The organism is Kosakonia sp. S42, from assembly GCF_016624785.1.
Taxonomy (GTDB): domain Bacteria; phylum Pseudomonadota; class Gammaproteobacteria; order Enterobacterales; family Enterobacteriaceae; genus Kosakonia; species Kosakonia cowanii.
Map to the genome: position 1 here is coordinate 346,030 of NZ_JACVTW010000002.1, position 114,502 is coordinate 460,531.

Here is a 114,502-nt window from a genome sequence, read left to right on the forward strand (position 1 = left end):
CGCCTGCCCCTGGGCACACCGCACGCTGATTTTACGTAAGCTGAAAGGCCTCGAGCCTTTTTTACCGGTTTCGGTGGTGCATCCGCTGATGCTGGAAAATGGCTGGACCTTTGGCGATGATTTTCCCGCCGCGACGGGCGATACCCTCTATCAGCATGAGTTTCTCTATCAACTCTATCTGCATGCCGATCCGCACTATACCGGCCGCGTAACAGTGCCTGTGGTGTGGGATAAGAAGAATCACACCATCGTCAGCAATGAATCGGCGGATATTATTCGCATGTTCAATACCGCATTTGACGGGCTGGGTGCTAAAGCCGGGGATTACTACCCGCCTGAACTGCGCGAGAAGATTGACGAGCTGAATGGCTGGATCTACGACAATGTGAATAACGGCGTTTACAAAGCCGGTTTCGCCACCAGCCAGCAGGCCTATGATGAAGCGGTAACCGGGGTGTTTAGTGCACTGGAGCGCCTGGAGCAGATCCTTGGACGGCACCGCTACTTGACGGGCGATCGCCTGACCGAAGCGGATATCCGTTTATGGACAACGCTGGTGCGCTTCGATCCGGTCTATGTGACGCACTTTAAATGCGATAAGCGCCGCATCAGTGATTACCTCAACCTGCATGGCTTCCTGCGCGACCTCTACCAGATGCCGGGTATCGCCGAGACGGTTGATTTCGCGCATATCCGCAATCACTACTATCGCAGCCATAAGACGCTGAACCCGACGGGGATTATCTCCATCGGCCCGTGGCAGGATCTTGATGAACCGCACGGTCGTGACAGCCGTTTTTCCTGAACTTTCGGGCGCGTCACATCGCGCCCAAATAATTCCCCGCCCGACTTATCCCTTTGTAAATTTGCCGTCTATTCTTACTCTTATCGTTGTTAAAACAACGGATTGACCGTTGACCGAGGTAAAAATGGACTGGTATTTCTGGGTACTTCGTAATTACGCCACTTTCCACGGACGCGCCCATCGCCGCGAATTCTGGATGTTCACACTCGTTAACATCATTCTGTTCGGCGTGCTGAATGTGATTGATCGTATCGTGGGCTGGCACCACATCTTAAGCCTTGTTTACGCCCTGCTGATGCTGGTACCGACGCTGGCGGTACAGGTGCGTCGCCTGCATGACACCAACCGCAGCTGGCGCTGGCTGCTGCTGATGATTATTCCGCTGTTTGGCTCGCTGGTGCTGCTCGCCTTCTATAGCCAGCGCGGCACGCCGCAGGAGAACGAGTTCGGCCCGGAACCGCAGCCCTTCCCGCAAACGGTCCAGGCGACCGAGCGCGGCGCGTAGCGTTATTTACCGGCAAAAAGCTTGGGGATCTCACGCAGACACCACGATTTCCCCTCGCCCATGCTGTCGCGGCGCCAGGCCATAATAATATCCACCTCGCTGGTGTATTCCGGGCTGACCACGCGCAGGCGGCCCTCCGCAATATCACGCTCAACCAGCGGATAGGGCATGGTGGCGACGCCCAGCCCGGCGAGTAGCGCCTGGCGTTTATCTTCAATTGTACTGACCGTCAGCCTCGGCTGTTTATCCAGCAGCTGAACCGTAAGCACCGGGCGTTCGCGGGCGGTATCTGCTACCGCCACACCGCGGTACTTCACGCGCGTCACTTCAGAGAGTGGTTCCGGCTCCTGATGAATCGGGTGCTGCGGCGCGGCGACATAGACGTTCATTACGGTATAGAGCTTGCGGGAGTTGATCTCCGATGAGGAGCGAAAATGCATATCCGGCGCGATAACAATATCCGCCCGCCCCTGCTCCAGCCGCTCCCAGGCTCCCGCCAGCACTTCGGTGATAATCGATAACTGAGTGGTCGCTTTCGCCGCCAGCCTCTCCACCAGCGGAAACAGCTCTACCGTTGGTACCAGCGCTTCCGTCACCAGCGTTAAATGGGTTTCCCAACCGCGCGCCAGCGCTTCGGCGTCGGTCGTCAACTTATCAGCCGCTTCCAGCAGAACGCGCCCGCGCTCCAGCAGCATACGCCCGACATTGGTGAATTTGGTGCGGTGACCGGAGCGGTCAAACAGCACCACATCCAGCTCTTCTTCAAGTTTTTGCATGGTGTAGCTGAGCGCGGAGGGGACGCGCCCCAGTTCATCCGCAGCGGCGGCAAAGCTCCCGCGGCGGTCAATTGCATCCATCACGCGCAGTGCTTCCAGCGTCAGTGCCCTTTCTTTGGCCATAGGCGTTCTCATTCAGGAAATTTGAACATACCGGGCAGAATATCTGGCTAACAATGCAGCGTCCATCCCTTTAACATTGTTTTAAGTAAAGAGAGGTCAAGAATAATGATTACTACCCGAACGGCAAAACAGTGCGGACAAGCTGATTTCGGCTGGCTTAAAGCCCGCTACACCTTCTCCTTTGGACACTACTTTGATCCCAAACTGCTGGGTTATGCATCACTGCGCGTGTTGAACCAGGAAGTGCTCGCACCAGGGGCTTCTTTGCAGCCGCGCGCCTACCCGAAAGTGGATATTTTGAATCTGATTCTGGAAGGCGAAGCGGAGTACCGCGACAGCGAAGGCCACCATGTGCAGGCAAAAGCGGGTGAAGCGCTGCTTATCGCCACCCAGCCAGGTATCAGTTACAGTGAGCACAATCTGAGTAAAGACAAGTCGCTTACGCGCATGCAGCTATGGCTGGATGCCTGCCCGGAGCGGGAAAATGCGCCGGTGCAGAAGCTGATCCTTGCTGATGGTACCTGCCAGTTGCTGGCCTCGCCCGATGGCGATAAAGGTAGCATGCAGCTGCGCCAGCAGGTGTGGCTGCACCATATTTCGCTTAATAAAGGCGAAGAGCTGAAAATCGAATTACACGGACCGCGAGCCTATCTGCAGTCCATTCACGGGACGGTGCATGCCGTCACCCATCACAAAGAGCAAGAAGCCCTCACCTGCGGTGATGGTGCTTTTATTCGTGATGAAGCCACTATCACGCTGGTCGCCGATACGCCGCTTCGCGCGCTGTTGGTTGATTTACCGGTGTAATGAACATTTTTTATCAGGTGAGTAAATGAGTATCCGCACTATGTACAGTTCGTTCGATCGTGTCACCACGAGCCAGGAGAGTTCCGCCGCCGCAAACCAGGCGTTCGGGTTTGAAGAGATGCTGACGGAACTGGAAGTGATCGTCGAAGAAGCCGTTGTCCGTCTTGCTGAGGAAGAAGAAGCCGCCTGATTGCCAGCCCCGGCGCAAGCCGGGGTTCTGTTCCTGCCTTTATGATGCCGCGCGCAGTGAAAGCGCCCTCTCCTCCCTGAACGCCTCCTGCATAAACCGCCGTAAAATCTCCGCCGCACCCGGCGCGGGTATGACGCCTGCGATCAAGCTGTCAGTGTCGCCACCCTCTTTTTCGATATGGGGACGGTTAAGCCGTAGCAGATCGGTGGCGATCTCCGGTCGCATTTCGGGGTGAAACTGCACCGAAAACGCATTCGGCCCGTAACGCACGATCTGATGCGGATCGTGAATCGAGGCACCGAGCACCGTAGCGCCAATGGGTAAACGGGTAACCGTCTGTCGATGGGTCAGGTGGGCGGGAAAGCTCTCTTCAAGATGCGCAAGCAGCGGTTCGTGAGCGGCGGCGGCATTGAGATAAACGGTTTTGGTCCCCGCTTCACGGCCATCCTTGTGGTACTGCACATCACCGCCCAGCGCCCAGGCCATCAGTTGATGACCATAGCAGACGCCAAATAGCGGCATTTCCATCGCCATCGCCTCACGGATCCACGCGGCGGTCTGCTCGCTCCAGGGCAACCTGTCCGTGACCATCGCCCAGGATCCGGTGATGATCGCCGCCCGGCGCGGATCCGGGGTCGGCAGCGCTTCGCCTTCGAAAACGCGGATCACCTCAACATCATCAAGCTCACATCCCAACAGTTGGCAAAACCAGAGCGGCACATCGCCGTGCGCGTCACGCATAGTCTGCGGGGCGTTCCCCATCTGGAGAATCAAAATCGATTTTTGTTCCATAACAGCAACGCCTCCCATGGCGAAAAAATAGACATGTGCCAGACAGGTTAGCGCGTTTCGCCGCGAGGTTGATCGATTAATTGTTTATGAATTAGACAGAATTAGCTTAGAGAGCGTGAAAATAGCCCAGTGTCGAGGTCGGCTGGAGGCCTGGTAAGCGTAGCGCCATCAGGCATTGCACCCATCGCCGGATGGCGGCTCGCGCCTTATCCGGCCTACGTAAATGCCGGGGTCAGCTGTCGTTGTTGGCCCGGAAAAGCAAAAACCCCGCCGAGGCGGGGTTTTTTAAGAGGTGAAACTGACCGATAAGCCGGGTTCTGTCGTGGACAGTCATTCATCTAGGCCAGCAATCGCTCACTGGCTCAAGCAGCCTACCCGGGTTCAGTACGGGCCGTACCTTGTGAACCCCTATTTGGCCTTGCTCCGGGTGGAGTTTACCGTGCCGCGAACTGTTGCCAGACGCGCGGTGCGCTCTTACCGCACCCTTTCACCCTTACCTGATCCCGCTTGCGCGGGCCATCGGCGGTTTGCTCTCTGTTGCACTGGTCGTAGGCTTGCGCCTCCCAGGCGTTACCTGGCACCCTGCCCTATGGAGCCCGGACTTTCCTCCCCTCCGCCCGTCTCCCCCGAAGAGGACGACGACGAAGCGGCGACTGTCTGGTCAGCTTCGGCGCGCAGTATAGAGGGTTTGCGCCCGCGTGTCACCCTTCCGTCGACATTCCCACCGCCAGCGTCGCCGCGATATTTCGCGAGGCACGGTAAATGTTGTCAAACGCGCCGCGAAACGCCTCCTCCAGCGTGCCAATCGTGGTCAACACACTGAACACCGCGTCGATACCGTACTGATGCACCACGCCGACATCGCTGGTCAAACTGCCGGCGATACCAATCACTGGCTTATGGTATTTTTTCGCTACCTGCGCCACACCCACCGGCACTTTGCCGTGAATGCTCTGGCTATCGATGCGCCCTTCGCCCGTCACCACCAGCGTGCAGTCGAGGATATGCTCCTCCAGATTAAGCGCCTGGGTAACAATCTCAATGCCACTGCGCAACTCCGCACCGAGAAACGCCATCATCGCTGCCCCCATACCGCCCGCCGCGCCCGATCCCGGCACGCACTTCACATCGATATGCAGATCTTTTTTGATCACCTCGGCGAAGTGATCGAGGCTGCGATCCAGCTCAATGATCATCGCTTCCGTCGCGCCCTTTTGCGGGCCGAATATACGTGATGCGCCGCTCTCGCCGGTGAGCGGGTTGGTCACATCGCAGGCCACGCGGATCGTACACTTCTGCAAACGCGGATCGAGGCCAGAGAGATCGATTTGATTAAGGCCGATCAGGCTTCCGCCGCCGTGACCAATCTCTTTGCCGTTGGCATCCATAAGACGCGCGCCCAGTGCCTGCACCATACCGGCCCCGCCGTCATTGGTCGCGCTGCCGCCAATGCCGATGATAATGTTGCTCGCCCCCTTATCCAGCGCCTGCAAAATAAGCTCCCCGGTGCCGCGCGACGTGGTAATTAACGGATTACGTAATTGAGGCGCGACCAGAGCCAGCCCGCTTGCCGCCGCCATCTCAATAAAAGCAGTCGCGCCATCGCCCGAGCTTCCCCAGCAGGCTTCAACCGGCTCGCCCAGCGGGCCAGTCACGCGGGCGGTATGCATCGTGCCCTGCGTGGCGGCGATCATCGCCTCTACGGTACCTTCACCGCCATCCGCGACAGGAACAGAGACATAGTGCGCATCGGGAAAGATCTCCCGAAATCCTTTTTCTATTGCCTGCGCGACCTGCGTCGCAGAGAGGCTTTCTTTATAAGAGTCTGGGGCGATTACGATTTTCATAGTGGTGAGCCTGGTCAAGCCGCGCACGTCACCCTGCACGCGAAAGAAAGCCTGCAGAAGTGGATATCAAGAGAAGCAAGGGCGCGCCTGCGCCCTTTCTGATTAACGAGTGACTTCGACTTTCGCCAGTTTCTCGTAGTAGCACGCCAGCGCGCTGTGATCGGAGGTGCCCATGCCATCGGCGCGCAGCGCCTGCATCATCTCCATCACCGCCGCGGTCAGCGGCAGCTGCGCGCCCACGCCGTGCGAGGTATCCAGCGCATTTGCCAGATCTTTGATATGCAGATCGATCCGGAAACCCGGTTTAAAGTTGCGATCCATCACCATCGGCGCTTTCGCCTCCAGCACCGTACTGCCCGCAAGGCCGCCGCGGATCGCCTGGAAGACCAGATCCGGGTTAACGCCCGCTTTCGTCGCCAGGGTTAAGGCTTCCGACATCGCGGCAATGTTAAGCGCCACAATCACCTGGTTTGCCAGCTTGGTGACGTTCCCCGCACCGATATCACCGGTGTGTACCACCGACCCCGCCATCGCTTTCATCAGGTCGTAGTGCTTATCAAACACCGCTTTATCGCCGCCAACCATCACAGAGAGCGTGCCGTCGATCGCTTTGGGTTCACCGCCGCTGACCGGCGCATCCAGCATCTCCACACCTTTCGCTTTCAGTGCTTCGCTGATTTCACGGCTTGCCAACGGTGCGATGGAGCTCATGTCGATCAGCACCGTGCCCGCTCTCGCCCCTTCAATAATGCCGCCTTCACCCAGCGCCACCTCTTTGACATGCGGCGAGTTCGGCAGCATGGTGATGATGACATCACACTGCTCGGCGATGGCTTTGGCATTGCTCGCGGTTTCTGCTCCGGCGGCGACCAGCTCGCCCACCGCGTCACTGTTGCGGTCGACGACCACCAGTGAGTAACCGGCTTTGATGAGGTTTTTACTCATGGGTTTACCCATGATGCCGAGGCCAATGAAACCGACTTTCATCGTCATAATTGCGTCTCTCTCTTTCAGGTGGTGAGGTTATTTTTTAAAGGCGTCGGCGAGTCGCTGCGTCGCCGCACGGAATACGCCCAGATCGCTGCCGACGGCAACCACGGTCGCGCCCCACTCCAAGTAACGACGCGCGTCCGCCTCAACCGGCGCCAGGATGCCGCTCGGTTTGTTGTGCGCCTTCGCGCGGGCGAAAATATGTTGAATGGTGCGCTGCACTTCCGGGTGCGCAGCGTTGCCGAGGTAACCGAGCGTCGCCGCCAGGTCACTTGGCCCGACAAACACGCCGTCCACGCCGTCGGTCGAGAGGATCGCGTCGAGGTTATCCACGCCCGCCTGGCTCTCTATCTGCACCAGAATGGAGATATTGGCGTTGGACTGGCGGAAGTAGTCCGGCACGGTGCCGAACATATTGGCGCGGTGCGATACGGAGACGCCGCGAATGCCTTCCGGCGGATAGCGGGTCGCCGCTACGGCCAGCAGCGCATCCTCTTCACTCTCGACGAAGGGAATCAGGAAGTTATAGAAACCGATATCGAGCAGGCGCTTGATGATCACCGCATCGTTGGTCGGCACGCGCACAACTGGCGCGCTGACGCTGCCTTTGAGCGCCATCAGCTGCGGTACAAAAGTGAGCACGTCATTGGGCGCGTGTTCGCCATCAAGCAGCAGCCAGTCGAAACCCGCCAGCCCGAGCACTTCCGTGCTGATATGGCTACCCAGCGCAGACCAGCAGCCAATCTGAACCTGCTGCGCGGCCAGCGCGGCCTTGAATTTGTTAGGGAAGATATCGTTAGTCATCTTTTGTACCTTAAATGTGTTGGTGCTTATTTCTTCAGTTCCATACGTTTGATGTCGCCGACGACAAACAGGTAACAGACCATCATCATCAGGGCTGAACAGCCGACGAATACCAGCGCACCGTTGAAGGAGTGCAACTCTTTTACCATGTAGCCGATAACCAGCGGCGTCGCGATAGAGGCCACATTACCAAAGACGTTAAACACGCCGCCGCACAGGCCGACAATCTCTTTTGGCGCGACGTCGGAAATCACCGGCCAGCCGAGCGCACCAAAACCTTTGCCGAAGAAGGCCAGCGCCATCAGCGCGACCACCAGCGCGGTGTTGTCGGTGTAGTTACAGAGGATAATGCTGGAGGCCAGCAGCATGCCCATCACGATAGGCACTTTACGCGCCACGGTCAGGGATGAGCCACGTTTAATCAGGTAATCGGAGAAGAGCCCGCCCAGCACGCCGCCGACAAAGCCGCACAGCGCCGGAATGGAGGCCACAAAGCCCACTTTGAGGATCGACATCCCCTTCTCCTGCACCAGGTAGATGGGAAACCAGGTGAGGAAGAACCAGGTAATGGTGTTGAGAAAGTACTGACCAAAGAAGATGCCCAGCATCATACGGTTGCTCAGCAACTGCTTGATGTAATCGAGCTTCGGCCCGGCTTTCTTGTCGTCGCCCGCTTTTTTGTGGTCCATATCAACCACCGCGCCGTTCGCCGCAATGTACTCCAGCTCTTCGCGGGTCATACGCGGATGGTCGGTTGGGTTATGCACAAACTTCACCCATGCAAAGGTCAATACAAAACCGATCGCGCCCATGACGGTAAAGACGTGCTCCCAGCCCCAGGCGTAGGTCAGCCAGCCGAGCAGCGGCGAGAAGAGCGCCAGCGAGAAGTACTGCGCCGAGTTGAAGAGTGCCGAGGCGGTGCCGCGCTCCTTCGCCGGAAACCATGCCGCAACGATGCGCGCATTTGCCGGGAAGGAGGGCGCTTCAGAAAAACCGAGCATAAAGCGCATGATAAACATCGACACCCCGGCCCAGGCGAGGGGGAATAGATCGACAAAACCTTGCAGGAAAGTGAAGAGCGACCAGAAAAAGAGGCTGTAGGTGTAGACGCGTTTGGAGCCGAAGCGGTCGAGTAGCCAGCCGCCGGGGATCTGCATCAGCAGGTAGGCCCAGCCGAAGGCGGAGAAGATGTAACCCATCGAGACGGAATCGAGTTGTAGCTCTTTGGCAACATCGGTTCCGGCAATAGAGAGTGTGGCACGGTCAGCGTAGTTGACTGCGGTGACAATAAATATAATCAGCAAAATTAAATAACGGGTAGGAATCGCCCGTTTTGCTTCGACGGTTTGTTCAATAGCCATTTTAATTTCCTCGGACACCGCTAACTTTTAAATATATTTATTTGGGTGGTTTATCTGATGGTATTTAACGACGTAGAGTTAATTCAGATAACAGATACAGAGATTTAATTAGCCCTCAGTATAAACAGCGCCGGGAGAGCACACATTGTAACCTTGCTCAATTTTTTAACTATTTAAAAAGATTATTTTGAGCATATGCCCATAAAGCTGGGCGCTGATGCACACTTCTTGCATTATGCCGCCGCGCAGCGTGCGGCCCGGCGTTAATAAGTGATATGCGTCACATTTTAATAATTGAACTCCTGACATTCTTATTTCCAGTAAACAAGACTTTTCTTGCTGATATTAATTACAGAGTAAAGATCTGGTTTCTCTATTGTGAGTGATGCAGCGTACAGTGAGCGGGAGATAAATTAATAATGTCCGACATTGAAATAAGAGAGCAAATGCCTGGCGCGTTTTATATTAAGGTTCACGACACCGATAATGTCGCGATTATTGTTAACGACAACGGCTTAAAAGCCGGTACCCGCTTCCCGGATGGTCTGGAGTTGATTGAGCATATTCCGCAGGGGCATAAAGTTGCGCTGGTCGATATTCCTCATCACGGCGAGATCGTGCGCTATGGCGAAGTGATCGGCTATGCCGTGCGCCCGATCCCGCGCGGCAGCTGGATCGATGAATCCCTCGTTGAGCTGCCGACGGCCCCTCCGCTCAACACCCTGCCGCTGGCGACCAAAGTGCCCGAACCTTTGCCGCCACTGGAGGGGTATACCTTCGAAGGCTACCGTAACGCGGATGGCAGCGTCGGCACGAAAAACCTGCTCGGCTTAACCACCAGCGTGCACTGCGTGGCCGGGGTGGTCGATTATGTGGTAAAGCTGATCGAACGCGATCTGCTGACAAAATACCCCAATGTCGACGGCGTGGTCGGCCTTAATCACCTTTACGGCTGCGGCGTGGCGATTAACGCCCCGGCGGCGGTGATCCCAATTCGCACTATCCACAACATCTCCCTTAACCCGAACTTCGGCGGCGAAGTGATGGTGATTGGCCTCGGCTGTGAAAAATTACAGCCGGAGCGGCTGCTACAGGGAACGGATGATGTGCAGGCGATCCCGGCTGACGGCGCCAGCATTGTGCGTTTGCAGGATGAGCACCATGTGGGCTTCCGCTCAATGGTGGATGATATTCTGCAGGTCGCCGAGCGGCATCTGATCAAACTCAACCAGCGCAAACGCGAAACCTGCCCGGCTTCAGAACTGGTGGTTGGCATGCAGTGTGGCGGCAGCGACGCCTTCTCCGGCGTGACCGCTAACCCGGCGGTAGGCTTTGCTTCCGATCTGCTGATCCGCTGCGGCGGCACGGTGATGTTCTCGGAAGTGACGGAAGTGCGCGACGCTATCCACCTGCTCACCCCGCGCGCGATTAACGAAGAGGTGGGCAAACGCCTGCTGGAAGAGATGGCCTGGTACGATAACTATCTCGATCTTGGCAAAACCGACCGCAGCGCTAACCCGTCGCCCGGCAACAAAAAAGGCGGGCTGGCTAACGTGGTGGAAAAAGCGCTGGGCTCGATTGCCAAATCAGGCAAGAGCGCGATCTCCGAAGTGCTCTCCCCCGGCCAGCGCCCGACTAAACGCGGCCTGATCTACGCCGCCACACCGGCCAGCGATTTCGTCTGCGGCACCCAACAGGTCGCCTCCGGCATTACCGTGCAGGTCTTTACCACCGGTCGCGGCACGCCCTATGGGCTGATGGCGGTACCGGTGATCAAAATGGCGACCCGTACCGAGCTGGCAAACCGCTGGTATGACTTGATGGATATTAACGCGGGCACCATCGCTACCGGCGAAGAGAGCATTGAAGAGGTGGGCTGGAAGCTGTTCCACTTTATTCTCGATGTCGCCAGCGGGCGTAAAAAAACCTTTTCCGATCAATGGGGATTGCATAACCAGCTGGCAGTGTTTAACCCGGCGCCGGTGACCTGATCCCCGCAAGAAGACGTATAAACCTCACCCTTAGCATGGCTCCGGCCATGCTTTTTTTTGCCCCCTACCGCCTTTCATTCTCTTTCCCTCCCTTTCGAAAGTTTCGCTTTTACGATTCAAATCACAAAAAAGCGTTCCGAAAGACTATATCTTCTTTCGAAGAAAATAAACGAAAGGGTTCGGAGGCAGGATGTTTATCATTTCAACAAAAACCATGCTCACTAAGGCGCAGCGCGAAGGCTACGCGGTGCCTGCCTTTAATATCCATAACCTTGAAACGCTTCAGGTTGTCGTTGAGACCGCCGCCGAGTTGCGCTCACCGCTGATTGTAGCGGGTACACCAGGGACCTTTAGCTACGCCGGGATCGGCAATATTGTTGCCATCGCCGCCGATCTGGCAAAAACCTACAACCAACCGCTGGCGATCCACCTCGATCACCATGAAGAGCTTGCCGATATCGAGCGCAAAGTACACGCCGGGGTGCGCTCGGTGATGATCGACGGTTCGCATCTCCCTTACGCGGAAAATGTGACAGTGGTAAAAGCCGTTACCGACTTCTGCCATCGCTATGACGTCAGCGTTGAGGCGGAGTTAGGGCGTCTTGGCGGCCAGGAGGACGATCTGATCGTCGACGCCAAAGACACGCGCTTTACCAATCCACAGCAGGCGCAGGATTTTATCGAAAAGACGGGTATCGACTCGCTTGCGGTGGCGATCGGTACCGCGCACGGCCTCTACAGTGAAGAGCCAAAGCTCGATTTCGATCGGCTGGCGGAGATTCGCCAGGCCGTCGAGGTTCCGCTGGTGTTACACGGCGCTTCCGGCCTGCCTGCGGCCGATATTCGCCGCGCTATCGGCCTTGGTGTCTGCAAGGTCAACGTCGCCACCGAACTTAAAATCGCCTTTTCCGACGCGCTTAAGGCGTACCTGCTCTCGCAGCCGAATGCCAGCGATCCGCGCCACTACATGGTTCCGGCCAAAGCCGCCATGAAAGAGGTGGTACGCAAAGTCATCCACGATTGCGGCTGTGAAGGGAAGCTGTAAGCCCAGCCATTTAACCGGAGAATCACGTGAAAGAGATTATTGCCCGCCACAAAGCGGGAGAACACCTTGGCATCTGTTCCGTCTGCTCGGCCCATCCGTTGGTGATTGAAGCCGCGCTGCGCTTCGATTTGCATACCGACAACAGCGTGCTGATCGAAGCGACATCCAACCAGGTTAACCAGTTTGGCGGCTATACCGGCATGCAGCCGGCCGATTTCCGCGACTTTGTCTATGCCATTGCCCGCGAGGTCGGCTTCCCGCTGGAGCGGCTGATCCTTGGTGGCGATCATCTCGGGCCTAACTGCTGGCAGAACGAACATGCCGACGCGGCGATGGAGAAAGCGATCGCGCTGATCGAAGCTTACGTTGCCACCGGGTTTAGCAAGATCCACCTTGATGCCTCAATGTCCTGCGCGGACGATCCCGTTCCGCTGGATCCGCAGGTGGTGGCGGAGCGCGCCGCGCGCCTCTGTCTGGCTGCGGAGCAGACGGCAAGCGAGGCGCAGAAAAAGGCGCTGACCTATGTCATCGGCACGGAAGTACCGGTGCCGGGCGGCGAGGCCAGCAGCATCAGCGCGGTGCACGTTACCCATGTGGAAGATGCCGCGCGCACGCTGGAAACTCACCGTGTCGCCTTCAAGGCGCTGGGGCTGGAAGCAGCGATGAAGCGGGTTATCGCCATCGTGGTTCAGCCCGGCGTGGAGTTCGATCATACGCAGGTGATTCATTATCAGCCTCAGGCCGCCGAAGCGCTTTCCGGCTGGATCCGTCAGACGCCAATGGTCTATGAGGCCCACTCGACGGATTACCAGTCCCGCCACGCCTATCGCGCGCTGGTACGCGATCATTTCGCCATTCTGAAAGTTGGCCCGGCACTGACCTTTGCCCTGCGCGAAGCGATTTTCGCCCTAGCGCAGATGGAGAACGAGCTGATTGCTCCGGAGAGTCGTAGCCGGGTGCTGGAGGTGATTGACGAAGTGATGCTCAACGAGCCGGACTACTGGAAGAAGTATTACCACCCCACCTGGAGCCAGGCGATGGTCGATATCCACTTCAGCCTCTCTGACCGCATCCGCTACTACTGGCCCCACCCGCGCATCCGCCAGGCGGTGGAAAAACTGCTCGCGAATCTCGACACCGTCAGGCTGCCGCTGGGGCTGATTAGCCAGTTTATGCCTCTACAACTGGAACGCGCGTCGCTAAACGAGATAGTCACAACGCCACGCAGCCTGATTATTGACAAAATACAGGACGTATTGCGTGCCTATCGCTACGGATGCGCCCCTGAAACTACCTGTTAAGCGGAGTGTGTATGAGCCAACTGTTTGTCCGAACCGGAGTGGATTTTGCCTCGCGCCAGCAACTGCTGGCACACATTGGCGAGGAGATGCTGGCAAAAGGCGTCGTCCATGCAAGCTACCCCGCCGCGCTGCTGGCGCGCGAGGAAAGCTACCCAACCGGCATCGCGCTGGAGCGTCATGGGATCGCCATTCCCCACTGCGAGGCGAGCCACGCCCTCTCCCCGGCGCTCTATCTGATTCGTCCGCGCACACCGGTTTATTTTCAACAGGCTGATGATGATAGCGACATTGCCGCATCGCTGATTATTGCCCTGATTGTGGAAAACCCGGCGGCGCAGCTGACGCTACTGAGAAAACTGTTTAGTGAGCTACAAAACCCGAACACGCTGGACGCGCTGCTGAACGCCGCGGATGACGATCTGGCGAGATGTTTTCGGGAGACGATCCTGGAGCCTGAAACGTGCGGACAGGCTTAATAACATACTGATAATAAAAAGGAGTACCCTATGAAACGTAAAGTGATTGTCGCCTGCGGCGGTGCGGTCGCCACCTCCACGATGGCGGCAGAAGAGATCAAAGAGCTGTGCGATACGCACCACATCGAACTCGATCTTGTGCAGTGTCGGGTAAATGAGATCGAAACCTATATGGACGGCGCGGATCTTATCTGCACCACCGCAAAAGTGGATCGCGCCTTCGGCGATATTCCTGTTGTGCACGGTATGCCCTTCGTTTCGGGAGTAGGCATCGAGGCGCTACAGCAAAAAATCCTGACCATTCTCGTGGGGTAACGCTATGTTTAGCGAAATAATGCGTTATATCCTCGACTTAGGTCCTACCGTTATGCTGCCGGTGGTGATCATTATTTTCTCGAAGCTGCTGGGGATGAAACTCGGCGACTGCTTTAAATCCGGTCTGCATATTGGCATCGGCTTTGTCGGCATTGGCCTGGTGATCGGTCTGATGCTCGACTCCATCGGCCCGGCGGCTAAAGCCATGGCGGAGCACTTCCAGATCAACCTCCAGGTCATTGATGTTGGCTGGCCGGGATCGTCACCGATGACATGGGCATCGCAAATTGCGCTGGTTGCCATCCCTGTCGCCATTGCCGTGAATATCATCATGCTGGTAACGCGCATGACGCGCGTGGTCAACGTGGATATCTGGAATATCTGGCACATGACCTTTACCGGCGCGATGCTGCATCTCGCTACCGGCTCTTACTGGATTGGCATTCTTGGCGTGGCGGCGCACGCGGCGTTCGTCTATAAACTGGGCGACTGGTTTGCCAAAGATACGCGGGACTTTTTTAGCCTCGAAGGCATCGCCATTCCTCATGGCACCTCTGCCTATTTGGGGCCGGTTGCCGTGCTGGTGGACACCCTCATCGACAAAATCCCCGGCCTGAGGCGTATTCATTTCAGCGCCGACGATATTCAGAAACGCTTCGGGCCATTCGGCGAACCGGTCACCGTCGGTTTTGTGATGGGGATTGTAATTGGGCTGCTGGCTGGTTATGACCTGAAAGGCGTACTGCAACTGGCGGTGAAAACCGCAGCCGTTATGCTGCTGATGCCAAGAGTGATCAAACCGATTATGGATGGCCTGACGCCGATTGCGAAACAGGCGCGTAAACGTCTGCAGGCAAAGTTTGGCACTCAGGAATTTTTGATCGGTCTCGATCCGGCGCTGCTGCTGGGCCATACCTCAGTGGTCTCCGCCAGCCTGATCTTTATCCCGCTGAGCATTCTGATCGCGGTACTGGTGCCGGGTAACCAGGTGCTGCCATTCGGTGACCTGGCGACCATTGGTTTCTTTGTGGCGATGGCGGTTGCGGTGCATCAGGGCAACCTGTTCCGCACGCTGATCTCCGGGGTGATTATTATGAGCATGACCCTGTGGATCGCCACACAAACCATCGGTCTGCATACGCAGTTGGCCGCCAACGCGGGCGCACTGAAAGCGGGCGGGATGGTAGCCTCGATGGACCAGGGCGGTTCCCCGGTCACCTGGCTGCTCATTCAGCTCTTTACCTGGCAAAATCTGGTCGGTTTCGTGGTTATCGCCGCGATTTACCTGACCGGTGTCCTGCTTACCTGGCGCAGAGCGCGCCACTTTAAAGCGGCAGAGAAAGCGGCTGCTACGCCGGAAAGCCAGCCCGCATCGTGATCGTTGGGGAGCGTTCGCTCCCCTGTTACATCCTGGAGAGTGTTATGAAATCAGTGGTTATTCATGCTGAGGGCAACGTCTGCGTTGAAGATCGCCCTGAACCCCAGTTGCAGCATGAGGATGAGGTGAAGGTGAGAGTAGTCAGCTCCGGCCTGTGCGGCTCGGATATTCCGCGCATCTTCGCTAACGGCGCGCATTTTTACCCTATTACCCTTGGGCATGAGTTCAGCGGTTATGTCGAAGCCTGCGGCCCGGCGGTTACCGATCTGCACGCTGGCGACGCCGTGGCCTGCGTACCGTTGCTGCCCTGCTTTGACTGCCCTGCCTGCCGCCGGGAGTACTACTCGCTGTGCAAACGCTACCAGTTTATCGGGTCGCGCTGCGACGGCGGCAATGCCGAATACATTGTTGTTAAGCGGCCCAACCTGGTTCGCTTACCTGCGGATCTGCCCATTGAAGATGGAGCGTTTATTGAACCGATAACCGTTGGCCTGCACGCGTTTCACCTGGCTGGCGGCTGCAAAGATAAAAACGTGGTGATCGTCGGGGCTGGCACCATTGGGCTGCTGGCAATGCAGTGCGCACGAGCCTTAGGGGCGAAAAGCGTCACCGCCATTGATATCAACCCTGACAAATTAGCGCTGGCCGCTGCGCTTGGTGCCACCCGCACCTTTAACAGCCGCGAGCAGATCGCGGCTGACATCCTCGCCGGGCTGGAAGCAGAGAGCTTCGACCAGCTTGTGCTGGAAACGGCTGGCACACCACAAACGGTCTCGCTGGCTATCGAAATTGCCGGGCCGCGTGCGCAGGTGGCGCTGGTGGGGACGCTCCATCACGACCTTACGCTTACCGCCACGATATTTGGGCTGATTTTGCGTAAAGAGCTGACGCTTATCGGCAGTTGGATGAACTACTCCGGCCCCTGGCCTGGGGAGGAGTGGCATACCGCGGCGCGTTTGCTGACGGAAAAACGGCTCGCCCTTGAGCCGCTGATCGCCCATCGCGGTGGCCCCGAAAGCTACGCGCGCGCGGTGCAGGCGCTGAATGGCAAACCGATGCAGGGAAAAATCCTGCTGCGCCTTGATTAAGCGACAGAGCCAGCAACCTGCGCTGGCTCACATTTCCTTTCGAAAGTTAACGTTCACGTTTCACAAACCTTCGATTACACTACGGAGAGTTAATTCGCAGGCAAATCAACATGAACTCATTTGAACGAAGGAATAAGATCGTCGATCTGGTGAATGCGCAAGGAAGTGTGCTGGTCATTGACCTCTCCAATAGCTTTGGAATTTCAGAAGTCACTATCCGCGCCGATCTGCGGCTACTGGAAGAGAAAGGTCTGGTGACGCGCTTTCACGGCGGCGCAGCGAAGCCGGGCAGTTATATGCTCGACAGCGAAAATCAGGAAGTGGTGCTGGAAGATCGCTACAAACTGGCGAGCGACCCGAAGAAGCGTATCGCTCAGTCAGCGGCGGCGATGATCGATGAAGGGATGACGATTATCCTCGACAGTGGCAGTACCACCATGCTGATTGCCGAAGCGCTGGCGAAAAAAAGCAATATCACCGTCATCACTAATAACCTCCCCGCCGCGTTTGCCCTGTCGGAAAATAAGGACATTACGCTGGTGGTGTGTGGCGGCACCTTGCGGCATAAGACCCACTCAATGCACGGCACGATTGCAGAGCGATCCCTCCAGGGTATCAGCGCCGATATTATGTTTGTTGGTGCAGATGGCATCGATCCGACCCATGGCATCACCACCTTTAATGAAGGCTACTCCATCAGCAGCGTAATGGCAGCGGCGGCGCATAAGGTTGTGGCAGTGGTGGACGCCAGCAAATTTAACCGCCGCGGCTTTAATCAGGTGCTGCCGATGGAGAAGATCGACTGCGTGATCACCGACGAAGGGATTGGTGAGAAAGAGAAAGCGGCACTGAGAAAACTGGGTAAGGATCTTCGGGTGGTTTAATGCCCTGCTGCCTTGGTTAGCGGGCCGCTGCCATTTTACCTGCCAGTGGCCCCTTTATTCGCACCGACACGCAGCAGCTTTCCCTTTTGCTGTATCGATTGCAGGTAGCGCTCCGCCTCGTTAAAGGAGGATATTTGTTACGACATCTCTTCCGACAGGTTATCCGACAAGGTAAATGACGAATTAAGCCCCTCTATCAACTCCGCGATCTCAACGACCTGGTTGAGGATCGCGGCGGTGATGGTAAAGGGAGGCACATAGCGGCTCATCGGTGTTACCCCTGGTTATCCAGCGCGTATTTATAGAGGGCGTTTTTCTTTACGCCGTGGATTTCTGCGGCCAGCGCGGCGGCTTTTTTCAGCGGCAGTTCGGCTTGCAACAGTGCCAGCGTGCGCAGCGCATCGGCGGGCAACGCGTCCTCCTGCGCTTTATGGCCTTCGACGATCAGCACCATCTCGCCTTTGCGGCGGTTCTCATCCTCTTTCACCCACGCCAGCAACTCGCCGACCGGCGCGCCCTGAATGCTCTCCCAGGTTTTGGTCAGCTCACGCGCCAGCACCACGTAACGGGAGGGGCCCCAAACTGCGACCATATCTTCGAGGCTCTCCAGCAGGCGATGGGTAGACTCGTAGAAGATCAGCGTGCGCGGCTCGGCCTCAATCGCTTTAAGCGCGTCGCGGCGACCTTTTGATTTCGCCGGGAGAAAGCCTTCGTAACAGAAGCGATCGGAGGGCAACCCTGCCGCACTGAGAGCGGCAATCGCCGCGCAGGGGCCGGGGAGCGGCACAACGCGAATGCCGGCTTCGCGGCAGGTACGCACCAGGTGATAGCCGGGATCGTTAATCAGCGGCGTGCCCGCATCCGAGACGAGGGCAATGTTCTGCCCCTCTTTCAGCTTCGCCACCAGCATTTGCGCTTTTTGCTGCTCGTTATGGTCGTGAAGGGCAAACATCCGCGCGTTGATGGCGAAATGTTGCAGCAGTAAACCGGTGTGGCGGGTATCCTCAGCGGCAATCAAATCAACGTCTTGCAACACGGTTAATGCGCGTTGGGTAATATCAGCCAAATTCCCGATGGGAGTAGGTACAATGTAAAGCTGACCTTGAGAATTCTCCGCCGATTCGTGTTGTTTCATTGTTTCATCCGTATTGCCGATTTAATATTGAGCACTGCGTAAAAAATATCACTGGATACAGTATGCTACCGTCAAAATTTCTTCGTTCGAAAGCCACGCGCTGCCTGCCTGTGGTGCTGGCCGCCCTGCTGTTCGCGGGCTGCGGCACACAGTCAACAGACCAGAGCACCTCGCATATGGAGGGCTCAGCGCAGGCTGATTCTGCCTACTACCTGCATCAGATGCAGCAAAGCACAGATGATAGCAAGACCAACTGGCAATTACTCGCCATTCGTGCACTGCTCAAAGAGGGCAAAACCCAGCACGCCAACGAGCTGTTTGGTCAGTTGCCGCAGGATCTGAACGATACGCAGCGTAAAGAGTACGCGCTGCTCGCCGCCGAAATGAAGCTGGCGCAGCGTGATGTAGCCGGTGCGCAGGCGCTGCTTGATAAGATTGATCCCGCTGAGCTTGAGAAGAACCAGCAGGCGCGTTACTGGCAGATCGCCATTGCCGCCGCGCAGGGTAAACCCTCCCTGACGCTGCTGCGCGCCCTTATCGCCCGCCAGCCGCTGCTGACGACGCCGGAAGAGCAGCAGAAAAATATTGATGCCACCTGGCAGGCGCTCTCCTCCATGACCCAGGATCAGGCGAGAACGCTGGTGATCAACGCCGATGAAGTGACCCTGCAGGGCTGGCTCGATCTGCAGCGTATGTGGTTCGACAACCGCAACGATGCCAAAATGCTGAAAGCCGGCATCAGCGACTGGCAGACCCGCTACCCGCAGAACCCGGCGGCGAAAATGCTGCCGACTCAGCTCTCCAATCTGCAAAATTTCAAACCGGCATCGACCAGTAAAATCGCCCTGCTGCTGCCGTTAAACGGCCAGGCGGCAGTGTTTGGTCGCGCTATTCAGCAGGGTTTTGAAGCGGCGAAAAACGGCGCTTCCCCGGTCTCCGGCCCGGCGGTTCCGCAGCAGGTGGCGCAGGCCGCCACCTCTGACGTGGTCAGCCCTTCGCAGGCGAATGTTGCCGACCTGACCAGTGGCGAGGCACAGCCGAACGTCGCTGCACCGAATGCCCAGCCGGTACAGGCACCGGATAGCGCGGCGCAAAGTGCCCCTGCCGATGAAACGCAGCCTGCGGAAAATGCACAGCAGCCAGCCGCCAATAACGAGCAGCCTGCTGAAAGCGCGCAGCAAACACCTGCGGCGACGCCACCACAAACCCCCGCCTCTCAGCCCGTTGCTGTCACCGCACAATCTAACGCCGGCGCGGAGCTGAAAATCTATGACACCAGCGCGCAGCCGATGGATCAGATCCTCAACCAGGTGCAGCAGGATGGCGCAAGCATCGTCGTTGGCCCGCTGTTGAAAAACCACGTTGAAGAGCTGATGCGCAGCCATACCACGCTCAATGTGCTGGCGCTTAACCAGCCGGAGCAGGTCGAGAACCGCCCGAACATCTGCTACTTCGCCCTGTCGCCGGAAGATGAAGCCCGCGACGCGGCGCGCCATATTCACGATCAGGGGCGTCAGGCACCGCTGCTGCTGATCCCGCGCAGTGCGCTGGGCGATCGCGTCAGCACCGCGTTTGCTGACGAGTGGCAGAAAATCGGCGGCGGCGTTGTGCTGGCGCAGAAATTTGGTTCCACCGCTGAACTGCGTATGGGGCTGAATGGCCGCTCCGGCATCTCAATGACCGGCAGTCCGGTCTCCGCCAGCCTGCCGCAGCAGCAGGGCGTGACCATTGGCGGCCTCAATATTCCGGCACCGCCGAGCGACGCGCAGATTAGCGGCGGCGGCAAAGTTGATGCGGTCTATATTCTGGCGACGCAGGATGAAATTGCGCTGATCAAACCGATGATCACCCTGCGCACCGGCAGCCAGAGCGGTGTGATGCTCTACGCCAGCTCGCGCAGCGCGCAGGGCGGCGCAGGGCCGGACTTCCGCCTTGAGATGGAAGGGCTGCAATACAATGAGATCCCGATGCTCGCAGGCGCGAATCCTTCCCTGATGCAGCAGGCGCTGCGCAGTGTGAATAACGACTACTCGCTGGCGCGTCTCTACGCGATGGGCGCGGATGCCTGGTCGCTGGCGAATAACTTCTCGCAAATGCGTCAGGTGCCGGGCTTTGAGCTGAACGGCAACACCGGCGACCTCACCGCCACCCAGGATTGCGTGATCAACAGGAAGTTGTCATGGCTCAAATACCAGCAGGGGCAGATCGTCCCGGCAAACTAACCCGCAAACAGAGCGGCGACGCCTGGGAGATGGAGGCGCGCCGTTTGCTGCAGAGCAAGGGATTGCGTTTTCTCGCCGCCAACGTGCGCGAGCGCGGCGGCGAAATCGACCTGATTATGCGCCACGGTAGCACCACCGTCTTTGTCGAGGTGCGCTACCGCGCCTCGGCGCGTTTTGGCGGCGCGGCAAGCAGCGTAACCCTCGCCAAGCAGCGCAAACTGCTGCATACCGCCCATTTGTGGCTTGCCCGGCACAATGGGAGTTTTGATACTGTGGATTGCCGGTTTGATGTGGTAGCCTTCACCGGAAATGACGTTGAGTGGCTACAGAACGCCTTTGGCGGCCACGCATAATTGCTCAATCATAGGGATTACCGTGCTCGAACGAATTAAAGTCTGCTTTACGGAAAGCATTCAAACGCAAATTGCAGCTGCGGAAGCGCTGCCCGATGCGATTTCCCGCGCAGCCATGACAATGGTGCACTCCCTGCTCAACGGCAACAAAATCCTCTGTTGTGGCAACGGCACCTCCGCCGCCAACGCACAGCATTTTGCTGCCAGCATGATCAACCGTTTTGAAACAGAGCGCCCCAGTTTACCTGCCATTGCACTTAATACCGATAATGTGGTCTTAACCGCGATAGCGAATGACCGTCTGCATGACGAGATCTATGCCAAGCAGGTGCGCGCTCTGGGCCATAACGGCGACATTTTGCTGGCGATCTCCACCCGGGGTAACAGCCGCGATATCGTAAAAGCCGTGGAAGCGGCCGTGACGCGTGATATGTCGATCATCGCGCTGACCGGTTATGACGGCGGCGAGCTGGCTGGCCTGCTGGGCCCGCAGGATGTGGAAATTCGTATTCCTTCTCACCGCAGCGCGCGCATCCAGGAGATGCACATGCTGACGGTGAATTGCTTGTGCGATTTGATTGATAACACGCTTTTTCCTCACCAGGATGATTAAGGAGTACACATGAAGGCATTTACGCCCCTCGCAGTCCTTATTTCCGCACTGCTGCTACAGGGTTGCGTTGGCGCAGTGGTGGTCGGGTCTGCCGCCGTTGGCACCAAAGCCGCGACGGATCCCCGCACCGTTGGCACCCAGGTGGATGACGGCACCCTGGAGCTGCGCGTCAACAGCGCACTGTCGAAAGATCAGCAGCTGAAGAAAGAGGCGCGTGTTAACGTCACCGCCTATCAGGGGAAAGTGCTGTTGACCGGCCAGGCGCCGAATACCGAACTCTCTTCACGGGCGAAACAGATTGCCATCGGCGTGGAAGGCGCAACGGAAGTCTTTAACGAGATCCGTCCGGGCCAGCCGATTGGTCTGGGAACGGCTTCGTCCGATACCTGGATCACCACCAAAGTGCGCTCGCAGCTGCTCGGCAGCGACCAGGTGAAATCCTCTAACGTGAAAGTCACCACCGAGAACGGCGAAGTGTTCCTGATGGGTCTGGTGACCGCACGTGAAGGCCAGGCCGCGGCGGATATCGCCAGCCGGGTCAGCGGCGTCAAGCACGTCACCACCGCCTTTACCCTGCTCAAATAATGAAAAAGCCCGGTATCAACCGGGCTTTTTTCTTTCACTTCACGCGTTACACCAGCGCGACAAAGCCGGTCAACATTCCGCACACCGCCACCAGCGCGGCGGTCAGCCACAGGGCTTTTGCCGGGAAGGATTTGCGCAGCATCACCAGCGATGGCAGGCTTACCGCCGGCAGCGTAATCAGCAGCGCCAGCGCAGGCGCCATGCCCATTCCCGCCAGCATCATGGTCTGCACAATCGGGATCTCTGCCGCCGTTGGAATGACAAAAAGACAGCCAGCAATCGCCATCGCCACCACCCATAGTACCGTGTTATCCACTGCGCCATCGGCATGGGGGAAGAGCCAGACGCGCGCTGCGCCAAGTACCAGTACCGCAAGAATATAGACCGGGATGGTGCTCCAGAAGAGCTGCCACAGCGCCCGGCCCCAGCGTGACATAAAGCTGCCCTGCGGCTCCGGCAGCGTGATATCCACGGCTTCCGCCTGCTGCGGGCTCTCTTTAACCACGGTCTGCACAATCATCGCCACACCAAGCACCGTCACCAGCCCTGCCACCAGGCGAATGGCGGCGAAGTGCCAGCCGAGGACAAAGCCCATAAACACCAGCGTGGCCGGATTAAGCAGCGGGTTACCCATCCAGAAGGCGAGCGCACCGCCCATCGAAACCCGCTGGCGACGCATACCGGCCGCGACGGGTGCCGCACAGCAGGAGCACATCATGCCCGGCAAAGAGAAGAGTGTGCCGAGCAGCGTGCCGCGAAAGCGCTGCTGTCCGAGCGTGCGCAGCAGCCAGTCGCGCGGGATCAGCACCTGAATCAGCGAACCGAGCAGTACGCCAAGCACGGCGGCTTTCCAGACGGCGAGGAAATAGACCATGGCGTAATCCAGCGCCGCCTTAAACGGGCTGGCATCAGCCTGGGAGAGAATCGATTTACCAATGCTGTGCGTCTCGGCGGCGGTGAAGGCTTTGTCGTAATAAGGCTGCCATTTCACGAACCAGAGACCAACAATAACAACAAGAAAGAACAGCGCGGGTTTCCACCATTGGATCGGTGTCGCCGCCTGAGGTGAAGACTGACCAGCCATAACATGCCCCGGGGATAGTGTAGTTTTTAGCCCCGGCATAGTACGCCTGAATTGCTATTTTGCAAACGGGCTCTGCGCTGCCATCGCCCGCAGCTGGGCCGATTCGATAATCTCAACGCCGCGATTGTCACCAGAATGCGCCGCAACCAGCAGCGCGCGGGCGACATCCTGCGCGGCAATCGACTTCCAGTTGCCCGGCAGCAAGCGGAAAAGCGGTGCCAGCAGCGATTCGTTAGCGCGCTTTTTCTCGCGCTCCCCGAGTAACATCGACGGACGCGCCAGCGTCAACGATGGCCACTGTTGAGCAATAAGCGCCGCTTCCATCTCCCCTTTCACCCGGTTATAGAAAAAGGGCGAATGCGCATTAGCGCCCATCGAGCTCACCACCAGCAGTTGCCTGGCACCTAGCCGCTGACCAGTTAATGCCGTGTCCACCACCAGCGTGTAATCGGCCAGCACAAACGCCTCTTTACTTCCCGCTTCGCGCCGCGTGGTGCCGAGGCAGCAGAAGACCGTATCAACCGGTTCGGTGACCTGCGCCAGCGCATCGCTGAGCTGCGGGTCGTGCGGGTTTATGACGCCTTCGGCACTTTGCAGTGGGCGACGCGTGGGCGCATAGATGGCGCTGACGCCCGGTTCCGCCATCAGCAACCGCAGCAGATGCCCGCCCACTAAACCGGTTGCACCGGTGATCAATACTCGCTCCATCCCTTCTCCTTTACAGACGAATCTGCCTTGCAATGTCAGCCTCGTGAACCAGGCTTACGGTTACTGGTGAGTTACAGTATGGATAACTCCCTTTCTGAAGCCAAAACAACGGAGGAAGTATGAGCAAGAAAATAGCGGTCTTGATCACCGACGAGTTTGAAGATTCAGAATTCACCTCTCCGGCAGAAGCGTATCGCAAGGCCGGACATGAGGTTGTGACGATTGAGAAAGAGGCCGGAAAAACCGTCACCGGCAAACAGGGCGAGGCAAAAGTTAAGATCGATAAAGCCATTGATGAGGTGAGCCCGGATGAATTTGACGCCCTGCTGTTACCCGGCGGTCACTCCCCTGACTCCCTGCGCGGCGACGATCGCTTTGTCACCTTTACCCGCCAGTTTGTTGACTCCGGTAAACCGGTATTCGCCATCTGCCACGGCCCGCAGTTGCTGATCAGCGCTGATGTTATTCGCGGCCGCAAGCTGACGGCGGTGAAACCGATTGTGATTGATGTGAAAAACGCGGGTGCGGAGTTCTTCGACCAGGAAGTGGTAATCGATAAAGATCAGCTGGTCACCAGCCGTACGCCTGATGACTTACCGGCATTTAACCGCGAAGCGCTGCGTCTACTCGGTGCCTGAGTCGCGTAACCAGTGAAACTTTTTGCCAAACCCCAGCGTGTTGTCGGTGAATTTGATTTCGCTAAGGCGAATCTCCCACATCGGGGCTGACAGCGCGCGGGCTATCGGAAAGCGTCGGTTATAGCGTTCGCGCAGCACCGCGCTTTCCGCCTCTTCCAGCCGTTTTATCTCACCGGAAAACTGTACGCCGCGAATCAACGCGACGCTTTTCGGCTGCCCGTTAACCGTACCGGCAACCTTAGCCTGTCTGCCTGTCATCTGTGAATGGCGCGTTTTATCATCGCTCAGCACATAGAAGGCGACGGCCTGCGGATCGTAGATATAAAACGCATTGGCGCACCAGAGTTCACCCTCTTTTGCCACGCACCAGGTCACGACATGCTGCTTTGCCAGCCAGCGGTTAATCGCCGCAAGGGACTCCATTTTTTCTCCTTCTCATGCTATTTTTCGCCCACCTTAACACAGCGAAGATTGCCATGACGCCCTGGTTTCTCTATCTCATCCGCACACGCGACAACCTGCTCTACACCGGTATTACCACCGATGTCGCGCGGCGTTTTACGCAGCATCAAACGGGAAAGGGAGCAAAAGCGTTGCGCGGTAAGGGCGCGCTGGAACTGGTCTTTTCGGCGCAGGTTGGTGAGCGTTCGCTGGCGCTACGCCTTGAGTACCGCATTAAGCAGTTGACCAAGCACCAGAAAGAGCGCCTCGTTGCCGGAGAGGGCATCTTCGAGGCGCTGCGGGAAACACTGCTGACGTCAGCGGTTAAAAGCGATTGAAGTGATCGCTGTACTCCACCAGACCACTGACGCCATTGAAGGCGTCGTCAGCCAGGCGATGGACGAGGAATGCGGCGTCGCTTTGCGACCAGGCGCAGCGTAAATCGTACTGCGAGGCGCGCTCAAAGCCTAAACGCTGGTAGAAATCCGCATCACCCAGCGTTACCGCAGCGGCGTAGCCAAATTCATTGAGGGAATCCAGCCCTTCATAGACGAGCTGGCGGGCGATGCCCTGACCACGGTAAGCCTCGTCTACCGCCAGCGGCGCGAGCGCGACCCACTGTAACTCCTCTCCTGCGACAGCGACCGGGCTAAATGCCACATAGCCGACCACCTGCCCTTCATCGTCCGTGGCAACGCATCCCAGCGTGATCAACCCGTCTTCGCGCAGATCGTGCACCAGAGAGGCTTCAGCTTCACCGCTAAAACTGCGGCGCAGCAGGGCATCGATACCGGGTGCATCAATGGGAATTTCAACTCTAATCAGCATGGCTCACCTACAGAAGGTTGTGTCGTTGCAGGCGGCGCTTTCAGGCCAGCCTCAACAAAATCCGCCAGCTGTAGCAGCATCACCCGCAGGGGTTTTGGCATCTGCTCCAGCTCAATGGCGTCCATCAGGTTTTTAACATACAGCCCCAGTTCCGTGTCCCCTTCAATAAGCAGGCGACGCTGGAAGAAAAGCGTATCCGGATCCTGTTTTCGCGCGGCAATCATCAGTAAATCGCTGGCATCGGCGCTAAAGCTGACATCCGCGTCGGCAGACTCACGTACGATCATCTGCCCATCCTCAACAGAGGTATACCACGTCAGGCCAATATCACGTACCTGAATACTTAACCAGCGCCCTTCGAGAAACTCAAGCTCACCCTCCGCCAGCGCCTGTTGGAATTGCCAGCGCAGCACCTGCTCAAGTACCTGACGTTTAAGCACAAACGGCGTCAGCTTCACCGGAAAAGCAAGCAGTGACGGGCCAAGATGAACAAGCTGTGAGCGCAATTTTTCCAACACGACGATGACTCCCTGAAGTGATAATGCGGGCTATTTTGCCACAATCAGCCGTGTGCATAGCGGCGCACATCAACAATTACGGAATAAATGGGCAACGATTATTGCCGTCATCAATACGCATTTAACTGCCTCAAATCAAAAATTGTCGCTGACAGGTTAACTAGAATCCCAGTTCATTAACAATTCAGTGACCCTTCGGGGTACGCCCGGGCCACTGCGCCCCTGATTGCAGGAAAGACTATGGAGTTGCTCTGCCCTGCCGGGAACCTACCGGCACTGAAAGCGGCCATCGAAAACGGTGCCGATGCGGTGTATATCGGCCTGAAAGATGACACGAACGCCCGCCATTTTGCCGGACTCAACTTTACCGAGAAGAAGCTGCAGGAAGCGGTCAGTTTCGTCCACCAGCACCGCCGCAAGCTGCATATTGCTATCAACACCTTTGCGCACCCGGATGGCTATCAGCGCTGGGAGCGCGCGGTGGATATGGCGGCGCAGATTGGTGCCGATGCGCTGATCCTGGCCGATCTCGCCATGCTGGAGTATGCCGCCGCGCGTTATCCGCACATCGAGCGTCACGTCTCCGTGCAGGCCTCGGCGACCAACGAAGAGGCAATCCGCTTCTATCACCGTCACTTTGATGTCGCCCGCGTGGTGCTGCCGCGCGTACTCTCCATTCATCAGGTCAAACAGCTTGCCCGCGTGACGCCGGTGCCGCTGGAAGTGTTTGCCTTCGGCAGCCTCTGCATCATGGCCGAAGGGCGCTGTTACCTCTCCTCTTACCTGACCGGCGAGTCGCCGAATACCGTCGGTGCCTGCTCTCCGGCGCGCTTTGTGCGCTGGCAGCAGACGCCGCAGGGGCTGGAATCACGCCTCAACGATGTGCTGATCGATCGCTATCAGGAGGGGGAAAATGCCGGTTACCCGACGCTGTGCAAAGGGCGCTATCGGGTGGATGGCGAGCGCTACCACGCGCTGGAGGAGCCGACCAGCCTCAATACGCTTGATCTGCTGCCGGATCTGCTGGCGGCGAATATCGCCTCGGTGAAGATTGAAGGACGCCAGCGCAGCCCGGCGTATGTCAGCCAGGTGGCAAAAGTGTGGCGACAGGCGATCGATCGCTGCATCGCTTCACCGCAGGATTTTGTGCCGCAACCGGCGTGGATGGAGACACTCGGTGCCATGTCAGAAGGCACCCAGACCACCCTCGGCGCGTATCACCGTAAATGGCAGTAGGTAAACCATGAAATATTCATTAGGGCCGGTGCTTTACTACTGGTCAAAAGAGACGCTTGAGGAGTTTTATCAGCAGGCGGCAAACAGCCGCGCTGATGTGGTCTATCTCGGCGAAGCGGTGTGCAGCAAACGCCGCGCCACCAAAGTGGGTGACTGGCTGGCGATGGCGAAAGCGCTGGCCGACAGCGGCAAACAGGTGGTGATTTCAACGCTGGCGCTGGTGCAGGCCTCATCGGAACTCAACGAACTGAAGCGCTATGTCGATAACGGCGAGTTTCTGCTGGAGGCGAGCGATCTCGGGGTGGTCAATATGTGCGCCGAGCGCAAGCTGCCGTTTATCGCCGGGCATGCCCTCAACTGCTATAACGCCGTTACCCTGCGTTTACTGCTGAAACAGGGGATGGTGCGCTGGTGCATGCCGGTGGAGCTCTCCCGGGACTGGCTGGTAAACCTGCTCGATCAGTGCGAAACGCTCGGTATTCGCCAGCAGTTTGAAGTCGAAGTGTTGAGCTACGGCCATCTGCCTCTCGCCTACTCTGCCCGCTGCTTTACCGCGCGCTCGGAGAATCGGCCAAAGGATGAGTGCGAAACCTGCTGCATTAAATACCCGACCGGGCGCAGCATGCGTTCCCAGGAAGATCAGCAGGTTTTCGTGCTCAACGGCATTCAGACCATGAGCGGTTATGTCTACAACCTCGGTAATGAGCTGACCTCGATGCAGGGGCTTGTCGATGTGGTACGGCTCTCGCCGATGGGGAGTGAAACCTTCACCATGCTGGAGGCGTTTAAAGCGAATGAAACCGGGAGCGCGCCGCTGCCGCTGGCGTCGAACAACGACTGCAATGGCTACTGGCGCAGGCTGCCGGGACTGATGCTCGAGGCGTAAAAGGCTCACTTTGTTAACAGCAATCGTCGCCCGTTCATGCAGTATGAAAGTTGCAGCTTTTCTGGCCTGACGCGGCTCCTTGCGCCAGGCTGGAAGAAGACCTTCAATCTGATGACGATGCTGTAGCAAAGTGAGTGTTTATGTCTGAGAAAACCGTTGCGTTTTCGGTGCTGGATTTAGCGCCGATTCCACAAAACTCAAGCGCGCGTGACGCGTTTACCCATTCCCTCGATCTGGCGAAGCTGGCAGAGAAGCGCGGTTACGATCGCTTCTGGCTGGCGGAGCACCACAACATGACCGGGATCGCCAGCGCGGCGACGTCGGTATTGATCGGTTACCTGGCAGCGAATACGCAAACCCTGCGTCTCGGCTCTGGCGGCGTGATGCTGCCGAACCACGCTCCGCTGGTGATTGCCGAGCAGTTCGGTACGCTGAATACGCTCTATCCTGGACGTATCGATCTCGGGCTTGGTCGTGCGCCGGGCAGCGATCAGCGCACCATGATGGCGCTGCGCCGCCATATGAGCGGCGATGTTGATAATTTCCCGCGCGATGTGAAGGAGCTGGTCGACTGGTTTGACGCCAACGATCCGAACCCGCACGTGCGCCCGGTGCCGGGCTACGGCGAGAAGATCCCGGTGTGGCTGTTAGGCTCCAGCCTTTACAGTGCGCAGCTCGCCGCCCAGCTTGGTCTGCCGTTTGCCTTCGCCTCACACTTTGCGCCGGATATGCTTTTCCAGGCGCTGCATCTCTATCGTACCCAGTTCAAGCCCTCGGCGCGGCTGGAAAAACCCTATGCGATGGTGTGTATCAATATTGTCACAGCTGATAGCAACCGCGATGCGGAGTATCTCTTTACCTCGATGCAGCAGGCGTTTGTGAAGCTGCGCCGTGGTGAGACGAGCCAGTTGCCGCCGCCGATTGAGAATATGGATCACTTCTGGTCGCCGTCTGAAAAGTATGGCGTGCAGCAGGCGCTGAGCATGTCGCTGGTGGGTGATAAAGCGAAAGTGCGCCACGGTCTTGAGTCGATCCTGCGGGAAACGGATGCGGATGAGATTATGGTTAACGGGCAGATTTTCGATCACCAGGCGCGGCTGCACTCGTTTGAGTTGGCGATGCAGGTGAAAGAGGCGTTGTTCGGTTAGAACGTTGCCCGGCTTTTGTGCCGGATGGCGCTGACGCTTATCCGGCCTGCGGGGATGGTGCGGTGTTTATGCCGGATGGCGCTGCGCTTATCCGGCCTACGGGATCGTGCGGACTTTATGCCGGATGGCGCTGCGCTTATCCGGCCTACGGGATCGTGCGGTGTTTATGCCGGATGGCGCTGGCGCTTATCCGGCCTACGGGGATCGTGCGGTGTTTATACCGGATGGCGCTGCGCTTATCCGGCCTACATAATTGTGCAGGCCGGGTTTGATCAGTGATAGACCGGCAGCAGATCAAAGCTTGATAACAGATGAACTACCGCGTTACCTGCGCCGAAAAGCAGGATCAAAACAATCATCGGCTTACCGCCCCAGACGCGAAACGCCGGGCTGCCGAAGCGTTTACGTGACGCATTCGCCAGCAGCGCTGGCACAATCGCTGCCCAGATAGTGGCGGCTAAACCCGCATAACCAATGGCGTATAAAAAGCCGTTCGGCCATAGCAGACCCCCAATAATCGGCGGCAGGAATGTCAGCAGCGCGGTTTTGAAACGCCCAAGCGGCGCATCATCAAACTTAAAGAGATCCGCCAGGTAATCAAACAGCCCCAGCGTTACGCCGAGGAAAGAGCTGGCAACGGCAAAGTTAGAGAAAATCACCAGCAGCAGATCGAGGCTGCGGCTATTCAGCACCCCGCTCAATGCCTGCACCAGCACGTCAATATTGCCGCCTTTTGCCGCGATATCGATAAACGCCGGACGGGCAATATTCCCCATCGTCACCAGTAACCAAATCACATACAGCCCAAGTGCCAGCAGCGTACCGTAGACCAGGCAGCGGGTAATCACGCGCGGATCCTTGCCGTAATATTTCATCAGGCTCGGCACATTGCCGTGGTAGCCGAAAGAGGCGAGACAGAACGGCAACGTCATTAGCAGGTAGGGCGTGTAAGAGGCGTTGCTCTGCGCCACGTTAAACAGCGTTGCAGGCTGCACATGCCCGAGCAGGCTGCCGAAGGTGAGGAAAAAGGTGATCACTTTTGCGCCCAGCACAATTGCCGTCATGCGGCTGACCGCGTGGGTTGAGAGCCAGACGATAAAGGCCACCAGCAGCGCAAACCCCAGCCCTGCCAGGCGCGGCGGCACATCCAGCGACATTTCAGCAAAGGTGTGGTGCAGGATCGAGCCGCTCGCCGAGATGTAGGCGTAGGTCAGGATATAGAGCACAAAGGCGATGGAGAGGCCGTTGATCAGGTTCCATCCTTTACCCAGCAGATCTTTGGTAATGGTGTCGAAGCTCGCGCCGCTGTGGTAGTTGAGGTTGGCTTCAAGGATCATCAGGCCCGAGTGCAGCATGCAGAACCAGGTAAACACCAGTGCCAGAAGCGACCAGAAGAACCACGCGCCGGACATTACCACCGGCAGGGAAAACATGCCTGCGCCAATAATTGTGCCGCCGATAATCACCACTCCGCCGAACAGCGAAGGGGAAGCCTGGGTGGTTGTCAGTGTCGACATCTGAAACGTTCTCCTGTAATGGCGCTATGCCGAAAGTAAAGCCGATGCATTGTACCAGTACAGGAGTACATTGCGGATAAAAAAAGCCCCAATCTTTTCGATCGGGGCTGTATCTATTACTTTACGTTTGAAGCGTAAGGTTTACGCGTCACGACGACGGGTCGTACCTTCTTCGCGGCGCGGGCCGCGATTTTCACGACGCTCACCGCTGAAACGGCCTGCACCAGCCGGTGCTGCGCCATCACGACGCGGACCGCGACCGCCTTCACGACGCTCGCCGCCGCCAAAGCTACGACGCTCACCGCCAGGACGGCGTTCGCTGCGCTCACGCGGCTGTGCATCGCCCAGCAGCTGCATATTCATCGGTTTGTTGAGAATACGCGTGCGGGTAAAGTGCTGCAGAACCTCGCCCGGCATGCCTTTCGGCAGCTCGATGGTGGAGTGCGAACCGAACAGCTTGATGTTACCGATGTAGCGGCTGCTGATGTCGCCTTCGTTGGCGATTGCGCCAACGATATGACGAACTTCAACACCGTCATCACGGCCCACTTCAATACGGTACAGTTCCATATCACCAACATCGCGACGCTCACGACGCGGACGGTCTTCACCGGCACGTTCAGTACGCGGACCACGTTCATTGCGGTCGTTACGATCGCCACGGCGTTCGAAACGCTCATCACGCTCGCGGAACTCACGCTTAGGACGCATCGGTGCATCCGGCGGCAGGATCAGCGGACGTTCGCCCTGTGCCATTTTCAGCAGTGCGGCAGCCAGCGTTTCGATATCCATCTCTTCTTCAGAAGAGGGCTGGATTTTCGCCAGCAGCGCGCGGTACTGGTCCAGATCGCTGCTTTCCAGCTGCTGCTGTACTTTCGCGGCGAATTTTTCCAGGCGGCGTGTGCCGAGCAGTTCTGCGTTCGGCAGCTCTACTTCCGGAATGGTCAGCTTCATCGTACGTTCGATGTTGCGCAGCAGACGACGCTCGCGGTTCTCAACGAACAGCAGGGCGCGGCCAGCACGGCCCGCACGACCGGTACGGCCGATACGGTGAACGTAAGACTCGGAGTCCATCGGGATGTCATAGTTAACAACCAGGCTGATGCGCTCAACGTCCAGGCCACGGGCCGCAACGTCGGTTGCAATCAGGATGTCCAGACGACCATCTTTCAGACGCTCCAGAGTCTGCTCACGCAGAGCCTGGTTCATGTCACCGTTCAGCGCGGCGCTGTTGTAACCGTTGCGCTCCAGCGCTTCAGCCACTTCCAGGGTCGCGTTTTTGGTGCGCACGAAGATGATCGCGGCATCAAAATCTTCTGCTTCAAGGAAGCGAACCAGCGCTTCGTTTTTACGCATGCCGTAGACAGACCAGTAGCTCTGGCTGATGTCCGGGCGAGTTGTCACGCTGGACTGAATGCGCACTTCCTGCGGCTCTTTCATAAAGCGGCGGGTAATGCGACGGATCGCTTCCGGCATGGTGGCGGAGAACAGAGCGGTCTGATGACCTTCCGGGATCTGCGCCATGATAGTTTCTACGTCTTCGATAAAGCCCATGCGCAGCATTTCGTCGGCTTCATCCAGCACCAGACCGCTCAGTTTGGAGAGGTCCAGGGTGCCGCGTTTCAGGTGATCCAGCAGGCGTCCCGGCGTACCGACAACGATCTGCGGGCCCTGACGCAGGGCGCGTAATTGCACGTCATAACGCTGGCCGCCGTAAAGAGCAACCACGTTCACGCCATGCATGTGTTTAGAGAAATCGGTCATCGCTTCAGCTACCTGAACCGCCAGTTCGCGGGTCGGAGCAAGCACGAGGATCTGCGGCGCACGCAGGTCCGGATCGATGTTATGGAGCAGCGGAAGAGAAAACGCTGCGGTTTTCCCGCTACCAGTCTGGGCCATGCCCAGCACGTCACGACCGTTCAGCAGGTGCGGAATGCACTCAGCCTGGATCGGAGATGGTTTTTCGTAACCGAGATCGTTAAGGGCTTCAAGGATAGGAGCCTTCAGGCCCAGATCTGCAAAAGTGGTTTCGAATTCAGCCATGTAGTACAAGTGCCTCTATGTCATTGGCGGCCAGTCTACATAACTCATCGTGAAAATATTTGGCAATTTTCATTGAAAAGTGTGAACCGGCTCAAAGTAGGTGTATTGACGAACAACAACGCCCTCACCAGTTAAGGTGATGGCAATCAAAAAAGATTACGGGCTGATGTTTATGTCGTCAGCTATTGCTGGTCCGATTCTGCCAGGTCGTCTTGCTCCTGGCCCAAGAGCGATAATTCCAACAATGCATAACGGTGCTCAACGAAGTTGTGGACGTTGTTAGCAACCGCTAATTTGAACAGTGCCGTAGCGCTGTCCTTATCCCCCAGACTTAGGTAGTACTTACCTAAATAGAAGTTGGTTTCACTGAGATGCTCAGCGAGCGAGGTGTTATCCGTTGCGTCCGCCTTCAGGCGATCCATTAGCTCAGATTCGCTAATGTCACCGAGGTAGAACTCGACAATATTCCATCCCCATTGCTCCTTGTCCGATTTTTCGAAGCGCTGTTTCAGTGCTTCTTTCGCCTTGTGCTCATCGAGCTTCCGCTCAACGATGTAAAGCCACAGGCTACGGAAAGGATCATTAGGATCGTCTTGATAAAACGCCAGCAGATCATCTTGCGCTAACTTATCACGACCGCCATAGTGCAGAGCGATGCCGCGGTTTAAGTGCGCGTAGTTGTAAGTTGGATCAAGCTCAAGTACAGAATCAAACGCTTCATAGGCAGCATCAAAATTGCCTGCCTGCGTTAAATAAATGCCTAAGTAATTGAATACTTCAGGCATATCGGGTCGGATGGCCAGCGCTTGTGAAAAATCATTCCGCGCCAACGCCCTCAAACCGAGACTATCATACAATACTCCGCGCTCATATAAAAGCTGTGCGCGTTCATCATCGGATAAAGCCCGACTGGCAAGAATTTGTTCCATGCGTGCCAGAATCACTTCTTGCTGCAAAGTCGGTTGCAATGGCACCGCGAGGACTTCGCTCTTACGCCAGGCAGAGTTGCTGCATCCTGCCAGCGTTAGAGCTGTCGCAACGAAACACCAGCGCAAAAAAGGCTTCATTTCCTACTCCCGAAGACAACAATTGGATGAACGTCCTGTCCCCCGGCTGCAAACATGGCGTCCTGCCTGAGAATAAGCCCTCCGCCTGCGCGGAGGGCAAAGGCAAACCTTACTCGCCCAGTTCTGCTTGCGGCGCTTCTGACGCTTCAACAGGCTGAGTTTGTTCAGTTGCTTCTTTAATGCTTAGACGAATACGGCCCTGGCGGTCAACTTCCAGAACTTTCACCGGTACTTCCTGACCCATCTGCAGGTAGTCGGTCACTTTCTCTACGCGCTTATCGGCGATCTGAGAAATGTGCACCAGGCCCTCTTTACCGCCACCGATGGCAACAAACGCACCAAAGTCGACGATACGGGTGACTTTACCGTTGTAGATACGGCCCACTTCGATCTCAGCGGTGATCTCTTCGATACGACGAATCGCGAATTTCGCTTTGTCGCCGTCGGTTGCCGCGATTTTCACGGTACCGTCATCTTCGATTTCGATGGTCGTGCCGGTCTCTTCGGTCAGGGCACGGATAACGGAGCCGCCTTTACCGATAACGTCTTTGATCTTGTCCGGGTTGATCTTGATGGTGTGGATACGCGGCGCGAACTCAGAGATATCACCACGCGGCGCGTTAATCGCCTGCTCCATCACGCCGAGGATATGCAGACGTGCACCTTTCGCCTGGTTCAGCGCAACCTGCATGATCTCTTTGGTGATGCCTTCGATTTTGATATCCATCTGCAGCGCAGAGATACCGTCGCGGGAACCGGCCACTTTAAAGTCCATGTCGCCCAGGTGATCTTCATCGCCGAGGATGTCAGACAGAACGACAAAGTTATCGCCCTCTTTCACCAGGCCCATTGCGATACCGGCAACAGCGGCTTTCACCGGTACGCCTGCATCCATCAGTGCCAGCGATGCGCCGCACACGGAAGCCATGGAAGAAGAACCGTTGGATTCGGTGATTTCAGAAACCACACGCACGGTGTACGGGAATTTATCAGCTTCCGGCATAACAGCCAACACGCCGCGTTTCGCCAGACGGCCGTGACCAATTTCACGACGCTTCGGCGAACCGACCATACCGGTCTCACCTACGGAGTACGGAGGGAAGTTGTAGTGGAACAGGAAGCTGTCAGTGCGCTCGCCCATCAGTTCGTCGATGTTCTGCGCGTCACGTGCGGTACCCAGGGTTGCTGTTACCAGCGCCTGCGTTTCACCACGGGTAAAGAGTGCGGAGCCGTGAGTACGCGGCAGAACGCCGGTACGTACGTCCAGACCACGGATCATATCTTTTTCGCGGCCATCGATACGCGGTTCGCCTGCCAGTACGCGGCTACGAACAACGTTTTTCTCGATAGCGTGCAGGATTTCGCTCAGCTCGTTAGCGTCCAGGGACTCATCTTCTGCAACCAGCGTCGCGATGGTTTCAGATTTGATCACGTCAACCTGAGCGTAACGCTCCTGTTTGTCGGTGATGCGGTAAGCATCGCTCAGACGAGATTCTGCCAGCGCTGCAACGCGCGCGTTCAGCGCTTCGTCGACCGCTTCCGGCTGCCAGTCCCAGCGCGGTTTACCCGCTTCTTTCACCAGATCGTTGATGTTCTGAATAACAATCTGCTGCTGCTCGTGGCCATAAACCACCGCGCCCAGCATCTGATCTTCGCTCAGCAGTTCTGCTTCGGATTCAACCATCAGCACAGCTGCTTCGGTACCGGCAACAACCAGATCCAGTTTGCTGGATTTCAGCTCTTCCTGAGTCGGGTTCAGAACATACTGGTCGTTGATGTAACCAACGCGCGCAGAGCCGATCGGGCCGTTGAACGGAATACCAGAGAGAGAAAGTGCAGCAGAAGCACCAATCATCGCCACGATATCCGGGTTAACCTGCGGGTTAACGGAAACCACGGTGGCAATAACCTGGACTTCGTTGACGAAACCTTCCGGGAACAGCGGGCGAACCGGGCGGTCAATCAGACGCGCGATCAGGGTTTCGCCTTCGCTTGGACGGCCTTCACGACGGAAGAAGCCACCCGGGATTTTACCGGCAGCGTAAGTACGCTCCTGGTAGTTGACGGTCAGTGGGAAAAAGTCCTGACCTGGTTTTGCTTTTTTCTGGCCAACAACGGTAACGAATACCGCGGTGTCGTCCATGCTTACCATCACGGCAGCAGTTGCCTGACGGGCCATCATGCCGGTTTCCAGCGTGACGGTGTGTTGACCATATTGGAATTTACGAATGATCGGATTCAGCAAAATTCTATCCTTTCTTAATGAACATCAGCACACCCAGGGCGTGCTGATAATTAAACCGGACCTTCTTGCATCCTCGCGACTAATGACAACCTTAACCCGCCCATTGCGGATAAAGCCTCTCATTAGCCGCGCGAACCTCTGCAATGAAGATCATACCTGGCAACAATACATCAGTTTAGTGCCAATTGCTGCCGCCTGGTTGAAAAAAGGGGCCGTAAAGGCCCCTTCTTGAAACTCGCCAGACTTAGCGACGCAGACCCAGACGCTCGATCAGCGCGGTGTAGCGTGCAACGTCTTTACGTTTCAGATAGTCGAGCAGTTTACGACGCTGAGAAACCATACGCAGCAGACCACGACGGCTGTGGTGATCTTTTTTGTGCTCTGCAAAGTGACCCTGCAGGTGGTTAATCTGAGCAGTCAGCAGTGCAACCTGAACTTCGGTAGAACCGCTGTCGTTAGAACCACGACCAAACTCGGAAACGATTTTTGCTTTAGCTTCAACGCTTAGAGACATTTTCAACTCCAGTGATATAAGAATGACAGGGTGCCGATCTCTAATTCAGCTCCCCCAGGTTTAACGCCGGGTATGTTAAATACATAGCCCGGCGTTAAGCGGCAATATTCTACTCGTAGTCGGGCATTCCCGCAAGGTAAGCCCGTCAGTCAGCAGGATACTCAACAACCAGACGACGCGGCGCAACTCGCCCCTGATCATCAATTTCGCCCATGCCGATAAACTTGCCCTCTTCGCCTTCCGTCACGCGGACCAGCCCTTCGGCCGGCGTAGTGGAAGCGCGCACCGGCTGGCCGTTTTTGAAATAGGCAGCAACCACGGTGGGGATGTTGACAACAGGGAAATCAGACGCCGGGCTATCCATCGGCATCAACAGCGGATCGAGCAGCTCTGCCGCAGGAACATCCTGCTGCTCGGCCTGCTGGACTAACGCCTGCAACTGCTCAAGCGTAATCATCCGCTCAATCGGGTAGCGGCTTACCGCCAGACGACGCAAATAGATAACATGCGCGCCACAGCCCAGCTTTTCACCCAGATCGTCAATGATGGTGCGAATGTAAGTCCCTTTTGAGCAGTGGATTTCCAGCTCCAGCTCATCCCCTTCATGGCGGATAAACAGCAGTTCATAAACGGTAATCGGGCGCGCTTCACGCGGCACTTCAATGCCCTGACGCGCATACTCGTAAAGCTTCTTACCCTGATACTTCAGAGCCGAGTACATCGAAGGGATTTGCTGCGTATTACCGCGAAAGCTCTCCAGCGCGCTCGCCAGCTCTGCGGCGGTAAAGGTCACCGGGCGCTCTTCAACGACCTGGCCATCGGCATCCGATGTATCAGTGCGTTGACCAAGGCGGGCAATTACCCGGTAGCGCTTATCGGAATCCAGCAGATACTGAGAAAATTTTGTCGCCTCACCGAGGCAGATCGGCAGCATGCCGGTTGCCAGCGGATCCAGCGCGCCGGTATGACCCGCACGGTTGGCGTTATAGAGGCGCTTTACTTTCTGCAGGACATCATTGCTTGATGCGCCCTGCTGCTTATCCAGCAGCAGTACGCCATGCACGTCGCGACCGCGACGACGAGGACGACTCATCAGTCCTCCTTGCTGTCGTCCGGGTTCACACGACGTTCATCATCGTGCTTCACCACGCTGGTGACCAGGTTTGACATGCGCATCCCTTCAACCAGCGAGTTGTCGTAGAAGAATGTCAGTTCCGGCACGATACGCAGACGCATCGCTTTCCCCAGCAGGGAGCGGATAAAACCGGAAGCGTCGTGCAGGGCTTTAATGCCCGCTTTGATCGACTCTTCATCTTTGTCATTCAGGAAGGTCACGAACACTTTGGCATACGCCAGATCGCGGGAGACTTCGACACCGGATACGGTGGTCATCATGCCCAGGCGCGGATCTTTGATTTCACGCTGCAGGATAGTGGCAATCTCTTTTTGCAACTCCTGAGCGACGCGCTGCGGGCGACCAAATTCTTTCGCCATATTACTTCTCCAGACTAAAAAGGGGCCGTAGCCCCTTTAGATATCTCTTGCCGGGTGGCGCTTTGCTCCCGGCCTACGTTGCGCTAATGCGTCGATTATTCGATAGAGCGCTTGATTTCGATAATTTCGAAGACTTCGATCATATCGCCGGTACGTACGTCATTGTAGTTCTTAACGCCGATACCACACTCCATGCCGTTACGGACTTCGTTAACGTCATCTTTGAAGCGGCGCAGGGATTCCAGCTCGCCTTCATAGATAACCACGTTGTCGCGCAGGACGCGGATCGGGTTATGACGTTTGACGACGCCTTCGGTAACCATACAGCCAGCAACCGCGCCGAATTTCGGCGATTTGAACACATCGCGCACTTCAGCCAGACCGATGATCTGCTGTTTCAGCTCAGGTGAGAGCATACCGCTCATCGCCGCTTTCACTTCGTCGATCAGGTTATAGATGACGGAGTAGTAACGCAGATCCAGACCTTCCGCTTCGATCACGCGACGTGCAGAGGCATCGGCACGAACGTTGAAGCCAACCAGGATAGCGTTGGACGCAGCAGCAAGCGTGGCGTCGGTTTCGGTGATACCACCTACGCCAGAGCCAACAATCTTCACTTTCACTTCTTCAGTAGAGAGTTTCAGCAGCGAGTCAGAGATCGCTTCCACGGAGCCCTGAACGTCAGCTTTCAGCACGATGTTCACTTCGTGCACTTCGCCTTCGGTCATGTTGGCAAACATGTTCTCCAGCTTAGATTTCTGCTGGCGAGCCAGTTTAACTTCGCGGAATTTGCCCTGACGATAGAGCGCAACTTCACGTGCTTTCTTCTCGTCACGTACCACGGTGGCTTCATCACCCGCCGCCGGAACGCCGGAGAGACCGAGGATTTCCACCGGAATGGACGGACCCGCTTCGGTCACTTCACGACCCAGCTCGTCACGCATCGCACGGACACGGCCATATTCGAAGCCGCAGAGTACGATGTCGCCTTTATGCAGCGTACCTTCACGCACCAGGACGGAAGCTACCGGACCACGACCTTTATCCAGGAAGGATTCGATAACAACACCGCTCGCCATGCCGTTACGGACAGCGTGCAGTTCCAGAACTTCGGCCTGCAGCAGGATTGCATCCAGCAGGTCGTCGATACCAGTACCGGCTTTCGCGGAGACGTGTACGAACTGGCTTTCGCCGCCCCACTCTTCCGGAATGATCCCGTACTGAGAGAGTTCGTTTTTAACGCGATCCGGATCGGCTTCCGGCTTATCGATTTTGTTCACTGCAACAACTACCGGCACTTTCGCCGCTTTCGCGTGCTGAATAGCTTCGATAGTCTGCGGCATCACGCCATCGTCTGCTGCGACAACCAGAACAACGATATCCGTTGCCTGAGCACCACGGGCACGCATTGCGGTAAACGCGGCGTGGCCTGGGGTATCCAGGAAGGTGATCATGCCGTTGTCGGTTTCGACGTGGTAAGCACCGATGTGCTGGGTAATGCCGCCCGCTTCAGCGGATGCCACTTTCGTTGAACGAATGTAGTCCAGCAGCGAGGTTTTACCGTGGTCAACGTGCCCCATAATGGTCACAACCGGCGCGCGCGGTTCAACCGCAGCACCTGTGTCACGGTCGCTCATTACCGCTTCTTCCAGCTCGTTTTCACGACGCAGGATAACTTTGTGGCCCATCTCTTCCGCAACCAGCTGTGCGGTTTCCTGGTCGATGACCTGGTTGATGGTTGCCATCGCGCCCAGTTTCATCATCGCTTTGATGACCTGAGAGCCTTTAACTGCCATTTTGTTAGCCAGCTCGCCGACGGTCAGGGTTTCACCGATCACAACGTCACGGTTAACGGCCTGGGCCGGTTTATTGAAGCCCTGCTGCAGTGCAGAACCTTTACGCTGACGGCCGCCTTTACCACCGCGAACCGCGGCACGCGCTTCTTCACGGTCAGCTTTGCTTTCAGAGTGCTTGTTGCCTTTCTTCGGACGCGGGGCTTTAGCGGTACGGGTACGGCCGCGGCCACCTTCGACTTCACGATCGTTATCATCTTCAGCCTGACGTGCATGCTGGGAGGTGGTGACGTGATAATCGCCGGTCGTCTCTTCTTCTTCGCCTGGCGTTGCCGTCCAGGTTGCTTCGTTCTGTTCTGCCATTCGACGGGCTTCTTCCGCTACGCGACGTGCATTTTCTTCCAGTTTACGACGAGCCTCTTCTTCCGCTTTACGCTTAAGTTCCTGCGCTTCGGATTCACGACGGGCTTTTTCCGTCTGGGCTGCCCTGGTCACTTCGTCAGTTTGATGGTTGCTCACTTTGCTATTTTCCGCAGCTTCGCGTTTCGTGCTTTCGGCATTTTCACGTTTAGCTTTTTCTTCAGCTTCACGTTTCAGACGCACTTCGGCTTCACGCTTGGCTTTTTCCTCGGCTTCTCGCTCAGCGGCTTCCTCTGCTTCACGACGGGCCTTCTCCTCCGCTTCACGCATCGCCTCTTCTTCCGCAGCGAGACGTTCAGCCTCTTGTGGATCGCGTTTTACAAAGGTGCGCTTTTTACGGACTTCGATCTGCACCGATTTACTTTTCCCACCGGTGCCCTGAATATTTAATGTGCTGCGCGTTTTGCGCTGCAACGTCAGCTTATCAGGCGCAGAACCGTGTTCACGGTTCAGATGCGCTAACAGCGTCTGTTTTTCCTGCGCCGTCACTGAATCATCAGCAGACTTGCGGATCCCTGCATCAGCAAATTGCTGTACCAGGCGGTCCACAGAGGTTTGAATCTCAGCGGCCAGCGTTTTTACGGTTACATCTGTCATGCTGTTCCTTCCTGCTACAGTTTATTACGCTTCGTCACCAAACCAGCAAATATTACGCGCGGCCATGATGAGCTCACCGGCTTTGTCGGCAGTTAACCCTTCGATATCGCTCAGGTCATCCACACCTTGCTCGGCGAGGTCTTCCAGCGTACAAACACCACGAGCAGCCAGTTTGAAAGCCAGTGCACGATCCAGACCGTCCAGGTTCAGCAGGTCTTCAGCCGGTTCTTTATTCCCCAGGCTTTCTTCCTGCGCCAGCGCCAGAGTAGTCAGTGCGCTTTTCGCACGATCACGCAGCGCTTCGACGGTGTCTTCATCCAGGCCATCGATTTCCAGCAGCTCTTTGATTGGCACATAGGCCAGTTCTTCCAGCGTTGAGAAACCCTCTTCGACCAGAACAGTGGCGAAATCTTCGTCAATGTCCAGATAACGGGTGAAGGTATCAATCGCTGCGTGAGCCTCAGCCTGATGCTTGGACTGCAAATCTTCAACGGTCATAACGTTGAGTTCCCAGCCGCTCAGCTGAGACGCGAGACGCACGTTCTGACCGTTACGGCCAATCGCCTGCGCCAGGTTGCCCGCTTCGACAGCGATATCCATGGTGTGCTTATCTTCATCCACCACGATAGAAGCAACATCAGCCGGTGCCATTGCGTTGATAACGAACTGGGCCGGGTTGTCGTCCCACAGTACGATATCGATACGTTCGCCGCCGAGTTCGGTAGAAACGGCCTGAACGCGGGCACCACGCATACCAACGCATGCCCCAACCGGGTCGATACGCTTGTCGTTGGTTTTCACCGCAATTTTGGCGCGAGAACCCGGATCGCGGGCTGCGGCTTTAATCTCGATAACTTCTTCGCCGATTTCTGGCACTTCAATGCGGAACAGTTCGATCAGCATTTCCGGCTTGGAACGCGTAACGAATAGCTGTGCACCGCGCGCTTCAGGGCGCACTGCGTACAGCACGCCGCGAATGCGGTCGCCCGGACGGAAGTTTTCACGCGGCAGCATATCTTCGCGCAGGATCACGGCTTCAGCGTTGTTACCCAGATCCAGCGTGATGTTGTCGCGGTTCACTTTTTTCACCACGCCGGTGATGATTTCACCTTCGTGCTCGCGGAACTGATCGACAACCATTGCGCGCTCTGCTTCACGTACTTTCTGTACGATAACCTGCTTCGCGGTTTGGGTGGTGATACGGTCAAACGTCACGGACTCAATCTGATCTTCAACGTAATCGTCGAGGTTCAGGCTCTCATCTTCGTAACGTGCCGCTTCGAGAGTGATTTCACGCGTCGGCTGCGTCACTTCTTCTACGATCAGCCAGCGACGGAATGTGTCGAAATCACCGCTTTTACGATCGATGCTTACACGCACATCAATCTCTTGCTCATATTTTTTCTTGGTTGCTGTAGCCAGAGCACTTTCCAGCGCTTCAAAGATTTTTTCACGCGGAAGCGACTTTTCGTTAGAAACAGCTTCAACAACAGCCAAAATTTCTTTGTTCATTGGGGGCCTTTCACCTCAATCCAGACTGTTAAAAGTGGGGGACCAGGTTCGCTTTTTGAATATTGCTCAAGGCGAACACTTCATCTTTACCTTCGACCGTAACGGTGATCATTTCGCCATCGACATCTTTAATGATGCCCTGCCACTTACGACGGTTCTGCACCGCCATCCGCAGCACCAGCGAAACTTCGTCGCCCTTAAAGCGCGCGTAGTGCTCAGCCGTAAACAAAGGTCGCTCAAGACCTGGTGAGGAAACTTCCAGGTTATACGCAACGGTAATGGGATCTTCGACATCCAGTACCGCACTGACCTGGTGGCTGACATCAGCGCAATCATCAACATTGATGCCATCTTCACTATCAATATAGATGCGCAGCGTAGATGTGCGACCACGCACAAATTCGATACCGACCAGTTCGTAGCCCAGTGCTTCAACCGGCGCCGTAATCATCTCTGTTAATTTTTGCTCTAATGTGGACAAGTCCACCCCCAAGACATAAAAAAAGGGCATATAGCCCAGTTATTTCGTACTCAGATAACAAAAAACCCCGATAAATCGGGGCTTTAAATAACTGAACCCTATAGCCGCAACTGCGGCCTGGATAACCTTCCGGAAGAACTCTTTTCAAATCCCGCTAAAGAAGGCGTTAAGTCTTCACAGTATATTTGAAAAAGAACACTAAGGGAAAGTGGTTGCGGGGGCCGGATTTGAACCGACGACCTTCGGGTTATGAGCCCGACGAGCTACCAGGCTGCTCCACCCCGCGCCTGAAACGTGGCAAATTTTACTCGATTGAGCGTCAACTTGCAAATAATGCTGGGATTTGGTACCGAAGACGGGACGTAAAACCGGCTTGCAGTATATTGAAAAACATCGCGTTGTGTCAACCGCTCATCTATAGCATCACGTGCTCCGCCGTTGTTGCATATTATTAAGAGAGTTTTTATGCACAGATGCCGCTTTTTCTTTCAGTTATACAATGAAAATTGCGCTTCTCTCTTCCGGTCTGCGCCAAAAGATGATTAAATGAAAACTCATTTATTTTGCATAACCATTCACTAAAGATGTAAGAATGAGTGGTACAAATAGCGTGGCGTGGCTGTTAAGTCTCTCACCATCAGTCTATCAAGCAGGGATTTTTTTATGACAACGATTCTCAAGCATCTTCCCGCAGGTCAACGTATTGGTATCGCTTTTTCAGGCGGTCTGGACACCAGCGCAGCGCTGCTGTGGATGCGTCAGAAAGGCGCAGTTCCTTATGCATATACTGCCAACCTGGGCCAGCCTGACGAGGATGACTATGAGGCGATCCCGCGTCGCGCGAAAGAGTACGGTGCGGAAAATGCTCGCCTGATCGATTGTCGTAAACAGCTGGTCGCTGAGGGCATCGCGGCTATTCAGTGCGGGGCTTTCCATAACACCACCGGCGGTTTAACCTATTTCAATACCACTCCACTCGGTCGTGCGGTAACCGGCACCATGTTGGTTGCGGCTATGAAAGAGGATGGCGTCAACATCTGGGGTGACGGCAGCACCTACAAAGGCAACGATATCGAACGTTTCTATCGTTATGGCCTGCTGACCAATGCCGAGCTGAAGATCTATAAACCATGGCTCGATACTGACTTTATCGACGAGTTGGGCGGCCGTCAGGAAATGTCCGAATTCATTACTGCGTCTGGCTTCGACTACAAAATGTCGGCCGAAAAAGCCTACTCGACGGACTCCAATATGCTGGGTGCCACCCACGAAGCGAAGGATCTCGAGTTCCTCAACTCCAGCGTCAAAATCGTTAACCCGATTATGGGCGTGAAATTCTGGGATGAGAGCGTGAAGATCCCGGCTGAGGAAGTTACCGTACGTTTTGAACAGGGCCACCCTGTCGCGCTGAATGGCAAAACCTTCAGCGACGATGTCGAACTGATGATGGAAGCCAACCGTATCGGTGGCCGTCACGGTCTGGGCATGAGCGATCAGATTGAAAACCGTATCATTGAAGCGAAAAGCCGCGGCATCTATGAAGCCCCGGGGATGGCGCTGCTGCATATCGCCTACGAACGTCTGCTGACCGGCATTCATAACGAAGACACTATTGAGCAGTATCATGCTCACGGTCGTCAGCTTGGACGCCTGCTCTATCAGGGTCGCTGGTTTGATCCGCAGGCGCTGATGCTGCGTGATGCGCTGCAACGTTGGGTGGCAAGTGCCATTACTGGCGAAGTGACGCTCGAGCTGCGTCGCGGGAATGACTACTCAATCCTCAACACGGTTTCCGACAATCTGACCTACCAGGCAGAGCGTCTGACCATGGAGAAAGGCGACTCGGTATTCTCACCGGACGATCGTATTGGTCAGCTGACGATGCGTAACCTCGACATCACCGATACTCGCGCCAAGCTGTTCAACTATGTACAGACTGGCCTGATCTCCACCACGTCAGGGAATGGCCTGCCGCAGGTTGAAAACCTGGAGCACAGCGATAAGAAATAATCGCCGCCACTGAAACACAAAAAGCGCCTGCGGGCGCTTTTTTATTGTCGGTTGAGTAGCCAAACTTTTCAGGCACACAAACGACAGACGAAAAAAAAGACATCTTTCGATGTCTTTCTTTCGGAATATTGGTACCGAGGACGGGACTTGAACCCGTAAGCCCTATTGGGCACTACCACCTCAAGGTAGCGTGTCTACCAATTCCACCACCTCGGCACGACTTACTTCTTCACAACTTACTGCGGGATATCGCTGGTCGGCTTCGCCGGCGCTGCTGGCTGAGTCTGTTCACTCTTGGCCGGTGCGCTCAGGTTTTCCCACTCGCTTCCCTTGTTGGTTTTATTGCTGTTAATGTTGCCCAGCACAAGGCTAATAATAAAGAACAGTGTTGCCAGCACAGCAGTTGCACGAGTCATGAAGTTACCAGAACCACTTGAACCGAACAGCGTACCGGACGCGCCAGCGCCAAAGGAGGCTCCCATGTCAGCGCCTTTACCTTGCTGCAGCATAATCAGAGCTACAAGAGCCAGAGCCACAATAAGGAAAACTACTAAAAGAGCTTCGTACATAATCAACCTGTTCCTTGCGGGGTTGCCGCAGCCAATGCTTCAAACCAATAACGCGGGATGTTTCATGCTTTCCCACTGAAGCGGGTGTGAATACTAACCAAAGCGAATGACCTTCGCAAGGGCAATTTTGACGCTTTTTATCAAGTGCGGAAAAAAACAGCAAAAGCGTGCATTATGGCGAAGAAAGAGGCAGCAAAAGCTGCCTTTTTAGCCACTTACCGGATCGTTAAACCGCTTTAACCGCATCGGCGATGCGGTTTGCCAGCGCGGTAACTTGCGCTTCATCTTCGCCTTCGACCATCACGCGGATTAATGGCTCAGTGCCGGACTTACGCAACAGCACGCGACCACGGTTCCCCAGCGTCGCTTCAACCTCTGCCATCACGGTTTTAACATTCTCATCTTCCAGCGGATCGCCATTACCAGCGGTAAAGCGGACATTCACCAGAACCTGCGGGAACATTTTCATGCCGCTGCAAAGGTCGTGCAGCGTCATATGGTTACGCACCATTGCCGCGACTACCTGCAACCCGGCAACAATCCCGTCACCCGTGGTGGTTTTATCCAGCAGGATCACATGGCCTGAGTTTTCCGCACCGATGCGCCACCCTTTCTCCTGCATTTTTTCCAGCACGTAGCGGTCGCCCACTTTTGCGCGCGCAAACGGGATGCCCAGTTGCTTAAGCGCCAACTCGAGGCCCATGTTGCTCATGAGCGTGCCGACGGCACCGCCGCGCAACTGCCCCTGACGCAGGCCTTCACGCGCAATGATATACATAATCTGGTCGCCATCGACTTTATTACCTTCGTGGTCAACCATGATCACGCGATCGCCGTCGCCGTCAAAAGCGATGCCCAGATCCGCCTTCTCTGCCAGAACACGATCTTGCAGCGCTTGCACATCCGTCGCACCACATTTTTCATTGATGTTGACGCCATCCGGATCGCAGCCAATCGCAATAACTTTAGCACCCAGTTCGCGGAAAACATTCGGAGCAATGTGGTATGTCGCGCCATTGGCACAATCCACCACAACCTTCAAGCTGTTGAGGCTTAGCTCATTAGGGAAAGTCGCTTTGCAGAACTCAATGTAGCGGCCTGCAGCATCGACGATACGGCTCGCTTTACCCAATTCGGCAGAGTCAACGCAGGTCAGCTCTTTCTCCATCTCCGCTTCAATCGCTTCTTCAACCGAGTCCGGCAGTTTAGTGCCGTCAATGGAGAAGAACTTGATCCCGTTGTCATAGAACGGGTTATGGGAAGCAGAAATCACAATCCCCGCTTCCGCGCGGAAAGTACGTGTCAGGTAAGCGACGGCAGGGGTCGGCATCGGACCGGTAAAGGAAGCAGAGAGACCGGCGGCGGCCAGCCCGGCTTCCAGTGCCGATTCCAGCATATAGCCCGAGATGCGGGTATCTTTGCCGATAATAATTTTACGTGAGCCGTGACGCGCCAGCACCTTGCCTGCCGCCCAGCCCAGTTTCAGAACGAAATCAGGAGTGATAGGTGCGTCGCCAACACGGCCACGAATGCCATCAGTGCCAAAATATTTACGATTACTCATAGCGTTTATTTTCCTTCGCTGACAGTGTGGCTTCCACCACTCGCATAGCTTCTACCGTTTCTTTTACATCATGGACACGAATAATCTGCGCACCCTGCATTGCAGCAATCACTGCACATGCCAGGCTGCCGCTTAACCGCTCTGTGGGCCCGACATTTAATAACTGGCCGATCATCGTTTTACGCGACATTCCTACCAACAACGGCAAGCCGAAGTGGTGAAACTCGCCTAATCGGGCAAGCAGCGCATAATTGTGGGAGAGATTCTTACCGAAACCGAACCCAGGGTCGAGCAACAATTTTTCTTTTGCGATCCCTGCACGTTCACAGCGCGCAATATTCTCCACAAAAAAGCGGTTTACGTCGGCAAAGACGTCCTCATATTTTGGCGCTTCTTGCATCGTCTTCGGTTGACCCTGCATATGCATCAGGCAGACAGGCAATCCGGTTTGTGCCGCCGCTTCAAGCGCGCCGGGCTCCGTCAAAGAGCGGATATCATTGATGATGTGCGCGCCCGCCCGTGCCGCTTCCCGGATCACTTCAGGCTTCGAGGTATCAACCGAGATCCACACTTCAAAGCGCTGCGCTATCGCTTCCACAACCGGGATAACGCGCGCCAGCTCCTCTTCAACACTCACTTCAGCGGCACCGGGCCGCGTAGATTCACCGCCGATATCCACAATGGTCGCCCCTGCGTTAATCATCAGGTTAGCGTGTTTGACCGCCTCAATCAGCGTGTTGTGGCTGCCGCCGTCAGAAAAGGAGTCCGGCGTGACGTTGAGGATCCCCATCACGTGGGGATGAGACAGCTCAAGTGTGGAGCCCTGGGCATGAAGTTTCATGACTGAAGTCCCTGAAGGTATTACGGTTGAACAGAAAAGAAAAACCCCGGAGCAGGCCCCAGGGTTTCGTTACAGACAGTTCATCAACTGCAGAAAGCTTATTTGTCGCCAAACTGCTCTGACATGGTATTGCCCGGGTTCGGCGTACGCGGTTCATCAACCGGACGCGGCGCACGTGGGGTACCGTTACTGTCAGAGTTATTCGCGCCTGGATCTTCCCAGCCCGCTGGCGGACGTACATCACGACGAGACATCAGGTCATCAATCTGCGGTGCGTCGATGGTCTCATATTTCATCAGAGCATCTTTCATCGCATGGAGAATATCCATGTTCTCGTTCAGGATCTGACGCGCTCGATTGTAGTTACGTTCAATCAGCGCCTTCACTTCCTGGTCGATAATACGCGCGGTTTCATCAGACATATGCTTCGCTTTCGCGACGGAACGTCCGAGGAACACTTCGCCCTCTTCTTCGGCGTAGAGCAGCGGACCCAGTTTGTCCGAGAAGCCCCACTGCGTCACCATGTTACGTGCCAGGTTGGTCGCGACTTTAATGTCGTTCGACGCACCGGTAGAAACATGCTCAACACCATAGATGATCTCTTCTGCGAGACGACCGCCATAGAGCGTAGAGATCTGGCTCTCCAGCTTCTGACGGCTGGCGCTAATCGCATCCCCTTCCGGCAGGAAGAAGGTTACGCCCAACGCACGACCGCGCGGAATAATCGTCACTTTATGTACCGGATCGTGTTCCGGCACCAGACGACCGATAATCGCATGGCCCGCCTCGTGATACGCGGTAGACTCTTTCTGCGCTTCCGTCATCACCATGGAGCGACGTTCCGCACCCATCATGATTTTGTCTTTCGCTTTTTCGAACTCAACCATCGAGACAACGCGTTTGTTACCGCGCGCAGCAAACAGCGCAGCTTCGTTGACCAGGTTGGCCAGATCCGCACCGGAGAAGCCCGGCGTACCACGCGCGATGATCGCAGCGTCAATATCCGGCGACAGCGGTACACGACGCATATGGACCTTCAGGATCTGCTCGCGACCGCGAACGTCCGGCAGCCCAACGACAACCTGACGGTCGAAACGGCCTGGACGCAGCAGCGCCGGGTCCAGTACGTCCGGACGGTTAGTCGCAGCAATAACGATAATGCCTTCATTGCCTTCGAAACCATCCATCTCAACCAGCATCTGGTTCAGGGTCTGCTCACGTTCATCGTGACCACCGCCTAAACCTGCGCCACGCTGACGGCCAACGGCGTCAATCTCATCGATAAAGATGATGCACGGTGCGGCTTTCTTGGCTTGTTCAAACATGTCGCGTACGCGGGATGCGCCCACGCCGACAAACATTTCAACAAAGTCAGAACCGGAAATCGTGAAGAACGGCACTTTCGCTTCGCCAGCGATTGCTTTCGCCAGCAGCGTTTTACCGGTACCCGGAGGGCCGACCATCAGGACGCCTTTCGGGATTTTACCGCCCAGTTTCTGGAACCGGCTCGGCTCACGCAGATATTCAACCAGCTCGCCCACTTCCTCTTTAGCTTCATCGCAGCCTGCGACGTCAGCAAAAGTGGTTTTGATCTGATCTTCAGTCAGCATGCGCGCTTTGCTCTTACCGAACGACATGGCGCCTTTGCCACCGCCGCCCTGCATCTGGCGCATGAAGAAAATCCATACCCCAATCAGCAACAGCATCGGGAACCAGGAGATGAAGATGTTACCGAGCAGGCTCGGCTCTTCAGGTGGTTCACCCACAACCTTGACGTTTTTGGTCAGCAGGTTATCGAGCAGTTTAGGATCGTTGACCGGGATGTAAGTCGTGTAACGGTTACTATCTTTCTTGGTAACGTTGATCTCACGTCCGTTGATACGCGCTTCGCGAACCTGGTCCTGGTTGACCTCTTGCAGGAAGGTAGAGTAATCCACCTTACGGCCATTTGACTCGCTGGGCCCAAAGCTCTGGAATACTGACATCAGCACGACGGCAATGACCAGCCAGAGTATTAGGTTTTTCGCCATGTCACTCAAGGGATTAACCTCATATTACAACTGTGTTAAAAACAGCGGCAGGATACAACATATCCCGTTTCATTCAAACCGAAGGCCGAAATCAACGGGGTATCATTTTCGCCCGGTCGCTACAATATACACTTCGCGCGAACGAGCACGCGAAGAGTCCGGTTTACGCACTTTAACCTTCGTAAACAGGGAGCGAATTTCCGTAAGGTACTCATCGAAACCTTCGCCCTGGAACACTTTCACTAAAAAATTACCGCCTGGCGCTAACACATCGCGGCACATCTCCAGCGCCAGCTCTACCAGATACATAGAGCGGGGAATATCAACCGCTGGCGTTCCGCTCATATTAGGCGCCATATCTGACATGACAACCTGAACTTTACTGTCACCAACACGTTCCAGTAACGCTTTCAGAACTAATTCATCACGAAAATCGCCCTGAAGGAAGTCTACGCCGACGATTGGATCCATCGGTAAAAGATCGCACGCGATAATGCGCCCGTTCCCACCAATCTGTGTGACCGCATATTGCGACCATCCACCGGGTGCAGCACCCAGGTCAACCACGGTCATCCCCGGTTTAAAAATCTTGTCACTTTGCTGTATTTCATCAAGTTTAAACCAGGCACGGGAACGTAACCCTTTTTTCTGCGCCTGAAGAACATATTTATCGCTAAAGTGTTCCTGAAGCCAGCGGCTTGAACTGGCAGAACGCTTTTTACCTGTCATTTAACTTTCCATCCGGTTTCATCGGCGACACCGAGAAATTTCGACGCGCAATTTGGCGATACAGAGGAGATGGCGGTAGAATGACCCGTTTTCAATCCCAACGTAAGCAAAATATACGATGAATCTGAGTACTAAACAAAAACAGCACCTGAAAGGTCTGGCACATCCGCTCAAGCCGGTAGTTATGCTTGGCAACAATGGTTTGACCGAAGGGGTACTGGCCGAGATTGAACAAGCGCTTGTGCACCATGAACTTATCAAGGTGAAGATCGCCTCTGAAGAGAGAGAAACTAAGACCTTGATCGTGGAAGCTATCGTTCGCGAAACCGGTGCCTGTAATGTCCAGGTCATCGGTAAAACGCTGGTGCTTTATCGCCCGACCGCAGAGCGTAAAATTTCGCTGCCGCGCTAAAGGATATCCTGAGTTGAACACAAAATCAGTGTAAAACGAGGGGTTTCCGCCAGCAGATGAGCAAAATGCCACGCTCCTGGAGTTCATAAAAGGCCGCAATGCGGCCTTTTTCTTATCTTTACAATCCGTCAACAATTAACGCTGACGCTGCAATCAAAGATATTCGACCTTGATGATTTCATATTCCACTTCGCCGCCAGGGGTGCGAATGACAACCACATCATCCTGCTCTTTCCCCACCAGGCCTCGTGCGATAGGCGAGTTCACCGAGATAAGATTCTGCTTAAAGTCAGCTTCGTCATCGCCAACGATGCGGTAAGTCTGCTCTTCGTCGTTATCCAGGTTCAGCACGGTGACCGTGGAACCGAAAATGACGCGGCCATTTTTTGGCATTTTGGAGATATCGATAACCTGCGCATTCGACAGTTTCGCTTCGATATCTTTAATGCGGCCTTCACAAAAGCCCTGCTGCTCACGCGCGGCGTGGTATTCAGCGTTCTCTTTGAGATCGCCATGTTCGCGGGCGTCCGCAATAGCGGCGATGATTTCAGGGCGACGAACGGTTTTTAAAAACTCCAGCTCTTCGCGCAGTTTTTCTGCACCACGTAGGGTCATCGGAATAGCTTGCATTTGTTATACCTCTTAAACATTCCTGTTAGGAGTAGTCCCCCACCCCGTCAGCGTTACCTCCCCGCATTCAGGCGTAAACAGCCGGGCAGGAGCAAAAGAAAACTGACCCGGAGACAAAGCCCCAGGTCAGCGCAATTTTTCAATTTGATACGTATTTTAACCGGAAGTTCACCGTGGGTCATCGTTTACTTTCCGGGTCGATGCGCCGTAGTATGTCGGCCTGTTTCCAGCTTGTTAGCGCGAGATTATGCGATTTCCCAGCTTTATCATCGGATTGTCCACCAGTATAGCCCTGAATGTTCAGGCCGCGAATGTCGACGAGTACATCAACCAGCTTCCGGATGGTGCCAACCTGGCGCTGATGGTACAGAAGGTCGGCGCCGAGGCTCCCGAAATTGATTATCACGCCAAACAGATGGCGTTGCCGGCGAGCACCCAGAAAGTGATCACCGCGCTGGCTGCACTCCTACAACTGGGGCCGGACTTTCGCTTTACAACCACGCTGGAAAGCAAAGGTTCTGTCGACGGCGGTACGCTAAAAGGCGACTTAGTTGCACGATTTGGTGGCGATCCGACGCTAAAACGTCAGGATATTCGCAATATGGTCGCAACGCTTAAAAAATCAGGCGTGCAAAAAATTGATGGCAACGTGCTCATCGATACTTCGATTTTCGCCAGTCATGACAAAGCGCCGGGCTGGCCGTGGAACGATATGACGCAGTGCTTTAGCGCACCGCCCGCCGCCGCCATCATCGATCGCAACTGTTTCTCGATTTCGCTGTATAGCGCGCAAAACGCGGGTGATTTGGCCTACATCCGGGTCGCCTCTTACTATCCGGTGAACATGTTCAGCCAGGTACGCACGCTGGCGCGCGGGTCGTCGGAAGCACAATATTGCGAACTGGATGTAGTGCCGGGCGATCTCAACCGGTTCACGTTAACAGGCTGTTTGCCTCAACGCGCCGATCCGTTGCCGCTCGCCTTCGCCATACAGGATGGTGCCAGCTATGCAGGGGCTATTCTCAAGCAGGAGCTAACGCAGGCGGGCATTACCTATACCGGCACGCTGCTGCGCCAGACGCAGGTCAATCAGCCCGGCACCGTTATTGCCAGTAAACAATCCGCGCCGCTACACGATCTGCTGAAGATCATGCTGAAGAAGTCCGACAACATGATTGCGGATACCGTCTTTCGCATGATTGGCCATGCGCGCTTTGGCGTGCCGGGCACCTGGCGAGCGGGTTCGGATGCGGTCAGGCAGATCCTTCGCCAGCAGGCCGGTGTCGATCTGGGCAACACTATTATTGCGGATGGTTCCGGCCTCTCGCGCCATAACCTGCTCGCACCGGCGACCATGATGCAGGTGCTGCAATATATCGCCCAGCATGATACCGAGCTTAACTTCATCTCGATGCTGCCGCTGGCAGGCTATGACGGCTCGCTGCAATACCGCGCAGGGCTGCATGAAGCGGGCGTCGACGGTAAGGTATCAGCGAAGACGGGCTCGCTGCAGGGTGTCTACAACCTGGCAGGATTTATCACCACCGCCAGCGGTCAGCGAATGGCGTTTGTGCAGTATCTTTCGGGATATGCGGTTGAACCCGCCGATCAGCGCAATCGCCGTATTCCGCTGGTGCGTTTCGAAAGCCGCCTCTACAAAGATATCTATCAGAACAACTAATAAAAATGCCGGGAAGCATCATGCTGACCCGGCATTTTTTTATCTCTTCTCCCCGCCGGAGCGGGGAGGAAGCAGAGATTAACGTTTGTAGATGAACTCGACACCCTCTTCGTCGTCTTCATCCCAGTCGTCATCCCACTCTTCGTCATCTTCTTCTGTCGCTTCGGCCTCTTCGAGTTGCTGGCGATGATAATCATCCCACATGAACTCGACTTTCTCCGGCTGCTGCTCTTCCTGCGCCTGCGCAATCGGGTTTTCGATGATAAAGGTCATCACGTCCCAGCACAGGTCTTTAACGCCCTGCTGGCTGGCAGCAGAGATCAGGTAGAACTTATCTTCCCAGCCCAGCGCTTCGGCGATCGCTTTCGCTTTCGCTTCTGCTTCCTCTTTATCCATCAGGTCGATCTTGTTAAATACCAGCCAGCGCGGCTTGGCAGCCAGCTTATCGCTGTATTTTTCCAGCTCGCCGACGATGATACGGGCGTTTTCTGCCGGATCGGAACCGTCGATCGGATCGAGGTCGATGAGGTGCAGCAGCACGCGGCAGCGCTCAAGGTGTTTCAGGAAGCGGATACCGAGGCCAGCGCCATCAGCCGCACCCTCAATCAGCCCTGGAATATCGGCAACCACGAAGCTCTTCTCATTGTCCATACGAACAACGCCCAGGCTCGGGACCAGCGTGGTAAACGGATAATCCGCCACTTTTGGTTTCGCTGCGGAGACCGCGCGGATAAAGGTGGATTTACCGGCGTTCGGCATCCCCAGCATCCCGACATCTGCCAGCAGCATCAGCTCCAGCTGCAGATCGCGCTTATCGCCCGGCGTACCCATTGTCTTCTGACGCGGAGTACGGTTTACCGAGGATTTGAAACGGGTGTTGCCGAGACCGTGCCAGCCGCCTTTCGCGACCATCAGGCGCTGACCATGTTTGGTCATATCGCCCATGGTTTCGCCGGTGCCCTGGTCGATCACACGCGTACCAACCGGCACTTTCACCGTAATATCTTTCCCGCGTTTACCGGTGCAATCACGGCTCTGGCCGTTCTGCCCACGTTCTGCACGGAAGGACTTTTCAAAACGGTAGTCGATCAGGGTATTCAGGTTCTCGTCCGCTTCCAGCCAGACATCACCACCGTCGCCACCGTCGCCGCCATCAGGGCCGCCTTTCGGGATATACTTTTCGCGGCGGAAGCTTACGCAGCCGTTACCGCCATCACCCGCTACGACCAGAATCGTAGCTTCATCTACAAACTTCATTTTACTCTCCGTAACTCATTCGCCTGAGCGGGGCACAGTGACGACCACTTCACGACTACGCCTGCGTCCCAAAAGACGATGGCCAATAGCGGAAAACATCGCGCCCGCAACCACGACAAACGCACCGAGATAACCGACAAGGTTTAACATCGGTCTGGCGAAAACATCGGGCCAGGCCATTGATAACAAATCTGAGAAAAACAGTGTAAACAGCGGCGTTAAGGTAATTAACGCGCTTACCTGCGCCGCCTGCCAGCGCGCCATCGCTTCCGCCAGCGCGCCGTAGCCAACCAGCGTGTTGAGCCCGCAAAACACCAGACAGGCCAGTTGCCAGTCGCTCAGCTGGAACACCACGGCGGGTTTCGCCAGTGGCAGCAGCGCAAGCGTACATAAAGTGTACAGCAAAAAGAGGATCTGCTGGGAGGCCAGACGACGCAGAAGGACTTTTTGCGCCACGCCGTAGCTTACCCACACCGTCGCCGCACCGACGCCGAAAATGACGCCCCAGGTGTAATCCGTCAGCCGGGTGAAGATCTCAATCAGGCTGGTGTTAAAAAACATCACCAGACCGCTTATCAGCATCAGCGCGCCAATCACCTGCGTGATACGCATCTTCTCTTTGAGGATAAAGACGCTGGCGACCATCATACCGACGGGCGAGAGCTGACCGATCACCTGCGACGCGGTCGGGCTGACATACTGCAAAGAAGAGCTGAACAATATGAAGTTGCCAAACAACCCGCCGGTGGCAATGGCCAGCAGCAGCAGCCAGCGAGGCTTGCGGAAAATACGCAGTGGCGGCAGTTTTCGTTTCCAGGTCAGGATCAGACCGAGACCAATGCCCGCCATTAAAAAGCGGTAGAAGACCACCGTCGGCGGCTCCATCACTTCCAGCACCTGCTTCATTGCAATCGGCAACGCTCCCCAGCACATCGCTGTTGTCAGCGCCAGGAGAATACCGATGCCCGCCTGCTGTTTCATGCTTCTTCCCTGCCCGAATTTTGCCGGGCTTCTAATGTAAAAAGCCCCGCAACGTGTTGCGGGGCTTTCTTCCGTTACCGGGACGCGAAAAACTTATTCAGCAACGATGCTGATGAATTTACGGTTTTTCGGGCCTTTAACTTCGAACTTAACTTTACCGTCAGTCAAAGCGAACAGAGTGTGGTCACGGCCGCAACCTACGTTGGAACCAGCGTGGAATTTAGTACCACGTTGACGAACGATGATGCTACCTGCCAGAACTGCTTCACCGCCGAAGCGTTTTACGCCCAGACGTTTAGCTTCTGAATCGCGACCGTTACGAGTTGAGCCGCCAGCCTTTTTATGTGCCATTTAAATCTCTCCTCAGGTCTTAGGCGCTGATGCCAGTAATTTTCACATCAGTGAACCACTGACGATGGCCCTGCTGCTTACGGTAGTGTTTACGACGACGAAACTTAACGATTTTAACTTTCTCGCCACGACCATGAGCAACAACTTCAGCTTTGATTACGCCGCCATCAACGAAAGGAACGCCGATTTTGACTTCTTCACCGTTTGCGATCATCAGAACTTCAGCGAATTCAACAGATTCACCAGTTGCGATGTCCAGCTTTTCCAGGCGAACGGTCTGACCTTCGCTTACTCGGTGTTGTTTACCACCACTTTGGAAAACCGCGTACATATAAAACTCCGCTTCCGCGCACCTATCCTGATAAATTCAGAGGGCGCTATAAATATTCACAATAGGGCGCGAATATTACGCAAATTGCGAGCCGTTGACAAGTGTGATCGTCACTCCTCGCAGAAAAAAAACACAACGTGTAAGGTAACGTTTATCTGGCGCGTTTTTTCAGTACAATCGACAATACTATTCAAACCCGTAACCCTTTGTTATCCCACTTTTGATATGTGGTAAACAGGACTGAAAGCCCGGCTTTTGCGATGAATTTAGAAAAAATCAATGAGTTAACCGCGCAAGATATGGCGGGTGTGAACGCGACGATTCTGCAACAACTCAACTCGGATGTGAAATTAATCAACCAGTTGGGTTATTACATCGTAAGCGGCGGCGGCAAACGCATACGTCCGATGATCGCTGTACTGGCGGCGCGCGCAGTTGGCTATGAAGGCAACGCGCATGTCACCATCGCTGCATTAATCGAATTTATCCACACAGCAACCCTCCTCCACGACGACGTTGTGGATGAATCAGATATGCGCCGCGGCAAGGCAACGGCGAACGCCGCCTTTGGTAATGCCGCCAGCGTACTGGTCGGGGATTTTATCTATACCCGTGCATTCCAGATGATGACCAGCCTCGGCTCGCTGAAGGTGCTGGAGGTGATGTCAGAAGCGGTGAACGTGATTGCAGAAGGCGAAGTGCTGCAATTGATGAACGTCAACGACCCGAACATTACCGAAGAGAACTATATGCGCGTGATTTACAGCAAAACCGCGCGCCTGTTCGAAGCGGCCGCTCAGTGTTCTGGTTTACTGGCGGGCTGTTCAGAGGCACAGGAGAAGGGGCTGCAGGATTATGGCCGCTACCTGGGCACTGCATTCCAGCTGATTGACGATCTGCTCGATTACAGCGCGGATGGCGAAACGCTGGGTAAAAATACCGGCGATGACCTTAACGAAGGCAAACCGACGCTGCCGCTGCTGCATGCAATGCATAACGGTACCCCTGAGCAGGCGCAGATGATCCGCGAAGCGATTGAACAGGGAAGCGGACGCCATCTTCTGGAACCGGTTCTGGAAGCAATGGCGCAGTGCGGGTCGCTGGAGTGGACGCGTCGCCGTGCTGAAGAAGAGGCGGATAAAGCCATCGCCGCGCTGCAGGTTCTCCCGCACTCTGAGTGGCGCGATGCGCTCATTGCCCTTGCCCACATCGCCGTTCAGCGCGATCGTTAATCTCTCTGTTTCCCGCGATTTATCGCGGGAAAGTTCCAATAAGCTCTTATAACATCCCTTTTCAGGCGCCGAATCCTTGCTGCGCAAGCCTTGGCATAATCTGAAAACATAACAATCCCCCTGAACTTTTTAGAACAAATATTCCCATATGCGTATAGTGATCTGCGTTGTTGGCGAACAATGGTTGAAACCGATTCTCATCAGGGAGATGTTATGGAAACGAAATATACCGACTGGCATCAAGCCGATATTATTGCCGGGCTGCGAAAAAAGGGTACGTCGCTGGCGGCTGAATCTCGAAAAAATGGCTTGAGTTCCTCCACCCTCGCCAATGCACTGACCCGACCCTGGCCGAAGGGAGAGTTGATTATTGCCCGGGCGCTGGATACCGATCCCTGGGTTATATGGCCTTCGCGTTACCACGATCCCATCACGCACGCATTTCTTGATAAAACCAAGTTCATCAGGAAAAAACGCAGTGAAGCGTAAAAATGTCGCAGATAAAAAAAGGGAGCTTTCGCTCCCTTTTTTAATGGTGTAGAGGTTATTCGCCCTTCACACGCTCAATCTTCGCGCCCAGCGCGCTGAGCTTATCTTCGATACGCTCATAACCACGATCGATGTGGTAGATGCGATCGACATAGGTCGTCCCTTCCGCAATACAGCCAGCCAGCACGAGGCTCGCCGATGCACGCAAATCGGTCGCCATCACCTGCGCGCCGGAGAGCTTCTCTACGCCGTGGCAAATCGCGGTGTTGCTCTCAATCTCTGCATGAGCGCCCATACGAATCAGCTCAGGGATGTGCATGAAGCGGTTCTCGAAGATGGTTTCAGTGATCACACCGGTACCTTCAGCCACCAGGTTCAGCAGCGTGAACTGCGCCTGCATATCTGTCGGGAAACCCGGATGCGGCGCGGTACGCACGTTAACGGCTTTCGGACGTTTACCGTGCATATCAAGGCTAATCCAGTCTTCGCCCAGTTCAATATCCGCACCCGCGTCACGCAGTTTAGCCAGCACGGCATCCAGCGTATCCGGCTGGGCGTTGCGACAAACAATTTTTCCGCCGGAGATCGCCGCAGCCACCAGGAAGGTCCCGGTTTCGATGCGGTCCGGCAGCACGCGATACACACCGCCGCCAAGGCGCTCTACGCCCTCGATGGTGATGCGGTCAGTGCCCATGCCGGTAATTTTGGCACCGAGCGTATTGAGGAAGTTGGCGGTATCGACAATTTCCGGCTCGCGCGCGGCGTTTTCGATAATGGTGGTGCCTTCAGCCAGCGTCGCAGCGGACATAATCGTCACCGTCGCGCCAACGCTCACTTTGTCCATTACAATGTGCGCGCCCTTCAGTCGGCCGTCGACAGAGGCTTTAACGTAGCCCTCTTCCAGCTTAATCTCCGCGCCCAGCTGCTCAAGACCGGTGATATGCAGATCGACCGGACGCGCGCCAATCGCGCAACCGCCCGGGAGCGAAACCTGCCCCTGGCCGAAACGGGCAACCAGCGGTCCCAGCGCCCAAATCGAAGCGCGCATGGTTTTCACCAGGTCGTACGGCGCACAGAAGACGTTCACCTTGCTGGCATCGATCCACACCGAGCCATTACGCTCAATTTTGGTACCGAGCTGGCTCAGCAGCTTGATGGTCGTGTCGATATCTTTCAGTTTCGGCACGTTGCGGATTTCGACCGGCTCTTCGGCCAGCAGCGCGGCGAAAAGAATCGGCAGTGCGGCGTTTTTGGCACCTGAAATTGTCACTTCGCCCTGGAGACGCGTTGGCCCCTGTACACGAAACTTATCCATTTATCTGATCTCTGTTAAGAATTCACACGCGCGGCGGATCATACCGCCAGCGCTCAAAAGCCGTTGAGTTTGCGATCGCGCGCCCATTCTTGCGGCGTATACGCTTTGATCGACAGGGCATGAATGCGGTTATCCGCGATGTACTCCATCAGCGGGCCATAGATGGTTTGCTGCTTCTTGACCCGGCTCATGCCGTCAAAAACTTCACCCACAGCGACAACCTGAAAATGGCTGCCATCGCCAGTGACGTGGGCTTCCTGGAGAGAGAGTGCTTCCATCAGCACGGTCTGGATTTCATGATTTTCCATGGGCGTAAATATCATCTAAAAGTGAAAACAGTCACACATCTTAGAGGAAAGTGCGACGGTCTTAAATAAGCAAAAAGCCCCATCCACTCTCTGGACGGGGCTTTAAATAGTAACGTATTGAAAAAATTAGCGTGGCAAGGCACTTTGCGGCAAGTTATAGAGCGCCGCGAGGGTGCTCACATTCTCACTTACGCCCAGCAGCGTCACATCCGTGCCCTGCTTTTTACCAAGTTCAACCAGATGAACCAGCAGCGCGACGCCTGCGGTATCAACCCGTGTTACGCCCTGCAGATCGATGGTGGTTACCCCTTTCATCGCCTCTGCGCGCGCATCCCATAAAGGATTTAACACGTCCTGATCCAGCTCGCCCAGCAACACCAGGCGCTCGCCGTCACGCGACCAGCTTAGCTGCTGGGTCATTGCTTCTTCTCGTCCAGGGTAATTTTCTGGCGGGAGATAGACTGCAGCTCAGCGGTCAGGCCATCGATACCTTTAGTACGCAGCAGATCGCTCCACTCATTCTGCTTGGTGGTGATCATGCTTACGCCTTCAGCGATCATGTCATAAGCCTGCCAGTTGCCGGTCTGGCTGTTTTTACGCCACTGGAAATCGAGGCGTACCGGCGGACGACCGTTCGGATCGACGATGGTGACGCGAATCGGCACGATAGTGGCATCGCCCAGCGGCTGTTCCGGGGCGATCTGGTAAGTCTGGCCGTGGTAGAGCGCCAGCGCCTGACCGTATGCCTGCTTCAGATATTCGCGGAACGCCTTGAAGTAGGCATCACGCTGCGCAGGGGTCGCTTCTTTGTAATAACGGCCCAGCACCAGCGCGCCGGCATATTTCACCTGGACATAGGGCAGCAGCTCTTGATCGACCACCTCGCGCAGGTAATCCGGGTTCGCGCGGATTTTCGGTTGTTCATTTTTGAGGCGATCGAAAGTCTGTTTCGCCGCCCCCTGCATTGCGGTGTACGGGTTGCTTTGATCAACAGCCAAAGCCGAGCTCAACGGTGCAACGACCAGCAGAGCAACCATCATGAGACGTTTAAACATTGCGTCACTTCTCCTCGTTAATGCGTCTGATCCGCAGACGGCGCAGGTTGAGTATTCCCTTCATTTTGCGCCGCCGCATCGCCTGAATTCTTATTGTCGCCACCTTTACTGTTGTAAAGGAACTGACCAATGAGATCTTCCAGCACCATCGCGGACTTGGTGTCCTGAATTGTGCTGCCTTCCTTAAGCATAGATGTTCCCATCTCGGGATCGTCAAACCCGACGTTTAACGCCAGATATTGTTCGCCCAGCAGGCCTGATGTGCGGATCGCCAGCGAGCTGGTATCCGGGATCTGGTTGTAACGCTCTTCGATATCCAGCGTCACGCGCGGCAGATACGTTTTCGGGTCGAGGGAGATATCCGATACGCGCCCAATCACCACCCCGCCGATACGCACCGGCGAATTGGCTTTCAGGCCGCCGATATTGTCAAAGGTGGCATAAACGCGGTACGTCGGTTCTGTACGCATCGAGGCGACATCCGCCGCTTTCAGGCAGATAAAGAGCCCTGCCAGTAACGCCAGCAGAAGAAACAGGCCGACCCAAATTTCACTTTTTTTCGTTTGCATGAACTCAATTCCCAAACATCAATGCGGTGAGCACAAAATCCAGACCGAGAACGGCCAGCGAGGAGTGCACAACGGTGCGTGTTGTCGCGCGGCTGATCCCGGCCGAAGTCGGGATCGCATCGTAACCGTTAAACAGCGCAATCCAGGTCACGGTGATGGCAAAGACCACGCTTTTAATCAGACAGTTAACCAGATCCATTCGCAGGTCGACGGCGTTCTGCATCGCAGTCCAGAAAAAGCCGCTGTCGATACCTTTCCAGTTAACGCCCACCAGCGAGCCGCCCCAGATACCAACCGCGACAAACATAACCGTCAGCAGCGGCAGAGAGATGACGCCCGCCCAGAAACGCGGCGAAATGACCCGACGTAAAGGATCGACCGCCATCATCTCGAGGCTGGAGAGCTGCTCGGTGGCACGCATCAAGCCAATCTCTGCGGTAAGCGCCGAGCCTGCGCGTCCGGCAAACAGCAGTGCGGCAACAACCGGGCCTAACTCGCGTAGCAGCGATAACGCCACCAGCATGCCAAGACTCGTCTCCGCGCTGTAAGTTGTCAGCACCAGGTACCCCTGTAGCCCCAGCACCATGCCGATAAAGACGCCGGAGACGAGGATAATGACCATCGACAGCACACCGACGTTATAGAGCTGGCGGATCAGCAGCGGCGCGTGTTTGCGAAACTCCGGCTTGCCAACCAGGGCGTTGAACAGCATTAACCCGGCACGCCCGAACGTCGCGATCGTTTTGATCCCACGATGGCCAAGCGCAGCCAGTGCATTTAACAGCATGAGTGTATTAACTCCCTGTTTCTAAAAGATCGCGCTGGTAATCACCAGCAGGATAGCGGAACGGAACCGGCCCGTCGGCGATGCCATCAAGGAACTGACGGACGCGAGGATCGCTATTATCCTGCAGCCCCTGCGCGCTGCCGTGGGCGACAATTTTCCGGTCCGCCACAATATAGGCGTAATCCGCGATGCTCAACACCTCCGGCACATCATGGGAAACAACGATACAGGTGACGCCCAGCGCGTTGTTCAGCTCAGAGATAAGCTTCACCAGCACCCCCATGGTAATGGGATCCTGGCCGACGAAGGGTTCATCAAACATGATCAGATCCGGTTCCAGCGCAATCGCGCGCGCCAGCGCCGCACGCCGCGCCATACCGCCAGAGAGTTCAGAGGGCATCAATTTCGCCGCACCGCGCAGCCCGACCGCTTCGAGCTTCATCATTACCGTGCTGTGCAACAGCGCCGGTGGCAACGTGGTATGTTCGCGCAGCGGATAGGCGACGTTATCGAACACATTCATATCGGTGAAGAGCGCGCCGGACTGAAAGAGCATGCTCATTCTTTTGCGCACGGTGAAGAGGCGCGAACGCGACATTGCCGGCACGTTTTCGCCATCAAATAAGATTTCGCCGCTATCGGGCGGGATCTGCCCGCCAATCAGGCGCAGTAAGGTGGTTTTACCGATCCCTGACGGCCCCATAATGGCGGTGATTTTCCCGCGCGGCACGGTCAGTGAAATATTGTCGAAGATCGGGCGGTTGCCTCGGGAGAAGCTGACGCCACGAACATCGACCAAATTCGCCACTGTCTGGCTCATTTCCTCTTCCTTATCACCCTGTGGGCTGCAAGCATTACGCTTGATATCATCACGAACCCAGCATTTTTACAGAATATTACCCGCCCAGGTTAGCGAAAGCTGGCATTTGTTTTACTTTTGAGCCGCATAAAGTCAAAATTAGGAATCATTACGCTACGCGGAAGTTCCGGTTTTAACCCGGTATAGCGGCCTGCGAAACGGCGAAATTATACCTGAAGAAAGGACGTTAGATGCTCTTAGCGACGGCGCTATTGATAATTGGTTTACTTCTTGTGGTCTACAGTGCCGATCGTCTGGTGTTTGCCGCCTCCATTCTTTGCCGCGCTCTTGGTATTCCGCCATTAATTATTGGCATGACGGTGGTCAGTATTGGCACCTCGTTGCCGGAAATCATCACCTCTGTCGCCGCCTCACTGCATGGCCAGCTCGATCTCGCTATCGGCACCGCCATCGGATCGAACATCACCAATATCCTGCTGATCCTCGGCGTTGCCGCGCTGTTACACCCTTTTACCGTGCATTCCGATATTCTGCGCCGTGAATTGCCGTTAACCTTAGTAGCTAGCCTGCTGGCGGGCGTCGTGCTGTATGATGGGCGGCTTACGCCCATAGACGGCATCTTTTTACTGTTATTAGCCGTGCTATGGCTGGTGTTCATTGTTAAAATCGCCCGTCTGGCCGAACGCCAGGGTAATGATAGCCTGACGCGCGAGCAGCTGGCCGAGCTGCCGCGAGAGGGAAGTGTGTCGGTTGCCTGCCTCTGGCTGGGCGTCGCGCTGATTATCATGCCGATGGCGACACGCATGGTGGTGGATAACGCCACGGTGGTGGCGAACTTCTTCGCCATCAGCGAACTGACTATCGGCCTGACGGTTATTGCCATCGGTACCGGCCTTCCTGAGCTTGCCACCGCCATCGCGGGCGCGCGCAAAGGGGAAGACGATATCGCCATCGGCAACCTTATCGGCTCCAACATTTTTAATATCGCGATCGTGCTTGGCTTGCCGGCACTGATTGCGCCAGGCAGCTTTAACCCGATGGCGTTCACGCGCGATTACGGGGTAATGGTGCTGGTCAGTGCCCTTTTCGCGCTGATCTGCTGGCGACGCAAGCAGATCAGTCGTGCTGTCGGGGGGCTGTTGTTCGGTGGGTTTATCATATGGCTGGCGATGCTCTACTGGCTGTCGCCGCTTTTGACGGGATAATCGGATACGCACTATGTCGCAAATAGATTTGCAGCCGGGTTTTGACTTTCAACAAGCCGGCAAAGAAGTTCTGGCGATTGAACGTGAAGGCCTCGCACAGCTGGATCAGTACATTAATGAAGATTTCACCCGCGCATGCGAAAGCATCGCTTATTGTGCTGGCAAAGTCGTGGTGATGGGCATGGGCAAATCGGGTCATATCGGCCGGAAGATGGCGGCGACCTTTGCCAGCACCGGCACGCCCGCCTTTTTCGTCCACCCCGGTGAAGCCGCGCACGGCGATTTAGGTATGGTCAGCCCGCAGGATGTCGTGATTGCGCTGTCGAACTCCGGTGAGTCCAACGAGATCCTCGCGCTCATCCCTGTGCTGAAGCGCCTCAAGGTCGCGCTGATTTGCATGACCAGCCGCCCTGAGAGCAGCATGGCGCGCGCGGCGGATATCCATTTATGCGTAAAAGTGCCGAAAGAGGCCTGCCCGCTGGGGCTGGCGCCGACCTCCAGCACCACCGCAGCGCTGGTAATGGGCGACGCGCTGGCCGTGGCGCTGCTGAAAGCGCGCGGCTTTACCGCCGAAGATTTTGCCCTCTCCCATCCGGGCGGCGCGCTGGGCCGCAAACTGCTGCTGCGTGTGAATGACATCATGCACACCGGGGATGAGATCCCACACGTCAGCAAAGAGGCCAGCCTGCGTGATGCGTTACTGGAGATCACGCGTAAGAATTTAGGTATGACGGTGATCTGCGACGATCTGATGAAGATCGAAGGTATCTTTACCGATGGTGACCTGCGTCGCGTGTTTGATATGGGCGCCGATGTGCGCAGCCTCGGCATCGCCGATGTGATGACGCCAGGCGGCGTGCGCGTGCGGCCCAATACGCTGGCGGTCGATGCCCTTAACCTGATGCAATCCCGTCACATTACCTGTGTACTGGTTGCCGATGGTGAGCAGTTACTGGGTGTGTTACATATGCATGACTTACTGCGCGCGGGCGTGGTGTAAAGAAGGACATAAGAATGAGTAATGCTGGCGCGTCGCTTGCTACCTGCTATGGGCCGGTAAGCACGCAAGTCATGGAGAAAGCCGCGAAGATTCGCCTGCTGATCCTCGATGTGGATGGCGTGCTGTCCGACGGGCTCATCTATATGGGCAATAATGGTGAAGAGCTAAAAGCGTTCAATGTTCGCGACGGTTATGGCATTCGCAGCGCCCTCACCTCCGGTATCGAGATGGCGATCATTACCGGGCGTAACGCTAAACTGGTAGAAGATCGCTGCGAAACGCTAGGCATCACCCATCTCTACCAGGGGCAATCAGACAAAATGATCGCCTATCGGGAGCTGCTTGCCCGCCTCGATTTGACGGCGGATCAGGTTGCCTATATCGGCGACGATTTGATCGACTGGCCGGTGATGGCGGAGATTGGCCTGAGCGTGGCCGTTGCCGATGCGCACCCGCTGCTCAGCGCGCGCGCCGATTACGTGACGCGGATTAACGGCGGTCGCGGCGCGGTGCGTGAAGTGTGTGACTTACTGCTGCTGGCACAGGGCAAGCTGGATGAAGCCAAAGGGCAATCAATATGAGTAAAACCAGACGTTGGGTCATTATTCTGCTGGCGCTGGTCGCACTGGTTCTGATTGGTATTAACTTCACCACTCAGGATGCGCCGGAACAGAGCGCAGCGAACAATTCAGATCCGACTTATAAAAGCCAACATACGGATACTGTCGTTTACAGCCCGGAGGGCGCGCTGAACTATCGTCTGATCGCGCAGAACGTGGAGTACTACTCTGCCGATAGTGTTAGCTGGTTTGCCAAACCGGTGTTAACCACCTTCGATGAGAACAAAGTTCCGACCTGGTCTATCAAGTCGGATAAAGCAAAGCTCACCGACGACAAAATGCTTTACCTCTATGGACATGTCGAAGTTAACGCGCTGACTGCGGACGCACAATTACGCAGAATCACCACGGATAACGCCCGGATCAACCTGGTCACCCAGGATGTTTTCTCAGACGATCAGGTTACGTTATACGGAACAACATTTAATTCCACCGGCCTGAAAATGCGCGGCAATTTACGCAGCAAAAACGCCGAGCTGATTGAAAAGGTTAGAAGCTCCTATGAAATTCAAAACAAACAAACGCAGCCTTAATCTTCTCCTGGCGAGTACGCTCTTCGCTGCCGCGCTTCCGGCGCTCGCTGTGACCGGGGATACCGACCAGCCGATCCACATCGACTCCGATCAGCAGTCGCTGGATATGCAGGGGAATGTTGTCACCTTCACCGGCAATGTCGTGGTGACGCAGGGGACGATTAAGATCAACGCCGATAAGGTCGTGGTCACCCGCCCGGGCGGCCAGCAAGGCAGAGAGATCATTGACGGTTACGGCAATCCGGCCACTTTCTACCAGATGCAGGACAACGGTAAGCCGGTTAAAGGCCACGCCTCGCAAATGCACTACGAACTGGAAAAAGATTTCGTCATCCTGACCGGCAACGCCTATCTCGAGCAGTTAGACAGCAATATTGCTGGTGACAAAATCACCTACCTGGTGAAAGAGCAGAAGATGCAGGCGTTCAGCGACAAAGGTAAGCGCGTGACTACTGTGCTGGTACCGTCGCAGTTACAGGACAAGAGCAATAAATCCGCCCCGGCCCCGGCGCAAAAGAAGAGTAACTAATCCGTTATGGCAACATTAACTGCAAAGAATCTCGCTAAGGCTTATAAAGGCCGTCGCGTGGTCGAAGACGTCAGTCTGACCGTTAACTCCGGTGAAATCGTCGGTTTGCTTGGCCCTAACGGCGCAGGGAAAACCACCACCTTCTATATGGTGGTCGGGATTGTTGCGCGCGATGCCGGCAACATCATTATTGATGATGAAGATATCAGCCTGCTGCCGCTGCATGCGCGCGCGCGTCGCGGCATCGGCTATTTACCGCAGGAAGCGTCGATCTTCCGTCGCCTCAGCGTCTATGACAACCTGATGGCGGTGCTGCAGATTCGTGACGATCTCACCACGGAACAGCGTGAAGATCGCGCCAACGAGCTGATGGAAGAGTTCCATATCGATCACCTGCGCGACAGCATGGGCCAGGCGCTCTCCGGCGGTGAACGTCGCCGCGTCGAGATTGCCCGCGCACTGGCGGCAAACCCGAAATTTATCCTGCTCGATGAACCCTTTGCGGGCGTTGACCCGATCTCGGTTATCGACATCAAACGCATTATCGAGCATCTGCGTGACAGCGGGCTTGGGGTGCTGATTACCGACCATAACGTGCGCGAAACGCTGGCCGTTTGTGAGCGCGCCTATATTGTCAGCCAGGGGCATCTCATCGCCCACGGCACGCCGCAGCAAATCCTTGAAGACGAACATGTTAAGCGCGTATATCTTGGGGAAGACTTCAGACTCTGATAGGGTAAGGTTTATTGACATTTTTTGTCGGAGAGTGCTGCTCTGAATATGAAGCAAGGTTTGCAACTACGGCTTAGCCAACAGCTAGCCATGACGCCGCAACTGCAACAGGCCATTCGCCTTTTGCAGTTGTCCACGTTGGAACTTCAGCAGGAACTTCAGCAGGCGCTGGAGAGCAACCCACTGCTGGAACAAACCGATCTTCACGAAGAAGTGGATAGCGAACAGGTTCAGGAAAAAGATGGCCTGGACACTGCGGATGCACTCGAACAGAAAGAGATGCCTGACGAACTGCCGCTGGATGCCAGCTGGGATGAGATCTATACCGCAGGCACCCCGTCCGGCAGCAGTAACGATTACATTGATGATGAACTGCCGATCTACCAGGGTGAAACCACCCAGTCGCTACAGGATTACCTGATGTGGCAGGTTGAGCTGACCCCCTTCTCCGATACGGATCGCGCCATTGCGACCTCGATCGTTGATGCCGTGGATGAAACTGGTTATCTCACCGTGACGCTTGAGGAGATCCTCGAGAGCATGGGGAACGACGAGATCGGCATGGATGAAGTCGAAGCGGTGCTAAAGCGCGTTCAGCGTTTCGATCCCGTTGGCGTTGCCGCGCGCGATCTGCGCGACTGCCTGCTGGTTCAGCTCTCCCAGTTCGCCAAAGCGACACCGTGGTGTGAAGAGGCCCGGCTGATTATCTGCGATCATCTCGATCTGCTGGCCAATCATGACTTCCGCTCGCTGATGCGCTTGACGCGCCTGAAAGAGGATGTGCTGAAAGAGGCGGTCAATCTGATCCAGTCGCTCGATCCGCGCCCCGGGCAGTCGATCCAGACCAGCGAGCCAGAGTATGTGATCCCCGATGTGCTGGTGCGCAAACACAACGGGCGCTGGGCGGTTGAGCTTAACGCCGACAGCATTCCGCGTCTTAAGATCAACCAGCAGTATGCAGCGATGGGCAGCGGCGGGCGTAACGACGCCGATACGCAGTTCATTCGCAGTAATTTGCAGGAAGCGAAGTGGTTGATCAAAAGCCTGGAGAGCCGCAATGACACGCTGCTGCGCGTCAGCCGCTGCATCGTCGAGCAGCAGCAGGCGTTCTTTGAGCAGGGCGAAGAATTTATGAAACCGATGGTGCTGGCGGATATCGCCCAGGCCGTCGAGATGCACGAGTCCACTATCTCTCGTGTTACCACCCAGAAGTACCTGCACAGTCCTCGCGGCATTTTTGAACTGAAGTACTTCTTCTCCAGCCATGTGAATACCGAAGGCGGTGGCGAAGCCTCCTCCACGGCTATTCGCGCACTGGTGAAGAAGTTGATCGCCGCGGAAAACCCTGCAAAACCGCTGAGCGACAGTAAGCTGACGACGCTGCTTTCCAATCAGGGAATCATGGTCGCGCGGCGAACCGTTGCGAAGTATCGAGAATCTTTATCCATTCCGCCGTCTAACCAGCGTAAACAGCTGGTGTGACCCAACCGATAAGGAAGACACTATGCAGCTAAACATCACCGGACAAAACGTTGAGATTACCGATGCCCTGCGCGAGTTTTTAAACAGCAAATTCGCCAAGCTGGAGCACTATTTCGACAGGATTAATCAGGTTTATGTTGTGTTGAAAGTGGAAAAGGTGGCGCACATTTCAGATGCCACGCTGCATGTGAATGGAGGCGAACTGCATGCCAGTGCGGAAGGACAAGATATGTATGCTGCTATTGACGGTTTAATTGATAAACTGGCGCGGCAGCTCACGAAGCATAAAGATAAACTGAAACAACACTAATTGTCCGGGCGTCCGTCTGGCGCGTTGCACCCGACCGCAACCCGGTTGGGTGCTGGCTCCGGCGTCGCTTAGGTGAAATTATGATGAATAACGATTCGGCTCTTCAACTGAGCACAGTGCTTAACCAGGAATGTACCCGTAGCGGCGTTCACTGCCAGAGTAAAAAACGCGCGCTGGAAATTATCAGCGAGCTGGCGGCGAAACAGTTAGGTCTGCCGCCGCAGGTGGTCTTCGAAGCGGTTCTTACGCGTGAAAAAATGGGCAGTACCGGCATTGGTAACGGTATCGCCATTCCCCACGGCAAGCTCGAAGAAGATACACTGCGCGCCGTCGGCGTGTTTGTGCAACTCGAAACGCCGATTGCCTTCGACGCTATCGATAATCAACCCGTCGATCTGCTCTTTGCCCTGCTGGTGCCGGCAGATCAAACCAAAACGCATCTGCACACCCTTTCGCTGGTCGCCAAGCGGCTGGCAGATAAAACCATTTGTCGGCGCCTGCGCGGCGCGCAGAGTGATGAAGAGCTCTATGAGATCATCACGCAGACAGAAGGCGAGCGCGGCGATGCGTAACCGGGTAAGACTCTACTTGTCAGTCGTTCTGAGGAGAAATGCCCCATGGTCCTGATGATCGTCAGTGGTCGTTCGGGTTCAGGGAAATCCGTGGCGCTACGCGCACTGGAAGATATGGGTTTCTACTGTGTTGATAACCTGCCGGTTGTGCTGTTGCCGGAGCTGGCGCAAACCCTCGCCGATCGCCAGATCTCTGCCGCCGTCAGTATCGATGTGCGCAACATGCCGGAGTCGCCGGAGATCTTTGAGCAGGCGATGAGCAATCTGCCGGAGGCGTTTTCGCCGCAGCTGCTCTTTTTAGATGCGGATCGCAACACCCTGATCCGCCGCTACAGCGACACGCGCCGCCTGCATCCGCTCTCAAGCAAAAACCTGTCGCTGGAGAGCGCCATCGATGAAGAGAGCAATCTGCTTGAGCCGCTGCGTTCGCGTGCCGATCTGATTGTTGATACCTCAGAGATGTCGGTGCATGAGCTGGCAGAGATGCTGCGCACGCGCCTTTTAGGCAAACGCGAGCGCGAGCTGACCATGGTCTTCGAATCCTTCGGCTTCAAGCACGGCATTCCTATCGATGCCGATTACGTCTTTGACGTGCGCTTCCTGCCGAACCCGCACTGGGATCCGAAACTGCGTCCGATGACCGGCCTCGATAAGCCCGTCGCTGCATTCCTCGACAGGCACACCGAAGTGCATAACTTCATCTACCAGACGCGCAGTTACCTCGAGCTCTGGTTGCCGATGCTGGAGACCAACAACCGTAGCTACCTGACGGTTGCCATCGGCTGTACCGGGGGTAAACACCGCTCTGTCTATATCGCCGAACAGCTGGCGGACTACTTCCGCTCGCGCGGCAAAAACGTGCAGTCCCGTCACCGTACGCTGGAAAAACGCAAAACATGACCGTAAAACAAACCGTTGAGATCACCAATAAACTGGGCATGCACGCGCGCCCGGCGATGAAACTGTTTGAACTGGTACAGGGCTTTGACGCGGAAGTGCTGCTGCGTAACGAAGAGGGTACCGAAGCGGAAGCCAGCAGCGTGATCGCTCTGCTGATGCTGGATTCCGCCAAAGGCCGACAGATTGAAGTCGAAGCCAGCGGCCCTCAGGAAGAGGAAGCGCTGGCGGCGGTGGTGGCGCTGTTTATCGCCGGGTTCGACGAAGAGTAATCAATGCAGGTTGTTACTCTGCAAAAAGCCTTCGCCACCCAGCTGTTGCATCTGGCGCATGATCCACGCCTGACGGTTACGCACATAACCTGAAGGCGCTGCCGCTTTATAACGAATCGGGTTCGGCAGCACCGCCGCCAGCAGCGCGGCTTCTGACATTGTCAGGCGGCTCGCGGGTTTATGAAAATAGCGCTGCGACGCCTCTTCAACACCAAATATGCCGTCACCAAACTCCGCAATATTCAGGTAGACCGTCAGGATACGCCGTTTCGTCCATACCGCTTCCGTTGTTACCGTCAGGCCCGCCTCCAGCCCTTTTCGCAGCCAGCTTTTACCGTCCCACAAAAAGAGGTTTTTCACCGTCTGTTGCGACAGTGTCGAAGCGCCACGAATGCGGTTCTCATGCTTTTCATTATGCGAGAGCGCTTTTTCGATCGCCTCCACATCTAATCCCCAGTGATCGGGAAAGCGCTGATCTTCAGCGGCAACCACCGCCAGCGCCATCCACGGTGAGATCTCATCCATGCTGACCCAGTCCGAGTGGGCGACATAGCTAAAATCCCCGCTCAGCCACGCGCTCAGCTGCCGCTCGACCATCACTGCGGAAAACGGCACGGGTAAGAAGCTGAACAGCAGAATACCGCCGCCCCAGAAGGCCACCAGCACTAACAGAACACGCAGAAGAAGACGTTTCAGCGCGGCCTTCAGCTTACCGCCTCCGCCTCGCTTCATTCGCACAATACCAGCACGCGCGTCACCAGCTTCTCAATTCCTGTTGCCGCCTGGGCAATATCTTCCGCCAGCATATAAGCCGGCGTGGTCACCACTTTGTTCTCTTCATCGACAACAATATCGTCCACCGGACACGGCACGTGCTCCGCGCCCATCTCTTCCAAAACTTCAGCAGTATCGACATCGGTCCCGATGGTCAGACGCAGCGGGAAGTCGAAAATTTTCGGCAGCGTCGCTGGCGCAATACACATAAAACCGAGCGGTTTTCCAGCCTCGTGCATCGCCAGCGCGAGGCTTTTCAGATCGCTGTCCACTTCGCAGTCGCCGCCGAGGCTGGCAAAGCTGCTGAGGTTTTTCGCCGCGCCAAAGCCGCCGGGGACAATCAGCGCATCCAGATCGTTTACTGATGCCTGCGCCAGTGGCGCGATCTTGCCGCGGGTAATGCGGGCGGCTTCCACCAGCACGTTACGACTTTCCGCCATGCTTTCGCCGGTGAGGTGATTGATAACATCACTTTGTGCTTTATCGGGCGCGAAACAGACGGCCTCTGCGCCGTTGCGGGCAAGCGCCAGCAGGGTAATTACCGCTTCGTGGATCTCGGAACCGTCATACACACCAGACCCACTAAGAACAACGCCGACTCTTTTCATGCCAAACATCCTTTCTGCGAATTGCGGTCAATAACTAAAAATTTTGATAAGGAAGCCTTGCTTCACACATTTCACTGATTGCTGTAACAAATCATTTAAGATTTGCTATCTTATGTGCGTGTGGTCGAATTTTAATAGACTGCGCCCTTGCAATTAAAACCAAAAATTACGGCGCAGCCACGGTTTCCCTGGTGTTGGCGCAGTATTCGCGCACCCCGGTTAATCCGGGGTCATTTTTTTGCAGCGTCTGCCACCCAGGCTTTGAGCACCGCGACATCATTGCGCCACTCCTGCTTCATCTCTTCCACCCATTCGCCGACATTATCCCACCAGGCGGGAAGATCCGGAGACTGGATCTGCTGGCCTAACTGCTGCAGATGGCGCAGGCCGACGGATCCGGCAGCGCCCTTAATTTTGTGCCCCTCTTCGACAATCCCTTTCTGGTCGCGCGCGGTGAGGTTCGACTCCAGCACGCTCAGGTAGCCCGGCATCATCTTCTCAAACACTGCCAGCCCATCGGTAATCAGCTTCGGCCCAACCAGCTCGAGATACTGCTCAAGCATGGCGGTATCCAGCAGAGTTTGCGCTTTGTCGTTGTCTATCGTTGCCACCTGTTCCTCCTCCTCATCTCCGGCGTCCCAAAACTTTTTGATCATTGCCGTTAATGCCGGCACTGCCAGCGGTTTGCTTAAAACATCATCCATGCCGGCATCCAGATACTCCTGCTTATCTTTCAGCACGTTAGCGGTCAGCGCCACCAGCGGCGGCAGCTCGTCACGTGAATAGCGGCTGGTAAGCGCGCGCGAAATATCCAGCCCGGTCATATCCGGCAGCTGAATATCGAGCAGCACCAGGTCATATTCGCCCGGTGCAAACATCTCCAGCGCCTCACCGCCGGTCATCGCCACATCAACGCTATTGCCGAGTTTCTCCAGCACCGAGCGCGCGACAATCACGTTGAGTTCGATATCTTCTACCAGCAGCACATGCAGCGCCGGTAAAGGCATCTCATCCTCTTCGAAAGCGTCGTCAACCTCTTCCGCCACCGCAGGGGCATGGACGGTCAACGTAAAGAGCGAGCCGCTGCCAGGCTGGCTGCTGACAGTGATATCACCGCCCATGCTTTTCGCCAGACGTCGCGAGACCGCAAGCCCGATGCCGGTACCGGTGGCCGGTTTGCCGCCGTGGCTATCTTTCACCTGATAATACATGGCGAAGATTTTGTCCTGCTCATCGCGCGGAATACCGATCCCGGAGTCCTGCACTTCGAAGTGGAGGATCTCACCTTCGTCATAGCGCACACGCACCGTCACCTGCCCTTCGCGGGTAAATTTCACCGCGTTGCTGATCAGGTTCCAGAGGATCTGCCGCAAGCGGGTGCCGTCGGTGATCACCTGGTGTGGCAGCGGCAGCGTCGGCTCCAGCTCGAAGCGCAGCCCTTTTTGATGCGCCTGCAGCCCGGAGAGGTTCTCCAGATCCGCAAGGAAGCTGGTGAAGTCGAGCGGCTGGTTATCGAGCTGCACTTTGCGCCGCTCCATCTTATCCATGTCGATAATATCGTTGAAGATATTGCCCAGCGTCACCGCAGAGACATGGATCGTTTTGAGGTACTTCTCCTGTTCAGGCGCCAGGTCAGTATCCAGCAGAATGCGGCTCAAGCCGACGATGCCGTTAAGCGGCGTACGCAGCTCGTGGCTGATGGTAGAGATAAAGGTGGTCTTGTCGCGGCTGGCGCGCTCCAGCGCATCCTGATAGCGCTTACGCTCGGTAATATCGCGCCCGAAGCCCATCAGCCCGTGGCGTTTACCGACGCGGTCATAGTAGGGAACTTTACGGATTTCGAAGCAGGCTTTGCGCCCGTCAGGATAATCCAGCCACTGCTCATAGGTGAGCGAGACGTTGTGACGAAACACTTTCTCGTCGGTTTCAATCACTTTTTGCGCCGCCTCCGGCGAGTAGACATCCTGCGGCTTGAGGTGAATCAGCTGCTTTTCGCTTTTGCCAGTGAGCAGCTCCATCGCACGGTTGCAGCCGGAAAACTCTTTATCTTCATTGCGATAGAAGACCAGATCGGGGGAGGCATCAAGGAAAGAGCGCAGGAAAGAGGATTGCTGTTCGAGCTGGATCTGCGTCTGCTCGCGCTCCTGCATCTCAATCTTCAGCCGCTCAAACGTTGCCTGTCGCTCCGCTTCGGCCTTCTCGCGATCGCTGATCTCCTGGTTAAGCTGCATGATGTTGTCTTTAAGCTTCACGTTGAGCTTAAGATCGCGCTCGCGCATCTCTTCCAGCTTCTCCACCAGCCGCGATAAGCGCTGGCGTGACTCCTCAAGTTGCTCAACCACTACCGATAAGAAGTAGACCGCCCAGGGGGTGATCAGCAGACCAAAGAAGATAGAGCGGATCACGTCAATACGCTCAACCTGCCCCTGCAACACCATCGTGACCGCCATTTGCACCACGATGGCCAGCACCACCAGCGCCAGCGCCAACAGCATGGAAAAGCGCACCAGACCCAGCTTCATCATCAGGTCGACGTAATATTGCGCCAGTAAACGGATTTGCTTCATAGCGTTTTCCTTAAACAAGTCCGCTCAATAATACTCAATTCTGAGCAAGGCGTTGAAGCTTGTGCGAAAAATGCGGCAATAATGTGTGGTTGACCCGGGTTCAGGCGGGTAGCGTCCAGCCGCGCCCCAGCGCCGTGCCCTGGCCGCCGTGTACAGTAAGGTAGGTGTTAAGTTCGACCATGCCGGTCCAGCGGTTTTCGCACCACAGCGGCGCCAGCAGGGTCGGACGACGGGCGCTGGCAGAAACGCGGTGGTAGATTACCTCTGGCGGCGTGTGGCGGATCATCTCGCCCGCAATGACGGTGTACTCCTCAAGCCCGATGGCGTTCAGACGCCCCGCTTCCCAGGCTTTTGCCATAATGCTGCCCTTCACAATATGCAGCGGGTGCAGCTTGATGCCGTCGACGCCGGTTTCGACCACGCGCTCAAGCGTCGCCATGCAATCCGGCAGCCGCTCGCCCGGCAGGCCAGCAATCAGATGGGTACAGACCTTCAGGCCGCGCTCGCGGGCGAGCCGCGCGGTATGTTGGTAACAGGCGAAATCGTGCCCGCGATTGATGCGGTGCAGAGTTTTATCGTGCGCGGTTTGTAACCCCAGCTCCAGCCACACCTCAAAACCCTGCTGGCGGTAGTCACACAGCAGGTCCAGCACCGCGTCCGGCACACAGTCGGGACGCGTTCCGACACACAACCCAACCATATTGGCCTGGCTCAGCGCCTGCTGGTACATCTCGCGCAGCACCTGCACTTCCGCCCAGGTGCTGGTATAGGCCTGAAAATAGGCGAGATAGCGCCGGGCGCGGTTAACGCGCTGCGCCTGTTCAGCAAGCTGCACCGCAATTGAGCGGTACTGCTGCGCCTCATCGGCAAAAGAGGCGACGTTGCAGAAAGTACAGCCGCCGCGGCCCAACGTGCCATCGCGGTTTGGGCAACTAAAGCCGCCGTGTAGCGTCAGCTTATGAACTTTTTCGCCATAGCGCCGGGCAAGATCCCCACCAAACATATTGACTAATTTCTGTAACTGCATAATCTGAAAGGCCGCCCAAATCAAAGGGCGTAGCCTGCCACTATTAGCTTTCATCGGCGATGACCTGGATCAATCGCCCGGGAAGGCTTTATCCATTGCATAACCAGTCAACATAACCGCTATTTCATTCACCATCAGGGTGATTACTTTTCCTTATGCTGAAAGGTAAATTTGCAGAAATAGGTCTCCACCTGAAAAACAGTGTGATTATGCGGCACGGGTCACAGAAGCAGGATAATAATCTGCTAATAAAAGTCAGGTCAGAACAGAAGAGCGGAAACAGCGCTTTACTACAGTGAGTCAGATCACACTCTCCCAGCGCATTATGCTTCCATAACTGAATGTAAAACTGATTAAACATCCTTTTAAATCAATTGGATGAATGTCTGTTAGCACATTTTTGGATAAATAAGCTCGGCATTTGACCTGTGTGCGGATTCCCGATAAGTTGGAAATCCGCTGGAAGCTTTCTGGATGAGCAGTCTGCTCATCATATTTATGCAGTAATTGAGATTCCCTCTTAAGCAAGTCCTCAACACTTGTGAATCGATGCGAAAAGGAAATGAAGAGGGCGACATACGAGGCCATTGCCCCGTCGCCATGCTCTTTCTGCGCCTGTGCGTAACGATCGGGAGGGCTCTCGCAGAGCCTGGGGAGGTTCACTGATATGTTGTACGATAAATCTCTTGAGAGAGATAACTGTGGTTTCGGCCTGATCGCCCACATAGAAGGCGAACCTAGCCACAAGGTAGTGCGTACCGCTATTCACGCACTGGCCCGCATGCAGCACCGCGGCGCGATCCTTGCCGATGGTAAAACCGGTGACGGTTGCGGCCTGCTGTTGCAAAAACCTGACCGTTTCTTCCGCATCGTCGCCGAAGAGCGCGGCTGGCGCTTAGCCAAAAACTACGCCGTCGGCATGCTGTTCCTCAATCAGGATCCGGAAAAAGCGGCTGCATCGCGTCGTGTTGTAGAAGAAGAACTTCAGCGTGAGACTCTCTCGCTTGTTGGCTGGCGCGATGTGCCGACCAACGAAGGCGTACTCGGTGAAATCGCCCTCTCCTCACTGCCTCGTATTGAGCAAGTTTTCGTTAACGCCCCGGCCGGCTGGCGTCCGCGCGATATGGAGCGCCGTCTCTTTATTGCCCGCCGCCGCATTGAAAAGCGTTTACAGGAGGATAAAGAGTTCTACGTTTGTAGCCTCTCTAACCTCGTCAACATCTATAAAGGTCTCTGTATGCCGGCGGATCTGCCGCGCTTCTACCTGGACCTGGCTGACCTGCGTCTGGAATCGGCCATCTGCCTGTTCCACCAGCGTTTTTCCACCAACACCGTGCCGCGCTGGCCGCTGGCCCAGCCTTTCCGCTATCTGGCGCACAACGGTGAAATCAACACCATTACCGGTAACCGCCAGTGGGCGCGCGCGCGTACTTACAAATTCCAGACGCCGCTGATCCCCGATCTGCATGATGCTGCGCCGTTCGTCAACGAAACCGGCTCTGACTCCAGCTCGATGGATAACATGCTGGAACTGCTGTTAGCAGGCGGGATGGATATCGTGCGCGCCATGCGCTTACTGGTGCCGCCAGCCTGGCAGAACAACCCGGAGATGGATCCGGATCTGCGCAGCTTCTTCGACTTTAACTCCATGCATATGGAGCCGTGGGACGGCCCGGCGGGCATCGTGATGTCCGATGGGCGTTTTGCCGCCTGTAACCTCGACCGTAACGGTCTGCGTCCGGCGCGCTACGTCATCACCAAAGATAAGCTCATCACCTGCGCTTCTGAAGTGGGCATCTGGGATTACCAGCCGGATGAAGTGGTTGAGAAAGGCCGCGTCGGGCCAGGCGAACTGATGGTTATCGATACCCGCGGCGGGCGCATTCTGCACTCCGCCGAGACCGATGACGATCTGAAAAGCCGCCACCCGTATAAAGAGTGGATGGAGAAAAACGTCCGCCGCCTGGTGCCGTTTGAAGATCTCTCCGACGATGAAGTCGGCATCCGTGAGATGGATGACGATCTGCTCACCAGCTACCAGAAACAGTTTAACTACAGCTTTGAAGAGCTGGACTCGGTGATCCGCGTGCTGGGCGAGAACGGCCAGGAAGCGGTCGGCTCGATGGGCGATGATACGCCATTCGCCGTGCTCTCCAGCCAGCCGCGCATCATTTATGACTACTTCCGCCAGCAGTTTGCGCAGGTCACCAACCCGCCTATCGATCCGCTGCGCGAAGCGCATGTAATGTCGCTGGCGACCAGTATCGGCCGTGAAATGAACGTCTTCTGCGAAGCGGAAGGCCAGGCGCACCGTCTGAGCTTCAAATCGCCGATTCTGCTCTACTCCGATTTCAAACAGCTCACCACCATGACCGAGGAGCACTATCGCGCGGATACGCTCGATATCACCTTCGACGCCACGGCAACGACGCTGGAAGAGACCATTAAAGCGCTGTGCGACAAAGCGGAAGCGATGGTGCGCGCCGGTACCGTTCTGCTGGTGCTCTCCGATCGCAATATTGCCAAAAACCGCCTGCCGGTTCCGGCACCAATGGCAGTTGGTGCGATTCAGGCGCGCCTGGTGGATAAGAACCTGCGCTGCGACGCCAACATCATTGTTGAAACCGCCAGCGCCCGCGATCCGCACCACTTTGCGGTGCTGCTGGGCTTTGGCGCAACGGCGATCTACCCCTACCTGGCGTATGAGACGCTGGCAAAACTTATCGACAGCAAAGCGATTGAGAAGAATTACCGCACGGTGATGCTGAACTACCGCAACGGCATCAACAAAGGGCTGTACAAGATCATGTCCAAAATGGGCATCTCGACTATCGCCTCTTACCGCTGCTCAAAACTGTTTGAAGCAGTCGGCCTGCACGATGATGTCACCGAGCTCTGCTTCCAGGGTGTGGTCAGCCGTATCGGCGGTGCCAGCTTCCCGGACTTCCAGCAGGATCTGTTGAACCTCTCCAAACGTGCCTGGCTGGCGCGCAAACCGCTGGAGCAAGGCGGCTTGCTGAAGTACGTTCACGGCGGCGAATACCACGCCTATAACCCGGACGTGGTGCGCACGCTGCAAAAAGCGGTTGAGAGCGGCGACTACAGCGATTATCAGCAGTACGCGAAGCTGGTTAACGAGCGTCCTGCGGCAACGCTGCGCGACCTGCTGGCCATTACGCCGGGCAGTGAAGCGGTAAGTCTTAACGACGTTGAACCGGCGACAGAGCTGTTTAAACGCTTCGATACGGCGGCGATGTCTATCGGCGCGCTCAGCCCGGAAGCACACGAAGCGCTGGCGGAAGCGATGAACAGCCTCGGCGGCTTCTCCAACTCCGGCGAAGGCGGCGAAGATCCGGCGCGCTACGGCACCAACAAAGTGTCGCGTATCAAGCAGGTCGCTTCAGGTCGCTTCGGCGTCACGCCAGCCTACCTGGTGAACGCTGATGTTATCCAGATCAAAGTGGCGCAGGGCGCGAAGCCGGGCGAAGGCGGTCAGTTGCCGGGCGATAAAGTGACCCCGTACATTGCCAAATTGCGTTACTCCGTCCCGGGCGTGACGCTGATTTCGCCGCCGCCGCACCACGATATCTACTCAATCGAGGATCTGGCTCAGCTGATTTTCGACCTGAAACAGGTCAACCCGAAGGCGCTGATCTCCGTCAAACTGGTTTCCGAACCGGGTGTTGGCACCATCGCGACCGGCGTGGCGAAAGCCTATGCCGATCTGATCACCATTGCCGGTTACGACGGCGGTACCGGCGCAAGCCCGCTCTCCTCCGTAAAATACGCGGGCTGCCCGTGGGAGCTTGGGCTGGTGGAAACCCAGCAGGCGCTGGTGGCGAACGGTCTGCGTCATAAGATTCGCTTGCAGGTCGATGGCGGTCTGAAAACCGGTCAGGACATTATCAAAGCAGCGATTCTCGGTGCAGAGAGCTTCGGTTTCGGTACCGGCCCGATGGTGGCGCTGGGCTGTAAATACCTGCGTATTTGTCACCTCAACAACTGCGCAACCGGTGTGGCAACCCAGGATGAGAAGCTGCGTAAGAATCACTACCACGGGCTGCCGTTCAAAGTGACCAACTACTTTGAATTTATCGCCCGTGAAACCCGCGAGCTAATGGCGCAGCTGGGCGTGAAACGCCTGGTGGATCTGATTGGCCGCACTGACCTGCTGAAAGAGCTTGATGGCTTTACCGCGCGTCAGCAGAAGCTGGATCTCTCCAAACTGCTGGAGACCGCTGAACCGCATGCCGGTAAAGCGCTCTACTGCACCGAGAGCAACCCGCCGTTCGACAATGGTGTGCTGAATGCCCAGCTGTTGCAGCAGGCGAAACCGTTTGTTGATGAGCGCCAGAGCAAAACCTTCTGGTTTGATATCCGCAACACTGACCGCTCGGTTGGCGCGCTGCTCTCTGGCTATATCGCCCAGACGCATGGCGATCAGGGCCTGGCATCGGATCCGATTAAGGCTTACTTCAGCGGTACCGCAGGCCAGAGTTTCGGCGTCTGGAACGCGGGCGGCGTTGAGCTTTACCTCACCGGCGATGCCAACGACTATGTCGGTAAAGGCATGGCGGGCGGGCTGCTGGCGGTACGTCCGCCGGTCGGTTCGGCGTTCCGTAGCCACGAAGCGAGCATTATCGGTAACACCTGCCTGTATGGCGCAACCGGCGGTCGTCTGTACGCCGCAGGCCGCGCGGGCGAGCGTTTCGCCGTGCGTAACTCCGGTGCGATTACCGTGGTTGAAGGCATTGGCGACAACGGCTGTGAATATATGACAGGCGGTATCGTCTGCGTACTCGGCAAAACCGGCGTCAACTTTGGCGCGGGCATGACCGGCGGCTTCGCCTACGTGCTGGATGAAGATGGCGAGTTCCGCAAGCGCGTGAACCCGGAGCTGGTGGAAGTGCTGAGCGTCGACGATCTGGCGATCCACGAAGAGCATCTGCGCGGGTTGATTACCGAGCATGTGCAGCACACCGGCTCGCAGCGCGGCGAAGAGATGCTGGCCAACTGGCCGACATTTGCCGCCAAATTTGCCCTGGTTAAGCCGAAGTCCAGCGATGTGAAAGCGCTGTTGGGTCACCGTAGTCGTAGCGCGGCAGAGTTGCGCGTGCAGGCGCAGTAAGGAATTGAAATGAGTCAGAACGTTTACCAATTTATCGACTTACAGCGCGTTGATCCGGCAAAGAAACCGCTGAAGCTGCGTAAGATTGCCTTTGTCGAGATCTACGAGCCCTTCTCGGAAGGGCAAGCGAAAGCGCAGGCTGACCGCTGTCTCGCCTGCGGCAACCCCTACTGCGAGTGGAAATGCCCGGTTCATAACTACATCCCGAACTGGCTGAAGCTGGCAAATGAGGGGCGTATTTTTGAGGCGGCAGAGCTGTCGCATCAGACCAACACGCTGCCGGAAGTGTGCGGGCGCGTCTGCCCGCAGGATCGCCTGTGTGAAGGCTCCTGTACGCTGAACGATGAGTTTGGCGCGGTGACCATCGGCAATATCGAGCGCTATATCAACGATAAAGCTTTCGAGATGGGCTGGCGTCCCGATTTGACCGGCGTGAAGCAGACCGACAAACGCGTGGCGATTATCGGCGCGGGTCCGGCTGGTCTGGCGTGCGCGGATGTGCTGACTCGCAACGGCGTGAAAGCGGTGGTTTATGACCGTCATCCGGAGATTGGCGGCCTGCTGACCTTCGGCATTCCGGCCTTCAAGCTGGAAAAAGAGGTGATGACGCGTCGCCGTGAGATCTTCACCGGCATGGGCATTGAGTTCCAGCTCAACACCGAAGTGGGTCGCGATGTGCAGATTGACGATCTGCTGAAAGAGTACGATGCCGTGTTCCTCGGCGTCGGTACCTATCAGTCGATGCGTGGTGGTCTCGAAAATGAAGATGCGCAGGGCGTGTTTGATGCGCTGCCGTTCCTGATTGCCAATACCAAGCAGATCATGGGCTATGGCGAAACGCCGTCTGAACCCTATATCAGCATGGAAGGCAAACGCGTTGTGGTGCTGGGCGGTGGCGATACCGCGATGGACTGCGTGCGTACCTCGGTGCGCCAGGGTGCAACTCACGTAATCTGCGCCTATCGTCGTGACGAAGAGAACATGCCTGGCTCACGTCGCGAAGTGAAAAACGCGCGTGAAGAGGGCGTTGAGTTCCAGTTCAACGTGCAGCCGCTGGGGATTGAAGTGAATGCCAACGGTAAAGTGAGCGGCGTAAAGATGGCGCGCACCGAAATGGGCGCACCGGATGAGAAAGGCCGTCGCCGCGCCGAGATCGTTGCCGGCTCCGAGCACGTTGTTCCGGCTGATGCGGTGGTAATGGCATTTGGTTTCCGCCCGCACAGCATGGAGTGGCTGGCGAAACATAGCGTTGAGCTCGATTCGCAGGGCCGCGTGATTGCCCCGGAAGGGAGCGATAACGCGTTCCAGACCAGCAACCCGAAAATCTTCGCCGGTGGCGATATCGTTCGCGGTTCCGACCTGGTCGTGACAGCGATTGCCGAAGGGCGTAAAGCCGCAGACGGCATCCTCAACTATCTCGAAGTGTGATCTTGCGAAAACGATAAAAAAGGAGGCTGCGGCCTCCTTTTTCATATTCTGCGGGCAATAAAAAAGCAGAACCGGGGTTCTGCTTTTCTCAGGTTATTTCACCACACGCAGTGATGGACGCCCACCGCGCGGCGGCGGATCGTCGTCCGGATCGTTATCCTGATCCACTGCATGATCGGGTTTATCACCGTCAATAACCGACATCACCGTCTCGTTCTCCTGCTCGGGCATCTCACCATCATCGTTGAGACTGACGAGCTCTTCGTCGTAGGCGGTTTCTGGCTCAAACATGGTGCCAGCACCGTTTTCACGGGCATAAACGGCCAGTACGGCAGCCATCGGCACTTCCACCTGGCGCGGCACACCGCCGAAACGCGCGTTGAAGCGCACTTCGTCGTTGCCCAGCTCCAGGTTGCCCACCGCACGCGGTGCGATGTTTAACACGATCTGGCCGTCACGCGCATACTCCATCGGCACGCGTACGCCCGGCAACGTCACATCAACAACCAGATGCGGCGTCAGCTGGTTATCCAGCAGCCATTCGTAAAAGGCCCGCAGCAAATACGGGCGGCGTGGAGACAGTTGCGACAAATCCATGATTAACCCCGACCAAGGCGCATTTCGCGCTCGGCTTCTGTCAGAGAGGCAAGGAAAGAATCACGTTCGAAGACGCGCGTCATGTACCCTTTCAGCTCTTTCGCGCCTGTGCCGCTCAGCTCGATGCCCAGTACCGGCAGACGCCACAACAGCGGCGCGAGGTAGCAGTCAACCAGGCTGAATTCGTCATTCAGGAAGTAAGGCTTCTGGGTAAACAGCGGGCCAATCGCCAGCAGCTCTTCACGCAGCTGTTTACGGGCGGCATCGGCCTGCGCACCGCTGTTGTTCTCGATGACGTTCATCAGCGAGTACCAGTCTTTCTCGATGCGGTGCATGTAGAGACGGCTTTCACCGCGCGCCACCGGATAAACCGGCATTAATGGCGGGTGCGGAAAACGCTCGTCCAGATATTCCATAATGATGCGTGATTCCCACAGGGTGAGTTCACGATCTACAAGTGTCGGTACGCTTTGACTCGGGTTGAGGTCAATCAGATCCTGAGGAGGATTATCCTTTTCCACGTGCTCAATTTCAAAGCTGACACCCTTCTCGGCCAGCACGATGCGGACCTGATGACTATAGATGTCCACAGGACCAGAAAACAGCGTCATTACCGAACGTTTGTTGGCAGCGACAGCCATGAAAACCTCCAGGTATATTCAGAAATACTGCTACCGGACTTAATCGACCGGTCAGATGTTAGTTAGCTACCCGCGCGCACTGTCTCTCTTGTTCAAAAAACAAACAAAAAACGAACAATCCCAGCCATTTGGGCAGAAAATTGGATGATAGTTTACCAGATTTTGCGCGCTTTGTGGTGAGGGGATTCCGGAAATGCTGAAAAAGAGGAGATAAGCGATTGATTGCTGTGGATAACACAATTTTTATCCATAAAAAAACCCGGCTTGCACCGGGTTTTTCGCCAATCGTTCTGCCGAAGCAGAGGACAATTAACGTTTGGAGAACTGCGGACGACGACGTGCTTTACGCAGACCGACTTTCTTACGTTCAACCTGACGAGCGTCACGAGTAACGAAGCCAGCTTTACGCAGTTCAGCGCGCAGGGACTCGTCGTACTCCATCAGAGCGCGGGTGATACCGTGACGGATCGCACCAGCCTGACCGGAGATACCACCACCTTTAACGGTGATGTACAGGTCCAATTTCTCAACCATGTCGACCAGTTCCAGCGGCTGACGAACTACCATGCGGGCAGTTTCACGACCAAAGTACTGTTCCAGCGAACGCTGGTTGATTACGATTTTACCGTTGCCCGGTTTGATAAACACGCGAGCGGCGGAGCTTTTGCGGCGACCAGTGCCGTAGTATTGATTTTCAGCCATTGCCTATAATCCCGATTAGATGTCAAGAACTTGCGGTTGCTGTGCCGCGTGGTTGTGCTCGTTGCCAGCGTAAACTTTCAGTTTACGGTACATAGCACGACCCAGCGGGCCTTTTGGCAGCATGCCTTTAACCGCGATTTCAATCACACGCTCAGGACGGCGGGCAATCATCTCTTCAAAGGTCGCTTGTTTGATACCACCGATGTGGCCAGTGTGGTGGTAATACACTTTGTCTTCACGCTTGTTGCCGGTTACAGCAACTTTCTCAGCGTTCAGAACGATGATGTAATCACCAGTATCAACGTGCGGAGTGTATTCCGCTTTGTGCTTACCGCGCAGGCGACGAGCCAGTTCGGTAGCCAGACGACCCAGAGTTTTACCGGTCGCGTCAACAACATACCAGTCGCGTTTTACGGTTTCTGGTTTAGCTGTAAAAGTTTTCATTAAAAGCTTACCCAAATAATTAGTTTCACGTTGGTGAACACCCAAACGTTTGTCAGTTGAGGTTCACACGACAAAGTCCGGCAAACCTACCCCTTCGAATAGCCTATGCCGGCGCATAGAAAGTTTTGGGGAAAAAAAACTTTCCCGTAACGTGGGGTCGCAGGATTATAGAGAAGTCGGGGTCAAAGATCGACCCCTTTTCGTCTTTTGCTGTTGGATTTCTGCGCCAGATGGCAATGAAAAAAGGATTACGGCATATGCTCGCGTTTCAGGTACTCCTCGCTCTGCATCTCCTGCAGGCGCGATAAACAGCGCTGAAACTCAAACTTCACCCGCTCGCCCTGGTAAATCTCATGCAGCGGCGCTGCCGCGCTCACCGCCAGCTTTACGTGGCGCTCATAAAATTCATCCACCAGCGCAATAAAGCGGCGCGCCTCGTTCTCCATCAGCGTCGTCATCACCGGTACGTCAAACAGCATCACGGTGTGGAAAAGGCGCGACAGCGCGATGTAATCATGCTGACTGCGCGCATCAACACATAATGTAGCGAAAGAGACGGCTAAGGTTTGATTCTCCACGCCGAGCGTCGCCAGCGGCCGGTGGTTAATCTCCAGCTCCGGCGCATGGCTGCGCGCTGCGCCCGCCAACGCCAGCCACAGCTTATCCATCTGCTGGGTTGTCTGTTCATTAAGCGGCGACAGCCATAAATGCGCCTGCGTCAGGGTGCGTAAGCGGTAATCGATGCCGGCGTCGACGTTCATTACATCGCAAAACTGCTTGATCGCCTCAATGGCGGGCAGAAAGCGGGCGCGCTGTAAGCCGTTGCGATAGAGCTCGTCCGGCGGAATATTCGAGGTCGCCACCAGCGTAATGCCGCGCGCGAAGAGCGCCTTCATTAATCCGCCAAGCAGCATCGCATCGGTGATATCGGAAACGAAAAATTCGTCAAAACAGAGAACGTCGGTTTGCGCCTTAAAACGGTCGGCGACAATCTCCAGCGGATCGCTCTGCCCTTGCAGCGAGGTTAACTCTTCATGCACACGCAGCATAAAACGGTGAAAGTGCAGACGCTGTTTACGCTCGCCCGGCAGGCTGTGATAGAAGAGATCCATCAGCCAGGTTTTGCCTCGCCCGACGCCGCCCCACATATAGAGGCCGCGCACCGGTTCGCGCGATGCGCTGTCGCGTTTGCCCAGCAGCTTGCTGAATTTCGCCATCAGGCCTCCGCTCTGCTGTGCGGCGGGCTCCTGTTCGGCAATCAACTGTTGATAAATCGTATCCAGCCGGGTGACAGCTTCTTTTTGCACATCGTCCGGCTGATGGCTACCCTCTTTCAGGGCAGTAAGATATCGCGATGTCGGGGAAAGGCTTTGCATGGTGTTATTGTTGTTCCTTGAAAATCGATCCGCCCCCACAGGGTTGACGAAAAAAAGGCCGCTCTACACTACGCGATGCAGCGTCAGGATTCCACTTCTGCACCTTTAGCGGTTATAGTGGCACTCTCCGGCGCAGGCAAGAAGCTTGCAGCCCACCCCCTACGGAATCGAACAACAATGGGAGAAGTCATGACCTGGGAATACGCGCTAATTGGGTTAGTTGTCGGCATTATTATTGGTGCCGTGGGCATGCGTTTCGGAAACCGGAAATTGCGTCAACAGCAGGCCTTGCAGTATGAACTGGAAAAAAACAAAGCAGAACTGGAAGAGTACCGCGAAGAGCTGGTGAGCCACTTTGCCCGCAGCGCTGAACTTCTGGACAACATGGCGGACGACTATCGTCAGCTCTATCAACATATGGCGAAGAGCTCCTCCAGCCTGCTGCCGGAAATGTCCGCGGAAGAGAATCCGTTCCGCAACCGTCTGTCAGAGTCTGAAGCGAACAACGATCAGGCCCCGGTACAGATCCCGCGTGACTACTCTGAAGGCGCATCGGGTCTGCTGCGCGGTCGCGCCAATCGCAAATAAGGCATCTCACTCTCCTTATTTATACGGGCGCGTCCCCCGCGCCCGTCGCAACTTCCCCATTCCAGCTATCATTTAGTCATTCTTCGCATTGTTACCCGGTTGAAATTTCAATAACATCACTCTGTTTTGGGCATCTTTCCTTCCACTTCAGGTTACTGAGAGCCAGCATCGATGAAGAAACAAACCCAGCTGTTGAGTGCAATCGCGTTAAGTGTCGGCTTATCTCTCTCGGCACCGTTGGCAACGGCGGCGATGCCGTCACAGGTGCCTGGCCAGGGGGCGTTACCCAGTCTTGCGCCGGTTCTTGAGAAAGTGCTTCCTGCCGTGGTCAGCGTGCAGGTTGAAGGCACGGCGGTACAGGGCCAGAAGGTCCCGGAAGAGCTAAAAAAATTCTTCGGTGATGAGGCGCCTGATCAGCCGCAACAGCCGCAGCCGTTTGAAGGGCTGGGCTCCGGAGTGATTATTGATGCCGCAAAGGGCTACGTCCTGACCAATAATCACGTCATCAACCAGGCGCAAAAGATCAGCGTGCAGCTTAATGATGGTCGCGAGTTTGACGCCAAGCTGATCGGCGGCGATGACCAGAGCGACATCGCGCTGCTACAGCTGCAAAACCCCAGCAACCTGACGCAAATCGCCATTGCGGACTCCGATAAGCTGCGCGTCGGTGATTTTGTCGTCGCGGTGGGTAACCCGTTTGGCCTCGGGCAGACCGCAACGTCCGGGATTGTCTCGGCGCTCGGTCGCAGCGGCCTGAACCTCGAAGGGCTGGAGAACTTCATCCAGACCGATGCCTCGATTAACCGCGGCAACTCCGGCGGCGCGCTGCTCAATCTTAACGGCGAGCTGATCGGCATTAACACCGCCATCCTCGCTCCCGGCGGCGGCAGCGTCGGCATCGGCTTTGCTATCCCCAGCAATATGGCGCAAACCCTCTCCCACCAGCTGATTCAGTTTGGTGAGATTAAGCGCGGCCTGCTCGGCATTAAAGGTACGGAGATGAGCGCGGATATCGCCAAAGCCTTTAATCTGAATGTGCAGCGCGGCGCGTTTGTCAGCGAAGTGCTGCCCAACTCCGGCTCGGCGAAAGCGGGAATTAAATCCGGGGATGTGATTGTCAGCCTCAACGGTAAAGCCCTGAACAGCTTCGCGGAGCTGCGCTCGCGCATCGCCACCACCGAACCGGGCGCGAAAGTGAAGCTTGGGCTGCTGCGAGACGGTAAACCGCTCGACGTTGAAGTGACGCTGGATAAGAGCACCTCCGCTTCCGCCAGCGCAGAGCTGATCTCACCGGCGCTGCAGGGCGCAGAGTTGAGCGACGGGCAGCTGAAGGATGGCACCAAAGGCATTCGGGTCGGTGAAGTTGAGAAAGGCAGTTCGGCGGCACAGGCCGGCTTGCATAAAGATGATGTGATCATCGGCGTTAACCGTACGCGCGTGCAGTCCATCGCCGAGATGCGCAAAGTGCTGGAGACCAAGCCGTCGATAATGGCGCTGCACATTGTGCGGGGTAACGACAGCATCTATCTGCTGCTGCGTTAACCCTTTCCTCGTCCGGGCATCACCGCTGCGTGTGATGTCCGGATAACTCATGGTATGCTGCTGCGGTCCTTCTTTTAACGACTATCCCATCATGTATGTGAAGCTTTTACGTTCGATTGCAATCGGTGTTGTCGTCGGTGGCCTGATCATCGCCGCCATGCCGTCGCTACGTCAGAATAACCCGCTCGCGACGCATCAGTTAGACAGCGCCGATGAGACACCTGCGTCCTATAACCCGGCCGTGCGCCGCGCCGCGCCCGCAGTGGTCAACGTCTATAACCGTAGCCTGAACAGCTCCACGCACGATCGCCTCGAAATCCGCACCCTCGGCTCCGGCGTCATCATGGATCAGCGCGGCTATATCATCACCAACAAGCATGTGATCAACGATGCGGATCAGATTATCGTCGCCCTGCAGGATGGACGCGTCTTTGAAGCTTTACTGGTTGGCTCAGATAGCCTGACGGATCTGGCAGTGCTGAAAGTGAACGCCAACTCCGGGCTACCGGTCATCCCCATCAATGCCAAGCGCACGCCGCATATTGGCGATGTAGTGCTGGCAATCGGCAACCCCTATAACCTCGGGCAGACCATTACCCAGGGGATTATCAGCGCCACCGGGCGTATCGGCCTCAACCCCAGCGGGCGGCAAAACTTCCTGCAGACCGATGCATCCATCAACCACGGCAACTCCGGCGGCGCGCTGGTCAACTCGCTGGGCGAGTTAATGGGCATCAATACCCTGTCGTTTGATAAGAGTAACGACGGCGAGACGCCGGAGGGGATTGGTTTCGCCATTCCGTTCCAGCTGGCCACCAAGATTATGGACAAGCTTATCCGTGACGGGCGGGTGATCCGCGGTTATATCGGTATTGGCGGACGCGAGATTGCCCCGCTGCACGCTCAGGGCACCGGCATCGATCCGATTCAGGGGATTGTGGTTAATGAAGTGTCGCCAGACGGCCCGGCGGCGCGGGCAGGTATTCAGGTCAATGACGTGATCACCTCGGTGAACGGCAAGCCGGCGGTATCTGCGCTGGAAACCATGGACCAGGTAGCAGAGATCCGCCCTGGTTCAGAGATCCCGGTTGAAGTGATGCGTGACGACAAAAAGCTGACGCTGCACGTCACGATTCAGGAGTACCCGGCCACCAACTGACGGCCATAAAAAAACCGGAGCACAGGCTCCGGTTTCTCATTTCAGCCGCGCTTAGCGGTTGACGAAGTCGACACCAAGTTCGATATCTTTTTTCAGCGTATCCAGCATGCCTTCCAGCGACTGCTGTTCAAACGCGCTGAGCTGGCCAATCGCCTTGCGCTCTTCTACGCCGTTTTTACCCAGCAGCAGCGGCTGCGAGAAGAAACGCGCATGTTCGCCATCGCCTTCAACATAGGCGCACTCAACGATGCCGCTCTCGCCCTGCAGGGCGCGAACCAGCGACAGACCAAAGCGTGCAGCCGCCTGGCCCATGGAGAGGGTTGCTGAACCGCCACCCGCCTTCGCTTCCACCACTTCGGTGCCCGCGTTCTGAATACGTTTGGTCAGGTCGGCAACTTCCTGCTCGCTGAAGGTCACGCCCGGGATCTGCGACAGCAGCGGCAGGATCGTCACGCCAGAGTGCCCGCCAATTACCGGCACTTCAATCTCTGCTGGTTTCTTACCTTTCAGCTCAGCAACAAAAGTATTGGAGCGAATGATGTCCAGCGTGGTCACGCCAAACAGTTTGTTCTTGTCATAGACGCCCGCTTTTTTCAGCACTTCAGCCGCAATCGCGACGGTGGTGTTGACCGGGTTGGTAATGATACCGATACAGGCTTTCGGCGCGGTTTTTGCCACCTGCGCCACCAGGTTTTTCACGATACCGGCATTCACGTTAAACAGGTCAGAGCGATCCATACCCGGCTTACGCGCAACCCCTGCGGAGATCAGCACCACGTCGGCACCTTCCAGCGCTGGCGTCGCATCTTCACCGGAGAAGCCTTTGATGTTTACATCGGTCGGGATATGGCTGAGGTCTACAGCGACACCGGGAGTGACAGGTGCGATGTCGTAGAGGGAGAGTTCTGAACCTGAAGGCAGTTGTGTTTTCAGTAGTAGGGCAAGCGCCTGGCCGATACCGCCGGCCGCGCCGAGGACTGCGACTTTCATCCTAAACTCCTTATTATGGTTAGCTAAATATATTGTTACTCCGCTGCGGCGACCTTAATTCACCCTGCTAATTATGACAATAAGTGCGCCAAAATAACGCGGCACAGCCCACTGTAGCGATTTTATAAAAGGGTTAAATATGACCGTCAGATCGGCAAGCTAAGCAACTAACTTAACGAGTTTATAATATAGCTGTAGAATTCACCAAAATAACATCATATTTATAACATTTAATTTACTTTTTACTCTTATTTGCGACGTAAGCCACATGCTGATGTCCTTAACGAAAGAATTTGCTAAACTCCGCGCCCTTCCCCATAACTTTTCAGCATATTTATCTGCAGAACGTTTGCATAAAAATTCATTAATATGCATAATAATGTCGTTTTCACAGCCATATTACGGGTGACTTATGCGAAGCTCGGCTAAACAAGAAGAATTAGTGAAGGCGTTTAAAGCGCTTTTAAAAGAAGAGAAATTCAGTTCCCAGGGTGAAATTGTCCAGGCCTTACAAGAAGAGGGCTTCGACAATATCAACCAGTCCAAAGTCTCACGCATGTTGACCAAGTTTGGCGCGGTACGCACGCGTAACGCGAAGATGGAAATGGTCTACTGCCTGCCGATCGAGATGGGCGTGCCGACGACCTCCAGCCCGCTGAAGAACCTGGTGCTGGACATCGACTACAACGACGCGGTAGTGGTTATCCACACCAGTCCGGGTGCCGCACAGCTGATCGCGCGCCTGCTCGACTCGCTGGGTAAAGCGGAAGGGATCCTCGGCACCATCGCCGGTGACGACACCATCTTCACCACGCCAGCCCGCGGCTTTACCGTTAAAGATCTCTACGAAGCGATCCTCGTCCTCTTCGAACAAGAGCTTTAATCGCGCATTCCCCTCGGTTCCCGCTGAGGGGGAATGTTCGGCATTTCTTCCCTTTCAGGCGACTTTCCACCCCATATCATTTAACAAATAGTGCGATTTTTCGTTTCATTACCCTGACGCAGTCGATAGCACCGCACAAAAAATCAAAGCAATCTATCTCGCTGATTTTATTAATCCTCGTTAACTAATTCTTCGCCTTAAGCAAAATTTTTATGCCGCCAGGTTATAAAAACCGCCGGGCGTTATATGTATTCGGCTCAGTTATAATTAGCTTGGTATTAATTATTCGCGTGATTAGTGTATACTTGATTTCGTGATGGGGGTCACAAAACGAGCCCCTGAAAAAATTCAAAGAAAAGAATACGACGAGGTAAGCATTATGAATATCAAATCATCTATCGCAACTATGGGTATCCTCTCAGCACTCTCATTCGGCGCTTTTGCCGCTGACATGATCAATGCAGACCAGGCGCAAGAGCGCCAGTCTCTGGGTACCGTCTCCGTCGGCGCCATCGCCTCTTCACCGATGGACATGAACGCGCAGCTGAGCAAAAAAGCGGAAGAGCAGGGTGCATCCTCCTACCGCATCATTGAAGCGCACAGCGGTGACCGCTGGCATGCGACGGCAGAACTCTACAAATAAGTTTTACCCCAAACCCTATGAATTAATCGCTCAACGGCACCAGGCATAAGAAAAGACGTTTAACCCTTCTCGCCGTTGAGTCTCTCTTAAGGAGAACACAGTATGAAACGCAATCTGATTATCGCATCCCTTGGCCTTGCTTCCCTGATCTCATTCGGCGCGGGTGCCGCAACGCTGGTTAACAGCGATCAGGCCAGCAACCTGCAATCCGTAGGCACCGTCTCTGTTTCACAGATTGCCGGTGTACCGATGGATATCCGCCAGGAACTCTCTGCGAAAGCCGACCAGGCTGGCGCAAGCAGCTACCGCATTATTGAAGCCCGCACCGGTTCTCATACCCACGTGACGGCTGAACTGTACAAATAAACCCTCGTCGTCTGTCCGACGACTTGCCCCTGCCTCCCCTGGCAGGGGCTTTTTTTATCAGAAATAGTAGTGAACCTGCGCGTTGATAGCCTGCTCCGCATCCATGTTGCCAAACCTTGAGTGCGCAACATCAAGCTCCATGTGGAGGTTATCGCTCACCTGCCCATCAATGCTGGCATAGTAGTGCATGCGCCCGTCACGTTCGGCCTTAACCCGCATATTGCCTGCATCGTCATGAAGAGTGATATCGCCATCCGCCCGCAGTTCCGTCTCATAATGCCACCCTGCCCGCAACGTAATCGCCCGATCATCATCGCAGAAGTGCGCCCCCGCCACGATCCCTGTACGCCCCACCCATGGAGTCGCGCTCTGCCGATGCAGGGAGAGAGAGAGACCACGATCGTGCCAGTGAAACGTGGCACCAGAGAGCTTGCCCAGCACAACTTGCGCCTGCGGCTCGATGTAGGCATGCCGGGTCAGCGGATAGTGATACCCCGCTTCAACGCCGCCTAACCAGCTGTTGGTGCGGTAATCCCGTGCGTTAAGACCGCTGAATGCCAGCCAGTCGTGATTGAACGAGTGGACATATTTCACCCCCGCATCGAGATAGAGACCAGACTTGCTCAGCAACGTGGCGTAGTAGCCTGCGCCGAAATCGCGGCTGCTCCCCTGCATACTTTCGCCGCTTAACTGCTGGGTGGCGTAACTCATATAGATGCCAGAATAGAGATCGGCGCCGGGCAAGGCGCTTTTTCTGTCGATACCCGACCAGGTCATGGCGTCGTGGTGGCTTACGCCCCCTTTGCCGGTGCCGTTATGGCGTTGCGTGAATGCCCACGCTCCCGCACGCCCGCCCTTTTCCCGCAACTGCACGGCGCGTTTATTCAGGCTATTCACTTCCGTAATGAACCGCTTATAACTCATGGCAAAAAAGCGTCTGGCTTTGGCGACGGCGGCGGGATCGGGCGTCTGCCGGAAACCGGTCAGGACCCACTGTGTGTTTAGCGCATCCTCTTGCCGTTTGATAATCGGCTCAAGTTTGCTAAATCCCCTCACCGCCTTTGCCGCCGTAAAGAGCGAAGCGGGCGTGCCGCGCGGGGCCGTAATCAACGGAAGATGCAGCCCCTGGAGGCGTCGGGAGAGCTTAAGCACATCCAGAAACAGAACGTTGTTTCCCCCAGCCGCACGCTGGCTAATCACGATTTTATCGCTGCTTTGCAGATCCGTACGCAGGGCAAACCCCGTATCGCTGGCCTCTAACTCACCAATTCTTAAGGTGTTAAAGCGATGTCTTCCAGCGGAAAGCCCCACCAGCGAGCGCGACGCTGAGAGCCTGCCGACCCCGGAATCGCGGCGTAGCTGCCACCGCGTCGCATTGAGGCTTAAACGTGCGCGCGGCGCAGAGAGTGAACCAATCCAGCTGCTCTGAAAACCAAAGAGCCTGGCCACGCTCCCCTTCTGCCCGGGTGTCACGCCCTCAACAAGACGCGGCACATCACTCTCACCAAAGCGGATGAACGCCTCGCCCACGGCGTGAATATGTCCCCATAGCGAGGCAAAGGGGGCCACGTTAAGCGTGCTTTCATCATTAAGTTCATAGGTTGCACTGCTCTTGAGCGCATAGAGTGTTGGCGTCACGCGCCCCGGCGCGACAGGATTGGCCGCCAGCAGTAGCGAGGCGGAAGGGCCGACGCTCACCGTAGCGTCACTGCTCCAGCCGCCCGTTGCGGTCAGCCGCGCATTCTCCAGAAGGGTGAGCGGGGTTTGGCTGAACTGGCTGAATCCGTCCAAGGTGGCATCCCGCGACGAAACCGTGACCTGGCTATCCTGTCCGTAAACCGTGCCGGTAAATTTCTCCCGAATGGCGAGCGTCGAGTGTGCGGAGAGGTTAATGTGCCCCCAGAAGCGGCTAAGTTCCTCATCAAGCGCTCCCGTTGAACTGCCCTGGCGCGGCACGTTCACCACGCCATTGCCATCATTAATATCGATATAAGGCGTAGCGCTACCCAGTGTGATAGCCGAGCCTCTGGCCTCAATATTGCCGGTCAGTGACGCATTTCTTGCCAGATCGAAGGAGGCATAATCGAGCACTAAGCGATTGACGTGAAAGATGCGGCGCTCCCAGTCCGGCTGCGTAAACGAGACCGGCTCGCTGCGCAGCGAAAAATCCCGCAGCGAACGCAGTTTTTCAACAATTTCCGGCGTGTTATAGGCGTGGATAACAGGATGGCCCTGAAACACCAGCCGGCCATACTGCTGCGTAAAATCGCCGGCTATGTCGACCGCGCCATCGAGGATCAACGCGCCCCGCGTTCCGGGTGCGACACGGTTAGTGAAGTTAAGGTTTCCCCGCAGCTGCCCGTGATACATGTAGTCCTCATCTTTAAGGCGCTCATAACGGGTTCGGATCGCCTGCTGATGATCGTGACCGACAAACTCCCAATGTTCATTGCTGTGCTGATTGTCCGGGAACCAGTCATACTCAGGCGTTTTAAGAATGAAGTAATCATTAGTGCCGGTATTGGAATTACGGTACCCATACAGCTCGCCAACCTGCCCGGTTCGCGAGTAAGACCACTCGTAGACTGGGATGGAGTCGATCGCGCGCTGATAACGTAGATGGATATCGGCCCGCTTTCCTGCACGATTAATCAGCGCGGCCCCGTAATCTTCGGCATTGAGCTGGTGGAAAGTGAGCGCATTGCCGTTAACGTCCAGCCTGCCGCCGCGAAAGCCCCATGTAATCGAATCGGGATCGACCTGCTGACCATCGCGAAGCACCACTAACGGCCTGCCGCTGACGATGCGCAGCAGGCTGCATGCTTTCACCCTGCCTTGTGCATCGGGGCGCTGGGCGAGCACCACGGTTCCGTCACCGATACTCAATCCGCCAGGGTTGATGCCTAGCGCGTTAACGCTCAGCGTACCTTTTCCCACCTTATGCAAGTTATCGCCTTCGGTGCCGTTCACCAGCCATTTTACCGTTGCGCCGGCAGCGACATTGACGCCGCCGCCGATCCACGTCTGCGCCTCCATCGGCGAGACGCTGGCGTTGCCATAAAAGGTTAAGCTTCCCGCGCCCTGATCGACGCTATCCTGCAACATCAAAACAGCATTCGCGCCGCGAAAAACCAGATCGTTACCGCTACTGGTACCCTCTGGGCCCTTGCCCTGCATGGCATAAGTGCTTCTGCCCTGCGTTAACGTGCCCGCACCGGTTGCCGCATCGTATCGCCAGATAAACAGCGCATTGCGTTGCCGGTTTTCTATCGCCGCACTGGCATATTTATCCCTTGTCTGCTGAATAAATTGTGGGTCAACAAAGGTGTACGCGGTCTGCTCAAGAGGCCCCAGATAGAGCATGCTTAATGAACCGACAACGATCCACTGGTTGTTCAGGCGATCCCAGGCGTAGAGCGGGGAGCCACTATCGCCCAGTGCGCCGTGGCTCGCCAGCGGACCATTTTTAGGGTCAAAAACATCGCCGGAGTTGATTACTAACAGTTGATAACGGTTAATCCGCGGCTGCCCGATGGTCCCACCAGTGAGAAAACGATACGCCCCCTGAATATCGCTCCGCTTACCCGAGGCATCGCTCACTTTTTGTCTGCCGGATCCCATGCGGTAAAAGAGACGAAAACGCGCCTCGTCATGCAGGGTTTTGAGCGGCATGTTTAAGGGGGAGATCGCGGCGGGCGCCACCTCCGTCACCACTTTATTTAAGCGAATAACGCTAAAGTCCTTTAGCCGGATACTCTCTCTGTCCGCAAGTTCATAAGGGTAATGACCAAATTCCAGGGTGCTGAGATATGACGTGGGATTATGATGCACCGTCGTTGCATATTGCGGGTGAATAAGTGTCGCGATACCCGATCTATTATTTACGCTACTGAAATCGGGCATCGGTGCCTGATTTAACAGGCCAACTGCCTGGGCATATTTATTATAAATGGGCACATCCCGCGCTCCCGGATAAAAAGCCCCCTTATTGGTCGCGAAATCACGATAGGTCTGATAAGGAATATCTGCATTCGCCACGGAGCGTTGAACAATGCGCGCTTTCGCATGCAGTGCGCAGGAAGGGAAAAAAAGAGATAAACAGAGTGATAGCGTGACTTCAAGCGAATATATCTTTTTCATACTAACCATCCTTTGGTTTAGTAATAGAAGAAAATATTGCTCTACATTGAAAATATAGTAATAAGCCCCTACTTATTATATTTATCGCGACAGGCGCTTTGCCCGCCGCGAATTAACTCTAGCACAGCGTGATATTTATATATTCTGAAAATAGAGCGCGGCTAGCGCACATTAAAATGCAGCGCGCCCTCCAGCTCCTCTTCCGCTTCATCAAACAGCAGGATTAGCGCCCCGAAACGGCGGCGCTTCTTCTCCGGCAGATGGATAAACACAATCTCCAGCGGCAGCGGTAGCGCTTCCCCCACCACCGCATCCCACAGCGAATCGAGATCGTGCACCTTCTCCTCCTCAAGGGCGAACTGGCGACAAAAATCGCGGTAGAAGGCGCGCTGATCGGCGATCTCTTTGAAATCGAAGGTGTAGGTTTTCATGCTCTCCATCATCTGCCGTTCCACTGTTTATAAGCCGCCTAAATGTAGCGTTTTCACTTCCATAAACTCGTCTAATCCCAGCACGGAGCCTTCGCGGCCTAAACCCGACTCCTTCACGCCGCCAAAGGGCGCGACTTCGGTCGATACCGCGCACTCGTTCACGCCGATCATGCCGCTCTCCAGCGCCTGCGAAACGCGGAATACCCGTTGCAGGTTTTGCGTATAGAAGTAGGCTGCCAGCCCAAACGGCGTGGCATTGGCGCGTTTGATCACCTCCTCTTCGCTGGTAAAGCGGAAGCAGGCGGCAAGCGGGCCGAAGGTCTCTTCCTGCGCCAGTTTCATGCCATCGCTACAGTCACCGAGCACCGTCGGCTGCCAGAAGTTACCGCCCAGCGCGTGCGGTTCGCCGCCGGTCAGCACTTTCGCGCCTTTCGCTACTGCATCTTCAACATGCTCACGTACCTTATCGACAGCGGATGACTCAATCAGCGGGCCGACGACCACGCCCTCATCCATGCCATTGCCCACTTTCAGCGCTTTAACTGCCTCGCTCAGCTTGCGGGTAAACTCGTCATAGACCCCTTCCTGGATATAGAAGCGGTTGACGCTAACGCACACCTGGCCTGCGTTGCGGAACTTGTTCGCCACCGCGCCCTGCACTGCGGCATCAATATCCGCATCGTCAAAGACGATATAGGGCGCATTGCCGCCCAGCTCCATTGAGACCTTTTTCATCGTCTCGGCTGCATTGCGCACCAGCGTTTTGCCCACTGCCGTTGAGCCGGTGAAGGAGATTTTGCGCACCTCCGGGCTTGCCATAATGGCATCGCTGATCTCAGAGGTTGTGCCAGCGACCGCGTTCAGCACGCCATCCGGGACACCCGCTTTTTTCGCCAGCGTTAACAGCGCAAAGGCGCTCAGCGGCGTATTGTTGGCGGGTTTGATCACCCCGGTGCAGCCTGCGGCCAGGGCCGGGCCAAGCTTGCGGGTCAGCATCGCCATTGGGAAGTTCCACGGCGTAATGGCCGCGACCACGCCGATAGGTTCACGGGTCGCCAGAATGCGCGATCCCGGCTTAACCGGCGGAATGATCTCGCCGTTGGCGCGTTTGGCCTGCTCGGCAAACCACTGAATAAAGCTGGCGGCGTACTCGACTTCGCCCTCCGCCTCTTTCAATGGCTTACCCTGCTCGCTGGTCATCAAACGCCCCAGCCAGCTTTTGTTCTCGATAATCAACTCATACCAGCGATAGAGAATGGTTGAGCGCTCTTTGGCGGTTTTTGCCCGCCAGGCGGGAAAGGCGCGCGCCGCGGCGGCTATCGCCTCTTCGGTCTCTTTTTTCCCCGCTTTCGCCACGCGCGCGATCACCTCGCCGCTGGCCGGGTTCAGAACCTCAAAGGTGGTCTCCAGGGTTTTCCAGACGCCATCGACCAGATAACCGGTCTGAAAAAGCGCACTCTCCTGCAATGCCTGCGTGCTCATGAGTTCTCCTGATCTGCGGTGTGTTGATTCTCCTGTGAAGTATAGTCATAAAAAAACCGACGCTTAGGGCGTCGGCTTTGTCATTAATTGCTGGTTAGCGCGTGTTGATACTTATGTAGCATGCCGGTTAACCGCTCGACCGGCTCCGTCACCTGCGGCGAAGCATTCCACTCACGCAGTTTCTGCTGATACACCGCCAGCTCTTCAAGCAACTGGGTAAAGTAGCGACGCCGTTTGGTATCGGATCCGGCGGCGATCACTTCAGAGGCGGTGCGGCGCAACTGTCGGTGGAACGCCGAGAGATCGTCATTGATCGGCACCGGCGCATCGCGCAGCCGCTGGTGAGCAATGATCAGCGTTAACGCGAGGCGAAACTTCGCTACGTCGCCGGGAAACTTATTCAGCAGCAGGAAGAGCTGTTGATAGAGCGCCGGAAGGTGGTTCTCTTTGCGCCGGGCGGTGTTGGTGGTCATTGCCGAGACCGCCGCCGAGACAAACTGGTTAAGCAGCACGCGTCCGGTGCGCGCCTGCGAGTTATCGCGCACCAGCAGGATCACCGTTATCGCCAGCACCACACCCACCAGTTGCCCGAGCGCGCTGTCGAGGAAGAAGCTGAATTTGAAGGTCATCGGGTTATCCAGCACCAAAATATTGATGGTGCCTGCCAGCGTCGCCATCGATCCCAGCCGCCGTTTCTGCACTTCGATGCCAATAAAAAAGGCCAGCACCGCAAGGCTGATACAGAGCAGCAGCATGCTTTGCTGGGTGGCGGGCAGAATAACCAGGAAGTAGAGCGCGCCAATCGGCAGCGCCCACAGCATGCCGTAGACGAAATCTTTCGCCACCATAATCGGATTCGGCAGCCGCATCGCCAGCGATGTGACAACGGCGATCATCACCATCGCCCCGCTGCCGGAGGTCCAGCCGGTCCACAGCCAGAAGAGCGTGCCGAGGGCGCAAGAGAGCGTAGTGCGCCAGAAGTTAATCATTGCGTGGTGGCGCTCGGCGGACTCCGCTTTCACCACCGCTTCGCCCCGCAGCACCTCCTCTTCGATGGCGCTGATTTTGGTATTGCCAATCACGCCGCGCTTAAGCAGCAGGTAGCGCGTCGCCGCCCCGACCCAGCTGTAGAGCGTCACCGGCGTGTCGCGCTCGCCGGTCCAGATAATCACCCGGCGCATGCGTTTTAACTGCCGGTGCACGTCCTGCACCGTTTCGACCGGCTCGTCGAACAGCTCGCGAAAGGTATCGGTGATCAGATCCGGGCGCGTGTTCTGAATCAGGTAGGTCTCGCACGCCTGGGTAATCAGCGTCAGCGAGAGGGTGTTGATTACCTTCAGACGGCGGTTTGCCAGCCCCCAGCGCGAGGATTCGATCTTCAGGTTGCTGCGCATACCGTCCAGCCCGGCGGTGCGGCGAACCAGCGCCGCCCAGGCGGCATCGACCTCTTCGCTGTCGCCATGCTTGATACAGAGTTGCATCAACTGGTAGTGCGCCACCAGCAGGCTATCGAGCTCCTGGTCAATCACCTGCTTCACCGAGCGCGGCGAGAAGAGCAGATCGGCGACAATCGCGCACAAAATCCCCACCACGATCTCACTACAGCGCTCCACGGCGTATTGCGGTGCCAGCAGCGGGTTGGGCTCAATGGTGATAACAATGATCAGCGCCGTATAGCCCGCCAGCCCCCAGGCGTAGGAGTTCTCAACGCGTATCAGCGAAGAGACCCAGGTACAAAAGCCCGCCCAGATGCAACTCACCAGCAGCATCAGCAGCGGCGTGCGGATCAGCATAATGATGATGGTCAGCCCGGCAATACAGCCGATGAAAGTCCCGGCGATACGCAACATACCCCGGTAGCGGATCGCGCCGGAATAAGGCTCGCCGCCTGCCGCAAAAGCGGGACCGGCGGCAACAATCGCCGCGGTCAGCACCGCCCAGCGCGGTGTTTCAAGCTGGAAGTGAAAGCCGACAAACAGCGCCAGCACTACCGCGCCGGCCAGTTTGCAGGCAAAGCGCAGATGCTGGCTGGCGATAGAGAACAGCCCCATAGCGATTACCCCAGCTCACGCAGACGGTGGGCGATTTTACGAAACAGCGAATCGTGGCTGGCGTCGCGATCGGTTTTGCCGGTGACCACGACGGTTGCGGTGGTGCCTGCCGGCCACAGGTTGCCCTGCTGTTTATCCAGACGGATGCGCACCGGCACGCGCTGCGCCAGGCGAACCCATTCAAGGTTGGAGTCGACGGTCGCCATCCCTTTGCTGTCATTGGTGCTGCTGGAGTTGGTTACCCCGGCGGCGACGCTGTCGACGGTGCCTTTCAGCACCTGATTGCTGCCTAACGGCGTGATCTCGGCGCGATAACCGGCGCGTACGCCCTCAAGCTTGGTCTCTTCCATATAGGCCAGCACATAGAAACTGTTCTGTTTCACCAGCGCCACGGCGGTAGAGCCGCGGGTGATGAACTCACCGGCATAAACATTGAGGTTGGTGACCCAGCCATCGGCCGGCGCACGAATAGTAGTGCGCTCCAGATCGAGCTTCGCCAGATCGCGCGTCGCCTGCGCTTTCGCTAACTGATGCAGTTCGGTTTGCAGGGTGTTATTCGCCTGATCAATCTCTTCGCGCGACATCGCCTGGATGCCTAACTGGTTGCGGCGGCCGGCTTCGCGTCGCTTCTCATTGACCAGCGCCTGGTAATAGGCGACATCGGCTTCATCCTGCTCAAGCGCTTTTTGGTAGCGCGGCTGGTCGATGGTGAAGAGCACCTGGCCCTGTTTGACCAGCTGGTTATCGTGAACATCGACGCTGGTGACAAGCCCGGTGACATCCGGGGCGATGGCTACCACGTCGGCGGTGAAGCGCGCATCACGCGTCCAGGGAGATTCGGTGTAGTAAACCCAGGCGCGGAAAATGGCGATAAACGCCAGGATAACAAGCGCCACGGTGATCGCGGTACGGGTGATATTTCTTGTTAGTGTTTTCACTTCTACCTCAAACAAATAAACGCGACAGCAGGTAAAACAGGCAGCAATAGAGTGCGGTGTTAAACAGCGCAGGATGCCAGACAAAATCGTAGATCCCGGTCGGGATCAGCATCCGACGCACCAGCCAGAAAATCGCCAGCGACAAAATCAGCTCGAAAAAAATCGGTGGGAACGACAAACCGAACACCACGATGACGGGAAACAGACTCATGTTGACCTTGGTTTTTTTACGCTTGCAGGTGATAAATCGTTCGTACGCCACCGCAGGAAAGGGCAAGGAGAGCCAGGCGAGAGTGACGTGAATATTATGGATAGATAGTATATTAGCGTAACTGTTATGCTGTTATCTATATTATGTGATCTAAATCACTTTTAAGTCAGAGTGAATAATGGAACGTTTAAAACGCATGTCGGTGTTCGCCAAAGTGGTGGAACTGGGCTCCTTTACCGCCGCTGCACGTCAGTTGCAGATGAGCGTTTCGTCCATCAGCCAGACCGTGGCGAAGCTGGAGGATGAACTGCAGGTAAAGCTGCTGAACCGCAGCACGCGCAGCATTGGGCTGACCGAAGCGGGAAAGATCTACTATCAGGGCTGTCGCAGAATGCTCCATGAGGTGCAGGATGTGCACGAGCAGCTCTACGCCTTTAACAATACGCCCATCGGCACGCTGCGCATCGGTAGCTCTTCAACCATGGCGCAAAATGTGCTGGCAAAAATGACCGCCGAGATGCTGAAAGAGCACCCGGGGCTGTCGGTGAATCTGGTAACGGGGATCCCGGCGCCGGATCTTATCGCCGACGGGCTGGACGTGGTGATCCGCGTGGGCGCGTTGCAGGATTCCAGCCTCTTCTCCCGCCGCCTCGGCACCATGCCGATGGTGGTCTGCGCGGCCAAAAACTATCTCGCCCAGTACGGCACGCCGGAAAAACCGGCCGATATGGTGAACCACTCGTGGCTGGAGTACAGCGTGCGCCCGGATAATGAGTTTGAGCTGGTGGCCCCGGAAGGGATCGCCACGCGCCTGATCCCACAGGGGCGGTTTGTCACCAACGATCCGATGACCTTAACCCGCTGGTTAACCGCCGGCGCGGGGATCGCCTACGTGCCGCTGATGTGGGTGATCGATGAGATCAACAGCGGTCAGCTTGAGATCCTGCTCCCGCGCTACCAGTCGGATCCGCGCCCGGTTTACGCGCTCTACACGCAGAAAGATAAGCTGCCGTTGAAAGTGCAGGTCTGTATTAACTATTTAACGGATTACTTTATCGAGGTGGCGAAGGTCTACCAGAGCATGCAGGGGCGCAGGGTGTGAAAGCGTTCACCCTCTTTGCGCAAAGAGGGTGAACGGTAAGGATTAGGCCGTGCCGCCGACGGTCAGATTGTCGACCTTCAGCGTCGGTTGACCCACGCCAACCGGCAGGCTCTGCCCCTCTTTGCCGCAGACGCCAACGCCGTTATCGAGCTTCAGATCGTTACCCACCATGGAGATCTGCTGCATCGCTTCGATGCCGGAGCCAATCAGAGTCGCGCCTTTCACCGCTTTGGTCACTTTGCCTTTTTCAATCAGGTACGCCTCAGAGGTGGAGAAGACGAACTTGCCGGAGGTGATATCCACCTGGCCGCCGCCGAAGTTCGGCGCATAGATGCCGTACTCCACGGATTCGATAATCTCTTGCGGCGTCGATTTGCCCGCCAGCATATAGGTGTTGGTCATACGCGGCATCGGCAGATGGGCATAAGACTCACGACGGCCGTTACCGGTCGGCTTTACGCCCATCAGGCGCGCGTTCATCTTGTCCTGCATATACCCTTTCAGCACGCCGTTTTCGATCAGCGTATTGTACTGGCCCGGCGTCCCTTCATCGTCGATGGCGACTGAACCACGGCGATCGGCGATGGTGCCGTCATCGACCACGGTGCAAAGCTCGGAGGCAACCAATTGCCCCATCTGGCCGCTGAATACGGAAGTGCCGCGACGGTTGAAGTCCCCTTCGAGGCCGTGACCAACCGCTTCATGCAGCAGCACGCCCGGCCAGCCTGCGCCCAGCACCACTGGCAGCGTGCCCGCAGGCGCGGCAACGGCAGAGAGATTGACCAGCGCCATACGCACCGCTTCGTGCGCCCAGGCGTCGGCACGAACTTCGCCATCCACCTCTTGCAGGAACCACTCGTAACCGAAACGACCGCCGCCGCCGCTGGCACCGCGCTCGCGTTTACCGTCATCTTCAACCTGTACGCTGACAGAGAGACGTACCAGCGGGCGCACATCGGCCGCCAGCGTGCCGTCCGTCGCCGCCACCAGAATCAGCTCATAGACGCCGGTCAGGCTGGCAGTCACTTCCTGCACCCGCTTGTCGGCAGCGCGTGCCACTTTATCGACGCGACGCAGGATATCGAGCTTCTCTTCGCGGCTCATGCTTTGCAGCGGATCAATGCTGGTATAGAGGCTCTGATGCTCAACCGCGCCGAGAGTTTTGACTTTACCGTCGCCCTCTTCGCGGACGATGGTGCGCGCGGCCTGTGCGCTCTGCTCTAACGCCAACAGGCTGATCTGGTCTGCGTAAGCAAAACCGGTTTTCTCGCCGCTGATGGCGCGCACGCCCACGCCCTGGTCAATATTGTACGAACCATCTTTGATGATGCGGTCTTCTAAAACCCAGGATTCGTGATAGCTCGACTGGAAATAGAGGTCGCCGTAGTCAAGACGACGCGCGGTCAGTTGACCGAGAATGGCAAACAGATCCTGATGATTCAGGCCATTCGCTGCCAGTAGTTGTTCACTCACCAGATTAAGACTCATCATGTTTTCTCGTCGTTGCCGCCACATCGGGCAATAAAAAAGTGCGATACAAGGAGCTTGAGGCAATTCGCTGATGCCGTCAAATCATTGCTTTTTGTCGGTACGCGGCTGGCGCATCACTTCGTTGATCTGCGGCTGGTCTACCGGGCCAGTAATGCGGTAGCGCAAAATGGAGACTTTATTCCACAGCGGACCCAGCACTTTACTGGCCGCGAATACCGCCGCGCCAACAATCGGGTTAACGGCAAACGCCGCCGCCACGCCAACGGTCGCGGAGATTTCCGGTGCCACCACCGCTTCAACATCAAGCTGGCGACGCACCAGATCTACCGAGCCTTTCATCGCGATATCCGCTTCCAGCCCGTCGACCAGCGTGTCATCGGTGTGCAGGACGCCATCTTTGATCCACGCCGTGCTGCGAATGGAGTCAAACCAGAAGCCCTCATTACTGAAGGTGTCGCTGAAATCAAAGCGCAGCTTGCGCAGCAGCGAATCGACGCTGAAGAGGCGCAGGATCTGCCCGGCATGTCCGGTGCTGATATCATCGATTTTGCCTTTGCCGAGGCGTGTGCGCAGAATGCCGTTGAGCGATGCTTCCTGCGGCTGCCACGGCGCGCTGCGCCAGTGCAGATCGTAATTGACGTTGAACGGCGCGTCGCGCACCGGCGTCGGTACCCCAAAGAAGCCCATCGCCGAATCGAGCTTGTCGCCGCGCAAAATGCCCTTAATGGACGTGCGCTCGCCGCCCGCGCGGTTGACCCACTCGCCGTCGGCGGTCAGGCGCGCGACACCGCTATCGACCAGCCCATTTGCCAGCGTCAGCGTATCGCCTTTAATAGCAAAATCGCCCTCGATACGGCCATATTTCTGCCCCCACAGCCAGCACTCTTTACAGCGCAGTTGCAGATCGGGCCAGCCGCTGAAATCAATGCGCTGCTGCTCGCTGAAAAGCGTGGTTGGCGAAGTGATATCTTTCGTCTTCGCGGCGCTCGCCGGGTTGTAGTAGAGATAACGAATATCGGCCTGCCACGGCGCGTTTTTATTGATCTTCAGCGTCGCGTTAAGCTCGCGGCCCTGCGCGTCAATAGTGGTGCCAGCAAACTGCGGCTGCGAGACGATGCTCATGTTATTCCACTGCTGCCAGCACTCTTTACAGCGCAGTTGCAGATCGGGCCAGCCGCTGAAATCAATGCGCTGCTGCTCGCTGAAAAGCGTGGTTGGCGAAGTGATATCTTTCGTCTTCGCGGCGCTCGCCGGGTTGTAGTAGAGATAACGAATATCGGCCTGCCACGGCGCGTTTTTATTGATCTTCAGCGTCGCGTTAAGCTCGCGGCCCTGCGCGTCAATAGTGGTGCCAGCAAACTGCGGCTGCGAGACGATGCTCATGTTATTCCACTGCTGCCCGCCGAGCGTCAGGGCGGGCGTGCGCAGCGTGATGCGCGACGGCAGCGAAGCGCTGCTGCTGACATGGCTTGCTGCGCCCTGATTAAACAGCGCCAGCCACTGCGCGCCGTCCAGCGGCGGCAGATTAAGCTCCAGCCCGCTCTGCTCCGGCAGCGGCGGTGTGGTTTTACTCTCCGAGGTCCAGATGCCGCGATCGAGCGCCAGCTTGCTGCCGAGCAGCCAGCGGCTGTTGAAGTGATTATCCACGCCTGCGTTACCGGTCAACTCAAAGCTGTGCAGGTTACCATCCACGTTGACCTTCACCGGCAGCGCATGGCCTGCCCGCTTTTCAAGCGGCGGTGGTAAAGTGCTGGCGATATTGCCGAGATCGCCTGCCAGGTTAACTTTATAGCTCGCTTCGCCGTGGTAAGGGAGCGTCACGCCAACATCCCCTTTCCATGTTACGTTACCGCGCAGCGCATCGTTAAGCTGCTCCGGCAGTACGCCGGTACGTGATGGCTGCCAGTTGCCGTTGAGATTCACCGCCACCTCGTAGGCTTTAGCGCCCTCGGTAGTCGTGAAGTCGACGTTCAGCGGTTGGTTAAACCAGGTGGCGGTCAGCGGCTCACTCTTCAGGTTGCCATTCTCAAAGCTGAATTTGCCGCTGAGGTTTTTCAGTGTGCTGCTGATGGGCTTGATAAACAGCGAATTGTTTTTCAGCGCGACTTCGCCTTTGGCCAGCGTCATCTCGCCATCCAGCGGAATATCCAGATGTAAGCGAGCGCTCACATCACCATCAATTTGCAGCTCATCTAGCGCGCTGCCGAGCGAGTCATGCAGCGGCGTCTGTTTAAAATAGGGGCCGACCTCTTTGCCCGGCCCATTGATATCGGCATCAATGATCAGCTTCTCTTTGATGTAATCCGGAATCGCAGCGGCCAGCTTGCTGGCGGTCACGCCGCCGAGCATCACTTTGTCGCTCTTCATCCATAAACCGTCATTGAGGAAATCGAGGCTAATGTCGAGGTTTTGCAGCGCAGGCCAGTCCGGCTGGAAGGCAAAGGTGGCATTACGCAGGGGCACCAATACTTCAAACTGCCCCTCATTATGCTTATAGGGGAAGAGGCTCGGGTCACCAGCGAAGACCAGCGTGGCGTTTTCCGTCTGTCCGCCTTTAATTGCGCCGCTGAGATAATCCACCAGCGCTTTGCCCATCAGGTTTTCCGGGAAGTAACGCCAGGCTTGCCCGGCGTCGGAGACGTTAATCCCGGCCAGAATGCTGAGCCACGGCGCTTTGCCTTCCGGTTGCAGATAACGGAAATCCCCGCGCGCATGCAGCCCGGTGGCCTGCACATCAATATTGCGCCCGTCCAGCTGGAAGCCCTGCTCGTTCTTCTGCCAGTTGAGCGTGGCCAGCCCTTTTTCAATCTCCAGCGGCGCACGGAACACCGTCTCATACGGCATCTTCGCCTGTGAGATATCGGCGGTTAGGCGCCCGTTTTCAACGCTCCCCTCAAGCGTGCCGGCGAAGTGCTCCATACCGGGCAGCAGCTTCCACTGATGCCAGCTGAGATCCTGCCAGCGCGCCTGGAAGCGGCTCTTTTCCGGCGTTTTTAATGGAATATCGACCGCCAGCCGCGCAAGCTTGCCCGCCGGTTGCAGGGTGTTCCATATGTCATACATCGCCGGGGAGATCTTCTGCGCAATCGGCATCAGCCCGTCGAGGCTATTCAGTTCAAGGTTGGTGGCACGAACGCGTAGCTCATCGCTCGCCTCTTTCGCTTCCTGCGCCGGGACCCAGGCAAAGCTGAGGGCGCCCTGCGGCCAGGGTTTATCATCAATCGCAATGCGCGTCACCGGCACGTCAAACTGCCAGCCCGCTTTCTGACGGCTGATATGGGTAGTCAGGTTGTCGACGGTCAAGCGATGGGTGGTGTTATTCCCCAGCCAACTGGCACCGCCTTTTTTCAGCCACACATCGCCGCTTTCAATTTCGCCCTTGTTGAGCGTCATCCACCCTTCGAGGCTAAAGCGGGCGGAGGTCAGCGCGACCTTATCCTGCATCCACTGGCTGAGCCACGGTTTGACGTCGATATCATCGGCTTGTAGCCAGACGCGGCCGTTATTCAGCAGGCCGTTGTCATCGAGCAGATCCATACGCACCTGCATCACGCCATGCTGCCCGGTGAGGCTGGTGAGGCTTACCTGCCCTTCGGCACGGTGGCGATCGTCGCCGTTAAGCCAGGTGAGCTGCGGGATCGCCAGTTCGGCGCGTTGACCAGAAGGGGTTAAAAAGCTTACGCGGCTGTCGCGCAGATCGAAGTGATCGAACTGGCGCAGAAAGAGATCGCTGATGCGATCTTTGCCGAGGGTGTTGTCCTCTTCGCTGCTCTCAAGCGGGGTATTGCTGTTAACCGCGAGTTGGTAAAAGGTGAGATCGCGAAACTGCCAGCGCAGGTGAAGCAGGCTCTGCCAGACGTCGAGCGCCAGGGTAACGCGCTTTACCTCAACGCTGCCGCCATCTTTCAGCGTGGCCTGAATATCGCGAACCTCCAGCTCCGGGCCGAAGGTTTGCCAGCGCGCCTGAAACTCGCTGGCCTTAAGCGGAAGCCCGGTTTGTGCAGAGATGCGCGCCAGAATTGGCTCGCGCCACTCATTAAGGTGGGGTAACACAAGGCGCAGCCCGCTTACCAGCAGCGCCGCGATAACGATCAGCGTCGCGCCTGTAAGCAGTAATATCCCCGGCAGTCGCCTCACGCCTCTCTCCTTGTCAAACCTATCAGACCCGCTTGTTTCGCAGCATGGCCGCGAATTACATCATGACTACGTCAAACTGCTCCTGATTATAGAGCGGCTCGATTTGTACTTTGACCTGCTTACCGACGAAAATTTCCACCTCCGCCAGCGCATGGGACTCTTCGCTCTTCAGCGCTTCCGCCACGGCCGGAGAGGCGTAGACCAGGAAGCGATCGGAGTCGTAGGCGTGATGCACGCGCACGATTTCGCGCATGATTTCATAGCACACCGTTTCGACCGTCTTTACCGTGCCGCGCCCGTGACAGGTCGGGCACTCATTGCACAGCACATGTTCAACGCTTTCGCGGGTGCGTTTGCGGGTCATCTCCACCAGACCAAGCTGGGAGAAACCGTTGATGCTGGTTTTCACCCGGTCTTTACTCAGCGCCTGCTCCAGCGAGTGCAGCACGCGGCGGCGGTGATCCTCATTATTCATATCGATAAAGTCGATGATGATAATGCCGCCGAGATTGCGCAGCCGCAGCTGGCGGGCGATCGCCTGGGTGGCTTCAATGTTGGTATTGAAGATGGTGTCGTCGAGATTGCGATGGCCGACAAACGCGCCGGTGTTGATGTCGACGGTGGTCATCGCTTCGGTTTGATCGATGATCAGGTAGCCGCCCGATTTCAGCTCGACTTTGCGCTCCAGCGCGCGCTGAATTTCATTCTCGACATCAAAGAGATCGAAGATTGGCTGGCGGCCGCTGTAGTGCTCAAGCTTGCTGGTCATCTCCGGGATGTACTCCGCGGTAAACTCCAGCAGTGCTTCAAAGGTGAGGCGCGAGTCAACGCGGATGCGATCGAGATGGGCATCGGCGAAATCGCGCAGGACGCGCTGAGCTAACGCCAGCTCGCCGTAGAGTTTATAACGCGTCTGCTGGCGCTTTTTGCGCTCCATTACCTTCGTCCAGACGCGCTTCAGGTAGGCCGCGTCAGAGGCGAGATCCTCTTCGCAAACCCCTTCCGCCGCGGTGCGAATGATAAACCCGCCCTGCTCATCGCAGTAGCTCGCCACCACCTGCTTCAGGCGATCGCGCTCGGCTTCGCTCTCAATGCGCTGAGAGACGCCAACGTGCGCGGCGCCCGGCATAAAGACCAGGTAACGGGAGGGTAAAGTGATGTCGGTAGTGAGACGCGCGCCTTTGGTGCCGAGGGGATCTTTCACCACCTGCACCATCAGGTCCTGGCCCTGGCGCACCAGCTCGGAGATATCGCGTACGGTAAAGTTCTTCTGCTCTTCACCGGCAACGCATTCGGTGTGCGGCATAATGTCGGAGGCGTGTAGAAACGCCGCCTTTTCCAGACCAATATCTACAAAAGCCGCCTGCATACCCGGTAGCACCCGGCTGACCCGACCTTTGTAGATATTGCCTACTATCCCGCGCCGTGCTTCGCGCTCGATATGAATTTCCTGCAGAATGCCGCCGTCAATATAGGCAACACGCGTTTCCGATGGTGTAACGTTGACCAGTAATTCAGCCGTCATGATTATCTCTTCCTTCACGCACTGCGTTGAAATTGCTCAGCAATTCAAAGGTTTCCACCAGCGGCAAGCCAACGACAGCGTGATAGCTCCCGTTAATTTTCCTGACAAAGCAGCCGCCCAGCCCCTGAATACCATACGCACCGGCTTTATCCAGCGGTTCCCCGCTCGCTACATAGTCGGCAATATCCTTTTCTGATAACGCTCTGAAGGTCACTTCGGTTTCCACCAGACACTCCAGCACCTGCTCACGGTCCGCAATAGCGACGGCGGTCATCACCTGGTGAGTCTGCCCGGAGAGTTGACGCAGCATAGTGGCAGCATGCGAGGAGTCCTGCGGTTTTTCAAGCACTTCCCCATTTAATATGACAATAGTGTCGGCGCCCAGCACCGGCAGATCGCGCGATACCATCGCCACGCCCGCCTGCGCTTTTTCCCGCGCCAGCCGCGCTACGTACTGCCTGGCGCTCTCGCCGGCCTGCCGCTGCTCCTCGATACCCGGAACAATACGCTCAAACGACACCCCAAGCTGCGTCAGCAATTCCTGACGGCGGGGAGAACCAGAAGCAAGCCAGATAGCTGTCATATCAACCTTTATTGCACCGCAAACTGCTGACGGATCTTACGCATAAGCAGGAAGATCCACGGCCAGAGCACGCCATTGACCAGGCTGCTCCAGAAAATTTCTGGTTTGAACGAGACGTTGATCACCAAAAATTCGGCCCAGAAGACGACCACTTCTGTTGCCAGCGACAATAACATTACTACCAGCGCCTGTTGCCAGAGCGCCAGATTACGGAATAACTGAAATTTCAGTGCGACCAGATAGGCGACGATGCTCAGGGAGAGCGCCCGTACGCCAAGGGTGGATCCGCTAATGAGATCCAGTATGGCACCCATCGCGAAACCCGTACCGACATTTACGCGGTGCGGCAAGGCGAGGATCCAGTAGAGCAGAATCAGCAGCACCCAGTTTGGCCGGTAGACGATGATGTCATCCGGCCAGGGCATGATTTGAAGCAATAGCGCAATGAAAAACGAGAGCCAGATGACCCAGCGCCCCTGGCTACGATAACTTGCCACTACTGCCCTCCCGACGATTGTTGCGGCATCGGCTGGGTTAAGCCGGTCGCCGGCGCAGGCATCGGTGCAGGCGGCCCCATGGTGTCCGGAGAAGGCAGCACCTGCGGCATCATCTGCAGCAGACGCTCGTTCGCCACGCGGTGAACATCTTCCGGCGTGCGCGGGTTAGCGCCGTTGCGATCGGAGCCCCAGAGCAGCAGCAGGTAACGTAAACGTTGCAGACCGGCGGTTGGACGCGCCTGAATCACCGTGTACGCCCGCTGGGTATCAAGTTTCACCGAGGAGACCACCGCAACCGGATAGCCTTCCGGGAAACGTCCGCCGAGACCGGAGGTCACCAGCACATCACCCACGCGAATATCGGTATTCGCCGGCAGATGTTCCAGCTGCAGATCGTCAGTACAGCCGTTACCGGCGGCAATGACGCGGATATCGTTACGCAGCACCTGGATCGGCAGCGCGTGGGTCGCATCGCAAATCAGCAGCACGCGGCTGGTCATTTTCGCAACCGCGATAACCTGGCCGACAACGCCTTTATCGCTGATCACCGGCTGGCCTTCGTAAACGCCGTTGACGCTGCCTTTATCAATAACCACCTGATCGCTATAGGGATCGTTAACCGTTGAGATCACCTGGGTGACCATTTTTTGCTCATCCTGACGCAGCGGCGAGCCGAGCAGTTCGCGCAGACGCGCGTTCTCCTGCTTGTACTGCCCTAACATCAGCAGCTCACTGTTTTTCAGCAGCAGCTCCTGGCGCAGCGCCCGGTTTTCAAGTTCGAGCTGATCGCGCGATGCCAGCGTTTGCGACACGCTGTCTAATAATTCGCGGGGACCATTGGAAATAAAATAGAAAGGGCTGACGGCCGTATCCATGTACGTCCGGATCTGGCTGAACGTACCGAGGCGGCTGTCGGCAATGATGACTCCAAGCGCCACCAAAACCGCCAGGAACAGGCGAATCTGCAGTGACGGGCCACGGCTAAAAATTGGCTTCATAGGCTTTGCGTATTCTCAGGCCAGACAGATACGGAGCGCGAGGCCCCGTATCTGACGCGGATTACTCTTCGCTGAACAAGTCGCCGCCGTGCATATCGATCATTTCCAGCGCCTTGCCGCCGCCACGCGCTACGCAAGTCAGGGGATCTTCTGCCACTACCACAGGAATACCCGTCTCTTCCATCAGCAGACGGTCGAGGTTGCGCAGCAGCGCGCCGCCGCCGGTCAGAACCATACCGCGCTCGGAGATATCGGATGCCAGCTCCGGCGGGCACTGCTCCAGCGCGACCATGACAGCGCTAACGATGCCGGTCAGCGGCTCCTGCAGGGCTTCAAGGATTTCGTTGGAGTTCAGGGTGAAACCGCGCGGTACACCTTCTGCCAGGTTACGACCGCGCACTTCGATTTCGCGCACTTCATCGCCCGGGTAGGCAGAGCCGATTTCGTGTTTGATACGTTCTGCGGTGGCTTCACCAATCAGCGAGCCGTAGTTGCGGCGCACATAATTAATGATCGCTTCGTCGAAGCGGTCGCCGCCGATGCGGACAGAGGAGGAGTAAACCACGCCGTTTAAGGAGATAACGGCGACTTCGGTGGTACCACCACCGATATCAACGACCATAGAACCGGTCGCTTCGGAAACCGGCAGACCCGCGCCAATCGCGGCGGCCATCGGCTCTTCAATCAGGAAGACTTCACGGGCGCCAGCGCCCTGCGCGGATTCACGAATCGCGCGGCGCTCAACCTGCGTTGCGCCAACCGGCACACAGACCAGTACGCGCGGGCTTGGGCGCATAAAGCTGTTGCTGTGTACCTGTTTGATAAAGTGCTGCAGCATCTTTTCGGTCACGAAGAAGTCCGCGATTACGCCATCTTTCATCGGGCGGATTGCAGCGATATTGCCCGGCGTACGGCCAAGCATCTGCTTCGCTTCATGACCGACTGCGGCCACGCTTTTCGGTGAACCGGCACGATCCTGGCGAATGGCCACTACGGAAGGCTCATTCAGTACGATGCCTTGTCCTTTTACATAAATCAGGGTATTCGCGGTACCCAGGTCAATGGACAGGTCATTGGAAAACATGCCACGAAATTTTTTCAACATACTAAGGGATAATCCTGAAAGCTGGGGCGGAAAGAAAAATCCGCTTACTTTACCAACCACACGCAGCAGCGACAAGGCACAAGAAGTCTCAGCTACGGTGAAAATTAGTGCAGTTTGTTTCCTTTGTTGCAAAACGACATGACTCTGTCCGGAAGCGTAAAAAAACCGTCGTTCCGGCACGTTGCGCCTGCAAGCTGGCAAAGGTCAAACCGGCATTTTTACTGCAACAATCTGGCGGGCAGGCTCGCACGCCCCCCGACCACGGCAGCGCGCGTTATTCTACGTGAAAACGACTCAAACAGCAGTTCAAACCGAGTATCTTTGTGAATATTTTTTCACATTGGTGTCGAGCGGCTGGGACGCCGCGAAGAAATCGCCCTGTCCGCCCGCAACGCCTCGCTCCACCAGCATCTGCCATTCGCCGCGCGTGCGAACGCCGGTCGCAAAGACGCGGGTTCGTGTGCCTTTACACGCTTCAACAAGGCTCTGTACCAGCAGCTGGTTTTCGGTGCGCTTCTCAATGTTCCTGACCAACCCCGGATGCAGCTTCAGTAACTCAACATCCAGGGCTTTGATCCAACTGGTGCTGACCAACGTCAGACCCGCCTGAACCACCGCCACGCGCGCGCCTAATCCATTGATCAATCGCACGACCGACTGCAATCGGCTGATGTGTTGA

General features: G+C 56.2%; 111 protein-coding genes, 2 tRNA genes and 1 other RNA gene (2 of these 114 running past the window's edge). 46 read left to right on the top strand and 68 right to left on the bottom strand.

The genetic code is table 11. The features are described 5' to 3' along the window. Together IAE50_RS05005 and IAE50_RS05010 are read left to right on the top strand one after the other, a co-directional pair. A protein-coding gene (locus IAE50_RS05005; protein ID WP_054802993.1) for a glutathione S-transferase family protein crosses the window boundary here: on the top strand, positions 1-805 show its 3' portion. Its footprint begins 182 nt before the window's first position; 805 of the gene's 987 nt are visible here — the last part of the coding sequence; its start codon lies beyond the left edge, outside the window; it ends in the stop codon at positions 803-805. Positions 806-929: 124 nt separating this feature from the next. Then, positions 930-1,310 carry a DUF805 domain-containing protein gene (locus IAE50_RS05010; RefSeq protein ID WP_042715499.1) on the top strand — a complete coding sequence of 127 codons (381 nt, stop codon included), beginning with the start codon at positions 930-932 and terminating at the stop codon, positions 1,308-1,310. Between the two features lie 2 nt (positions 1,311-1,312). On the opposite strand, the gene IAE50_RS05015 is transcribed toward IAE50_RS05010, so the two are convergent. Beyond that, entirely contained in the window at positions 1,313-2,209 is an 897-nt protein-coding gene (locus IAE50_RS05015) for a LysR family transcriptional regulator (protein WP_042715458.1), read from the bottom strand. Positions 2,210-2,314: 105 nt separating this feature from the next. Here IAE50_RS05015 and IAE50_RS05020 point away from each other — a divergent pair, with 105 nt between their 5' ends. Then, positions 2,315-3,016, top strand: a complete 702-nt coding sequence (locus tag IAE50_RS05020) for a pirin family protein (protein ID WP_200579727.1) — start codon at positions 2,315-2,317, stop codon at positions 3,014-3,016. 25 nt (positions 3,017-3,041) lie between these two features. Next, positions 3,042-3,206, top strand: coding sequence for a hypothetical protein (locus IAE50_RS05025; protein WP_023480931.1), 165 nt, complete (start codon positions 3,042-3,044; stop codon positions 3,204-3,206). A 39-nt stretch (positions 3,207-3,245) separates the two neighbouring features. Here IAE50_RS05025 and IAE50_RS05030 read toward each other — a convergent pair whose 3' ends face one another. The 6 genes from IAE50_RS05030 to IAE50_RS05055 form a co-directional block, all read right to left on the bottom strand. Continuing rightward, positions 3,246-3,998, bottom strand: a complete 753-nt coding sequence (locus IAE50_RS05030; protein ID WP_200134846.1) for a glutamine amidotransferase — start codon at positions 3,996-3,998, stop codon at positions 3,246-3,248. Positions 3,999-4,288: 290 nt separating this feature from the next. After that, an RNA gene (rnpB, locus tag IAE50_RS05035) (RNase P RNA component class A) lies at positions 4,289-4,667 on the bottom strand. Positions 4,668-4,699: 32 nt separating this feature from the next. Continuing rightward, positions 4,700-5,845 (bottom strand): glycerate 2-kinase, encoded by a 1,146-nt coding sequence (garK, locus tag IAE50_RS05040; RefSeq protein ID WP_200579728.1) that lies wholly within the window; start codon positions 5,843-5,845, stop codon positions 4,700-4,702. Between the two features lie 102 nt (positions 5,846-5,947). Continuing rightward, positions 5,948-6,838 (bottom strand): 2-hydroxy-3-oxopropionate reductase, encoded by an 891-nt coding sequence (gene garR / locus IAE50_RS05045; protein ID WP_023480910.1) that lies wholly within the window; start codon positions 6,836-6,838, stop codon positions 5,948-5,950. Positions 6,839-6,868: 30 nt separating this feature from the next. Next, on the bottom strand, positions 6,869-7,639 hold the full coding sequence (garL, locus tag IAE50_RS05050) for a 2-dehydro-3-deoxyglucarate aldolase (RefSeq protein ID WP_023480795.1): 771 nt from the start codon (positions 7,637-7,639) through the stop codon (positions 6,869-6,871). Between the two features lie 26 nt (positions 7,640-7,665). Then, on the bottom strand, positions 7,666-9,000 hold the full coding sequence (locus IAE50_RS05055; RefSeq protein ID WP_200579729.1) for an MFS transporter: 1,335 nt from the start codon (positions 8,998-9,000) through the stop codon (positions 7,666-7,668). A 419-nt stretch (positions 9,001-9,419) separates the two neighbouring features. On the opposite strand from IAE50_RS05055, the gene garD reads away from it, so the two are divergent. The 8 genes from garD to IAE50_RS05095 all read left to right on the top strand — a co-directional run bounded on the left by garD (position 9,420) and on the right by IAE50_RS05095 (position 17,478). Further along, complete coding sequence (gene garD, locus IAE50_RS05060; RefSeq protein WP_200579730.1) at positions 9,420-10,991, top strand: galactarate dehydratase; 1,572 nt, start codon at positions 9,420-9,422, stop codon at positions 10,989-10,991. A gap of 190 nt (positions 10,992-11,181) precedes the next feature. After that, a complete protein-coding gene (locus tag IAE50_RS05065; RefSeq protein ID WP_200579731.1) occupies positions 11,182-12,036 on the top strand; it encodes a tagatose bisphosphate family class II aldolase in 855 nt (284 codons plus the stop codon). A 26-nt stretch (positions 12,037-12,062) separates the two neighbouring features. Next, positions 12,063-13,337: a tagatose-bisphosphate aldolase subunit GatZ gene (gene gatZ / locus IAE50_RS05070; RefSeq protein ID WP_200579732.1), complete on the top strand. Its 1,275-nt coding sequence runs from the start codon at positions 12,063-12,065 to the stop codon at positions 13,335-13,337. Between the two features lie 11 nt (positions 13,338-13,348). Continuing rightward, on the top strand, positions 13,349-13,813 hold the full coding sequence (gene gatA, locus IAE50_RS05075) for a PTS galactitol transporter subunit IIA (protein WP_094422203.1): 465 nt from the start codon (positions 13,349-13,351) through the stop codon (positions 13,811-13,813). Between the two features lie 30 nt (positions 13,814-13,843). After that, positions 13,844-14,128 (top strand): PTS galactitol transporter subunit IIB, encoded by a 285-nt coding sequence (gatB, locus tag IAE50_RS05080; RefSeq protein WP_023481001.1) that lies wholly within the window; start codon positions 13,844-13,846, stop codon positions 14,126-14,128. Between the two features lie 4 nt (positions 14,129-14,132). After that, positions 14,133-15,506 (top strand): galactitol-specific PTS transporter subunit IIC, encoded by a 1,374-nt coding sequence (locus IAE50_RS05085; protein WP_200579733.1) that lies wholly within the window; start codon positions 14,133-14,135, stop codon positions 15,504-15,506. Between the two features lie 44 nt (positions 15,507-15,550). After that, positions 15,551-16,594 (top strand): galactitol-1-phosphate 5-dehydrogenase, encoded by a 1,044-nt coding sequence (gatD, locus tag IAE50_RS05090; protein ID WP_200579734.1) that lies wholly within the window; start codon positions 15,551-15,553, stop codon positions 16,592-16,594. Positions 16,595-16,704: 110 nt separating this feature from the next. Next, on the top strand, positions 16,705-17,478 hold the full coding sequence (locus IAE50_RS05095) for a DeoR/GlpR family DNA-binding transcription regulator (RefSeq protein WP_023480920.1): 774 nt from the start codon (positions 16,705-16,707) through the stop codon (positions 17,476-17,478). A gap of 137 nt (positions 17,479-17,615) precedes the next feature. On the opposite strand, the gene IAE50_RS26460 is transcribed toward IAE50_RS05095, so the two are convergent. Then, a complete protein-coding gene (locus IAE50_RS26460) occupies positions 17,616-17,747 on the bottom strand; it encodes a hypothetical protein (RefSeq protein WP_255563227.1) in 132 nt (43 codons plus the stop codon). A 5-nt stretch (positions 17,748-17,752) separates the two neighbouring features. Further along, positions 17,753-18,613, bottom strand: a complete 861-nt coding sequence (gene rsmI, locus IAE50_RS05100; RefSeq protein ID WP_023480862.1) for a 16S rRNA (cytidine(1402)-2'-O)-methyltransferase — start codon at positions 18,611-18,613, stop codon at positions 17,753-17,755. 62 nt (positions 18,614-18,675) lie between these two features. Between rsmI and IAE50_RS05105 the strand changes: the two genes are divergently transcribed. The 4 genes from IAE50_RS05105 to dolP are packed head-to-tail and all read left to right on the top strand — an operon-like array spanning position 18,676 to position 22,386. Continuing rightward, on the top strand, positions 18,676-20,835 hold the full coding sequence (locus IAE50_RS05105; protein ID WP_200579735.1) for a penicillin-binding protein activator: 2,160 nt from the start codon (positions 18,676-18,678) through the stop codon (positions 20,833-20,835). Then, complete coding sequence (locus tag IAE50_RS05110) at positions 20,793-21,188, top strand: YraN family protein (protein WP_200579736.1); 396 nt, start codon at positions 20,793-20,795, stop codon at positions 21,186-21,188. The genes IAE50_RS05105 and IAE50_RS05110 overlap by 43 nt, the downstream gene beginning before the upstream one ends. Before the next feature lie 22 nt (positions 21,189-21,210). Then, positions 21,211-21,801: a DnaA initiator-associating protein DiaA gene (diaA, locus tag IAE50_RS05115; RefSeq protein ID WP_023481027.1), complete on the top strand. Its 591-nt coding sequence runs from the start codon at positions 21,211-21,213 to the stop codon at positions 21,799-21,801. Positions 21,802-21,810: 9 nt separating this feature from the next. After that, entirely contained in the window at positions 21,811-22,386 is a 576-nt protein-coding gene (dolP, locus tag IAE50_RS05120) for a division/outer membrane stress-associated lipid-binding lipoprotein (RefSeq protein WP_023480922.1), read from the top strand. Positions 22,387-22,432: 46 nt separating this feature from the next. Here dolP and IAE50_RS05125 read toward each other — a convergent pair whose 3' ends face one another. Beyond that, on the bottom strand, positions 22,433-23,470 hold the full coding sequence (locus IAE50_RS05125) for a permease (protein WP_200579737.1): 1,038 nt from the start codon (positions 23,468-23,470) through the stop codon (positions 22,433-22,435). Between the two features lie 54 nt (positions 23,471-23,524). Then, a complete protein-coding gene (locus IAE50_RS05130; RefSeq protein ID WP_200579738.1) occupies positions 23,525-24,178 on the bottom strand; it encodes an NAD(P)H-binding protein in 654 nt (217 codons plus the stop codon). A gap of 119 nt (positions 24,179-24,297) precedes the next feature. Here IAE50_RS05130 and IAE50_RS05135 point away from each other — a divergent pair, with 119 nt between their 5' ends. Next, positions 24,298-24,816, top strand: a complete 519-nt coding sequence (locus IAE50_RS05135; RefSeq protein WP_200134835.1) for a type 1 glutamine amidotransferase domain-containing protein — start codon at positions 24,298-24,300, stop codon at positions 24,814-24,816. Here the strand turns inward: IAE50_RS05135 and IAE50_RS05140 are convergent. Next, entirely contained in the window at positions 24,802-25,239 is a 438-nt protein-coding gene (locus tag IAE50_RS05140) for a YhbP family protein (protein WP_200579739.1), read from the bottom strand. The genes IAE50_RS05135 and IAE50_RS05140 overlap by 15 nt on opposite strands. A 14-nt stretch (positions 25,240-25,253) precedes the next feature. On the opposite strand from IAE50_RS05140, the gene IAE50_RS05145 reads away from it, so the two are divergent. Further along, complete coding sequence (locus IAE50_RS05145; RefSeq protein WP_076769244.1) at positions 25,254-25,595, top strand: GIY-YIG nuclease family protein; 342 nt, start codon at positions 25,254-25,256, stop codon at positions 25,593-25,595. Here IAE50_RS05145 and IAE50_RS05150 read toward each other — a convergent pair. Both IAE50_RS05150 and IAE50_RS05155 read right to left on the bottom strand, forming a co-directional pair. Then, positions 25,582-26,085 (bottom strand): GNAT family N-acetyltransferase, encoded by a 504-nt coding sequence (locus tag IAE50_RS05150; protein WP_200134833.1) that lies wholly within the window; start codon positions 26,083-26,085, stop codon positions 25,582-25,584. The two genes, IAE50_RS05145 and IAE50_RS05150, sit on opposite strands and share 14 nt — an antisense overlap. Then, positions 26,079-26,603: an SCP2 domain-containing protein gene (locus IAE50_RS05155; RefSeq protein WP_023480822.1), complete on the bottom strand. Its 525-nt coding sequence runs from the start codon at positions 26,601-26,603 to the stop codon at positions 26,079-26,081. Before IAE50_RS05155 ends, IAE50_RS05150 begins: the two co-directional genes overlap by 7 nt. 240 nt (positions 26,604-26,843) lie before the next feature. On the opposite strand from IAE50_RS05155, the gene IAE50_RS05160 reads away from it, so the two are divergent. The 3 genes from IAE50_RS05160 (at position 26,844) to IAE50_RS05170 (ending at position 29,873) form a co-directional block, all read left to right on the top strand. Continuing rightward, on the top strand, positions 26,844-27,839 hold the full coding sequence (locus tag IAE50_RS05160) for a peptidase U32 family protein (protein ID WP_200579740.1): 996 nt from the start codon (positions 26,844-26,846) through the stop codon (positions 27,837-27,839). A gap of 7 nt (positions 27,840-27,846) precedes the next feature. Further along, positions 27,847-28,725 carry a U32 family peptidase gene (locus IAE50_RS05165; RefSeq protein ID WP_200579741.1) on the top strand — a complete coding sequence of 293 codons (879 nt, stop codon included), beginning with the start codon at positions 27,847-27,849 and terminating at the stop codon, positions 28,723-28,725. A gap of 140 nt (positions 28,726-28,865) precedes the next feature. Next, positions 28,866-29,873, top strand: coding sequence for a luciferase-like monooxygenase (locus tag IAE50_RS05170; RefSeq protein WP_200579742.1), 1,008 nt, complete (start codon positions 28,866-28,868; stop codon positions 29,871-29,873). Positions 29,874-30,145: 272 nt separating this feature from the next. On the opposite strand, the gene mtr is transcribed toward IAE50_RS05170, so the two are convergent. From mtr to IAE50_RS05230, 12 genes are all read right to left on the bottom strand, one after another. Further along, positions 30,146-31,390 (bottom strand): tryptophan permease, encoded by a 1,245-nt coding sequence (gene mtr / locus IAE50_RS05175; protein ID WP_200579743.1) that lies wholly within the window; start codon positions 31,388-31,390, stop codon positions 30,146-30,148. Positions 31,391-31,531: 141 nt separating this feature from the next. Further along, positions 31,532-33,433, bottom strand: a complete 1,902-nt coding sequence (locus IAE50_RS05180) for a DEAD/DEAH family ATP-dependent RNA helicase (RefSeq protein WP_200579744.1) — start codon at positions 33,431-33,433, stop codon at positions 31,532-31,534. Then, a complete protein-coding gene (yrbN, locus tag IAE50_RS26715) occupies positions 33,426-33,506 on the bottom strand; it encodes a protein YrbN (RefSeq protein ID WP_124971232.1) in 81 nt (26 codons plus the stop codon). The genes IAE50_RS05180 and yrbN overlap by 8 nt, the downstream gene beginning before the upstream one ends. A gap of 109 nt (positions 33,507-33,615) precedes the next feature. Continuing rightward, entirely contained in the window at positions 33,616-34,500 is an 885-nt protein-coding gene (gene nlpI / locus IAE50_RS05190) for a lipoprotein NlpI (RefSeq protein ID WP_023481039.1), read from the bottom strand. A 109-nt stretch (positions 34,501-34,609) separates the two neighbouring features. Further along, on the bottom strand, positions 34,610-36,745 hold the full coding sequence (gene pnp / locus IAE50_RS05195; RefSeq protein ID WP_200579745.1) for a polyribonucleotide nucleotidyltransferase: 2,136 nt from the start codon (positions 36,743-36,745) through the stop codon (positions 34,610-34,612). A 244-nt stretch (positions 36,746-36,989) separates the two neighbouring features. Next, complete coding sequence (rpsO, locus tag IAE50_RS05200; RefSeq protein WP_017457357.1) at positions 36,990-37,259, bottom strand: 30S ribosomal protein S15; 270 nt, start codon at positions 37,257-37,259, stop codon at positions 36,990-36,992. A 145-nt stretch (positions 37,260-37,404) separates the two neighbouring features. Continuing rightward, on the bottom strand, positions 37,405-38,352 hold the full coding sequence (gene truB / locus IAE50_RS05205; protein ID WP_200579746.1) for a tRNA pseudouridine(55) synthase TruB: 948 nt from the start codon (positions 38,350-38,352) through the stop codon (positions 37,405-37,407). Continuing rightward, positions 38,352-38,753 carry a 30S ribosome-binding factor RbfA gene (rbfA, locus tag IAE50_RS05210; protein WP_023480926.1) on the bottom strand — a complete coding sequence of 134 codons (402 nt, stop codon included), beginning with the start codon at positions 38,751-38,753 and terminating at the stop codon, positions 38,352-38,354. The genes truB and rbfA overlap by 1 nt, the downstream gene beginning before the upstream one ends. 95 nt (positions 38,754-38,848) lie before the next feature. After that, the gene (infB, locus tag IAE50_RS05215; RefSeq protein ID WP_023480825.1) at positions 38,849-41,563 is read right to left on the bottom strand and encodes a translation initiation factor IF-2; all 2,715 of its coding nucleotides are present in this window, start codon (positions 41,561-41,563) and stop codon (positions 38,849-38,851) included. Positions 41,564-41,587: 24 nt separating this feature from the next. After that, positions 41,588-43,075: a transcription termination factor NusA gene (gene nusA / locus IAE50_RS05220; RefSeq protein ID WP_124967188.1), complete on the bottom strand. Its 1,488-nt coding sequence runs from the start codon at positions 43,073-43,075 to the stop codon at positions 41,588-41,590. Positions 43,076-43,103: 28 nt separating this feature from the next. Beyond that, the gene (gene rimP, locus IAE50_RS05225) at positions 43,104-43,556 is read right to left on the bottom strand and encodes a ribosome maturation factor RimP (protein ID WP_017457352.1); all 453 of its coding nucleotides are present in this window, start codon (positions 43,554-43,556) and stop codon (positions 43,104-43,106) included. Positions 43,557-43,765: 209 nt separating this feature from the next. Then, positions 43,766-43,842: transfer RNA gene (locus tag IAE50_RS05230), tRNA-Met, on the bottom strand. A gap of 377 nt (positions 43,843-44,219) precedes the next feature. Between IAE50_RS05230 and argG the strand changes: the two genes are divergently transcribed. Further along, a complete protein-coding gene (gene argG, locus IAE50_RS05235) occupies positions 44,220-45,566 on the top strand; it encodes an argininosuccinate synthase (RefSeq protein WP_200579747.1) in 1,347 nt (448 codons plus the stop codon). Between the two features lie 129 nt (positions 45,567-45,695). Here the strand turns inward: argG and IAE50_RS05240 are convergent. The 6 genes from IAE50_RS05240 to rlmE form a co-directional block, all read right to left on the bottom strand. Next, positions 45,696-45,782 (bottom strand) — tRNA-Leu (locus tag IAE50_RS05240). A 20-nt stretch (positions 45,783-45,802) separates the two neighbouring features. Continuing rightward, on the bottom strand, positions 45,803-46,135 hold the full coding sequence (gene secG, locus IAE50_RS05245; RefSeq protein ID WP_054802976.1) for a preprotein translocase subunit SecG: 333 nt from the start codon (positions 46,133-46,135) through the stop codon (positions 45,803-45,805). A 226-nt stretch (positions 46,136-46,361) separates the two neighbouring features. Further along, positions 46,362-47,699 carry a phosphoglucosamine mutase gene (glmM, locus tag IAE50_RS05250; protein WP_200579748.1) on the bottom strand — a complete coding sequence of 446 codons (1,338 nt, stop codon included), beginning with the start codon at positions 47,697-47,699 and terminating at the stop codon, positions 46,362-46,364. Next, a complete protein-coding gene (gene folP, locus IAE50_RS05255; RefSeq protein WP_128482035.1) occupies positions 47,692-48,540 on the bottom strand; it encodes a dihydropteroate synthase in 849 nt (282 codons plus the stop codon). The genes glmM and folP overlap by 8 nt, the downstream gene beginning before the upstream one ends. A 98-nt stretch (positions 48,541-48,638) precedes the next feature. Beyond that, complete coding sequence (gene ftsH, locus IAE50_RS05260) at positions 48,639-50,570, bottom strand: ATP-dependent zinc metalloprotease FtsH (RefSeq protein ID WP_054802973.1); 1,932 nt, start codon at positions 50,568-50,570, stop codon at positions 48,639-48,641. A 102-nt stretch (positions 50,571-50,672) separates the two neighbouring features. After that, positions 50,673-51,299: a 23S rRNA (uridine(2552)-2'-O)-methyltransferase RlmE gene (gene rlmE / locus IAE50_RS05265; RefSeq protein ID WP_094422249.1), complete on the bottom strand. Its 627-nt coding sequence runs from the start codon at positions 51,297-51,299 to the stop codon at positions 50,673-50,675. 118 nt (positions 51,300-51,417) lie between these two features. Between rlmE and yhbY the strand changes: the two genes are divergently transcribed. Further along, positions 51,418-51,711, top strand: a complete 294-nt coding sequence (yhbY, locus tag IAE50_RS05270) for a ribosome assembly RNA-binding protein YhbY (RefSeq protein ID WP_042712846.1) — start codon at positions 51,418-51,420, stop codon at positions 51,709-51,711. 153 nt (positions 51,712-51,864) lie between these two features. On the opposite strand, the gene greA is transcribed toward yhbY, so the two are convergent. Beyond that, on the bottom strand, positions 51,865-52,341 hold the full coding sequence (gene greA, locus IAE50_RS05275) for a transcription elongation factor GreA (RefSeq protein ID WP_023480955.1): 477 nt from the start codon (positions 52,339-52,341) through the stop codon (positions 51,865-51,867). Between the two features lie 247 nt (positions 52,342-52,588). On the opposite strand from greA, the gene dacB reads away from it, so the two are divergent. Next, a complete protein-coding gene (gene dacB, locus IAE50_RS05280; RefSeq protein WP_094422251.1) occupies positions 52,589-54,022 on the top strand; it encodes a serine-type D-Ala-D-Ala carboxypeptidase in 1,434 nt (477 codons plus the stop codon). Between the two features lie 78 nt (positions 54,023-54,100). On the opposite strand, the gene cgtA is transcribed toward dacB, so the two are convergent. From cgtA to rplU, 4 genes are all read right to left on the bottom strand, one after another. After that, positions 54,101-55,279: an Obg family GTPase CgtA gene (gene cgtA / locus IAE50_RS05285; protein WP_200579749.1), complete on the bottom strand. Its 1,179-nt coding sequence runs from the start codon at positions 55,277-55,279 to the stop codon at positions 54,101-54,103. A gap of 15 nt (positions 55,280-55,294) precedes the next feature. Beyond that, on the bottom strand, positions 55,295-56,260 hold the full coding sequence (locus tag IAE50_RS05290) for a DMT family transporter (RefSeq protein ID WP_023480720.1): 966 nt from the start codon (positions 56,258-56,260) through the stop codon (positions 55,295-55,297). A 93-nt stretch (positions 56,261-56,353) separates the two neighbouring features. Next, entirely contained in the window at positions 56,354-56,611 is a 258-nt protein-coding gene (gene rpmA, locus IAE50_RS05295) for a 50S ribosomal protein L27 (RefSeq protein WP_017457338.1), read from the bottom strand. 19 nt (positions 56,612-56,630) lie between these two features. Further along, positions 56,631-56,942 (bottom strand): 50S ribosomal protein L21, encoded by a 312-nt coding sequence (rplU, locus tag IAE50_RS05300; RefSeq protein WP_003025032.1) that lies wholly within the window; start codon positions 56,940-56,942, stop codon positions 56,631-56,633. A gap of 260 nt (positions 56,943-57,202) precedes the next feature. On the opposite strand from rplU, the gene ispB reads away from it, so the two are divergent. After that, positions 57,203-58,174 carry an octaprenyl diphosphate synthase gene (gene ispB / locus IAE50_RS05305; RefSeq protein WP_023481026.1) on the top strand — a complete coding sequence of 324 codons (972 nt, stop codon included), beginning with the start codon at positions 57,203-57,205 and terminating at the stop codon, positions 58,172-58,174. A gap of 213 nt (positions 58,175-58,387) precedes the next feature. After that, complete coding sequence (gene sfsB / locus IAE50_RS05310) at positions 58,388-58,663, top strand: DNA-binding transcriptional regulator SfsB (RefSeq protein WP_023481038.1); 276 nt, start codon at positions 58,388-58,390, stop codon at positions 58,661-58,663. A gap of 55 nt (positions 58,664-58,718) precedes the next feature. Here sfsB and murA read toward each other — a convergent pair whose 3' ends face one another. The 7 genes from murA to mlaF form a co-directional block, all read right to left on the bottom strand. Next, positions 58,719-59,978, bottom strand: a complete 1,260-nt coding sequence (murA, locus tag IAE50_RS05315; RefSeq protein ID WP_124967182.1) for a UDP-N-acetylglucosamine 1-carboxyvinyltransferase — start codon at positions 59,976-59,978, stop codon at positions 58,719-58,721. 53 nt (positions 59,979-60,031) lie between these two features. Further along, positions 60,032-60,286, bottom strand: a complete 255-nt coding sequence (gene ibaG / locus IAE50_RS05320) for a BolA family iron metabolism protein IbaG (RefSeq protein ID WP_023480818.1) — start codon at positions 60,284-60,286, stop codon at positions 60,032-60,034. A 126-nt stretch (positions 60,287-60,412) separates the two neighbouring features. Further along, the gene (gene mlaB / locus IAE50_RS05325; RefSeq protein WP_042713885.1) at positions 60,413-60,706 is read right to left on the bottom strand and encodes a lipid asymmetry maintenance protein MlaB; all 294 of its coding nucleotides are present in this window, start codon (positions 60,704-60,706) and stop codon (positions 60,413-60,415) included. Further along, positions 60,703-61,341, bottom strand: coding sequence for a phospholipid-binding protein MlaC (gene mlaC / locus IAE50_RS05330; protein WP_023481036.1), 639 nt, complete (start codon positions 61,339-61,341; stop codon positions 60,703-60,705). Before mlaC ends, mlaB begins: the two co-directional genes overlap by 4 nt. A 17-nt stretch (positions 61,342-61,358) precedes the next feature. Next, complete coding sequence (mlaD, locus tag IAE50_RS05335; RefSeq protein ID WP_023480973.1) at positions 61,359-61,910, bottom strand: outer membrane lipid asymmetry maintenance protein MlaD; 552 nt, start codon at positions 61,908-61,910, stop codon at positions 61,359-61,361. Between the two features lie 4 nt (positions 61,911-61,914). After that, positions 61,915-62,697, bottom strand: coding sequence for a lipid asymmetry maintenance ABC transporter permease subunit MlaE (gene mlaE, locus IAE50_RS05340; protein ID WP_023480856.1), 783 nt, complete (start codon positions 62,695-62,697; stop codon positions 61,915-61,917). A 7-nt stretch (positions 62,698-62,704) separates the two neighbouring features. After that, positions 62,705-63,517, bottom strand: coding sequence for a phospholipid ABC transporter ATP-binding protein MlaF (mlaF, locus tag IAE50_RS05345; RefSeq protein ID WP_042713878.1), 813 nt, complete (start codon positions 63,515-63,517; stop codon positions 62,705-62,707). Between the two features lie 230 nt (positions 63,518-63,747). Here mlaF and IAE50_RS05350 point away from each other — a divergent pair, with 230 nt between their 5' ends. The 11 genes from IAE50_RS05350 (at position 63,748) to npr (ending at position 71,669) form a co-directional block, all read left to right on the top strand. Continuing rightward, a complete protein-coding gene (locus tag IAE50_RS05350) occupies positions 63,748-64,722 on the top strand; it encodes a calcium/sodium antiporter (RefSeq protein ID WP_042713876.1) in 975 nt (324 codons plus the stop codon). Between the two features lie 13 nt (positions 64,723-64,735). Then, positions 64,736-65,722, top strand: coding sequence for an arabinose-5-phosphate isomerase KdsD (kdsD, locus tag IAE50_RS05355; protein WP_023481006.1), 987 nt, complete (start codon positions 64,736-64,738; stop codon positions 65,720-65,722). 14 nt (positions 65,723-65,736) lie between these two features. Continuing rightward, positions 65,737-66,303, top strand: a complete 567-nt coding sequence (gene kdsC / locus IAE50_RS05360; protein ID WP_023480796.1) for a 3-deoxy-manno-octulosonate-8-phosphatase KdsC — start codon at positions 65,737-65,739, stop codon at positions 66,301-66,303. Next, the gene (lptC, locus tag IAE50_RS05365) at positions 66,300-66,875 is read left to right on the top strand and encodes an LPS export ABC transporter periplasmic protein LptC (protein WP_042713872.1); all 576 of its coding nucleotides are present in this window, start codon (positions 66,300-66,302) and stop codon (positions 66,873-66,875) included. The genes kdsC and lptC overlap by 4 nt, the downstream gene beginning before the upstream one ends. Next, complete coding sequence (gene lptA, locus IAE50_RS05370) at positions 66,844-67,404, top strand: lipopolysaccharide ABC transporter substrate-binding protein LptA (protein WP_042713870.1); 561 nt, start codon at positions 66,844-66,846, stop codon at positions 67,402-67,404. The genes lptC and lptA overlap by 32 nt, the downstream gene beginning before the upstream one ends. Before the next feature lie 6 nt (positions 67,405-67,410). After that, a complete protein-coding gene (gene lptB, locus IAE50_RS05375) occupies positions 67,411-68,136 on the top strand; it encodes an LPS export ABC transporter ATP-binding protein (RefSeq protein ID WP_076769257.1) in 726 nt (241 codons plus the stop codon). 48 nt (positions 68,137-68,184) lie between these two features. Then, on the top strand, positions 68,185-69,618 hold the full coding sequence (gene rpoN, locus IAE50_RS05380) for an RNA polymerase factor sigma-54 (protein WP_200579750.1): 1,434 nt from the start codon (positions 68,185-68,187) through the stop codon (positions 69,616-69,618). Between the two features lie 22 nt (positions 69,619-69,640). Then, the gene (hpf, locus tag IAE50_RS05385) at positions 69,641-69,928 is read left to right on the top strand and encodes a ribosome hibernation promoting factor (protein ID WP_200579751.1); all 288 of its coding nucleotides are present in this window, start codon (positions 69,641-69,643) and stop codon (positions 69,926-69,928) included. 80 nt (positions 69,929-70,008) lie between these two features. Next, positions 70,009-70,500 (top strand): PTS IIA-like nitrogen regulatory protein PtsN, encoded by a 492-nt coding sequence (gene ptsN / locus IAE50_RS05390; protein WP_023480947.1) that lies wholly within the window; start codon positions 70,009-70,011, stop codon positions 70,498-70,500. A gap of 45 nt (positions 70,501-70,545) precedes the next feature. Then, positions 70,546-71,400 carry an RNase adapter RapZ gene (gene rapZ, locus IAE50_RS05395; protein ID WP_023480906.1) on the top strand — a complete coding sequence of 285 codons (855 nt, stop codon included), beginning with the start codon at positions 70,546-70,548 and terminating at the stop codon, positions 71,398-71,400. Beyond that, on the top strand, positions 71,397-71,669 hold the full coding sequence (npr, locus tag IAE50_RS05400) for a PTS phosphocarrier protein NPr (RefSeq protein ID WP_023481048.1): 273 nt from the start codon (positions 71,397-71,399) through the stop codon (positions 71,667-71,669). The genes rapZ and npr overlap by 4 nt, the downstream gene beginning before the upstream one ends. Here the strand turns inward: npr and mtgA are convergent, their stop codons facing one another. The 4 genes from mtgA to IAE50_RS05420 all read right to left on the bottom strand — a co-directional run bounded on the left by mtgA (position 71,670) and on the right by IAE50_RS05420 (position 76,645). Beyond that, positions 71,670-72,401 carry a monofunctional biosynthetic peptidoglycan transglycosylase gene (gene mtgA, locus IAE50_RS05405; protein ID WP_200579752.1) on the bottom strand — a complete coding sequence of 244 codons (732 nt, stop codon included), beginning with the start codon at positions 72,399-72,401 and terminating at the stop codon, positions 71,670-71,672. Continuing rightward, complete coding sequence (gene elbB / locus IAE50_RS05410) at positions 72,398-73,051, bottom strand: isoprenoid biosynthesis glyoxalase ElbB (RefSeq protein ID WP_094422264.1); 654 nt, start codon at positions 73,049-73,051, stop codon at positions 72,398-72,400. Before elbB ends, mtgA begins: the two co-directional genes overlap by 4 nt. Positions 73,052-73,281: 230 nt before the next feature. Then, positions 73,282-75,618, bottom strand: a complete 2,337-nt coding sequence (arcB, locus tag IAE50_RS05415) for an aerobic respiration two-component sensor histidine kinase ArcB (protein ID WP_042715680.1) — start codon at positions 75,616-75,618, stop codon at positions 73,282-73,284. 100 nt (positions 75,619-75,718) lie between these two features. Then, positions 75,719-76,645 carry a TIGR01212 family radical SAM protein gene (locus tag IAE50_RS05420; protein WP_200579775.1) on the bottom strand — a complete coding sequence of 309 codons (927 nt, stop codon included), beginning with the start codon at positions 76,643-76,645 and terminating at the stop codon, positions 75,719-75,721. A gap of 667 nt (positions 76,646-77,312) precedes the next feature. On the opposite strand from IAE50_RS05420, the gene gltB reads away from it, so the two are divergent. Both gltB and IAE50_RS05430 read left to right on the top strand, forming a co-directional pair. Further along, the gene (gene gltB, locus IAE50_RS05425; protein ID WP_200579753.1) at positions 77,313-81,773 is read left to right on the top strand and encodes a glutamate synthase large subunit; all 4,461 of its coding nucleotides are present in this window, start codon (positions 77,313-77,315) and stop codon (positions 81,771-81,773) included. Positions 81,774-81,782: 9 nt separating this feature from the next. Further along, on the top strand, positions 81,783-83,201 hold the full coding sequence (locus IAE50_RS05430; RefSeq protein WP_124967172.1) for a glutamate synthase small subunit: 1,419 nt from the start codon (positions 81,783-81,785) through the stop codon (positions 83,199-83,201). 93 nt (positions 83,202-83,294) lie between these two features. Here IAE50_RS05430 and sspB read toward each other — a convergent pair whose 3' ends face one another. The 5 genes from sspB to zapE all read right to left on the bottom strand — a co-directional run bounded on the left by sspB (position 83,295) and on the right by zapE (position 86,961). Beyond that, positions 83,295-83,798 (bottom strand): ClpXP protease specificity-enhancing factor, encoded by a 504-nt coding sequence (sspB, locus tag IAE50_RS05435; protein WP_023481029.1) that lies wholly within the window; start codon positions 83,796-83,798, stop codon positions 83,295-83,297. A gap of 2 nt (positions 83,799-83,800) precedes the next feature. Then, positions 83,801-84,439: a stringent starvation protein SspA gene (gene sspA, locus IAE50_RS05440; RefSeq protein ID WP_023480809.1), complete on the bottom strand. Its 639-nt coding sequence runs from the start codon at positions 84,437-84,439 to the stop codon at positions 83,801-83,803. A 309-nt stretch (positions 84,440-84,748) separates the two neighbouring features. Then, complete coding sequence (gene rpsI / locus IAE50_RS05445) at positions 84,749-85,141, bottom strand: 30S ribosomal protein S9 (protein WP_023480836.1); 393 nt, start codon at positions 85,139-85,141, stop codon at positions 84,749-84,751. 15 nt (positions 85,142-85,156) lie between these two features. Then, positions 85,157-85,585 carry a 50S ribosomal protein L13 gene (gene rplM / locus IAE50_RS05450; RefSeq protein ID WP_023480976.1) on the bottom strand — a complete coding sequence of 143 codons (429 nt, stop codon included), beginning with the start codon at positions 85,583-85,585 and terminating at the stop codon, positions 85,157-85,159. A gap of 248 nt (positions 85,586-85,833) precedes the next feature. Further along, a complete protein-coding gene (gene zapE / locus IAE50_RS05455; RefSeq protein ID WP_200579754.1) occupies positions 85,834-86,961 on the bottom strand; it encodes a cell division protein ZapE in 1,128 nt (375 codons plus the stop codon). Positions 86,962-87,150: 189 nt separating this feature from the next. Here zapE and zapG point away from each other — a divergent pair, with 189 nt between their 5' ends. From zapG to degS, 3 genes are all read left to right on the top strand, one after another. Then, positions 87,151-87,549 (top strand): Z-ring associated protein ZapG, encoded by a 399-nt coding sequence (zapG, locus tag IAE50_RS05460; RefSeq protein WP_023480758.1) that lies wholly within the window; start codon positions 87,151-87,153, stop codon positions 87,547-87,549. 171 nt (positions 87,550-87,720) lie between these two features. Continuing rightward, a complete protein-coding gene (gene degQ, locus IAE50_RS05465) occupies positions 87,721-89,091 on the top strand; it encodes a serine endoprotease DegQ (protein WP_200579755.1) in 1,371 nt (456 codons plus the stop codon). A gap of 91 nt (positions 89,092-89,182) precedes the next feature. Then, positions 89,183-90,250 carry an outer membrane-stress sensor serine endopeptidase DegS gene (degS, locus tag IAE50_RS05470; RefSeq protein ID WP_023480784.1) on the top strand — a complete coding sequence of 356 codons (1,068 nt, stop codon included), beginning with the start codon at positions 89,183-89,185 and terminating at the stop codon, positions 90,248-90,250. Positions 90,251-90,301: 51 nt separating this feature from the next. Here degS and mdh read toward each other — a convergent pair whose 3' ends face one another. Next, entirely contained in the window at positions 90,302-91,240 is a 939-nt protein-coding gene (gene mdh / locus IAE50_RS05475) for a malate dehydrogenase (RefSeq protein WP_042715833.1), read from the bottom strand. 412 nt (positions 91,241-91,652) lie between these two features. On the opposite strand from mdh, the gene argR reads away from it, so the two are divergent. The 3 genes from argR to yhcN (IAE50_RS05490) all read left to right on the top strand — a co-directional run bounded on the left by argR (position 91,653) and on the right by yhcN (IAE50_RS05490) (position 93,132). Then, positions 91,653-92,123, top strand: a complete 471-nt coding sequence (gene argR / locus IAE50_RS05480; RefSeq protein WP_023480960.1) for a transcriptional regulator ArgR — start codon at positions 91,653-91,655, stop codon at positions 92,121-92,123. Positions 92,124-92,502: 379 nt separating this feature from the next. Continuing rightward, entirely contained in the window at positions 92,503-92,766 is a 264-nt protein-coding gene (gene yhcN / locus IAE50_RS05485) for a peroxide/acid stress response protein YhcN (protein ID WP_200579756.1), read from the top strand. Positions 92,767-92,868: 102 nt separating this feature from the next. Continuing rightward, on the top strand, positions 92,869-93,132 hold the full coding sequence (yhcN, locus tag IAE50_RS05490; protein ID WP_124967168.1) for a peroxide/acid stress response protein YhcN: 264 nt from the start codon (positions 92,869-92,871) through the stop codon (positions 93,130-93,132). Positions 93,133-93,189: 57 nt separating this feature from the next. On the opposite strand, the gene IAE50_RS05495 is transcribed toward yhcN (IAE50_RS05490), so the two are convergent. The 6 genes from IAE50_RS05495 to aaeX all read right to left on the bottom strand — a co-directional run bounded on the left by IAE50_RS05495 (position 93,190) and on the right by aaeX (position 102,385). Beyond that, positions 93,190-97,272 (bottom strand): S6 family peptidase, encoded by a 4,083-nt coding sequence (locus IAE50_RS05495; RefSeq protein WP_200579757.1) that lies wholly within the window; start codon positions 97,270-97,272, stop codon positions 93,190-93,192. Positions 97,273-97,433: 161 nt separating this feature from the next. After that, entirely contained in the window at positions 97,434-97,703 is a 270-nt protein-coding gene (locus IAE50_RS05500) for a hypothetical protein (RefSeq protein WP_200579776.1), read from the bottom strand. A 27-nt stretch (positions 97,704-97,730) separates the two neighbouring features. Then, positions 97,731-99,185, bottom strand: a complete 1,455-nt coding sequence (locus tag IAE50_RS05505) for an NAD-dependent succinate-semialdehyde dehydrogenase (protein ID WP_200579758.1) — start codon at positions 99,183-99,185, stop codon at positions 97,731-97,733. A gap of 83 nt (positions 99,186-99,268) precedes the next feature. Next, positions 99,269-101,236, bottom strand: a complete 1,968-nt coding sequence (gene aaeB / locus IAE50_RS05510) for a p-hydroxybenzoic acid efflux pump subunit AaeB (RefSeq protein WP_094422280.1) — start codon at positions 101,234-101,236, stop codon at positions 99,269-99,271. Positions 101,237-101,241: 5 nt separating this feature from the next. Next, entirely contained in the window at positions 101,242-102,174 is a 933-nt protein-coding gene (aaeA, locus tag IAE50_RS05515) for a p-hydroxybenzoic acid efflux pump subunit AaeA (protein WP_076770292.1), read from the bottom strand. Between the two features lie 7 nt (positions 102,175-102,181). Next, the gene (gene aaeX, locus IAE50_RS05520) at positions 102,182-102,385 is read right to left on the bottom strand and encodes a p-hydroxybenzoic acid efflux pump operon protein AaeX (RefSeq protein WP_023480966.1); all 204 of its coding nucleotides are present in this window, start codon (positions 102,383-102,385) and stop codon (positions 102,182-102,184) included. 178 nt (positions 102,386-102,563) lie between these two features. Between aaeX and aaeR the strand changes: the two genes are divergently transcribed. Continuing rightward, complete coding sequence (gene aaeR / locus IAE50_RS05525) at positions 102,564-103,487, top strand: HTH-type transcriptional activator AaeR (protein ID WP_094422282.1); 924 nt, start codon at positions 102,564-102,566, stop codon at positions 103,485-103,487. A 42-nt stretch (positions 103,488-103,529) separates the two neighbouring features. Here aaeR and tldD read toward each other — a convergent pair whose 3' ends face one another. The 8 genes from tldD to csrD form a co-directional block, all read right to left on the bottom strand. Next, positions 103,530-104,975 (bottom strand): metalloprotease TldD, encoded by a 1,446-nt coding sequence (gene tldD / locus IAE50_RS05530; RefSeq protein ID WP_200134851.1) that lies wholly within the window; start codon positions 104,973-104,975, stop codon positions 103,530-103,532. Positions 104,976-105,059: 84 nt separating this feature from the next. After that, positions 105,060-109,115 carry an AsmA2 domain-containing protein YhdP gene (yhdP, locus tag IAE50_RS05535; protein WP_200579759.1) on the bottom strand — a complete coding sequence of 1,352 codons (4,056 nt, stop codon included), beginning with the start codon at positions 109,113-109,115 and terminating at the stop codon, positions 105,060-105,062. Between the two features lie 55 nt (positions 109,116-109,170). Then, the gene (rng, locus tag IAE50_RS05540) at positions 109,171-110,640 is read right to left on the bottom strand and encodes a ribonuclease G (protein ID WP_094422286.1); all 1,470 of its coding nucleotides are present in this window, start codon (positions 110,638-110,640) and stop codon (positions 109,171-109,173) included. After that, entirely contained in the window at positions 110,630-111,223 is a 594-nt protein-coding gene (locus IAE50_RS05545) for a nucleoside triphosphate pyrophosphatase (protein ID WP_200579760.1), read from the bottom strand. Before IAE50_RS05545 ends, rng begins: the two co-directional genes overlap by 11 nt. 8 nt (positions 111,224-111,231) lie before the next feature. Next, a complete protein-coding gene (mreD, locus tag IAE50_RS05550) occupies positions 111,232-111,720 on the bottom strand; it encodes a rod shape-determining protein MreD (RefSeq protein WP_023480801.1) in 489 nt (162 codons plus the stop codon). Then, the gene (gene mreC, locus IAE50_RS05555) at positions 111,720-112,718 is read right to left on the bottom strand and encodes a rod shape-determining protein MreC (RefSeq protein ID WP_023480946.1); all 999 of its coding nucleotides are present in this window, start codon (positions 112,716-112,718) and stop codon (positions 111,720-111,722) included. Before mreC ends, mreD begins: the two co-directional genes overlap by 1 nt. Positions 112,719-112,779: 61 nt before the next feature. Then, positions 112,780-113,823 (bottom strand): rod shape-determining protein MreB, encoded by a 1,044-nt coding sequence (mreB, locus tag IAE50_RS05560; protein ID WP_006818047.1) that lies wholly within the window; start codon positions 113,821-113,823, stop codon positions 112,780-112,782. 306 nt (positions 113,824-114,129) lie between these two features. Then, positions 114,130-114,502, bottom strand: the final stretch of a protein-coding gene (gene csrD, locus IAE50_RS05565; RefSeq protein ID WP_200134810.1) for an RNase E specificity factor CsrD. The gene runs 1,571 nt beyond the window's last position; only the last 373 of its 1,944 coding nucleotides appear in the window; its start codon lies beyond the right edge, outside the window — the gene reads right to left on this strand; it ends in the stop codon at positions 114,130-114,132.

Excerpts from the sequence above, each read along its gene's own strand:
- yhbY (WP_042712846.1), top strand. The coding sequence starts at position 51,418 with ATGAATCTGAGTACTAAACAAAAACAGCACCTGAAAGGTCTGGCACAT.
- mreB (WP_006818047.1), bottom strand. The coding sequence starts at position 113,823 with ATGTTGAAAAAATTTCGTGGCATGTTTTCCAATGACCTGTCCATTGAC.
- IAE50_RS05030 (WP_200134846.1), bottom strand. The coding sequence starts at position 3,998 with ATGGAACAAAAATCGATTTTGATTCTCCAGATGGGGAACGCCCCGCAG.
- IAE50_RS05140 (WP_200579739.1), bottom strand. The coding sequence starts at position 25,239 with ATGGAGTCCCTTGCGGCGATTAACCGCTGGCTGGCAAAGCAGCATGTC.
- mtr (WP_200579743.1), bottom strand. The coding sequence starts at position 31,390 with ATGTCGACACTGACAACCACCCAGGCTTCCCCTTCGCTGTTCGGCGGA.
- IAE50_RS05130 (WP_200579738.1), bottom strand. The coding sequence starts at position 24,178 with ATGGAGCGAGTATTGATCACCGGTGCAACCGGTTTAGTGGGCGGGCAT.
- rsmI (WP_023480862.1), bottom strand. The coding sequence starts at position 18,613 with ATGAAACAACACGAATCGGCGGAGAATTCTCAAGGTCAGCTTTACATT.
- ftsH (WP_054802973.1), bottom strand. The coding sequence starts at position 50,570 with ATGGCGAAAAACCTAATACTCTGGCTGGTCATTGCCGTCGTGCTGATG.
- IAE50_RS05095 (WP_023480920.1), top strand. The coding sequence starts at position 16,705 with ATGAACTCATTTGAACGAAGGAATAAGATCGTCGATCTGGTGAATGCG.
- aaeB (WP_094422280.1), bottom strand. The coding sequence starts at position 101,236 with ATGGGGCTGTTCTCTATCGCCAGCCAGCATCTGCGCTTTGCCTGCAAA.
- IAE50_RS05020 (WP_200579727.1), top strand. The coding sequence starts at position 2,315 with ATGATTACTACCCGAACGGCAAAACAGTGCGGACAAGCTGATTTCGGC.
- nlpI (WP_023481039.1), bottom strand. The coding sequence starts at position 34,500 with ATGAAGCCTTTTTTGCGCTGGTGTTTCGTTGCGACAGCTCTAACGCTG.
- yhcN (WP_200579756.1), top strand. The coding sequence starts at position 92,503 with ATGAATATCAAATCATCTATCGCAACTATGGGTATCCTCTCAGCACTC.
- rng (WP_094422286.1), bottom strand. The coding sequence starts at position 110,640 with ATGACGGCTGAATTACTGGTCAACGTTACACCATCGGAAACGCGTGTT.
- IAE50_RS05430 (WP_124967172.1), top strand. The coding sequence starts at position 81,783 with ATGAGTCAGAACGTTTACCAATTTATCGACTTACAGCGCGTTGATCCG.
- IAE50_RS05160 (WP_200579740.1), top strand. The coding sequence starts at position 26,844 with ATGGAGTTGCTCTGCCCTGCCGGGAACCTACCGGCACTGAAAGCGGCC.
- IAE50_RS26460 (WP_255563227.1), bottom strand. The coding sequence starts at position 17,747 with ATGAGCCGCTATGTGCCTCCCTTTACCATCACCGCCGCGATCCTCAAC.
- kdsC (WP_023480796.1), top strand. The coding sequence starts at position 65,737 with ATGAGTAATGCTGGCGCGTCGCTTGCTACCTGCTATGGGCCGGTAAGC.
- IAE50_RS05105 (WP_200579735.1), top strand. The coding sequence starts at position 18,676 with ATGCTACCGTCAAAATTTCTTCGTTCGAAAGCCACGCGCTGCCTGCCT.
- rpsI (WP_023480836.1), bottom strand. The coding sequence starts at position 85,141 with ATGGCTGAAAATCAATACTACGGCACTGGTCGCCGCAAAAGCTCCGCC.
- rbfA (WP_023480926.1), bottom strand. The coding sequence starts at position 38,753 with ATGGCGAAAGAATTTGGTCGCCCGCAGCGCGTCGCTCAGGAGTTGCAA.
- elbB (WP_094422264.1), bottom strand. The coding sequence starts at position 73,051 with ATGAAAAGAGTCGGCGTTGTTCTTAGTGGGTCTGGTGTGTATGACGGT.
- mlaE (WP_023480856.1), bottom strand. The coding sequence starts at position 62,697 with ATGCTGTTAAATGCACTGGCTGCGCTTGGCCATCGTGGGATCAAAACG.
- mlaB (WP_042713885.1), bottom strand. The coding sequence starts at position 60,706 with ATGACCCAGCAGCTAAGCTGGTCGCGTGACGGCGAGCGCCTGGTGTTG.
- rlmE (WP_094422249.1), bottom strand. The coding sequence starts at position 51,299 with ATGACAGGTAAAAAGCGTTCTGCCAGTTCAAGCCGCTGGCTTCAGGAA.
- arcB (WP_042715680.1), bottom strand. The coding sequence starts at position 75,618 with ATGAAGCAAATCCGTTTACTGGCGCAATATTACGTCGACCTGATGATG.
- cgtA (WP_200579749.1), bottom strand. The coding sequence starts at position 55,279 with ATGAAGTTTGTAGATGAAGCTACGATTCTGGTCGTAGCGGGTGATGGC.
- sfsB (WP_023481038.1), top strand. The coding sequence starts at position 58,388 with ATGGAAACGAAATATACCGACTGGCATCAAGCCGATATTATTGCCGGG.
- IAE50_RS05135 (WP_200134835.1), top strand. The coding sequence starts at position 24,298 with ATGAGCAAGAAAATAGCGGTCTTGATCACCGACGAGTTTGAAGATTCA.
- IAE50_RS05110 (WP_200579736.1), top strand. The coding sequence starts at position 20,793 with ATGGCTCAAATACCAGCAGGGGCAGATCGTCCCGGCAAACTAACCCGC.
- IAE50_RS05545 (WP_200579760.1), bottom strand. The coding sequence starts at position 111,223 with ATGACAGCTATCTGGCTTGCTTCTGGTTCTCCCCGCCGTCAGGAATTG.
- sspA (WP_023480809.1), bottom strand. The coding sequence starts at position 84,439 with ATGGCTGTCGCTGCCAACAAACGTTCGGTAATGACGCTGTTTTCTGGT.
- secG (WP_054802976.1), bottom strand. The coding sequence starts at position 46,135 with ATGTACGAAGCTCTTTTAGTAGTTTTCCTTATTGTGGCTCTGGCTCTT.
- IAE50_RS05180 (WP_200579744.1), bottom strand. The coding sequence starts at position 33,433 with ATGGCTGAATTCGAAACCACTTTTGCAGATCTGGGCCTGAAGGCTCCT.
- zapE (WP_200579754.1), bottom strand. The coding sequence starts at position 86,961 with ATGCAAAGCCTTTCCCCGACATCGCGATATCTTACTGCCCTGAAAGAG.
- glmM (WP_200579748.1), bottom strand. The coding sequence starts at position 47,699 with ATGAGTAATCGTAAATATTTTGGCACTGATGGCATTCGTGGCCGTGTT.
- greA (WP_023480955.1), bottom strand. The coding sequence starts at position 52,341 with ATGCAAGCTATTCCGATGACCCTACGTGGTGCAGAAAAACTGCGCGAA.
- infB (WP_023480825.1), bottom strand. The coding sequence starts at position 41,563 with ATGACAGATGTAACCGTAAAAACGCTGGCCGCTGAGATTCAAACCTCT.
- rplU (WP_003025032.1), bottom strand. The coding sequence starts at position 56,942 with ATGTACGCGGTTTTCCAAAGTGGTGGTAAACAACACCGAGTAAGCGAA.
- rpmA (WP_017457338.1), bottom strand. The coding sequence starts at position 56,611 with ATGGCACATAAAAAGGCTGGCGGCTCAACTCGTAACGGTCGCGATTCA.
- zapG (WP_023480758.1), top strand. The coding sequence starts at position 87,151 with ATGACCTGGGAATACGCGCTAATTGGGTTAGTTGTCGGCATTATTATT.
- IAE50_RS05025 (WP_023480931.1), top strand. The coding sequence starts at position 3,042 with ATGAGTATCCGCACTATGTACAGTTCGTTCGATCGTGTCACCACGAGC.
- IAE50_RS05420 (WP_200579775.1), bottom strand. The coding sequence starts at position 76,645 with ATGCAGTTACAGAAATTAGTCAATATGTTTGGTGGGGATCTTGCCCGG.
- IAE50_RS05505 (WP_200579758.1), bottom strand. The coding sequence starts at position 99,185 with ATGAGCACGCAGGCATTGCAGGAGAGTGCGCTTTTTCAGACCGGTTAT.
- rplM (WP_023480976.1), bottom strand. The coding sequence starts at position 85,585 with ATGAAAACTTTTACAGCTAAACCAGAAACCGTAAAACGCGACTGGTAT.
- lptA (WP_042713870.1), top strand. The coding sequence starts at position 66,844 with ATGAAATTCAAAACAAACAAACGCAGCCTTAATCTTCTCCTGGCGAGT.
- IAE50_RS05500 (WP_200579776.1), bottom strand. The coding sequence starts at position 97,703 with ATGAAAACCTACACCTTCGATTTCAAAGAGATCGCCGATCAGCGCGCC.
- yhcN (WP_124967168.1), top strand. The coding sequence starts at position 92,869 with ATGAAACGCAATCTGATTATCGCATCCCTTGGCCTTGCTTCCCTGATC.
- ispB (WP_023481026.1), top strand. The coding sequence starts at position 57,203 with ATGAATTTAGAAAAAATCAATGAGTTAACCGCGCAAGATATGGCGGGT.
- IAE50_RS05145 (WP_076769244.1), top strand. The coding sequence starts at position 25,254 with ATGCTATTTTTCGCCCACCTTAACACAGCGAAGATTGCCATGACGCCC.
- ptsN (WP_023480947.1), top strand. The coding sequence starts at position 70,009 with ATGATGAATAACGATTCGGCTCTTCAACTGAGCACAGTGCTTAACCAG.
- mreC (WP_023480946.1), bottom strand. The coding sequence starts at position 112,718 with ATGAAGCCAATTTTTAGCCGTGGCCCGTCACTGCAGATTCGCCTGTTC.
- garL (WP_023480795.1), bottom strand. The coding sequence starts at position 7,639 with ATGACTAACGATATCTTCCCTAACAAATTCAAGGCCGCGCTGGCCGCG.
- hpf (WP_200579751.1), top strand. The coding sequence starts at position 69,641 with ATGCAGCTAAACATCACCGGACAAAACGTTGAGATTACCGATGCCCTG.
- mdh (WP_042715833.1), bottom strand. The coding sequence starts at position 91,240 with ATGAAAGTCGCAGTCCTCGGCGCGGCCGGCGGTATCGGCCAGGCGCTT.
- IAE50_RS05350 (WP_042713876.1), top strand. The coding sequence starts at position 63,748 with ATGCTCTTAGCGACGGCGCTATTGATAATTGGTTTACTTCTTGTGGTC.
- IAE50_RS05165 (WP_200579741.1), top strand. The coding sequence starts at position 27,847 with ATGAAATATTCATTAGGGCCGGTGCTTTACTACTGGTCAAAAGAGACG.
- dolP (WP_023480922.1), top strand. The coding sequence starts at position 21,811 with ATGAAGGCATTTACGCCCCTCGCAGTCCTTATTTCCGCACTGCTGCTA.
- npr (WP_023481048.1), top strand. The coding sequence starts at position 71,397 with ATGACCGTAAAACAAACCGTTGAGATCACCAATAAACTGGGCATGCAC.
- yrbN (WP_124971232.1), bottom strand. The coding sequence starts at position 33,506 with ATGAAAATTGCCAAATATTTTCACGATGAGTTATGTAGACTGGCCGCC.
- garR (WP_023480910.1), bottom strand. The coding sequence starts at position 6,838 with ATGACGATGAAAGTCGGTTTCATTGGCCTCGGCATCATGGGTAAACCC.
- sspB (WP_023481029.1), bottom strand. The coding sequence starts at position 83,798 with ATGGATTTGTCGCAACTGTCTCCACGCCGCCCGTATTTGCTGCGGGCC.
- IAE50_RS05125 (WP_200579737.1), bottom strand. The coding sequence starts at position 23,470 with ATGGCTGGTCAGTCTTCACCTCAGGCGGCGACACCGATCCAATGGTGG.
- tldD (WP_200134851.1), bottom strand. The coding sequence starts at position 104,975 with ATGAGTCTTAATCTGGTGAGTGAACAACTACTGGCAGCGAATGGCCTG.
- rpsO (WP_017457357.1), bottom strand. The coding sequence starts at position 37,259 with ATGTCTCTAAGCGTTGAAGCTAAAGCAAAAATCGTTTCCGAGTTTGGT.
- mtgA (WP_200579752.1), bottom strand. The coding sequence starts at position 72,401 with ATGAAGCGAGGCGGAGGCGGTAAGCTGAAGGCCGCGCTGAAACGTCTT.
- nusA (WP_124967188.1), bottom strand. The coding sequence starts at position 43,075 with ATGAACAAAGAAATTTTGGCTGTTGTTGAAGCTGTTTCTAACGAAAAG.
- IAE50_RS05290 (WP_023480720.1), bottom strand. The coding sequence starts at position 56,260 with ATGAAACAGCAGGCGGGCATCGGTATTCTCCTGGCGCTGACAACAGCG.
- folP (WP_128482035.1), bottom strand. The coding sequence starts at position 48,540 with ATGAAACTTCATGCCCAGGGCTCCACACTTGAGCTGTCTCATCCCCAC.
- IAE50_RS05055 (WP_200579729.1), bottom strand. The coding sequence starts at position 9,000 with ATGGCTATTGAACAAACCGTCGAAGCAAAACGGGCGATTCCTACCCGT.
- IAE50_RS05085 (WP_200579733.1), top strand. The coding sequence starts at position 14,133 with ATGTTTAGCGAAATAATGCGTTATATCCTCGACTTAGGTCCTACCGTT.
- dacB (WP_094422251.1), top strand. The coding sequence starts at position 52,589 with ATGCGATTTCCCAGCTTTATCATCGGATTGTCCACCAGTATAGCCCTG.
- truB (WP_200579746.1), bottom strand. The coding sequence starts at position 38,352 with ATGAGTCGTCCTCGTCGTCGCGGTCGCGACGTGCATGGCGTACTGCTG.
- garD (WP_200579730.1), top strand. The coding sequence starts at position 9,420 with ATGTCCGACATTGAAATAAGAGAGCAAATGCCTGGCGCGTTTTATATT.
- IAE50_RS05150 (WP_200134833.1), bottom strand. The coding sequence starts at position 26,085 with ATGCTGATTAGAGTTGAAATTCCCATTGATGCACCCGGTATCGATGCC.
- argR (WP_023480960.1), top strand. The coding sequence starts at position 91,653 with ATGCGAAGCTCGGCTAAACAAGAAGAATTAGTGAAGGCGTTTAAAGCG.
- aaeX (WP_023480966.1), bottom strand. The coding sequence starts at position 102,385 with ATGAGTCTGTTTCCCGTCATCGTGGTGTTCGGTTTGTCGTTCCCACCG.
- degQ (WP_200579755.1), top strand. The coding sequence starts at position 87,721 with ATGAAGAAACAAACCCAGCTGTTGAGTGCAATCGCGTTAAGTGTCGGC.
- argG (WP_200579747.1), top strand. The coding sequence starts at position 44,220 with ATGACAACGATTCTCAAGCATCTTCCCGCAGGTCAACGTATTGGTATC.
- murA (WP_124967182.1), bottom strand. The coding sequence starts at position 59,978 with ATGGATAAGTTTCGTGTACAGGGGCCAACGCGTCTCCAGGGCGAAGTG.
- gatB (WP_023481001.1), top strand. The coding sequence starts at position 13,844 with ATGAAACGTAAAGTGATTGTCGCCTGCGGCGGTGCGGTCGCCACCTCC.
- lptB (WP_076769257.1), top strand. The coding sequence starts at position 67,411 with ATGGCAACATTAACTGCAAAGAATCTCGCTAAGGCTTATAAAGGCCGT.
- degS (WP_023480784.1), top strand. The coding sequence starts at position 89,183 with ATGTATGTGAAGCTTTTACGTTCGATTGCAATCGGTGTTGTCGTCGGT.
- gatA (WP_094422203.1), top strand. The coding sequence starts at position 13,349 with ATGAGCCAACTGTTTGTCCGAACCGGAGTGGATTTTGCCTCGCGCCAG.
- IAE50_RS05010 (WP_042715499.1), top strand. The coding sequence starts at position 930 with ATGGACTGGTATTTCTGGGTACTTCGTAATTACGCCACTTTCCACGGA.
- garK (WP_200579728.1), bottom strand. The coding sequence starts at position 5,845 with ATGAAAATCGTAATCGCCCCAGACTCTTATAAAGAAAGCCTCTCTGCG.
- rpoN (WP_200579750.1), top strand. The coding sequence starts at position 68,185 with ATGAAGCAAGGTTTGCAACTACGGCTTAGCCAACAGCTAGCCATGACG.
- ibaG (WP_023480818.1), bottom strand. The coding sequence starts at position 60,286 with ATGGAAAATCATGAAATCCAGACCGTGCTGATGGAAGCACTCTCTCTC.
- IAE50_RS05495 (WP_200579757.1), bottom strand. The coding sequence starts at position 97,272 with ATGAAAAAGATATATTCGCTTGAAGTCACGCTATCACTCTGTTTATCT.
- lptC (WP_042713872.1), top strand. The coding sequence starts at position 66,300 with ATGAGTAAAACCAGACGTTGGGTCATTATTCTGCTGGCGCTGGTCGCA.
- gatD (WP_200579734.1), top strand. The coding sequence starts at position 15,551 with ATGAAATCAGTGGTTATTCATGCTGAGGGCAACGTCTGCGTTGAAGAT.
- kdsD (WP_023481006.1), top strand. The coding sequence starts at position 64,736 with ATGTCGCAAATAGATTTGCAGCCGGGTTTTGACTTTCAACAAGCCGGC.
- IAE50_RS05170 (WP_200579742.1), top strand. The coding sequence starts at position 28,866 with ATGTCTGAGAAAACCGTTGCGTTTTCGGTGCTGGATTTAGCGCCGATT.
- rapZ (WP_023480906.1), top strand. The coding sequence starts at position 70,546 with ATGGTCCTGATGATCGTCAGTGGTCGTTCGGGTTCAGGGAAATCCGTG.
- IAE50_RS05015 (WP_042715458.1), bottom strand. The coding sequence starts at position 2,209 with ATGGCCAAAGAAAGGGCACTGACGCTGGAAGCACTGCGCGTGATGGAT.
- aaeR (WP_094422282.1), top strand. The coding sequence starts at position 102,564 with ATGGAACGTTTAAAACGCATGTCGGTGTTCGCCAAAGTGGTGGAACTG.
- mlaF (WP_042713878.1), bottom strand. The coding sequence starts at position 63,517 with ATGAGCCAGACAGTGGCGAATTTGGTCGATGTTCGTGGCGTCAGCTTC.
- IAE50_RS05065 (WP_200579731.1), top strand. The coding sequence starts at position 11,182 with ATGTTTATCATTTCAACAAAAACCATGCTCACTAAGGCGCAGCGCGAA.
- mlaC (WP_023481036.1), bottom strand. The coding sequence starts at position 61,341 with ATGTTTAAACGTCTCATGATGGTTGCTCTGCTGGTCGTTGCACCGTTG.
- gltB (WP_200579753.1), top strand. The coding sequence starts at position 77,313 with ATGTTGTACGATAAATCTCTTGAGAGAGATAACTGTGGTTTCGGCCTG.
- mlaD (WP_023480973.1), bottom strand. The coding sequence starts at position 61,910 with ATGCAAACGAAAAAAAGTGAAATTTGGGTCGGCCTGTTTCTTCTGCTG.